The 109,033-nt window shown below is 71.5% G+C and carries 97 protein-coding genes, 1 tRNA gene, 1 other RNA gene and 1 riboswitch; of the genes, 45 read left to right on the plus strand and 54 right to left on the minus strand.

Annotated features, from left to right (window positions below; genetic code table 11):
- Positions 1-98 precede the first annotated feature (98 nt).
- On the minus strand, positions 99-1,238 hold the full coding sequence (locus AB0M35_RS20740) for a site-2 protease family protein (RefSeq protein ID WP_363747196.1): 1,140 nt from the start codon (positions 1,236-1,238) through the stop codon (positions 99-101).
- A gap of 451 nt (positions 1,239-1,689) precedes the next feature.
- Here AB0M35_RS20740 and AB0M35_RS20745 point away from each other — a divergent pair, with 451 nt between their 5' ends.
- The 3 genes from AB0M35_RS20745 to AB0M35_RS20755 are packed head-to-tail and all read left to right on the plus strand — an operon-like array spanning position 1,690 to position 2,995.
- On the plus strand, positions 1,690-2,001 hold the full coding sequence (locus AB0M35_RS20745) for a helix-turn-helix transcriptional regulator (protein WP_363747197.1): 312 nt from the start codon (positions 1,690-1,692) through the stop codon (positions 1,999-2,001).
- Positions 2,002-2,018: 17 nt separating this feature from the next.
- Positions 2,019-2,717, plus strand: coding sequence for a hypothetical protein (locus AB0M35_RS20750; RefSeq protein WP_363747198.1), 699 nt, complete (start codon positions 2,019-2,021; stop codon positions 2,715-2,717).
- On the plus strand, positions 2,714-2,995 hold the full coding sequence (locus tag AB0M35_RS20755) for a hypothetical protein (protein ID WP_363747199.1): 282 nt from the start codon (positions 2,714-2,716) through the stop codon (positions 2,993-2,995). The genes AB0M35_RS20750 and AB0M35_RS20755 overlap by 4 nt, the downstream gene beginning before the upstream one ends.
- On the opposite strand, the gene AB0M35_RS20760 is transcribed toward AB0M35_RS20755, so the two are convergent.
- Together AB0M35_RS20760 and AB0M35_RS20765 are read right to left on the minus strand one after the other, a co-directional pair.
- Positions 2,969-3,826 carry a L,D-transpeptidase family protein gene (locus AB0M35_RS20760; protein ID WP_363747200.1) on the minus strand — a complete coding sequence of 286 codons (858 nt, stop codon included), beginning with the start codon at positions 3,824-3,826 and terminating at the stop codon, positions 2,969-2,971. The two genes, AB0M35_RS20755 and AB0M35_RS20760, sit on opposite strands and share 27 nt — an antisense overlap.
- Positions 3,827-4,033: 207 nt before the next feature.
- Complete coding sequence (locus AB0M35_RS20765) at positions 4,034-5,482, minus strand: alpha-amylase family protein (RefSeq protein WP_363747201.1); 1,449 nt, start codon at positions 5,480-5,482, stop codon at positions 4,034-4,036.
- A 246-nt stretch (positions 5,483-5,728) separates the two neighbouring features.
- Here AB0M35_RS20765 and AB0M35_RS20770 point away from each other — a divergent pair, with 246 nt between their 5' ends.
- The 4 genes from AB0M35_RS20770 to AB0M35_RS20785 all read left to right on the plus strand — a co-directional run bounded on the left by AB0M35_RS20770 (position 5,729) and on the right by AB0M35_RS20785 (position 10,647).
- On the plus strand, positions 5,729-7,591 hold the full coding sequence (locus AB0M35_RS20770) for a hypothetical protein (protein WP_363747202.1): 1,863 nt from the start codon (positions 5,729-5,731) through the stop codon (positions 7,589-7,591).
- Complete coding sequence (locus AB0M35_RS20775) at positions 7,588-9,054, plus strand: NADH-ubiquinone oxidoreductase-F iron-sulfur binding region domain-containing protein (RefSeq protein ID WP_363747203.1); 1,467 nt, start codon at positions 7,588-7,590, stop codon at positions 9,052-9,054. The genes AB0M35_RS20770 and AB0M35_RS20775 overlap by 4 nt, the downstream gene beginning before the upstream one ends.
- An 89-nt stretch (positions 9,055-9,143) precedes the next feature.
- Complete coding sequence (locus tag AB0M35_RS20780; RefSeq protein WP_363747204.1) at positions 9,144-9,737, plus strand: redoxin domain-containing protein; 594 nt, start codon at positions 9,144-9,146, stop codon at positions 9,735-9,737.
- A 46-nt stretch (positions 9,738-9,783) separates the two neighbouring features.
- A complete protein-coding gene (locus tag AB0M35_RS20785; protein ID WP_363747205.1) occupies positions 9,784-10,647 on the plus strand; it encodes a cytochrome c biogenesis protein CcdA in 864 nt (287 codons plus the stop codon).
- Positions 10,648-10,775: 128 nt separating this feature from the next.
- Here AB0M35_RS20785 and serS read toward each other — a convergent pair whose 3' ends face one another.
- The 4 genes from serS to AB0M35_RS20805 all read right to left on the minus strand — a co-directional run bounded on the left by serS (position 10,776) and on the right by AB0M35_RS20805 (position 14,911).
- Positions 10,776-12,056 carry a serine--tRNA ligase gene (serS, locus tag AB0M35_RS20790; protein ID WP_363747206.1) on the minus strand — a complete coding sequence of 427 codons (1,281 nt, stop codon included), beginning with the start codon at positions 12,054-12,056 and terminating at the stop codon, positions 10,776-10,778.
- Between the two features lie 108 nt (positions 12,057-12,164).
- The gene (locus AB0M35_RS20795; protein WP_363747355.1) at positions 12,165-13,244 is read right to left on the minus strand and encodes a MerR family transcriptional regulator; all 1,080 of its coding nucleotides are present in this window, start codon (positions 13,242-13,244) and stop codon (positions 12,165-12,167) included.
- A 95-nt stretch (positions 13,245-13,339) separates the two neighbouring features.
- Positions 13,340-14,530, minus strand: a complete 1,191-nt coding sequence (locus AB0M35_RS20800; RefSeq protein ID WP_363747207.1) for a saccharopine dehydrogenase NADP-binding domain-containing protein — start codon at positions 14,528-14,530, stop codon at positions 13,340-13,342.
- 54 nt (positions 14,531-14,584) lie between these two features.
- On the minus strand, positions 14,585-14,911 hold the full coding sequence (locus AB0M35_RS20805; protein WP_363747356.1) for a hypothetical protein: 327 nt from the start codon (positions 14,909-14,911) through the stop codon (positions 14,585-14,587).
- Between the two features lie 233 nt (positions 14,912-15,144).
- Between AB0M35_RS20805 and AB0M35_RS20810 the strand changes: the two genes are divergently transcribed.
- Positions 15,145-17,928, plus strand: a complete 2,784-nt coding sequence (locus tag AB0M35_RS20810; protein WP_363747208.1) for a LuxR C-terminal-related transcriptional regulator — start codon at positions 15,145-15,147, stop codon at positions 17,926-17,928.
- A 103-nt stretch (positions 17,929-18,031) separates the two neighbouring features.
- Here the strand turns inward: AB0M35_RS20810 and AB0M35_RS20815 are convergent, their stop codons facing one another.
- On the minus strand, positions 18,032-18,580 hold the full coding sequence (locus AB0M35_RS20815; protein WP_363747357.1) for a DsbA family protein: 549 nt from the start codon (positions 18,578-18,580) through the stop codon (positions 18,032-18,034).
- Between the two features lie 88 nt (positions 18,581-18,668).
- Positions 18,669-19,358, minus strand: coding sequence for a BON domain-containing protein (locus tag AB0M35_RS20820; RefSeq protein ID WP_363747209.1), 690 nt, complete (start codon positions 19,356-19,358; stop codon positions 18,669-18,671).
- A gap of 277 nt (positions 19,359-19,635) precedes the next feature.
- Here AB0M35_RS20820 and AB0M35_RS20825 point away from each other — a divergent pair, with 277 nt between their 5' ends.
- Positions 19,636-22,371, plus strand: a complete 2,736-nt coding sequence (locus AB0M35_RS20825; RefSeq protein WP_363747210.1) for a cellulose binding domain-containing protein — start codon at positions 19,636-19,638, stop codon at positions 22,369-22,371.
- 111 nt (positions 22,372-22,482) lie between these two features.
- On the opposite strand, the gene AB0M35_RS20830 is transcribed toward AB0M35_RS20825, so the two are convergent.
- Positions 22,483-22,887, minus strand: a complete 405-nt coding sequence (locus tag AB0M35_RS20830; RefSeq protein ID WP_363747211.1) for a hypothetical protein — start codon at positions 22,885-22,887, stop codon at positions 22,483-22,485.
- Positions 22,888-23,056: 169 nt separating this feature from the next.
- Entirely contained in the window at positions 23,057-23,203 is a 147-nt protein-coding gene (locus tag AB0M35_RS20835) for a hypothetical protein (protein WP_363747212.1), read from the minus strand.
- 358 nt (positions 23,204-23,561) lie between these two features.
- Between AB0M35_RS20835 and AB0M35_RS20840 the strand changes: the two genes are divergently transcribed.
- Entirely contained in the window at positions 23,562-23,927 is a 366-nt protein-coding gene (locus AB0M35_RS20840) for an STAS domain-containing protein (RefSeq protein WP_363747213.1), read from the plus strand.
- 4 nt (positions 23,928-23,931) lie between these two features.
- On the opposite strand, the gene AB0M35_RS20845 is transcribed toward AB0M35_RS20840, so the two are convergent.
- The 6 genes from AB0M35_RS20845 to AB0M35_RS20870 all read right to left on the minus strand — a co-directional run bounded on the left by AB0M35_RS20845 (position 23,932) and on the right by AB0M35_RS20870 (position 31,443).
- The gene (locus AB0M35_RS20845) at positions 23,932-24,756 is read right to left on the minus strand and encodes a 5'/3'-nucleotidase SurE (protein ID WP_363747214.1); all 825 of its coding nucleotides are present in this window, start codon (positions 24,754-24,756) and stop codon (positions 23,932-23,934) included.
- Positions 24,753-25,733 carry a PfkB family carbohydrate kinase gene (locus tag AB0M35_RS20850; RefSeq protein WP_363747215.1) on the minus strand — a complete coding sequence of 327 codons (981 nt, stop codon included), beginning with the start codon at positions 25,731-25,733 and terminating at the stop codon, positions 24,753-24,755. Before AB0M35_RS20850 ends, AB0M35_RS20845 begins: the two co-directional genes overlap by 4 nt.
- A 227-nt stretch (positions 25,734-25,960) precedes the next feature.
- A complete protein-coding gene (locus AB0M35_RS20855) occupies positions 25,961-27,037 on the minus strand; it encodes a hypothetical protein (RefSeq protein WP_363747216.1) in 1,077 nt (358 codons plus the stop codon).
- A 4-nt stretch (positions 27,038-27,041) separates the two neighbouring features.
- Positions 27,042-27,175, minus strand: a riboswitch (cyclic di-AMP (ydaO/yuaA leader).
- A 154-nt stretch (positions 27,176-27,329) separates the two neighbouring features.
- Positions 27,330-28,232, minus strand: a complete 903-nt coding sequence (locus tag AB0M35_RS20860) for a cation diffusion facilitator family transporter (protein WP_363747217.1) — start codon at positions 28,230-28,232, stop codon at positions 27,330-27,332.
- A 52-nt stretch (positions 28,233-28,284) separates the two neighbouring features.
- On the minus strand, positions 28,285-30,417 hold the full coding sequence (locus tag AB0M35_RS20865; RefSeq protein ID WP_363747218.1) for a UvrD-helicase domain-containing protein: 2,133 nt from the start codon (positions 30,415-30,417) through the stop codon (positions 28,285-28,287).
- Positions 30,418-30,528: 111 nt separating this feature from the next.
- Positions 30,529-31,443, minus strand: coding sequence for an alpha/beta hydrolase (locus AB0M35_RS20870; RefSeq protein WP_363747219.1), 915 nt, complete (start codon positions 31,441-31,443; stop codon positions 30,529-30,531).
- A 147-nt stretch (positions 31,444-31,590) separates the two neighbouring features.
- Between AB0M35_RS20870 and AB0M35_RS20875 the strand changes: the two genes are divergently transcribed.
- Positions 31,591-32,238, plus strand: a complete 648-nt coding sequence (locus AB0M35_RS20875; protein ID WP_363747220.1) for a carbonic anhydrase — start codon at positions 31,591-31,593, stop codon at positions 32,236-32,238.
- 67 nt (positions 32,239-32,305) lie between these two features.
- Here the strand turns inward: AB0M35_RS20875 and AB0M35_RS20880 are convergent, their stop codons facing one another.
- Positions 32,306-32,635, minus strand: a complete 330-nt coding sequence (locus AB0M35_RS20880) for a hypothetical protein (RefSeq protein WP_363747221.1) — start codon at positions 32,633-32,635, stop codon at positions 32,306-32,308.
- Positions 32,636-32,948: 313 nt separating this feature from the next.
- On the opposite strand from AB0M35_RS20880, the gene AB0M35_RS20885 reads away from it, so the two are divergent.
- The gene (locus AB0M35_RS20885; protein WP_363747222.1) at positions 32,949-33,440 is read left to right on the plus strand and encodes a DUF3145 domain-containing protein; all 492 of its coding nucleotides are present in this window, start codon (positions 32,949-32,951) and stop codon (positions 33,438-33,440) included.
- Between the two features lie 122 nt (positions 33,441-33,562).
- Positions 33,563-35,314, plus strand: a complete 1,752-nt coding sequence (locus AB0M35_RS20890) for a glycoside hydrolase family 3 N-terminal domain-containing protein (protein WP_363747223.1) — start codon at positions 33,563-33,565, stop codon at positions 35,312-35,314.
- Positions 35,315-35,376: 62 nt separating this feature from the next.
- On the opposite strand, the gene AB0M35_RS20895 is transcribed toward AB0M35_RS20890, so the two are convergent.
- From AB0M35_RS20895 to AB0M35_RS20920, 6 genes are all read right to left on the minus strand, one after another.
- Positions 35,377-36,027: a lipoprotein gene (locus tag AB0M35_RS20895; RefSeq protein ID WP_363747224.1), complete on the minus strand. Its 651-nt coding sequence runs from the start codon at positions 36,025-36,027 to the stop codon at positions 35,377-35,379.
- 172 nt (positions 36,028-36,199) lie between these two features.
- Positions 36,200-37,426, minus strand: coding sequence for a beta-ketoacyl-ACP synthase II (fabF, locus tag AB0M35_RS20900; protein WP_363747225.1), 1,227 nt, complete (start codon positions 37,424-37,426; stop codon positions 36,200-36,202).
- Positions 37,427-37,428: 2 nt separating this feature from the next.
- Positions 37,429-37,668, minus strand: a complete 240-nt coding sequence (locus tag AB0M35_RS20905) for an acyl carrier protein (protein WP_013735281.1) — start codon at positions 37,666-37,668, stop codon at positions 37,429-37,431.
- Positions 37,669-37,751: 83 nt separating this feature from the next.
- Positions 37,752-38,696: a beta-ketoacyl-ACP synthase III gene (locus AB0M35_RS20910; protein ID WP_363747226.1), complete on the minus strand. Its 945-nt coding sequence runs from the start codon at positions 38,694-38,696 to the stop codon at positions 37,752-37,754.
- Positions 38,693-39,691: an ACP S-malonyltransferase gene (locus AB0M35_RS20915; protein WP_363747227.1), complete on the minus strand. Its 999-nt coding sequence runs from the start codon at positions 39,689-39,691 to the stop codon at positions 38,693-38,695. Before AB0M35_RS20915 ends, AB0M35_RS20910 begins: the two co-directional genes overlap by 4 nt.
- 78 nt (positions 39,692-39,769) lie before the next feature.
- Complete coding sequence (locus AB0M35_RS20920) at positions 39,770-41,053, minus strand: helix-turn-helix domain-containing protein (RefSeq protein WP_363747228.1); 1,284 nt, start codon at positions 41,051-41,053, stop codon at positions 39,770-39,772.
- A gap of 132 nt (positions 41,054-41,185) precedes the next feature.
- On the opposite strand from AB0M35_RS20920, the gene AB0M35_RS20925 reads away from it, so the two are divergent.
- Entirely contained in the window at positions 41,186-41,551 is a 366-nt protein-coding gene (locus AB0M35_RS20925; RefSeq protein WP_363747229.1) for a hypothetical protein, read from the plus strand.
- 67 nt (positions 41,552-41,618) lie between these two features.
- On the opposite strand, the gene AB0M35_RS20930 is transcribed toward AB0M35_RS20925, so the two are convergent.
- The 4 genes from AB0M35_RS20930 to AB0M35_RS20945 form a co-directional block, all read right to left on the minus strand.
- Positions 41,619-42,269, minus strand: a complete 651-nt coding sequence (locus tag AB0M35_RS20930) for a hypothetical protein (RefSeq protein WP_363747230.1) — start codon at positions 42,267-42,269, stop codon at positions 41,619-41,621.
- A 270-nt stretch (positions 42,270-42,539) separates the two neighbouring features.
- Entirely contained in the window at positions 42,540-43,949 is a 1,410-nt protein-coding gene (gene gltX / locus AB0M35_RS20935; protein WP_363747231.1) for a glutamate--tRNA ligase, read from the minus strand.
- A gap of 83 nt (positions 43,950-44,032) precedes the next feature.
- Positions 44,033-45,304 carry an MFS transporter gene (locus AB0M35_RS20940; protein WP_363747232.1) on the minus strand — a complete coding sequence of 424 codons (1,272 nt, stop codon included), beginning with the start codon at positions 45,302-45,304 and terminating at the stop codon, positions 44,033-44,035.
- On the minus strand, positions 45,301-46,650 hold the full coding sequence (locus tag AB0M35_RS20945) for a GH1 family beta-glucosidase (protein ID WP_363747233.1): 1,350 nt from the start codon (positions 46,648-46,650) through the stop codon (positions 45,301-45,303). The genes AB0M35_RS20940 and AB0M35_RS20945 overlap by 4 nt, the downstream gene beginning before the upstream one ends.
- Positions 46,651-46,838: 188 nt before the next feature.
- Here AB0M35_RS20945 and AB0M35_RS20950 point away from each other — a divergent pair, with 188 nt between their 5' ends.
- Entirely contained in the window at positions 46,839-47,285 is a 447-nt protein-coding gene (locus tag AB0M35_RS20950; protein WP_013735272.1) for an SRPBCC family protein, read from the plus strand.
- 86 nt (positions 47,286-47,371) lie between these two features.
- Here the strand turns inward: AB0M35_RS20950 and AB0M35_RS20955 are convergent, their stop codons facing one another.
- The 3 genes from AB0M35_RS20955 to aceE all read right to left on the minus strand — a co-directional run bounded on the left by AB0M35_RS20955 (position 47,372) and on the right by aceE (position 52,580).
- Positions 47,372-48,310, minus strand: coding sequence for a hypothetical protein (locus AB0M35_RS20955; RefSeq protein ID WP_363747234.1), 939 nt, complete (start codon positions 48,308-48,310; stop codon positions 47,372-47,374).
- Positions 48,307-49,596: a choice-of-anchor B family protein gene (locus AB0M35_RS20960; RefSeq protein WP_363747235.1), complete on the minus strand. Its 1,290-nt coding sequence runs from the start codon at positions 49,594-49,596 to the stop codon at positions 48,307-48,309. The genes AB0M35_RS20955 and AB0M35_RS20960 overlap by 4 nt, the downstream gene beginning before the upstream one ends.
- 239 nt (positions 49,597-49,835) lie before the next feature.
- Positions 49,836-52,580 (minus strand): pyruvate dehydrogenase (acetyl-transferring), homodimeric type, encoded by a 2,745-nt coding sequence (aceE, locus tag AB0M35_RS20965; RefSeq protein ID WP_363747236.1) that lies wholly within the window; start codon positions 52,578-52,580, stop codon positions 49,836-49,838.
- 285 nt (positions 52,581-52,865) lie between these two features.
- Between aceE and AB0M35_RS20970 the strand changes: the two genes are divergently transcribed.
- The 5 genes from AB0M35_RS20970 (at position 52,866) to AB0M35_RS20990 (ending at position 57,255) form a co-directional block, all read left to right on the plus strand.
- Positions 52,866-53,270, plus strand: a complete 405-nt coding sequence (locus AB0M35_RS20970) for a secondary thiamine-phosphate synthase enzyme YjbQ (RefSeq protein WP_363747237.1) — start codon at positions 52,866-52,868, stop codon at positions 53,268-53,270.
- 71 nt (positions 53,271-53,341) lie between these two features.
- Complete coding sequence (locus tag AB0M35_RS20975; protein ID WP_363747238.1) at positions 53,342-56,023, plus strand: transketolase C-terminal domain-containing protein; 2,682 nt, start codon at positions 53,342-53,344, stop codon at positions 56,021-56,023.
- Positions 56,024-56,135: 112 nt separating this feature from the next.
- Positions 56,136-56,573: a DUF3052 domain-containing protein gene (locus tag AB0M35_RS20980; protein ID WP_363747239.1), complete on the plus strand. Its 438-nt coding sequence runs from the start codon at positions 56,136-56,138 to the stop codon at positions 56,571-56,573.
- A 55-nt stretch (positions 56,574-56,628) separates the two neighbouring features.
- Positions 56,629-57,093: a peroxiredoxin gene (locus tag AB0M35_RS20985; protein WP_363747240.1), complete on the plus strand. Its 465-nt coding sequence runs from the start codon at positions 56,629-56,631 to the stop codon at positions 57,091-57,093.
- A gap of 87 nt (positions 57,094-57,180) precedes the next feature.
- Positions 57,181-57,255, plus strand: a tRNA-Val gene (locus AB0M35_RS20990).
- A 73-nt stretch (positions 57,256-57,328) separates the two neighbouring features.
- Here AB0M35_RS20990 and AB0M35_RS20995 read toward each other — a convergent pair.
- Positions 57,329-57,880 carry a GNAT family N-acetyltransferase gene (locus tag AB0M35_RS20995; protein WP_363747241.1) on the minus strand — a complete coding sequence of 184 codons (552 nt, stop codon included), beginning with the start codon at positions 57,878-57,880 and terminating at the stop codon, positions 57,329-57,331.
- A 151-nt stretch (positions 57,881-58,031) separates the two neighbouring features.
- On the opposite strand from AB0M35_RS20995, the gene AB0M35_RS21000 reads away from it, so the two are divergent.
- Complete coding sequence (locus tag AB0M35_RS21000) at positions 58,032-58,829, plus strand: alpha/beta hydrolase (protein ID WP_363747242.1); 798 nt, start codon at positions 58,032-58,034, stop codon at positions 58,827-58,829.
- Positions 58,830-59,341: 512 nt separating this feature from the next.
- On the opposite strand, the gene AB0M35_RS21005 is transcribed toward AB0M35_RS21000, so the two are convergent.
- Positions 59,342-59,908, minus strand: a complete 567-nt coding sequence (locus AB0M35_RS21005) for a dihydrofolate reductase family protein (protein ID WP_363747358.1) — start codon at positions 59,906-59,908, stop codon at positions 59,342-59,344.
- Positions 59,909-59,985: 77 nt separating this feature from the next.
- On the opposite strand from AB0M35_RS21005, the gene AB0M35_RS21010 reads away from it, so the two are divergent.
- Both AB0M35_RS21010 and AB0M35_RS21015 read left to right on the plus strand, forming a co-directional pair.
- Positions 59,986-60,570, plus strand: a complete 585-nt coding sequence (locus AB0M35_RS21010) for a TetR family transcriptional regulator (RefSeq protein ID WP_363747243.1) — start codon at positions 59,986-59,988, stop codon at positions 60,568-60,570.
- Between the two features lie 110 nt (positions 60,571-60,680).
- Complete coding sequence (locus AB0M35_RS21015; RefSeq protein ID WP_363747244.1) at positions 60,681-61,826, plus strand: polysaccharide pyruvyl transferase family protein; 1,146 nt, start codon at positions 60,681-60,683, stop codon at positions 61,824-61,826.
- Between the two features lie 16 nt (positions 61,827-61,842).
- Here the strand turns inward: AB0M35_RS21015 and AB0M35_RS21020 are convergent, their stop codons facing one another.
- A complete protein-coding gene (locus tag AB0M35_RS21020) occupies positions 61,843-62,049 on the minus strand; it encodes a hypothetical protein (RefSeq protein WP_363747245.1) in 207 nt (68 codons plus the stop codon).
- 155 nt (positions 62,050-62,204) lie between these two features.
- On the opposite strand from AB0M35_RS21020, the gene AB0M35_RS21025 reads away from it, so the two are divergent.
- Entirely contained in the window at positions 62,205-62,726 is a 522-nt protein-coding gene (locus tag AB0M35_RS21025) for a DinB family protein (RefSeq protein WP_363747246.1), read from the plus strand.
- Positions 62,727-63,006: 280 nt separating this feature from the next.
- Here the strand turns inward: AB0M35_RS21025 and AB0M35_RS21030 are convergent, their stop codons facing one another.
- Positions 63,007-63,975, minus strand: coding sequence for a PfkB family carbohydrate kinase (locus AB0M35_RS21030; RefSeq protein WP_363747247.1), 969 nt, complete (start codon positions 63,973-63,975; stop codon positions 63,007-63,009).
- A gap of 113 nt (positions 63,976-64,088) precedes the next feature.
- Here AB0M35_RS21030 and AB0M35_RS21035 point away from each other — a divergent pair, with 113 nt between their 5' ends.
- Positions 64,089-67,394 carry a DEAD/DEAH box helicase gene (locus AB0M35_RS21035; RefSeq protein WP_363747248.1) on the plus strand — a complete coding sequence of 1,102 codons (3,306 nt, stop codon included), beginning with the start codon at positions 64,089-64,091 and terminating at the stop codon, positions 67,392-67,394.
- The gene (locus AB0M35_RS21040; protein WP_363747249.1) at positions 67,391-68,305 is read left to right on the plus strand and encodes an SWIM zinc finger family protein; all 915 of its coding nucleotides are present in this window, start codon (positions 67,391-67,393) and stop codon (positions 68,303-68,305) included. The genes AB0M35_RS21035 and AB0M35_RS21040 overlap by 4 nt, the downstream gene beginning before the upstream one ends.
- Before the next feature lie 63 nt (positions 68,306-68,368).
- Here the strand turns inward: AB0M35_RS21040 and AB0M35_RS21045 are convergent, their stop codons facing one another.
- The gene (locus AB0M35_RS21045; protein ID WP_363747250.1) at positions 68,369-68,626 is read right to left on the minus strand and encodes a DUF3040 domain-containing protein; all 258 of its coding nucleotides are present in this window, start codon (positions 68,624-68,626) and stop codon (positions 68,369-68,371) included.
- Positions 68,627-69,220: 594 nt separating this feature from the next.
- On the minus strand, positions 69,221-69,892 hold the full coding sequence (locus AB0M35_RS21050; RefSeq protein WP_363747359.1) for a bifunctional DNA primase/polymerase: 672 nt from the start codon (positions 69,890-69,892) through the stop codon (positions 69,221-69,223).
- A gap of 243 nt (positions 69,893-70,135) precedes the next feature.
- Between AB0M35_RS21050 and AB0M35_RS21055 the strand changes: the two genes are divergently transcribed.
- The 5 genes from AB0M35_RS21055 (at position 70,136) to AB0M35_RS21075 (ending at position 74,922) form a co-directional block, all read left to right on the plus strand.
- Positions 70,136-71,365 carry a helix-turn-helix domain-containing protein gene (locus AB0M35_RS21055; protein ID WP_363747251.1) on the plus strand — a complete coding sequence of 410 codons (1,230 nt, stop codon included), beginning with the start codon at positions 70,136-70,138 and terminating at the stop codon, positions 71,363-71,365.
- Positions 71,366-71,381: 16 nt separating this feature from the next.
- Positions 71,382-71,954 (plus strand): flavoprotein, encoded by a 573-nt coding sequence (locus AB0M35_RS21060; RefSeq protein WP_363747252.1) that lies wholly within the window; start codon positions 71,382-71,384, stop codon positions 71,952-71,954.
- Between the two features lie 162 nt (positions 71,955-72,116).
- Positions 72,117-72,983, plus strand: coding sequence for a Nif3-like dinuclear metal center hexameric protein (locus tag AB0M35_RS21065; RefSeq protein WP_363747360.1), 867 nt, complete (start codon positions 72,117-72,119; stop codon positions 72,981-72,983).
- The gene (locus AB0M35_RS21070; RefSeq protein WP_363747253.1) at positions 72,973-73,710 is read left to right on the plus strand and encodes a C4-type zinc ribbon domain-containing protein; all 738 of its coding nucleotides are present in this window, start codon (positions 72,973-72,975) and stop codon (positions 73,708-73,710) included. The genes AB0M35_RS21065 and AB0M35_RS21070 overlap by 11 nt, the downstream gene beginning before the upstream one ends.
- Before the next feature lie 3 nt (positions 73,711-73,713).
- Positions 73,714-74,922, plus strand: a complete 1,209-nt coding sequence (locus AB0M35_RS21075) for a bifunctional RNase H/acid phosphatase (protein ID WP_363747254.1) — start codon at positions 73,714-73,716, stop codon at positions 74,920-74,922.
- Between the two features lie 149 nt (positions 74,923-75,071).
- Here the strand turns inward: AB0M35_RS21075 and AB0M35_RS21080 are convergent, their stop codons facing one another.
- Positions 75,072-75,833, minus strand: coding sequence for a sulfite exporter TauE/SafE family protein (locus AB0M35_RS21080; protein WP_363747255.1), 762 nt, complete (start codon positions 75,831-75,833; stop codon positions 75,072-75,074).
- A 141-nt stretch (positions 75,834-75,974) separates the two neighbouring features.
- On the opposite strand from AB0M35_RS21080, the gene rnpB reads away from it, so the two are divergent.
- Positions 75,975-76,391: RNase P RNA component class A (gene rnpB, locus AB0M35_RS21085), an RNA gene on the plus strand.
- A 94-nt stretch (positions 76,392-76,485) separates the two neighbouring features.
- Positions 76,486-76,920, plus strand: coding sequence for a VOC family protein (locus AB0M35_RS21090; RefSeq protein WP_363747256.1), 435 nt, complete (start codon positions 76,486-76,488; stop codon positions 76,918-76,920).
- A gap of 56 nt (positions 76,921-76,976) precedes the next feature.
- On the opposite strand, the gene AB0M35_RS21095 is transcribed toward AB0M35_RS21090, so the two are convergent.
- The 5 genes from AB0M35_RS21095 to AB0M35_RS21115 all read right to left on the minus strand — a co-directional run bounded on the left by AB0M35_RS21095 (position 76,977) and on the right by AB0M35_RS21115 (position 79,833).
- A complete protein-coding gene (locus tag AB0M35_RS21095) occupies positions 76,977-77,420 on the minus strand; it encodes a hypothetical protein (protein WP_363747257.1) in 444 nt (147 codons plus the stop codon).
- A gap of 100 nt (positions 77,421-77,520) precedes the next feature.
- Positions 77,521-78,549 carry a hypothetical protein gene (locus AB0M35_RS21100; protein WP_363747258.1) on the minus strand — a complete coding sequence of 343 codons (1,029 nt, stop codon included), beginning with the start codon at positions 78,547-78,549 and terminating at the stop codon, positions 77,521-77,523.
- 209 nt (positions 78,550-78,758) lie between these two features.
- On the minus strand, positions 78,759-78,887 hold the full coding sequence (locus tag AB0M35_RS21105; RefSeq protein ID WP_363747259.1) for a hypothetical protein: 129 nt from the start codon (positions 78,885-78,887) through the stop codon (positions 78,759-78,761).
- An 83-nt stretch (positions 78,888-78,970) separates the two neighbouring features.
- Positions 78,971-79,465 carry a roadblock/LC7 domain-containing protein gene (locus AB0M35_RS21110; RefSeq protein WP_363747260.1) on the minus strand — a complete coding sequence of 165 codons (495 nt, stop codon included), beginning with the start codon at positions 79,463-79,465 and terminating at the stop codon, positions 78,971-78,973.
- On the minus strand, positions 79,462-79,833 hold the full coding sequence (locus AB0M35_RS21115) for a hypothetical protein (RefSeq protein ID WP_363747261.1): 372 nt from the start codon (positions 79,831-79,833) through the stop codon (positions 79,462-79,464). Before AB0M35_RS21115 ends, AB0M35_RS21110 begins: the two co-directional genes overlap by 4 nt.
- Positions 79,834-80,222: 389 nt before the next feature.
- Here AB0M35_RS21115 and AB0M35_RS21120 point away from each other — a divergent pair, with 389 nt between their 5' ends.
- Positions 80,223-81,089 carry an AraC family transcriptional regulator gene (locus AB0M35_RS21120; protein ID WP_363747262.1) on the plus strand — a complete coding sequence of 289 codons (867 nt, stop codon included), beginning with the start codon at positions 80,223-80,225 and terminating at the stop codon, positions 81,087-81,089.
- A 189-nt stretch (positions 81,090-81,278) separates the two neighbouring features.
- On the opposite strand, the gene AB0M35_RS21125 is transcribed toward AB0M35_RS21120, so the two are convergent.
- Both AB0M35_RS21125 and AB0M35_RS21130 read right to left on the minus strand, forming a co-directional pair.
- Positions 81,279-81,788 (minus strand): NUDIX domain-containing protein, encoded by a 510-nt coding sequence (locus AB0M35_RS21125; RefSeq protein WP_363747263.1) that lies wholly within the window; start codon positions 81,786-81,788, stop codon positions 81,279-81,281.
- Positions 81,789-81,962: 174 nt separating this feature from the next.
- Positions 81,963-82,988 carry a hypothetical protein gene (locus tag AB0M35_RS21130; protein WP_363747264.1) on the minus strand — a complete coding sequence of 342 codons (1,026 nt, stop codon included), beginning with the start codon at positions 82,986-82,988 and terminating at the stop codon, positions 81,963-81,965.
- A gap of 211 nt (positions 82,989-83,199) precedes the next feature.
- Between AB0M35_RS21130 and AB0M35_RS21135 the strand changes: the two genes are divergently transcribed.
- Positions 83,200-84,618, plus strand: coding sequence for an RNB domain-containing ribonuclease (locus AB0M35_RS21135; protein ID WP_363747265.1), 1,419 nt, complete (start codon positions 83,200-83,202; stop codon positions 84,616-84,618).
- A gap of 87 nt (positions 84,619-84,705) precedes the next feature.
- Entirely contained in the window at positions 84,706-85,404 is a 699-nt protein-coding gene (npdG, locus tag AB0M35_RS21140) for an NADPH-dependent F420 reductase (protein WP_363747266.1), read from the plus strand.
- A gap of 50 nt (positions 85,405-85,454) precedes the next feature.
- Here the strand turns inward: npdG and AB0M35_RS21145 are convergent, their stop codons facing one another.
- From AB0M35_RS21145 to AB0M35_RS21155, 3 genes are all read right to left on the minus strand, one after another.
- Entirely contained in the window at positions 85,455-85,961 is a 507-nt protein-coding gene (locus tag AB0M35_RS21145) for a hypothetical protein (RefSeq protein ID WP_363747267.1), read from the minus strand.
- Positions 85,962-86,069: 108 nt separating this feature from the next.
- Positions 86,070-86,915 (minus strand): 3-methyl-2-oxobutanoate hydroxymethyltransferase, encoded by an 846-nt coding sequence (panB, locus tag AB0M35_RS21150; protein WP_363747268.1) that lies wholly within the window; start codon positions 86,913-86,915, stop codon positions 86,070-86,072.
- 124 nt (positions 86,916-87,039) lie between these two features.
- A complete protein-coding gene (locus AB0M35_RS21155) occupies positions 87,040-88,806 on the minus strand; it encodes an NAD+ synthase (protein ID WP_363747269.1) in 1,767 nt (588 codons plus the stop codon).
- Between the two features lie 211 nt (positions 88,807-89,017).
- Here AB0M35_RS21155 and glnA (AB0M35_RS21160) point away from each other — a divergent pair, with 211 nt between their 5' ends.
- From glnA (AB0M35_RS21160) to AB0M35_RS21170, 3 genes are all read left to right on the plus strand, one after another.
- Positions 89,018-90,367, plus strand: a complete 1,350-nt coding sequence (gene glnA, locus AB0M35_RS21160) for a type I glutamate--ammonia ligase (RefSeq protein WP_363747270.1) — start codon at positions 89,018-89,020, stop codon at positions 90,365-90,367.
- Positions 90,368-90,464: 97 nt separating this feature from the next.
- A complete protein-coding gene (locus tag AB0M35_RS21165) occupies positions 90,465-90,890 on the plus strand; it encodes a DUF350 domain-containing protein (RefSeq protein WP_363747271.1) in 426 nt (141 codons plus the stop codon).
- A gap of 377 nt (positions 90,891-91,267) precedes the next feature.
- A complete protein-coding gene (locus AB0M35_RS21170; RefSeq protein WP_363747272.1) occupies positions 91,268-94,216 on the plus strand; it encodes a carbohydrate binding domain-containing protein in 2,949 nt (982 codons plus the stop codon).
- 148 nt (positions 94,217-94,364) lie between these two features.
- Here AB0M35_RS21170 and AB0M35_RS21175 read toward each other — a convergent pair whose 3' ends face one another.
- Both AB0M35_RS21175 and AB0M35_RS21180 read right to left on the minus strand, forming a co-directional pair.
- Positions 94,365-94,928: a hypothetical protein gene (locus AB0M35_RS21175; protein WP_363747273.1), complete on the minus strand. Its 564-nt coding sequence runs from the start codon at positions 94,926-94,928 to the stop codon at positions 94,365-94,367.
- A 149-nt stretch (positions 94,929-95,077) separates the two neighbouring features.
- Complete coding sequence (locus tag AB0M35_RS21180; protein ID WP_363747361.1) at positions 95,078-95,953, minus strand: LD-carboxypeptidase; 876 nt, start codon at positions 95,951-95,953, stop codon at positions 95,078-95,080.
- A gap of 126 nt (positions 95,954-96,079) precedes the next feature.
- On the opposite strand from AB0M35_RS21180, the gene AB0M35_RS21185 reads away from it, so the two are divergent.
- Genes AB0M35_RS21185 through mptB (AB0M35_RS21205) form a run of 5 tightly spaced genes read left to right on the plus strand, consistent with a single transcriptional unit; the run spans position 96,080 to position 104,583 of the window.
- Entirely contained in the window at positions 96,080-96,844 is a 765-nt protein-coding gene (locus tag AB0M35_RS21185; protein ID WP_363747274.1) for a type 1 glutamine amidotransferase, read from the plus strand.
- Entirely contained in the window at positions 96,844-99,915 is a 3,072-nt protein-coding gene (locus AB0M35_RS21190; protein ID WP_363747275.1) for a bifunctional [glutamine synthetase] adenylyltransferase/[glutamine synthetase]-adenylyl-L-tyrosine phosphorylase, read from the plus strand. The genes AB0M35_RS21185 and AB0M35_RS21190 overlap by 1 nt, the downstream gene beginning before the upstream one ends.
- 47 nt (positions 99,916-99,962) lie before the next feature.
- Positions 99,963-101,576 carry a hypothetical protein gene (locus AB0M35_RS21195; protein ID WP_363747276.1) on the plus strand — a complete coding sequence of 538 codons (1,614 nt, stop codon included), beginning with the start codon at positions 99,963-99,965 and terminating at the stop codon, positions 101,574-101,576.
- Between the two features lie 44 nt (positions 101,577-101,620).
- Entirely contained in the window at positions 101,621-103,021 is a 1,401-nt protein-coding gene (gene mptB, locus AB0M35_RS21200; RefSeq protein ID WP_363747277.1) for a polyprenol phosphomannose-dependent alpha 1,6 mannosyltransferase MptB, read from the plus strand.
- A gap of 14 nt (positions 103,022-103,035) precedes the next feature.
- Positions 103,036-104,583 carry a polyprenol phosphomannose-dependent alpha 1,6 mannosyltransferase MptB gene (mptB, locus tag AB0M35_RS21205; RefSeq protein WP_363747278.1) on the plus strand — a complete coding sequence of 516 codons (1,548 nt, stop codon included), beginning with the start codon at positions 103,036-103,038 and terminating at the stop codon, positions 104,581-104,583.
- Positions 104,584-104,668: 85 nt separating this feature from the next.
- Here the strand turns inward: mptB (AB0M35_RS21205) and AB0M35_RS21210 are convergent, their stop codons facing one another.
- The 4 genes from AB0M35_RS21210 to glnA (AB0M35_RS21225) all read right to left on the minus strand — a co-directional run bounded on the left by AB0M35_RS21210 (position 104,669) and on the right by glnA (AB0M35_RS21225) (position 108,187).
- On the minus strand, positions 104,669-105,652 hold the full coding sequence (locus AB0M35_RS21210; protein WP_363747279.1) for a hypothetical protein: 984 nt from the start codon (positions 105,650-105,652) through the stop codon (positions 104,669-104,671).
- Positions 105,649-106,008, minus strand: coding sequence for a PadR family transcriptional regulator (locus tag AB0M35_RS21215; RefSeq protein ID WP_363747280.1), 360 nt, complete (start codon positions 106,006-106,008; stop codon positions 105,649-105,651). Before AB0M35_RS21215 ends, AB0M35_RS21210 begins: the two co-directional genes overlap by 4 nt.
- A gap of 42 nt (positions 106,009-106,050) precedes the next feature.
- A complete protein-coding gene (locus AB0M35_RS21220; protein ID WP_363747281.1) occupies positions 106,051-106,602 on the minus strand; it encodes a hypothetical protein in 552 nt (183 codons plus the stop codon).
- A 160-nt stretch (positions 106,603-106,762) separates the two neighbouring features.
- The gene (gene glnA / locus AB0M35_RS21225) at positions 106,763-108,187 is read right to left on the minus strand and encodes a type I glutamate--ammonia ligase (RefSeq protein ID WP_363747282.1); all 1,425 of its coding nucleotides are present in this window, start codon (positions 108,185-108,187) and stop codon (positions 106,763-106,765) included.
- Between the two features lie 323 nt (positions 108,188-108,510).
- Between glnA (AB0M35_RS21225) and AB0M35_RS21230 the strand changes: the two genes are divergently transcribed.
- A complete protein-coding gene (locus tag AB0M35_RS21230; RefSeq protein WP_363747362.1) occupies positions 108,511-108,846 on the plus strand; it encodes an RDD family protein in 336 nt (111 codons plus the stop codon).
- The last annotated feature ends 187 nt before the right edge of the window (positions 108,847-109,033 follow it).

Raw genomic sequence — 109,033 nt, forward strand, 5'->3', positions numbered from 1 at the left:
GCCAGATCTTGCATGAGTCACTCGTAGCTCACCGACGTCGAACCCTACCGACACCAACTCCTCCCGGAACCGGCCCACCTATAGAAGCGTCGACGCGGCTAGTGGCCGGTCGTGACCTGTTCGCGCAGGTGGCCGCGTTGGACGGCGCGGCTGATGTCGCTGGGGGAGACGATGCCGACCAGGTTGCCGTCGGCGACTACCAGGGCTCGGCCGTCGGCGCACTCGCTGAGGCGGGGCAGCAGGTCGGTGAGCTGCTCGTCGGGGGAGGCGAGCACCAGGTCGCCGGCCCGGCAGGCGACCGACTCCAGCGTGGTGCTGCTGCGCTGGTCGCTCGGCACGTCGCGGACCCGGTCGAGGGTGACCAGACCGACCGGCCGCCCGTCCTCGGTCAACGGCAGCGCCGTGTGCCGGTACGCGAACAGGTAGTTGTCGACGAAGTCGGCCACGGTCAGCTCACCCGAGGCGGTCTGCGGCTGCGGGGTCATCACCTCGCCTACCCGTACGCCACGCAGCGCACTGCCCATCCGTGCCTGCCGTTCCTCCATGCTGGCCGCGCCGATCAGGAACCAGCCGATCAGCGCCAACCAGAGCCCGCCGAAACCGGCCCCGCTGAGGAACCGCCACAGCCCCAGCCCGATAAGCACCACGCCGAGCACCCAACCCGCCCGGGCCGCCACCACCGACGCCCGGGTCCGGTCCCCGGTGGCCTTCCACACCGCCGCGCGCAGCAGCCGTCCGCCGTCCAGCGGCGCTGCCGGCAGGATGTTGAACAGGGCCAGCAGCAGGTTGATGCCGGCGAGCCAGGCCATCATGCCCAGCAGCAGCCCGTGCACCCCGGCCGCCCCGAGGGCCATCGCGATCACCCCGAAGAACGCCCCGATGATCAGGCTGACCAGCGGCCCGACGCCGGCGATCCGCAGTTCCGCACCGGGCGTACGGGCCTCGCCGCGCAGTTCGGCGACCCCGCCGAACAGCCACAGCGTGATCCCCTGCACGCCCAGCCCGTTGCGCTTGGCCACCACCGCGTGGGACACCTCGTGCGCGAGCAGGCCCAGAAAGAAGACCACCGCCGCAGCCAGACCCGCGAAGACGTACGCGACGACCGAGCGACCCGGGTACGACGCCGGGAACAGGTTCGCCGACAGCCCCCACCAGATCAGCGCGAAGATGACCAGGACACTCCAGTTCACGCCGACTGGTACGCCCGCGATCCGACCGAGCCCGAAACTCGCCCTCATGCCTCGGTGATACCCAGGGGAACTGATCCCATGCCCGGGGCGAGCGTCACCGATCGTGCGGGTTGACCGGTCCGATCAGTTGGCGATGATTATCGATCCGATATGGTGCCAGAGCAGTGCCCCCGCCCCACACGCTGCCAGGGCTGTGGCGACGAAGACGAGCCACGACTCGGCCGCTCGGCGGCACGCGAGGAGGACGGCCAGTCCTGCCGCCGCGAGCGATCACGCCGGCGATGCCCGGCAGTTCGTCGCCGACGGAGGCGCACAGGCCCAGGCCGACACCCGCCAGGAGCACCCACCGCCATGCCGTACCCCGGTGCATGCTGTCTGCGGCGCTTGGCGTCGAAGCCACCGCGACCTTCCGGTACGGATTCACGCTGAGCCATCCTAGGGCTAGCTAGAGATACACTTAGCTAGGTAGATTTCGAGCATGCCACCATCGGAAGTGCGGATGACGCTGGCCACCCAACGGGTGTTGCAGGTCCTTCTGGACAGACCCGCTGACGAGAAATATGGCCTGGAGATCTGCGCCGAGGCCGGACTCGCCAGTGGCACCATCCATCCGATCCTCGCCCGCCTGGAGAAGGTGGGCTGGCTCGAATCGCACTGGGAGAACATCGATCCGCGTTCTGCCGGACGGCCGAGGAGGCGTTACTACCGTCTGAGCCGCGATGGCGCGCAGCAGGCACGCAGCGCGCTGGCCGCCGTCGAGGCGCGCCGGTTCCGCGGCCGCGATCTGGCGTTCCCGGGCGGCGTCGGATGAGTCATACGGTCTACGGAATGGCGCTGGATCTCACCGGCGACCTCGAGGTCCTCTCGTTTCTGGCGGATGACCTGGCTTCGCGCATCCCCGAGGCCCAACCGATGGCGTCGGCGTTGGCCCGGTTGCCGCGGGAGGGTGCCGTGATCGTCGCCGACATGCGAGGCCCCCATCAGCAACGCGTCGGGATCCGGACTCACCGGCGAGTGGGCAGCCTCGTCGAGACGCTGGCCCGGGAACGTGAAGGGATGCTCCTCCTCGTCGAGGGCGCGGTCTGGAGTCAGCAGGACCATCGGGCACGAGCCAACTGCCTGATACGCAACCTCCACCTTGCCCACGGCCGAGCCGACCGGCTGCATGTCAGCCTCACCGGGTGGCAGGAGTCGGACGCCGGTCTCGGCATCAACCTGCACCTCGACCGCGATCTCGCCGGAGACCTGACCGAGGACTCCGAGCCGGGTGGTGCCGAGGAGGTGCAGGCCGGCATCGCACTGCAACCGGGACGCCAGGCCCTCCGGTTGGTGGATCTGATCGTCCGCGTTCTTCCGCCGGACCAGCGTGCCCGCTACGGCGAGGAGTTCCGCGCGGAGTTGTATGGGCTCGTCGAGATGAAGCGGTGGTACGGAGCACAACTGTTCTATGTGCTCAGGCAGTTCAACCGGGTCTTCGAGCTGCGCTCCGAGCTGCGTCGTCCGTCACCTCGGCGGCTGGTTCCATGATCCTGACGCTGTCACGCGAACTCGGCGCCGTCGTCGCCCTGGTACGGGATCCGCTGCTGCTGGCCGCCGGCACCGTGTTGTTGCTGTTGTTCGCCTACTGCTGGACGGTGAAGAACCCGGATCGGACGACGAACGCGGTGAACCTCATCTCCGCCTTCCGGGCGCTGCGTGAGCCCGGAGAACCCCGTCGAGGGCCACGACCACGACTGCCCAAAGCGGAAGCCGTCGGCGCTGGGCGGCGGCGGCCGAGGTCAGGCGGTCGGGGGCGCGGTGGGTAGCGTGTCGACGACCACCACCGGGCTGCCCGGGGGGACCTCGTCCAGCAGCAGCCGCTGGCCGGAGCGGGTCAGCCGGATGCAGCCGTTGGTGGTCTGCTGACCCAGTTCCCCGTCGTGGTACCAGGTGTGGATGCCGATGTGGGCGCCGCGCAGGCTGGCCGGTACGGACTCCGGGTCGTCGGGTATCGAGCCGAGGGCGTAGATGTCGACGCCACCGTAGACCGACTCGGGCGGTGGCGTGCGACCCAGCACGAAGGTGCGACCGAGCGGCGTCTCCTGGCCGCGCCGGCCCAGGCTGACCCGCCAACTGCGCTTGGCGACACCGTCGCGGTACCAGGTGAGCCGGTACGGCACCCGCTCCACGATGATCTGGTCGCGCAGCTCGACCGTGCGGAAGCCGCCGGGTGGCAGCCAGGCCAGCTTGCGGTTGGCCGAGGGCAGCAGTACCGCCGTCCAGCCGGCCTCGCGGCGGGCGACGGGGACGGTCAGGTCCAACCCGCTGATGGTGGGCATGAGGAAGGCGATCGGGCGGCCGCCGGGTGCGTCGTAGGCGGCGAGGCGGCGCTGCGGGCGTACGCCCTCGGTGAGCGGCGTGGTGTCCAGGGTGTCCGGATCGTCGGGGAATCCGGCCGGCGCGGGGTCGTAGTCGATCTCCGGCAGGTGATCCGGAGCTGGCGCGACGGTCTCGGCGGAGGTGTCCGTCGGTGTCGGCACCGACGTCCTCGGGGCCGGCGGCTGGTCGGTCGGCCGGGCCACGGTCGCCGGCCCCGCCGAGGGGGTCAGTGCCCAGCCGACGTACGCCGACCCGCCCAGCAGCACCGCAACGCCCACTGCCGCGACGGCCCTCCGCCACCCTCTCCCAAAACGCCCATAACCCACAACCAACCCTAACCATCCTACTCACCCCAAAACCCCCAAACCTCACCACCACCTCCCTGCAAACGGGGTTGATCAAGAAGTTTGCGTCGAGATCCGAGCGATTCCCGACGCAAACTTCTTGATCAACCGAGCGGTGGGGTGGGTGAGGGGGAGGAGGGGCTAGGGGAGGCGGGCGGAGAGGTGGATGGCCAGGGCGTCGTGGGCGGGGACGTTGGCGCTGAACCAGCCGTTGGCGTCGACGGTGATGACCGGGCCGGAGCAGGTGCCGTTCGAGAAGGTGCCGTGGATGACGTCGCAGTAGCGGCCGGCGGGCAGGCCGGTGTAGTAGGAGCGACCGTTGACGGCGAAGTCCTCGTCGTTGATGGTGATGAAGCCCTTGCCGGTACGGCTGAACGCGATGTGCTGGTAGCCGTTGTCGTACCAGTTGCTGACGCCGGTGCCCTCGGTGGCGTTGCGGAAGCCGACCATGTTCGCGATGACCGGCCAGCGGTGCTCGCACTCCCAGCCGGAGTAGCAGACCGTGTTGAGTGTCTTGTTGTTGCCGTCCGAGGGCGGGCCCGCGTCGCGGCTGCTGTAGGTGTAGCTCGACATCACCGTCGGCGAGCCGTACGGCCAGGCCAGCATGAAGGCGTTCGCCAGGGCGTAGATTCCCCGGTCGCGGTAGGTGAGCACGCCGCCGTCGTCGCGTTGGGTGTCGTGGTTGTCGACGAACACCGACGAGACGCCGCTGGGCAGGTGCCCCCAACCCTCACCGAAGTTGCGCAGGTACGCCAACCGTTCGGAGCGGAAGACCCGGGCCAGGTCCTTGCCGTAGCGGAACTCGTGCACGTCGCCGTTGCCGGTGTACTCCTCGGGCCGGATGGGCTCGCCGGCACCGTAGATGACCTCCTGCACGATGTACGGGCGGCGGTTCAGTCGGCTGAGGATGTTGGCGATGTCGGCGGCCGGCATGTGCTTGCTGGCGTCCAGCCGGAAGCCGTCCACGCCGAGCGACAGCAGGTCGTTGAGGTACGCGGCCAGGCGCGAGCGGACGTAGTCCGAGCCCGTCTTCAGGTCGGCGAGGTTGACCAGCTCGCAGTTCTGCACCTCGTACCGGTCGTTGTAGTTGACGATGTCGTTGTTGCCGTTGCGGCCGCAGTAGTTGAAGTCCTGCGCCTGGTAGATGCCGGGGTAGACGTGGTGCTGGTACGACGATCCGGCCCAGCCGGTGCCGCCGTTCGTCTGTCCGGACATGTGGTTGACGACGGCGTCGACGATCACCTTGACGCCGGCCGCTCGGCAGGTGGCGACCATGGACCGGAACTGATCGCGGGTGCCCTTGCGGGATTCGATCCGGTAGCTGACCGGCTGGTACGCCACCCACCACTGGTTGCCGCGTACGTGTTCCTGCGGGGGCGAGACCTGGACGTAGCCGTAGCCCTTCGGGCCGAGGGTGCTGGTGCACTCGCTGGCCACCGAGGGCCAGTTCCACTCGAACAGGTTGGCGATGACCTTCTTGCCGCCGGCCGGGGCGGCGACGGCCGGCGGTGCCGTCACGACAGTGGGGGCGAGCAGGGTGGCGATCGCGCCGAGGGCCACGATCGCCGTACGGAGTCGACGTCGGTGCATCGGAAGCTCCTGGGGCCGGGGGTGGGGGAGTGGGTGATGCCTGAATCTTGCATCGATGCTGAAAAATTTCAGCAAGGTTACAATCTGATTTCACGGACTGTCAACGTATGGATCTGCGTCAGTGCCCGAGTCGGGTCTACACGCGCGAGATGCGGGGACGGTTCGACAACTCGTGGAGATTTTTTCGGCGTGGGCTGATCCGTCCGGCATCCGACTGCGTACTGGAGTGGGGAACAGGGTCGGCCGGTGGTACGCCGCCGCGAGACGATCGAGGAGCACATGGCCCGGGCTACGCAGAACGAGACGCCGCCTGCCGTCCGTACCAGCAGCAGCAGTAGAGGGATCCGGGTGGCCTCCCGCGGCCAGATCCTGGCGCTGTCCGCGTCCGGGCTCGCCGCGGCGTGGGCGCTGGTGATGCTCACCGGCGCCGGCCAGAAGGCGTACGCGATGGGGTTCTTCTTCACCGAGTTCTTCGCCGGCGTGATCGCCCTGGTCGCGCTGAGCCTCACGGTGATGATGGGCCTGCTCTCCACCGACCGGCTGGTGTTGCTCATCCGGCACCGGGTCCTGTTGCAGTCCGCGCACCGGGCCACCGGCATCCTCGGCGTGGCGGGCCTGGTCTTCCACGTGATCACCAAGATCACCACCGGTCGGGCCGGAGTGACCGACATGGCCGTGCCGTTCGTCGGTGGGCGGGGCCTCTATGTCGGGCTCGGTACCATCGCCGCGCTGCTCATGGTGAGTGTGCTGTGGACCGGGATCATCCGGGCCCGGTTCGCCGACATCGGCCCGAAGTGGGCGTGGCGGGCGCTGCACTCCCTGGCGTACCTCTCCTGGCCGTTCGGCATCTTCCACGGCCTCGGCGCCGGTCGGCCGCCGGCCACCTGGGTCAGTCTGAGCTACGGGCTCTGCGTGGTGCTGGTCGTGATGGCGCTGCTGGTCCGTCTCTCGGTCACCCTTCAGCGCCGCAGCCGCGAGCGTCACCAGGCCGCCGCCCTCAACGAGGCGATGACCGGCAAGGGCAGTGACGAGACCCGGACGAAGACCCTGCTCGGCAACCTGACCAAGCGCGCCGGTGAGGGCGAGCGGAGCCGCCGCGACACCAGTTGGGCGGAGAGCACCTCCGGTACCTGGGCCAGCCCGACCATCCGGCGCAACGACCCGGAGCGGTTCACCGTGCCGGTCGTTCCGGAGCCGGGCACGCTGCGTGAGCCGGTCCGCCCCGGCCGCGAGCGCCGCGACGAGGAGTTGGAGCCGGTCGTCCGGCGTACGTCGTGGCGCGACGAGGAGGAGTTGGAGCGCGCGGTGCGTCGGGAGACCGAGTTGCTCGAACCGGTGACCCGCCGTCGCCGCGACGAGGAGCCGGTCGGGCGGCGCGGCTCGCGCCGCGACGAGGAGCTGGAACCGCGCCGGGCCCGGCTCGACGACGACGTCGAACCCGCACCGCGTCGGGCCCGGGTCGACGACGATCTGGAGCCGGCACCGCGTCGTTCCCGACGGGACGAGGAGCCGAGTCGGCGCCGGACCGCCCGGCGGGAAGAGGACTACGAGCCGGTGGTCCGCCGCTCGACCCGCCGCCGCGACGAGGAGTCGGTCGAGGACTACGACCGTGAGCCGGGCGGCCGGCGTCGCCGCGACGACGAGGCGTACGGCCGGTCGCGGCGGTCGCGGTCCGACCTGGACGCGGGCACCCGCTACTCGGCTCCGCCCGGACGGGTCGTCGACGAGCCGGAGGAGCCCTGGGACAGCCCTCGCCGGTGGGAGTCCACCGCGCCGATCTCCGGTTCACCCATCTCCGGTTCACCCGTCTCGGGCTCGCCGATCTCCGGTTCACCGATCTCGGGCTCGCCGATCTCCGCGGCGCCGCGCAGCGGTGGCGGACGGCACAGCGCCGACGACGACGGACCGGAGGCGGAGACCGACTACTGGCGGCCCCCGGCGCGGTACGCCCCGGAGGACGTCGCCGCCGACGACGACACCCCGACCCTGGTCGACCTGGCTGCCCGGCGGGCCCGTCGGGCGGCCGGAGACAACCGGCGTCGCCGCCGGGCCGACCCGGATTCCGTCGACGGGGCCTACTGGGCCGGCCTGCGAGGTGAAGCCAAATGACGACGCGCACCACCGTTCCACCGGTCGCCTGCATCGGCGAGCCACGGATCACCGCCGGATTCGCCGAATTCGGCCGCCTCGACCTGCGGGCGCACGAGATGGTGCACGGCCCGATCAGCCCGATGGAGCCGTCCCACCTGCTGCGGCTGGCCGAGGGCATCCAGCTCAAGGGCAAGGGCGGCGCCGGCTTCCCGTTCGCCAAGAAGCTGCGTGCGGTGTTGGAGTCCTGTGAACGTCAGGACCTGCCGCCGGTGGTGGTGGTCAACGCCACCGAGGGCGAGCCGGCCAGCTGGAAGGACAAGGTCATCCTGACCCGGGCGCCGCACCTGATCCTCGACGGAGCCGCCCTGGCCGCGTTCGCGCTCGACGCCGAGGAGATCGTGCTCTGCGTGGCCGACGACCTGATCGGCCGGGACTCCCTGATGGAGGCGTTGGAGGAGCGCCGGATGCCGGTACCGACCAGTGTGGTCACGGTGCCGCACCGCTTCATCAGCGGCGAGGGTGGTGCGCTGGTCAACGGGATCAACGGCCTGCCGCACATCCCGCCCGGTACGAAGAAGCGGTCCAGCGACTCGGGCGTCAACAACCTGCCCACCCTGCTGTCCAACGCCGAGACGTACTCCCAGCTGGCGATCGCCGCCCGGCTCGGCCCGTACGAGTACGCGGCGCTCGGCACCGACGACGAGCCCGGCACCGTGCTGCTCAGCATCACCGGCGCGGCCAAACGTCACGCGGTGGTCGAGTGCGCCGCCGGCACCCCGCTCCGGGAGATCCTCGAACTCTGCGAGGTGCCCGAGGGGCCGGGCATCCTGATGGGCGGCTACCACGGCAAGTGGATCACCTGGGAGGCGGCGAACAAGGCCGAGGTCTCCCGCAAGGGGCTCGCCGCGGTCGGCGGCACCCTCGGCGCCGGCATCATCGTCCCGCTCGCCAACGACACCTGCCCGCTCGGCGAGGCCGCCCAGGTCGTGCGTTACCTGGCCGGTGAGTCCGCCGGGCAGTGCGGCCCGTGCAAGCGAGGGTTGCCGGACCTGGCCCGCGCCGTCGACCTGGCGGTCTCCGGCAGCGCGCCGGTGGAGGTCGTCCGGGCCGCGGCCGGCGACGTCAAGGGACGGGGCGCGTGCAGCCATCCCGACGGTACGTCCCGGTTCGCGCTGTCGGCGATGGAGGTCTTCGCCGACGACCTGAAGAAACACACCACCGGTGAGGGCTGCGGTCGACGGGTCAAGGGCGTGATGGGCCTGCCCGGTGCGCCCGACCCGGATCCGCGCAAGCTCGTCCTGGACTGGTCCCGATGCGACGGTCACGGCCTCTGTGCGCACGTGGTGCCGGACTTCATCCGGCTCGACCAGAACGGATACCCCGCCTTCCCGCCCACCCCGGTGCCGACCTGGCTGCGTGAGGGTGCGTCGAAGGCGGTCAAGGTCTGCCCGGAGTTGGCGCTGCGGCTGACCAAGGCCTGACGGACTGCTCCGGCCGCCCTGCCCGGCAGCGGCCCCGACCCTCGGCGGACCGGTCCGGCCCGCCACGTGACCCGACGAAGGAGACGCGGATGGGGACGGCACGAACGACGGGACGACTCACCGCCACCCTGCTGGCTGTCGTACTGGCCGGGGCCGGATGCGGTGCCGAGGCGGTCGCGCCGACCGGCGCCCCGCCCGCCTCGACCCCGGCGGGCGGCGCGGCGACTCCGGCGGGCGGCGCCGCGTCCCCGGGGGCCGCACCCACCGGTCCGGTGTCCGTACCGGACACCCTCCGGTTCACCGGCAGGACCCTCGACGGTACGGCGTTCGACGCCGCCGGCCTGGCCGGTCGCCCAGTCGTGCTCTGGTTCTGGGCGCCGTGGTGCGCCGCCTGCGCCAGCCAGGCGTGGACAGTGGCCGAGATCGCGCCGGGATTCCGGGACACCGTGCCGATCATCGGCGTTGCCGGGCTCGGCGAACACCAGGCGATGGCCGACTTCGTCACCGAATTCGAACTGGCACCGGTGCCGCAACTCGACGACCGTGACGGTGTGCTCTGGCGGCGCTTCAAGGTCGCCGAGCAGAGCACCTTCGTGATCCTCGACCGGGACGGCCGGGTGATCCACCAGGGTTGGCTGGACGGGGAGGACCTCACCCGCCGGGTCACCGCACTGGCCGCCTGATGCCAGCGGCCCAGCGGCCCTCGCCGCCGTGGCGGAGAGGTGCCTGATGGAGGCCACGCTGCTGCTCGCGTTGACCGCGGGGATGCTCGGCGCGGTCAACCCGTGCGGCTTCGCGATGCTGCCGGCGTACCTGTCGCTGTTGGTCGCCGGAGCCACCGACACCCGTGGCGCGGTACGGCGGGCGCTCACCGCCGCCGCCGCGCTCACCCTCGGGTATGTCGTGGTGTTCGGCGCCTTCGGCCTGGCGCTGGCTCCGCTCGCCGGCTGGCTGCGCCCCCGACTGCCCTGGTTCACCGTCGGGCTGGGGCTGCTGCTGGTGGTGCTAGCCGGCTGGCTGCTCGCGGGCCGGCGACTGCCCACCGTGCGCCCGCTGGCCCGAGCGCCCCGACTGACCCGCTCGCTGCCGTCGATGGTGCTGTTCGGCATGGCGTACGCGACAGCCTCACTGGGCTGCGCCATCGCACCGTTCCTGGCGATCGTGGTGACCAGCCTGCGGGCCGGTACGCTGCCGCGCGGGCTGGCGCTGTTCGGCGCGTACGCCCTCGGGATGGGGCTGGTGGTGGCGGTCGCCGCCCTGGGCGTGGCGCTGCTGCGCGGGGAAGTGGTGGCCCGGCTACGCGGCGCCGGCGCCTGGGTGCCCCGGCTCAGCGGCCTGGTGCTGCTGCTCGCCGGCGGCTATGTCGCCTGGTACGGCTGGTACGAGGCCCGCCTGTTCGCCGGCCACCGAGACGCCCTCACCGACCCGGTGATCACGGCGGCGGCCGACATCCAGCGTCGCCTAGCCACCACCGTCGAGGCGGCCGGCCCGGCGCTGCTCGCCGCCCTCCTGGCCACCCTCATACCCCTCACCCTCCTCACCCGCCGCCGCCCCACCCCGGCGATCTTGCACTTTCCGTCCCGACAAAGGTGACGAATGCGGACGTTTCAGCGACCACAAGTGCAAGATCGACGCAGAGGTCGACGGCGACGGCGCGGGGTGGGGTGGGGCGGGGTGGGGGTGGGGGTGGGGGTGGGGGAGAGGGAGGGGGTGGGGGTGGGTCAGTGGGGGGTTAGGCGGTCGGTGCCTAGGCGGGGGCGGAGGACTTCGGGGACCAGGACTGAGCCGTCGGGCTGCTGGAACTGCTCCAGGATGGCCGGGTAGAGCCGGCTGGTCGCCAGCGCCGAGCCGTTGAGGGTGTGCACGAAGCGGGTCTGCTTGCCGCCCGGCTCCCGGTAGCGGATAGCCGCCCGGCGCGCCTGGTAGTCACCGCCCCAGGAGACCGACGAGACCTCCTTGTACTTGCCGGTGCTCGGCATCCACACCTCGATGTCGAGGGTCTTGCGCATCGAGGCGCTGGAGTCACCGGCGGCCAGCAGGCTGCGCTGGTAGTGCAGCCCCAGCCCTTCGACCAGGCTCTCCGCGTGGGTGACCATCTGCTCCAGCGCGGCGTCGGCCTGCTCGGGCAGGGTGAACTGGAAGATCTCCACCTTGTTGAACTGGTGGCCGCGGACCGTCCCCCGCTCGTCCGAGTGCGACCCGGCCGCCTCGCGGCGGTAGCAGGGGGTGTACGCGAACACCCGCAGCGGCAGCTTCGCGGTGTCCAGGATCTCGTCCTGGTACGCCCCGAGGATCGCCGTCTCGGCGGTGGGCAGCAGGAACTGCCCGCGCGGGGCGGACTGCCTGTCCAGGTGGTAGACGTCGTCGTAGAACTTGGGGAACTGCCCGGCGGCGAAACCGGCGGTGTCCAGCAGCAGGTGCGGCGGGAGCAGGAACTCGTAACCGGCCTCGATGTTCCGCTCGATCAACCAGTTGATCAGCGCCCATTCCAGCCGGGCGCCCAGCCCGGTGTACATCCAGAAGCCCGAGCCGCCCAGCTTGACACCACGCTCGTGGTCGACCAGACCCAACGACCGGCTCAGCTCGACGTGGTCGCGGATCTTCTCGATCGTCGGCGGGGCACCGAAGGTCTTCACCACCCGGTTGGCTTCCTTGCCGCCGGGAAGCACGTCGTCGGCGGGCAGGTTGGGCAGCTCGCTCATCACGGTACGCAGCCGCGACTGCACCTCGTCGAGTTCGGCCTCCAACTCGGCGACCTGCTTGCGGCCGGCCTCGTCGGTCACCTCCGGCTCGACACCGGCCCGCTTGGCCTGTGCGTACGCCCGGGCCTCGGCCTTGCGGCGCTGCCGCTCCCCGTCGATGTCGGTGATCAGCCGGCGGCGCTCCCGGTCGAGGTGCTGGATCTCGTCCAGCGCCCGGTCGACCTCGGCGGCATCGAGCCGCTTCGCCAGCGCGGTCGCCACCGCTTCGCGATCCTTTCGGATCAACTCCATGTCGAGCATGCTGCTCCGTACCTTCAGGTCAGGCTGACCCGGTGATGCTACCGCCGGGCACGGACCGTCCTGTCTCCCGCACCCGCCGTCCGTCTTGCGTACCGGCGGGGCGCCAGCTCACAACCGGATCGGCATCAGGATGGAGAAGGCACCCTCGTCGTCCGGGCGCCGGATGGTCAGCGGTGCGAGAGGGCTGTCCAGTTCCAGTGTCAGGTGCCGGCCACCCGCCGCGCCCAGCGCGTCGAGCAGGTACTCACCGTTGACCCCGACCCGAAGTTCGGTGTCGGCCAGGTCGTCGAGGTCGGTCAGGTCGTCCGGGCCGAGCAGGCGAAGCCGGTCCGGCGTACCCAGGCCCAGCACGGTCACCGGCCACGACCGGCCGGCGTACTCCCGGACGACCGTCGGCCCACCCGCCCGCAGCGCGGTCACCAGCCACTCGGCGTCGACCGGCACCCGCCGGGTCGGCCTGGCGGTGCCGGATCGCGGCAGCAGCGCGTGGTAGTTCGGGAAGTCGTCCGGCAGCGCGGTGGCCCGCAGCTCGTGCCCGGCCACGTCGGCGACCAGTGACGAGCCGGACACGGTCAGCTCGACCCCGGTCCGGGTCGGGTCGGTGAGCAGTTGGCGTAGACCGTCCACCGCGTCCAGCGGCAGCAGGGCGCGCACCGCCGGGCCGTGCACCACCGCCTCGGCCGTCGCCACCGCCAGCCGATGCCGGTCGGTCGCCACCAGCTCCAGCCCCGTGTCGGTCACGTCGAACAGCACACCGGTCAACGCCGGCACCGTGGGGTCGGTGCCGACGGCGAACCGTACGGCATCCATGGCGGCGGCCAGCGCAGCGCCGGTCAGGGTGAGTCGGGTGACCGTGGCGGGCTGGTCCGCCGCCAGCAGCGACCGGATCCGGGACACCTCGCGACGGGCGTCGGCCAACCCCTCCTCCAGCCGGCGTACGTGCGTGTCCAGCAGCCGGTGCACCACCGCCGGTTCGGCGCGTACCGCCTTGGCGATCTCGGCCACCGGCATGCCGACCCGACGTAGCCCGGCGACCAGCCGCGCCGGTGCCACCTGATCGTCGGTGTACCTGCGGTAGCCGGTCACCGGGTCGACCCAGGCGGGCACCAGCACCCCGGCGGCGTCGTAGAACCGCAGGGCGCTCACCGTCAGTCCGCTGGCCCGGGCCAGCTCGCCGATGCTGCGCAGGTCACTGTCCACGCCGAGATCCTGCCCCCTCGACCTGCTTGAGGGTCAAGCCGCTGTCGGGGTGTTAAGCGGGGGCCCCTGCTCTACCGCAGGCGTTAACAAGGGGCCCTTCCTTCCTCCAACACCTGGAAGGTGAGGTTGGCGGCGGTCAGGCGGTGCAGCAGGGCGTCGCCCATCGCAGTGACCGGGGTGACCTGCCCGGCGGTGGCCGGCAGGTCGTCCAGGGCCAGGCAGAGCGCCGACTCGGCGAGCATCTTGGCGGTCTCGTCGTAGCCGGGATCACCGCCGGCCACCTCGGTGACCACCCGCCGGTCGCCGCCGCAGCCGACGAACCGGACCCGGAACCACGACTTCGCCCGCTGCTCGGCGTTCGGTCCCTGGCCGGAGGTGAGCCGGCCGAGCAGCCAACGCCGGGTCGGCGGCAACTTCACCAGCGCGGCCAGCGCGCCCAGACCGGCACCGGCGACCAGCACCGTCGGCAACCGTCGGACCGCGGCGAAGTGCCGGTAGCGGAAGTCCGGCCCGTACTCCGGGCGGGCCGCGGCCGTTCGGCGTACCACCTGCGGGTCGATGGTCGGCAGCGGCATCGCCCAGACCGGCAGGTCGCGCGAGCGGGCCAGCTTGCCGGGCACGGCCCGCACCCGGCGGTCGGTCGGGCGTGGCTCGACGGCGCGGCGCTCGCGGGCCGCCCGGGAGGTCTCAGCGGTACGCGAGAAGGCGGTCAACGCGGAGTGGTAGGTGCCGGCGGAGATGCGGCCACCGGCCCGCACGTAGCCGTCCACGGTGATCGGCACGTCGGCCGGCAGGTGCTTGATCGTGAACCAGACGCCGAGGTCGTGCGGGATCGAGTCGAAGCCACAGGTGTGCACCAGCCGCGCGCCGGTGCGCACCGCCTCGGCGTGATGGCGCACGTACATCAGGTCGACGAACTCCGGCTCACCGGTGATGTCGAGGTAGTCGGTGCCGGCGGCGGCGCAGGCGGCCACCAGCGGTTCCCCGTGCTGGACGTACGGCCCGACGGTGCTCGCCACGACCCGCGCGGCATCGGCCACCGCCCGCAGCGACGCCGGATCGGTGACGTCGGCGGTGAGCAGCGGCAGGGTGGCCTGGCCTGCGTCGATCGCGGCCAGCCGGTCGCGGACCGTGGCCAGCTTGTCGGGATTGCGCCCGGCGATCGCCCAGCGCAGCCCGGGTGGCGCGTGCCGGGCGAGATATTCGGCGGTGAGTCCGCCGGTGAAGCCGGTCGCCCCGAACAACACGATGTCGTACGCCCGCTCCGTCGCCATCCCGCGATGATGCCAGCCCGCACGCGCCGCCGCTCGGTACCGCCGGAGCGCCACTCACCCCGCGGCACCGGTCGGCGGCAGTTCGCCGGTCTCGGCGAGCTGCTTGGCCTGCCACAACGCGTGGCGGACGGCGAGCTGCGGGTCGTCACCGATCAGGTGTGCGGCCAGCCCGGTAGGGGCGGGGTCGGAGACCGGCCGGGCGGCCAACTCGGTGTGCCGACCACCGGGCGGGCGTCGCAGCTCGACCTGGATGGCGCCGTCGAGCCGGCGCAGCGGCTCCGGCCAGATCCCCGCCGGCAGCACCTCGTCGGGCGGGCGGGCGATGGCGACCACCTGCCACGGTTGCGTCCACCACCGGTCGGGACCGGGACGCCCGGTCAGCCGGCGGGCGAGGGCGGTGCGTGCGGCCCGGAGCGTGGCTGCGCCGAGGACGCCGGCCACCGCGAACGCCGTTCCCACCCGTCCCACCCGTGCCTCCCGTACTCGGCGCGACCTCCACCGTCGCCGCGATCCGGGTGAACCGGGCTCCTCCAGAAGGGGTGAACCGCCCGGGGTCGGGTAACCGCCGGCCGCAGGACCTCAGGGAGGGGATCGCGTCCGTGGGGGTGGGCCGGATGCCGGATGACCGCAGCGCTCTCCGGGCCGCCGTGTCGGCCCGTACGCCGGGCGGCCCGCCCCTGCTGGCGTCCCGCCTGTCACCCGCCGTGCTGCCCGAGCCGGTGGTGCTGCGGCCCCGGCTGGCCCGGCTGCTGGACGATGCCGTGGCCCGGCCGGTCACCCTGCTCCGGGCGCCGGCGGGCTGGGGAAAGACGACGCTGCTCGCCTCGTGGCGGGCGGTGGTGACGCAGAGCGGCGGCCCGGCACCGGCCTGGGTCTCGGTCGAGGCCGGTGACGACGCGGACCGGCTCTGGACGTACCTCGCGGCGGCACTGCGCTCGATCGTCGACGTGGCGGCGGATCCGGCGGCGACGCCGATACCTGACCGGCCGCCGGGACCCGACGAACTCGAGGTGCTCGCCGCCGCGCTGGCCGCCCGGGAGCGGCCGGTGGTGCTGGTCCTGGACGACCTGCACCGCGTCACCGACCCGGCGGCGGTCACCGGGTTGGAGTTCCTGCTGCGCCACACGGAACAGCGGCTGCGCCTGGTGGTGGCCGGACGCTCCGGTCCGCCGCTGGCGATACAGCGACTACGGCTGGCCGGTGAGCTGACCGAGATCGGCCCGGACGAACTGGCCTTCACCGGCGACGAGATCGCCGACCTGCTGACCGCGCACGGGGTGGCGGTGCCGGTGGCCGCCGTGCGCCGGCTGCGGCAGCGGACCGAGGGGTGGGCGGCGGCGCTGCGGATCGCCGCGCTGGCGCTGCGCAATCAACCGGATCCGGAGCGCTGGATCGAGCAGTTCGGTGCCGACCAGCCGGAGATCGCCGGCTACCTGCGCGAGGAGGTGCTCGCCGGGCTGGCGCCGCCGGACCGCGAGCTGCTGCGCCGGGCCGCCGTCGCGGACACCGTCTGCGCCGGGCTTGCCGGCGCGCTGACCGGCGACCCGACCGTCGAGGGGCGGCTCAGCGGTCTCGCCGAGGACGCCGGATTGCTGCACCACGACGGCGGCCGCCCGGCGTGGTACCGCTGCCATCCGCTCCTCGCCGACCTGCTGCGACGCGAGGTGGGTCGCCTGCCCACCGACGAGCTGCGTGACCTGCACCTGCGCGCGGCGGGCTGGTATTCCGGCAACCGTCGACCGGCTGACGCGCTGCGGCACGCGTTGGCCGCCGAAGACTGGGTGAGCGCTGTCGACCTGTTCGTCACCCGGTGGCCGGAACTCGCGCCGGACGGTCGAATCGACCGGGTCGGCCCGCCGCCTGCGGCACCCCCGCCGGAGACGGTGGCGCAGAATCCGGAACTCGCGTTGGCCTGCGCCGTCGACCGTGCCCTGCACGGCGACCGGGAAGCGGCCGAGGCGCAGCTGCGGCTGGCCGCCGAGCACGGCCGCGCGCTGCCCGAGCCACGCCAGGCCCGATTCGGTCGGCTGCTCATCGCTGTGGAGCTCACCCTGGCCCGGTTGGCCGGCGACCCCGCGACGGTACGCGCTGCCGCCGTCCGGTTGCTCGCCACCGCGACCGCGTCGGACGTCGCCGCAGGTGCGGTGGCCGGTGTCCAGGACCGGGCCGCCGCTGGGGCGCCTCGCGGCGACGCGAGTGACGACGCCGACGTACGGGCGGTGGCCGGCACCGAGCTGGCCCGGCTGGCGCTCGACGCCGGGGAACTGACCGAGGCGGCGGACGGGTTCGCCGCCTCGTTGACCGCCGCCCGGGTGTCCGGTCGACTCCGCCCCGAGTTGGTCTGCGCCAGCCGCTGGGCGGTGCTGGCGGCACTGCGGGGTCAGCTGCGGGTGGCCGAGGGGGCAGCGCGGGCGGCCCTCGCACTGCCCCCCTGTCAGGGCTGGTCGGCGCAGCTGGACTGCGGGTACGCGTACCTGGCGCTGGGGCTGGTGGCGCTGCACCGGCACCAGCCGGCGGAGGCGGCGGCGAACCTGGCGTTGGCCGCGCCGGCCGGCGGTGATCCGCTGGCCGGCGCGCTGGCGGCCTGGTGCCGCTCGAATCTGCGCCAGGACGAGGGGGACCTCGTCGAGGCGCACCGCCTGCTGGTGGAGGCTCGTGAGTGCTGGTCGGAGCGAGCCGGCCCGCTGGCGGCCTGGCTGCTCGCCGCCGACGTGGATCTGCACGGGGCCCGAGGGGACCTGTCCACCGCCCGCGAGCTGGCCGCTGCCGGTATGACGCGGTTCACCTCCCCGGCCGCCGCCGGCCTGACTTTCCCGGCCGCCGTGCTGGCGGTCGCGGCGGCCCGGGTGGAACTGCGGGCCGGCGACCTGCACGCCGCCGCGCGCCTGCTACCGGACTGGGCAGCCGGGCCGGCAACCGACTGGCCGCCGGCGGTACGCCTCGACGCCGCGCTGCTCGACGCGGTGCTCGCCGCGCGTGACGGCGACGAGCGCCGCGCCGGGCGCACCCTGGAACAGGCGCTCGACCTCGCCGCTGACGACGGTTACCGCCGGCCGTTCACCCGAGCCGAGCCGGGCCTGCGGCACCTGCTCACCGCCCACCTCGACACCGGTACGGCGCACTGGCCGATGGTCAGCGAGTTGGTCCGGGCCGTGGACGTGCCCGCGGAACCGGCCCTCTCCGGAACGTCGGCGGCGCCGCTGGACGAGCCGCTGACCGAGCGGGAGTTGACCATCCTGCGCTATCTGCAGAGCATCCTGTCCAACGTGGAGATCGCGGCCGAACTGTCGGTGTCGGTGAACACGGTCAAGACGCACGTACGCAACATCTACCGCAAGCTCGACGCCACCCGCCGCCGGGACGCCGTCCGCCGCGCCCGCGAACTGCACCTCATCTGACCCAGGTGCTGGTGGGTTCGCAGGCGGGCGGAGGCTGTCCGGCCGGCTGGCTCTGCTCCCCGGCTCTGGCGGACGGTCAGTGCTTCCCGGCTCTGGCGGACGGTCAGTCGGTGGCGGCGGCGTCGACGGTGGTCAGCAGCGTGGCCAGGTCGAAGTCGCCGTCGTGGCGGGATCCGTTGACGAACAGGGTCGGGCTGGCGTCCACGCCGCTGCGGATGCCGCTGACGAAGTCGTGGCGGATCCGGTCACCCCCCACGTGGCGTCCGATCTCCGTGTCCACCTCGTCCACGGGCAGTCCGAGCTGCTCGACGCCGAGGGTCAGGTGCACCGGATCCAGCTGCTCCTGGTGTTCGTAGAGCCAGTCGTGCATCTCCCAGAACCGTCCCCGCCGTCCGGCGGCCTCGGCCGCCTCGGCGGCCATCTCGGCGTACGGGTGGAGGTTCGCGATGGGGAAGTGCCGGTAGACCAGGCGGACGGTGTCGGCCCGCTGCCGGAGCACCTCCCGCAGGTTGGCGTGCGCCTGGCCGCAGAAGGGGCACTGGTAGTCCCCGTACTCGACGATGGTCACCGGCGCGTCCATCGGCCCTCGGACGTGATCGCGTTCCGTGACGGGTGTGCGGAGCCGCGCAGTGACCTGCAGTGGCGTGGTCAGCTGATCGGTCATGACTGCCAGGCTCGTACCCGGCCGGGTGAGGGTGGCTCACCCGGCCCAGGTGGTTCGGCGGCACCGGGCGCCCGCCTCAGCGCAGCACCGGGGCCACCGCGATGTGGTTCTGCACCTCGCGGATGCCCGGCGCGGACCATACGACCCGCTCCACCTCGGCGCGTTCGGGCATCGAGTGCACCAGACCGCCCAGCAGCACGGTGTCGCCGTGTACGCGTACCGTCACCTGCTCGGCGGCGGTGGCCCGGTTGCGGGCCAGCGCGTCGACGATCCGGTTGGCCAGCGCGGTCCCGTCGGGGCGGACCGCCGGCCGCACGGTGATGCCGTTGCTGACCCCGCGTACGCCGGTCAGCCGGTTGACCGAATCCTCCGCGGCTCGACGCTGGTACTCCCACTCGACGTCGCCGTGCAGGGTGACCCACCCTTCCGCGACCGTCACATCGAGTTGCTCGACCGGTACGAAGGCGTGCCACTGCAAGGCGTGTTCCACTGCGGTGGCGATCTCCGGATCGGTCCGCTCCGCGCCGGTGACCAGCCGTACGGCGAGGTCGTTGGCGACCGCCCGGACCTGGCCGACCCGGTGCGCGGCGCGTTCCGCCGCCCACTTTTTGGCGTAGCTGTCCACCCGGCCGGTCAGCGTCACCACGCCCTCGGCCACGATCACCCCGATCTCGTGCGGCTGCACCCGGGGTTCCCAGTCGAGTTCGTCGAGCACCGCGGCACGGATGTCCTGATCGGTGCGGTTGATCGTCGAGATGCTGGCCATCGCCTCGCTCCTCTCCTCGCCGACGGGGCACGGCCCGGGGCGCCCGGGTCCGCGGGACCAGCCTGGTGGTGGTCCGGGTGACCGGGCCTCACCCGGATCGGGGGAGATGCTTGGGAGCGCTTCCATTTGCCATCGAGAGGGGCTAATGTAAGCCCATTCCTCGGGTGCGGGAGCCGTCGCGCCGGTGCCGGAGCCAGGGCAGCTCCGACGGGTGTTCCATGTGTGTCCATCCTGCCCCTGGCACGGGGGTGTGGGGTGTCCCCCGAGAGGAACCCAGATGCGGAGAAGTTTCGTCGGCGCGGTGGTGTCCGCGTTGGCTGCCACCACGGTCGTGATCGCGGCCCCGCTGACCGCCTCCTCGGCGCCGACCGCGCAGGTCGCCGCCGAGACGTACGACTGGCGCAACGTCCGGATCGACGGCGGTGGCTTCGTCCCCGGCATCATCTTCAATCCCACCGAGCGCAACCTGATCTATGCCCGTACCGACATCGGCGGGGCGTACCGGTGGGACCAGCCCACCCAGTCCTGGATCCCGTTGCTGGACTGGGTGGGCGAGAACCGCTGGGGCTGGAACGGTGTGGTCAGCCTGGCCACCGACCCGGTGCAGACCAACCGTGTGTACGCGGCCGTCGGCATGTACACCAACGACTGGGACCCGAACAACGGCGCGATCCTGCGCTCCACGGACAAGGGCAACACCTGGCAGGCGTTCGAACTGCCGTTCAAGAACGGTGGCAACATGCCCGGCCGGGGCATGGGGGAGCGGCTGGCCGTCGACCCGAACCGCAACAGTGTCGTCTACTACGCCGCCGAGGGCGGCAACGGCCTGTGGCGCAGCACCGACCACGGCGCCACCTGGGCGAAGGTGACCAACTTCCCCAACGTCGGCAACTACGTCGCCGACCCCGCCGACAGCAGCGGCTACCAGTCCCAGAACCAGGGCCTGACCTGGGTCAGCTTCGACAAGTCCACCGGTACGCCGGGCAGCACTACGCAGACCGTCTACGTCGGGGTGGCCGACAAGCAGAACCCGGTCTACCGCAGCACCAACGGTGGCACCAGCTGGGAGCGGATTCCGGGTCAGCCGACCGGGTACCTCGCGCACAAGGGCGTGGTGGATCACGTCGGCGGTCACCTCTACATCGCCACCAGTGACACCGGCGGGCCGTACGACGGGGGCAAGGGCGACGTCTGGAAGTTCACCCGGTCCACCGGCACCTGGACGCAGATCAGCCCGGTTCCGTCGAGCAGTTCCGATGCGTACTTCGGTTACAGCGGCCTGACCATCGACCGGCAGAACCCGAACACCCTGATGGTGGCCACCCAGATCTCCTGGTGGCCGGACGCGATCTTCTGGCGCAGTACGGACGGCGGCGCCACCTGGAGCCGGATCTGGGACTGGGGCAGCTACCCGCAGCGCGTCAAGAAGTACACGATGAACATCAGTTCGGTGCCGTGGTTGACGTTCGGCGCCAACCCGCAGCCGCCGGAGGAGACGCCGAAGCTGGGCTGGATGAACGAGTCGGTGGAGATCGACCCGCACGACTCCGACCGGTTCATGTACGGCACCGGTGCGACCATCTACGGCAGCACCGACCTGACCCGATGGGACACCGGTGGCACGGTCACCATCCGGCCGATGGTCAAGGGCCTGGAGGAGACCGCGGTGCTCGACCTGATCAGCCCGCCCACGGGCGCACCGCTGGTCAGTGCCCTCGGCGACATCGGCGGCTTCCGGCACACCAACCTCGACGCCGTACCGGCGATGATGTTCACCCAGCCCGTCTTCACCAGCACCACCAGTCTCGACTACGCCGAGACCAACCCCTCGGTGATGGTCCGGGCCGGTGACTTCACCGACGCCGACCGCCCGAACGACAGTCATGTCGCGTTCTCCACCGACGGCGGAGCCAACTGGTTCCAGGGCAGCGAGCCCGGCGGGGTGAACCGGGGTGGCACGGTCGCCGCCTCGGCGGACGGCAGCCGTTTCGTCTGGGCTCCCGGCGACGCGGGACAGCAGGTCGTCCACTCGGTGGGCTTCGGCAACTCGTGGACCGCCTCGACCGGCATCCCGGCCAACGCGATCATCGAGTCCGACCGGGTGAATCCGAGCAAGTTCTACGGCTTCAGCGGCGGCCGGTTCTACGTGAGCACCAACGGTGGGGTCAGCTTCACCGCGTCCGCCGCGACCGGGCTGCCCGCCACCGGCAACGTACGGTTCAAGGCCCTGCCCGGTAAGGAGGGCGAACTGTGGCTGGCTGGACAGGGTGGGCTGTGGCGTTCCACCGATTCCGGAGCCACCTTCGTCAAGTCGACCAACGTCAGCACCGCGGGCAACATCGGCTTCGGTCGGGCGGCCCCCGGGCAGGCGTACCCGGCGCTGTACCTGTTCGGCACGGTCGGCGGCCAGCACGGGGTGTACCGGTCGGACGACGTCGGCGTGAACTGGGTACGCATCAACGACGACCAGCACCAGTACGGCAATGCGGGTGACGCCCTCACCGGCGACCCTCGGGTCTACGGGCGGGTCTACCTCGGCACCAACGGCCGGGGCATCCTGGTCGGGGACCGGGTCGGTGGCGATCCCACCCCGACACCGACGAGCCCTGCCCCGAGCCCGACCAGCCCGACGCCGTCGCCCACTGGTCCGTCCCCGTCCGCGACGCCCACCAGCCCGCCCCCGTCCCCGACCACCCCGCCGCCGCCGGGCGGATGTTCGGCCACCTACCGCATCGTCGGGGATTGGCCCGGCGGTTTCCAGGGTGAGTTGGTGGTACGCAACGCGGGCACCACGCCGATCAGCGGCTGGACGCTGGGCTGGACGTTCCCGAACGGCCAGCAGATCAGCCAGGTCTGGGGCGGCACCCACACCCAGACCGGTGCGACGGTGTCGCTGCGCGACGCCGGTTACAACGGTGCCCTGGCCCCCGGTGCCACGGCCACCGCCGGTTTCCTGGCCAGCACCTCCGGCACGAACAATCCACCCACGACCATCACCTGCACCACCCGCTGACCGCCCACACCCGGTCAGCGCAGCGGGCCCCGTCCGACCGATCCGGTCGGACGGGGCCCGTCACGATGTGTTGCCCGCTTCACTCGGCACCGAATTGGGGGAAGCCTCCGGTCAGCGGTCGGTCTCGGCGGGGGAGTCGGAGCGTTCGACGTCGACGAACTCGATGTCGTCGACGGATCGGTCGTGGCTGCCGGCGGCGCGGGCGGCGGTGCCGGCGGCCCAGCCGATCGCGGCACCGACCAGTGCCGCGCTGATCAGCAAGGTCCACGGCAGGGCGGGGCGTCGACCGGCCAGGGCGTCGAAAGCCCGGGTGGCCCGACGGCGGGCCTCGTCGGCAGCCGATCCCATCAGGTCCCCGGCGTCGTCGGCCAGCCCCACCGAGCTGTGCCGGGCGGAGCGTGCGGTGTCGCGGATGTTGTCGCCCGCGGTGTGCACCGCCGACACGAGGTGGTGCCACGCGTCGTCCGCGATCCGCTCCGGCTTGCTGCGACGTTCCAGCAGGTTGGTTCCGAACATGTGGTTCCCTCCTCGACGGTGCCGAGGTCAGTATCCCGAATGAGACCTCCTCGGCGGCTTGCCCGGCGTGCGGCGGGGTGCGCCAACGAGGCTGTGCCCCGCCGCACGCCGTCGCAAACCATGACGAAGGGTCGCCGGGCGTCCGCCGTGTCGTGCCGGCGTTCGACGGTCAGCGGGACGACACCACGGCGACGGCGGACCGGGCGAAGTCGTCGTCGTCATCGTCGTCGTCATCGCCCCCGCCGCCGAAACCGCAGGCCAGCACGAGGGCGAGCAGAGCGCTGACGCCGGCCAGGGTGGCGAGTCTGCGAAGCATGTCGTCGTCCTCTCGTCGAAACGGTCAGTCGTGATGCTAGGCACATTCATCCACTCGTCGCAGCCCGGCTACCAGCGGGGCGGGTCCGCGCGACGGCGCCTCACCGTCCCGGATATCGAAAGTGTTGGCGTCGGCCCGCTACTCTGGTTCGGCGGCGTGGGCTGGCGCGCGACGCGGACTGGCGGCCAGCGCGTCGAGTGATAGGTCATGAAAAGTCCGGATAAGGGCGACTTGGGGTGGCCCTGTCCGCGAATTGCTCATCCCGAGGGGTGGCGACCGAGGCCGTTGGAGGAATACTCTCGGTCGCGGCCCGCGTACTGATGAGGCGCCCGTCGTACGGGCGAGTGGAGGTGCTCGCGTGAGCCTGTCGATCCTGCAGACGGTTCGGCCTGGTGGTGTCATCGAGATCGCCCCGCGGGGGGAGATCGACGTCGACACCGCGTACGAGGTGAAAGAAGCCATTGCCGAGGTGCTGGCCAAGGGGCGGCCGGCCCGGATCGAGCTCAACATGCGGCTGGTCACCTTCATCGACTCGGTGGGCATCAGCGCGATGGTCGCCGGCTTCCAGACCGCCGAGGTCAGTGGCGTGAAACTGGTCGTCACCGAGCCGAGCCGGTTCGTGCACCGGCAGCTCTGGGTGACCGGCCTACTCGGCCTGTTCGGTGCTCCCGAGCCGTACTACGCCGGTGCGGCCGTAACACCTGAGGTCCTTCCGGGGGCCTGACCCCTCAGCTGGCGTCAAGGCCGGACAGATCAATATCGGTCGCCTCGGTGACGGCCCGAATCGCCGTCACCGAGGCGTAACCCTCGGCGAGCAGGGCCAGGTCGGTACCGGGCTGCACCGCCTGGCCAGGCTCCTCCAGCGAGGTGCGGACGAAGCCGTGGCCGGACTCGGCGACCGTCATCTGCACCTGACCGAAGGTGGCCAGGGTGCCTCGGCGTACCCCGCGGAGCAGCTCGAACGGCAGGTCCGGCGCGTTGACGTTGAGCACGCTCGCCACCGGCCCGGTAGGCAACCTGGGCAGCAGGTCCAGTGCGACCCGGGCGGCGGTCGCCCAGTGCCGGTCGGCGTCGCGTACCCGGGCGGCTGCGGCCACCGCCGCGCCGCCGCTGGCCGCGGTCGCCTCACCGGCCGACAGGACGTCCAGCGACACGGCCATCGCCGGGCAGCCGTTCGCGGCGGCGGTGAACGCCGCGCCCACGGTGCCCGAGTGCAGCACCGCACGGCCGGCGTTGGCACCCCGATTGATTCCGGACAGCAGCACCTGCGGTGGGGGCCCGAACGCGCCGTGCACGGCGATGAGTGCGATGAAGCCGGGAGACCCGCCGACCGCGAACGCGGGCGTCCCGTCCAGTTCCGGCAGCGGGTGCTCGTGGACCACTACCCGACCGTCCTGCTCTATCGCGCTCATCGCGGCGCTGGTGCCGCTGGCCTCCTCCAACGGTGCGGCCACCACCACGTCCATACCCCGTTCGACGGCGGCCCGGGCCAGCGCGTGGATGCCGGGGGCACCGATCCCGTCGTCGTTGGTGATCACTACCCGCAGTGTCATCGGCCGCCCGCCCGGTGGGCCAGTTCGTCGGGGGTCGTGCGGTACTGCGGCCGGTTGCTCGCCGGCTCCAACTGCACCCGGTCGACCAGACCGGTGATCGAGTCGAGCCGTCCGGTGCCCAGCCCGTGACGGGTGACGTTCAGCGCGCCGGCCGCCGCGCCGGTGCGGATCGCCGTGCGCACGTCGCCGCCCTGGGCCACCACGGCGGCCACCCCGGCGGTCATCGAGTCGCCCGCTCCGCGCGGGTCGGCCGCTTCCAGCCGGGGCATCCGTACCTCGAACACCTCGCCGTCGACCAGGGCCAGCGCCGGTTTCTCGGCCCGGCTGACCACCACGTTCTCCGCGCCGGCGGTGTGCAGGTCGTAGATGGCGCGGGTGAGCTGCTCCTCCTCGTCGCCGGCGGCCCGACCGTCCGCGATCAGCTCCTCGTGGCTGACCTTGAGGAAGAACACGCCGCTGTCCAGGACGGCCGTCAGGTGTTCGCCGCTGAGGTCGACCACCACCTGGCTGCCGTTGGCGCGCAGGTCGGCGGCGAAGCGGCGGTACAGGTCGGCGGGCACCAGTGACGGGTCGTTCGGGCCGCTCAGCACGCACACCGCCGCGCGCAGCCCTTCGCTGAGCGAGAGGTTGTACAACTCGTCCAGCTCGTGCCGGCTCAGCGGCTGACCGGGCACGTCGACGACCTCCCGCCGGGTGCCTTCCCGGCGGTCGTGCACGTACCCGCCGCTGCCGCCGGAGTCGCGGGCCACGATCTTGAGGTCCACTCCCTCGCTGACCAGCAGCGGCTCCAGGACCTGCCCGACCTCGCCACCGAGCGCGGTGCAGAGCACCACGTCGACGCCGAGCGACAGCACCATCCGGGCCTGCCAGACGCCCTGCCCGCCCGGGTGCAGGTGCAACTCCGGTGCGTCGCTGGGCTGGTCGACGGTGACGGTCAGCAACGGCGTGGGCGCGAAGACCATGACGTGCCCGCTCACCGGAGCCACCCGCAGGTGCCGGATCGGGTGAGCCGTTCGATGCCCTGGCTCATGCTTGTTCCTCCCCCTCGTGGCGAAATGTCCGCTTCCGTCTATGACGGTAACCAAGGTGGCGGATTCGCGCGCGTCGACGGGTGAGCGAACTGACTTCCTTCGGCGCCGGGGGCACGAGCAACGACGCCGGGCGGGCCACCCGAAGGTGCCCACCCGGCGTCGTCGATGAGCGGTCAGTACACCGACAGATGGACGTGGTTGGTGTGGTCGCTGGACGGATCGCCGCGACCGCCGCTGTAGGACTTCCAGCCGCTGCTGGGCAGCCAGATCTGCTTGTACCAGATCACGTAGAGCACGGCGAGCCGGTCGGCGTTGTTGACGAAGTACGCCGCCAGGTTGTTGCCGTACGTCCGGTCACCGCCCGTGGCGACCCCACCGAAGCCGTTCTTCTGTGCCGCGAAGTCGCAGGCGCGGCCCTTGGGGTGTTCGCCGGAGCCGCCCGAGCGGTAGCAGGAGACGTACCTGGTGAAGCCGGCCGCCTTGGCCTGCTTGAGCGCGTGCAGCGTACGCGGGGTGATGCAGCCGTTGGCCGGGGTCGGGTCGTTGACGCTGCACGACTCGGCCGGCCACGAGCCGTCCGAGTTGCGGGGCGCGGGCTTGGCCGTCGGGCTGGAACCGCCGCTACGGGTCGGGGCGCGGTTGGCGCGTTCGGCAGCCTGGGCCCGCTCGTTGGCCACGGTCACCGCCCGCTCGGCCTGCTCCTTGCGCTTGGCCATCACCGCCACCTGCTTGCGCTGCTCCTGGACCTCCACGTCCAGGGCCTGCTTGGTCCTGCGGACCTCGTCACGGGTGGCCCGCAGCTCACCGAGGGCGCGCTCCTCGTTGGCGGCCACCGCGTCCAGCGCCGCCGCCCGGTCCATGAAGCCGGCCGGTGAGCTGCTGTTGAGCAGCGCCGACGCGGCGCCGAGCCGCCCGGTGCGGTACGCCTGCGCGGCGATCTCGGCGACCTTGGTGCCGCGCTCGGCGAGCTGGCTTTCGGTGGCGGTGAGCTGTCCGGCCAGTTGCTTCTGCCGGGTGACCGAACGGTCCAGCGCGACCTTGGCGTCGAGGTAACCCTTGCTGGCCGCTTCCAACTGGGCGCGCAGCGCCGGGGTACCGCCCTCGTCGCCGACATCGCTGGGAGCTGCCGTACGTAACCCGTGCGCCGCGGCCGGGCCGGGAACGAGCGCGACACCCACTGCGAGGGCGAGCGCCGCGCAGATCAGGGCCGCCGTTCGGGCGGCCGGTCTCACGGTTGCCACTGCTGGCATGCACATGTCCTTCCGTCAGCCGCCGACCGGGTTAGCTGACGGGTTCGGGACGGAAGATCCCTACCGCGCGTGCGCGGATGCACCCCAGGAACATGGTTCCCCGGCTCGCCCTGACGGGCGATTAGGCGGCGGCCGCCGCCGGCACCGGAGAGTGCCGCCTGGCGGAGGCCGGGTCCGAGCCTACCGGGGCTGCTGTGACCTGTGCAGCCGGTGTGACTCCTGGTGTTCGCCTGGTGACCAGTGAATCAGACATAAGCTATCAATTCCGGCCTTTGGTCGAGCTCTGGTCTCATCACCACTCGACCGCACCGCAGACCCCCGGTTCGATCTGCAAGGTGGCGTGCTCGATGTGGAACTCCTCCCGCAGGGCCGCGCGGGCCGCTGCCAGCACCCCGCCCACATCGGCGCCGGGTGTCATGGTCAGGTGGGCCGAGGCGACGTCCATGCCGGAGGTGAGCGTCCACACGTGCAGGTCGTGGACGCCGGCAACGCCGGGCACCGAGGCCAGGCGGTCGTGCACGGCGGTCACCTGAAGGTGTTCCGGGGCCGCCTGCACCAGGATGCGCAGCGCCGCCCGGCCCAGACGCCAGGTCCGAGGCAGGATGAACAGGCCGATCGCGACCGCCACCAGCGGATCCGCCCACCACCAGTCGGTCAGCGCGATCAGCGTCGCCGCCCCGATCACGCCCAGTGAGCCGAGCAGGTCGCCCAGCACCTCCAGGTACGCCCCGCGCAGGTTGATGCTCTCCTGGGCGCCGGGACGCAACAGCGCGAACGCGACGACGTTGGCGAGCAGGCCGAGCACCGCCACGACCAGCACCGGGCCGGCCAGCACCTCGGGTGGATCGCCGAATCGCCGGACCGCCTCGACCAGCACGTACACCGCGACACCGGAGAGCAGGACGGCGTTGGCCAGCGCGGCCAGCACCTCCAGGCGGTAGAGCCCGAAGGTGCGCTGTGGGTCGCTGCGGGCCCGGCGGGTCGCCGCGACGGCCGCGAGGGCCATCCCGATGCCCAGCACGTCGGTGAACATGTGCCCGGCGTCGGAGAGCAGAGCCAACGAGCCGGTGCGGAGCGCTGTCACCGCCTCGACCACCATCAGGACGCTGAGCAGTACGAACGCCGCCTGGAGTCGGCCGAAATGGCGGTGTGCGGCGTGTGACACCGCAGCCTGATGGTCATGACCCGCGCCCACGCAGTCACCATCCGCCGTCCGGCCGGTCGGAGTCAGAACTATGCCAACATCGCTATGTTTTCGTGGGCGGCTCGTCGGCCACGTCGACCGTGGTCAGCCGTTGCGTGGCCCGGGACAACGCGACGTAGAGCGTACGCACGCCGGAGTCGGGCACGGCGCGGATCTCACTCGGCGCGACAAGCACCACCCCGTCGTACTCCATGCCCTTGGCCTCCAGGCTGGTCACCACCTGAAGACGTTCGCCACCGAGGCCGCCGAGCCAGCCCGACACCTCGTCCCGTCGGGGCACCGGAGTGATCACCCCGACGGTGCCCTCGACCTCGCCGAGCAGGGTGTTCGCGGCCGACACCACGCTCGCTGCCAGTTCGGCGGCCGGCACCACCAGCCGAATCGGGTCGACTCCGGTGGAGCGGACGGCTGTGGGCAGCGGAAGGTCCGGGTACACCCGGCGGATCTCGTCGGCCGCCACCGCGAAGATCTCCGCCGAGTTGCGGTAGTTGGTGGTGAGGGCGAACCGGTGCCGCGTGCGCCGACCCAGGGCCTGGTCCCGGGCACGGGTCAGCTCCTGCGGATCTCCCGTCCAGGCGGTCTGCGCCGGGTCACCCACCACCGTCCAGGAGGCCAGCCGGCCCCGCCGGCCGATCATCCGCCATTGCATCGGCGAGACGTCCTGCGACTCGTCGACCACCACATGGGCGTAGTCCCGGTAGTCCTCCGGGCGTTCGCGGGCGGCCTGCCGGGCGGCCCGCTGCCGATCGGCGAAGGTGCTCAACTCCCGCACCCCGCCGGCCAGCTGGAACGGGTCCCGCTTGGGCCGGGCCGGGCGCATCGGCTTGCCGAGCAGGGTGTCCAGTTCGTCGAGCAGTGCGGCGTCGGCGACGGACGGGCCGTCGGTGGCCAGCCCCCGGTACGACTGGCTCAGCAGTCGGATCTCCGCGCCGGACAGAATGCCGGCGGCGTACCGGCGCAGTCGCTCGTGATCGGCCAGCCAGCCGAGTACGTGCCGGGGATGCAGCCGGGGCCACCAGGCCTTGAGGAAGTCCCGGAAGTCGGTACGGTCGATCAGTTCGTCCTCGAAGGCGCGCTGCTCGGGCAGCCCCGAGATGCCCAGTCGGCGGGCCTGCGCCCAGAGCGCGGCGAGTACGCCGTCGAAGCCGGCCCGGCGTACCTCGTTGCGTCGGGCGCCCCGGGGCAGCGCGCGGTTCCAGACGGCGTCCAACTCGGCCCGGTCCAAGCGGAGCAGCTGTCCCCGGTACAGCAGACGCAACTCGCTCGGGGCGCCCGGCGCGGTGTCCCGGGCGGCGCGTTCCAGGACCCGACGCATCCGCAGCGATCCCTTGATCGTGGCCACCCGGGGCGGGTCGGTCCGGGTGGCGGACAGGCCGGGGAAGAGGCTGCCCAGCGAGCGCAGGGTGGCGGTGTCCTCGCCCAGCGACGGCAGCACCGAGGCGATGTAGGAGACGAAGACCGAGGAGGGGCCGACGACCAGGATGCCGCCCCCGGCGTACCGGCTGCGTTCGGCGTAGAGCAGATACGCGGCACGGTGCAACGCCACCGCCGTCTTGCCGGTGCCCGGACCACCGGAGACGAGCGTGACCCCGGAACTGGGGGAGCGGATCGCCTCGTCCTGTTCACGCTGGATGGTGGCGACGATGTCGCGCATGCCCCGGCCGGTGGTACGGGACAGGGTGGCCAGCAGTGCGCCGTCGCCCACCACCGGCATCTCCGGCGGCGCGGCGTCCGGGTCGAGCAGGTCGTCCTCGATCCGGGTGACCCGCTCGCCGCTGGACTGGATCGTCCGGCGCCGCACCACCCCGAGCGGCTCGGCGGGAGTCGCCTGGTAGAACGCGGCGGCAGCGGGGGCGCGCCAGTCGACCACCAGCGTGCTGGCGTCCTCGTCGCGGATGCCGAGCCGCCCGACGTGGAGCACCTGCCCGTCACGCAGGTCGAGCCGGCCGAAGACCAGCCCTTCGTATTCGGCGTCGAGTAGGTGACGTCGTTGCGCGGCGTGGAAGACCATCGCGTCGCGTTCGACCAGTGCGCCGAAGTTGCCGACCCGGGCCAGCCGGTAGCCGTCCCGTTCCGCGCGGACCGCCGCGCGCCGCAACTCGGCCAGTCGTGCGTACACCCGGTCGAGATGCCGTTGCTCGACGGCGATCTCCTGATCCAGGGTGCTCTGATCCACCGCTCGTGCTCCTCGTCCCGCCGCCCGGCCAACCGCACGAGATTACGCCCCGCCGCCCACGTGCAAGGAAGGGCACCTTGTTAACGCCTCAGGTAGAGCAGGGGCCCCTTGTTAACAACCGTGGACGGGACTGGCGTCGAGGACCCGGCGCAGCACGCCGGACAGGGCGGTGTTCACCTCCTCGGGGCGTTCCATCATCAGCATGTGACCGGCACCGGGACAGACGACCAACTCGGTGGCGGGCAGCACCTCGGCGATCGACTCCGCGCACGGCGGTGGGGTGAGCCGGTCCCGGTCGCCGACCAGGGCCGCGGCCGGCAGGTGGGCCAGCGCGGCGAGCGTCTCCAGCCGGTGCTGGGCGCCGATCGACGCCCGGAACCCGCCGATCGAGCGCAGCGAGGCGCGCGCCACCGCCGAGGTGACCAGGCGAATGTCCGCCGGATCACAACGCTCACCGAAGAGCATCCAACGGATGCTGGGCCGCAGGGCACGCAGCAGGGCCCGGGGCGGACGCCACGAACCGCACCGGGCCAACACCCCGGCGCCGGTGGTTTCGGCCAGCCGGATGATCCGGGCGATTCGGGGCGACAGGCCGTAGACGGTGTGCGTGTGCCCCTCGGCGGTGGTGGAGACGAAGACCAGGCCGGCGGTACGTCGCGCGAAGTGCTCGGGATGACGGTGGGCGTACTCCATGATCGTCATGCCGCCCATCGAGTGACCGACCAGCACCACCTGGCCGGTGGGAGCGGTGCTGTCCAGCACCGCTGCCAGGTCGTCGCCGAGCTGGGCCAGCGTGGCCGTGGGCAGGGCCATGCAACTGGACCGGCCGTGCCCGCGCGCGTCGTAGGTGACCACCCGCACCGACGGGTACGTCTCCCGCAGGGCCGCCACCTGCCGATGCCAGCTGCGCCCGTCCAACGTCCAGCCGTGCAGCAGCACCGCGGTGACCTCGGCGTCCGCCGGTCCGCTGGTTTCCACGTGCAGGCGTACGTCGTCAGGAATCCGTACCTCGACCCGATCTGGCATCGCCACCTCCCCACGGGCGCGAACGCGTAGCACCGGGGATACCCGGTGGTAACACCGGCTACCCGTCATGACACCACGCGAACCGCGATGTTGAGAAGATTCCTAACCGGCCCCCTGCCCAGGTGGCGGGGGGTCAAGCTGGGTGACATGGCAGTGTCGCGGGCATCGCCCACCAGGTCCGCGCCGGCCGACCGGGCACCCGGCGGCAGCCCTCGCACCGCGCTGGCCGAATTGCTCGCGGGAAACCGGCGCTTCGTCAGCGGACAGCCGGTGCACGGGCACGACGTGAGCGCGGCGGCCGCGAGTGCCTCGGGTGACCAGCAACCGTACGCCGTACTGCTGGGCTGCATCGACTCGCGCGTCCCGCTGGAGGCGATCTTCGACCAGACCTTCGGTTCGATCTGTGTGATCCGCACCGGTGGGCACGTGCTGGACCGGGCTGTGCTCGGCTCGATCGAGTACGTGGTCGAGGTGCTGGGCGTACCGCTGGTGATGGTGCTGGGGCACGAGCGCTGCGGCGCGGTCGACGCCACGGTGGAGGCGTTGCGGACCGGTCGGCGACCTCCGGGCGCCCTGGCCCATCTGGTCGACCGGATCGCCCCTGCGGTGACGGAGGTGGGGCGCGACGATCCGCAGATCCGGCCGTTGGCGATCCGCCGGCACGTCCGGCGTACGGTGGCCGCGCTGCGCGCCGACCCGCTGCTGGCCGAGCCCGTCGCCGCGGGGCGGGTGGCGGTGGCCGGCGCGATATACGACCTCGCCACCGGCGAGGTGACCCTGCTCGAGCCGCCCTGACCCGCTGTCGACGAAACGCCCGCCGGGAAGAACCCGACGGGCGTTCGTGATGCTGCGTACGGCTGGCTCAGCCCTCGAAGACGCCGGCCTCGACCAGGCGCTTCTCGGTGGCGTCCCAGCCGTCACCCGGGTGGGTGGCGTTGAGGCTGTTGATCTCCGCCCGGATCTTGGTGGCGTGGCCGGCGGCGGCCAGCACCCGGATCTCCTCGATGAAGGCCTCGGAGTCGGTGCGCAGGTGCGCGGTCTTGCCGTTGGTCAGGTTCCGCACGTAGGCGTGCTTGCCGCCGTTGAGCGGGATGAGGTACTTGAACTCGCCCAGCACGCTGAGTGCGCCACCCTGGCCAGCCTGGCCGGCCCGGACTGACGCGCGCGCGGTCTTAGAGGTGTTGCTCGCCACGGAGGTACTCCTTGCAAGACGTACGGAGGACGGAAAGTCCGGGGGCTGTTTGCGGGTGGCACCCGATTGGGTGATCCCGCGAAAGGCTTACGCGGCACAGGCCGCCGATGGAACTGTACACGACCCACGATCCCGACTGGTCATCGCGGCGTCATGAGGGGGAACGGCGGTCACCTGTCCGGGTATTCCGACCGGCGGATTTGTCGATTCCCTGGCGTACCATCCGTCACAGCAGTCATCATGTGTGGCAACAACGCACCCGGGTTCGGCGAGGTCGTAGGGGAAGACGCACCTCGCTCTCCGGGAGGTCATCGTGCCAACGCGTGGCGTCGTATACGTCCATTCGACCCCGCTCGCCGTGTGCTCACACGTCGAGTGGGCGATCGCGCGCGTCCTTGCCGCGCCGGTCAACCTGCAATGGACTGCCCAGCCCGTCGATCCCGGCGCCCGCCGGGCCGAATGCGGCTGGTCCGGTCGCCCGGGGACGGGCGCCGAACTGGCTGCTGCCCTCCGGCAGTGGCCCATGATCCGTTTCGAGGTCACCGAGGAACCCAGTCCGGGCGCCGACGGTGAACGTTTCATGTACGTCCCCGGCCGAGGGCTGTTCCGGGCCACCGTGGGTGCTGCCGGTGACATCCAACTCGGCGAGGATCGGCTGCGTAGCCTCATGGCCGCCGCACGGGCACCCGAAGCTCTCGCGCACGCCCTCGACAAGGCGCTCGGCAGTGCCTGGGACGCCGAACTGGAGCCGTACCGCTATGCCGGTGACGGCGCCCCGGTGACGCTGCTCACCCGGGTCGGCTGAACATCGCCTGATCGCCCTGGGTGTGCCGCCCCCGATCGCCCCGTGTGCTCACCGCCCGGGGCGGTCGGCCGTCACGCGATCGCCATCCAGCCGAGTTGCCCGATACCGGGTGAGCTGGTGGGATGGGCCGCGTGTCGACTACCCCTCGGCGTGTCGTCGCCGTGCTCGTCGCCGTGACCATGCTGCTGGCCTCCGGTTGCTCGGCCGCCGGGCAGCGTCCCGGATCGGTTCCGTCGTCCGGCCCGGCCGAGCCGGCGCCACCGACCGCTCCGGCCGAGCCTCCGTCGAGCGCCGCGCCGGACGACCCCGCCACCCTGGCCGCCGCGCTGGTCGCCGAACTCGCCGACGAGGACCTGGTCGGCCAGGTGCTCATGCCGTACGCGTACGGCGACCGGGCGACGAAGGTGTCGGCCGGCTCGGCGGCCGGCAACCGGGCCCTCGCCGGGGTGGACACTCCGGCGGAGATGGTCGAGAAGTATCGGCTCGGTGGGCTGATCCTGGTCGGTTTCAGCGCGGACGATCCCACCCAGGGCAACCAGCCGACCACCAACGTCGACAACCCGAAGCAGGTTCGGGCGTTGACCACCGGGCTGCGCGAGGCCGCCGGGAAGTTGGCCGCCGGTCCGGCTCCCCTGCTCATCGGCATCGACCAGGAGTTCGGCGTGGTGACCCGGGTCACCGAGGGGGTGACCATGCTGCCCAGCGCACTGGCCGCCGGGGCTGCCGGCGACGCCGCCCTGACCGAGGCGGCCTGGCGGGCCGCCGGCACCGAACTGGCGGCGATGGGAATCAACGTCGACTTCGCACCGGTCGCCGACGTGTTGGTCACCCGCAGCGCGGTGATCGGGTCCCGGTCCTTCGGCGCGGACCCGCAGCGCGCCGGGCAGCAGGTCGGTGGGGCGGTACGCGGACTGCAAGCCGCCGGGGTGGCGGCCACGGTGAAACACTTCCCCGGGCACGGACACAGCGCCGACGACTCCCACCAGGATCTGCCCGTGCTCGGCCAGTCCCGCAAGAAGTTGGCGGCGCAGGCCTGGCCGCCGTTCACCGCCGGCATCGAGGCCGGTGCGCTGGCCGTCATGTCCGCCCACCTCGACGTCCGCTCGGTCGACCCCGGCGTGCCGGCCACCTTCTCGTACAAGCTGCTCACCGAGGTGCTGCGTGGCGAACTCGGCTTCCAGGGTGTGGTGATCACCGACGGCATGAACATGCCACCCGCGCGCCGCTGGGGGCCGGGGGAGGCCGCCGTACGCGCCCTGAAGGCCGGCAACGACCTGATCCTCATGCCGCCGAACGTGAGCCAGGCGTACGACGGGCTGCTGGCGGCGCTGCGGGACGGCTCGTTGCCCCGGGCGCGACTGGTGGAGGCGGTCACCCGGGTGCTGACCATGAAGTTCAGCCTGTCCGGCGCGCCGACGCCGGAGTTGTCGACGCTGGCCACCCCGGCGCACCGCGCGGCGGCACGGGCGTTGGCCGCCGCCGCGGTGACCGTGCTGCGCGGTCGGTGCGACTCGGTCGCGCTGCGCGGACCGGTCACCGTCACCTCCTCCGACGGCCGGGCGCACACCCGGGCCGCGCTGACCGAGGCGCTGACCGAGGCCGGGGTGCAGGTGGTGCCCAGCGGCGGCAAGATCGTCCACCTGGTCGGGTACGGCGACCGCGCCGGGGACCTGCGGGCCGACGCGGCGGTCACCGTCGCCATGGACACCCCGTACGTGCTGGCTCAGGCGAAGTCACCGACTCTGCTGGCCACGTACTCGTCGAGTCTGGCCTCGATGACCGCGCTTGCCGACGTGCTGGCTGGTAAGGCCGTTCCGGCGGGGCGTTCCCCGGTCAAGGTGTCCGGACTGCCCGCCACCACCTGCGCCGGCTGACGCCACGGTCAGGACGGGCGCCACGGTCTGGACGGGCTCGGCGGTCCGGGCGGGTGCTGCGGTCAGGGCGCTGCGGTCAGCGTGGCGCGGGCCAGCCGGTACGCGGGCAGCACGTCGAGTGGGTCACCGAAGCTCGTGCTGCTGGCTTCCAACAGCACCGTCGCCGCGCCGGTCCGGACCGCCAGCGCCCACTCCCGGACGTCCTCGTCGAGCAACTCCCGATGGCTCAACCAACTCGCCTCGACCACGTCGAGGCCGCCGACGCGGGTCTGGCGGTACTGCGGATCGGTCACCTTCCCGTCGGCAGCGACGAACGCCTCCAACGTCTGCCGGGGCGGGACGTCCGCGTCGTCGGCCGTCCACACCCGCAGAAAGCCCGACGCGACCGCGCGGCCGTCCACCTCGCAGCGCACGGTCGAGCCGCCGCGTCGGGTCAACGCCTCGGCCACGGCGGCGGCCACCTCGTCGTCGGGGTCGGCGGTCTTGATCTCTTCTGCCTGCCACCCGTCGGCCAGTTCGAACGTCACCGGCAGCGGACAGGGCGCACCGGCGCCGACCTTCCCGCTCGCCGTGGCCGAGGTCACCTCGTCATGCCACGGCGCACCCGTCGCGCCAGCGCCGGGCTGCTCGCCGGTGTCGGTCTGCTCACCGCCGCCGCAGCCGGCGACCAGCCCGATGGCCAGCGCCGCCAACGCGAGCCGGGATCGTCCCACGATGTCCACTCCCCGTTGTTGATCTATCAAAGCGCTCAGCAAAGCGAAAACGGGGGTCGCCGTCAAATCCGTCAGCGCTGCGGCATACCGGGGCGGGGAGCACGCCGGGGCGGGCAGACACGAAACCCCTGCCGTCGCCACGACAGCGACGGCAGGGGTGACGGTCGGACGGTCAGACGCGGGTGAAGACCAGCGCCACGTTGTGGCCGCCGAAGCCGAACGAATTGTTCAAAGCCGCGTCGATCGTCATCTCGCGTGCCTTGTTGGCGACCACGTCCAGGTCGAGGCCGTCGTCCGGGTCGTCCAGGTTGATCGTCGGCGGCACCATGCTGTCGCGGATCGCCAGGATCGTCGCGATCGACTCCAGCGCGCCGGCGGCACCGAGCAGATGTCCGGACATGGACTTGGTGGCGGTCAGCACCGGGTGGTCGCCCAGCGCCTGGTGCAGCGCCTTGATCTCGGCCAGGTCGCCCACCGGCGTCGACGTGGCGTGCGCATTGACGTGCACGATGTCCGACTTCGCGACGTCCGCGTCGGCGATCGCCTTCTCGATGGCCCGGATCGCCCCGGCACCCTCCGGGTGCGGCTGGACGATGTCGTAGCCGTCGGAGGTGATGCCGGAGCCGGCCAGCCGTGCGTACACCCGGGCGCCCCGGGCGGCGGCGTGCTCGGCGCGTTCCAGCACCACGATGCCGGCACCCTCGCCGAGGACGAATCCGTCCCGGCCCTTGTCCCACGGCCGGGAGGCCTGCTGCGGCTCGTCGTTGCGGGTCGACATGGCCCGCATCGAGGCGAAACCGGCGATCGGCAGCGGATGGATGACCGCCTCGGTGCCGCCGGCCACCACCACGTCGGCGCGGCCGGCCCGGATCATGTCCAGGCCCAGCGCGATCGCCTCCGCGCCGGTGGCGCAGGCACTGGCCACCGAGTGCACGCCCGCCTGGGCGCCGAGTTCCAACCCCACCCAGGCGGCCGGGCCGTTGGGCATCAGCATGGGCACGGTGTGCGGGGAGACCCGGCGAGGGCCGGAGGCTTCCAGGATGTCGTCCTGGGCGAGCAGGGTGACGGCGCCACCGATGCCGGAGCCGATGCTGACCCCCAGCCGCTCGGGGTCGAGCGGGGCGTCGGCCAGGCCGGCGTCCGCCCAGGCCTGATGGGCGGCGATCAGGGCGATCGCCTCGGAACGGTCCAGCCGACGCAGCTTCACCCGGTCCAGCACGGTGGCCGGATCGACCGCGAGCTGGGCGGCGATCCGGACCGGCAACTGCTCGGCCCACTCCTGGGTGAGGGCACTCACCCCGGAGCGGCCGTTGAGCATGGCGTCCCAGGTCGACGCGACGTCCCCGCCCAGCGGGGTGGTCGCGCCGAGCCCGGTGACGACGACGTCGGAGCGACTCATGATCAGGACTGCGCCTCGATGTAGCTGACGGCGTCCCCGACGGTCTTGAGGTTCTGCACCTCGTTGTCCGGGATCTTGACGCCGAACTTCTCCTCGGCCGCCACCACGACCTCCACCATGGAGAGCGAGTCGACGTCCAGGTCGTCAGTGAAGGACTTCCCCTCGGCCACGTCGTCCGGGCTCACCCCGGCAACCTCTTCGAGGATCTCGGCGAGGCCGGCGGTGATCTCGTCACGGGTCATTGCGGTGGGTTCCTCTCATCGGGTTCTCTCGGCGGCGGCGACGCCACCGCCTCGCTCCTCGGCGACGACGCGCCGAGGGGGTATCAGGGGCAGCGGACGACCTGACCGGCGTAGGTCAGACCGCCGCCGAAGCCGAACAGCAACACCGGTGCGCCAGAAGGCACCTCGCGGCGCTCGACCAGCTTCGACAGGGCCAGCGGGATGCTGGCCGCAGAGGTGTTTCCGGACTCGACGAGATCCTTGGCGATGATCGCCTGCGGGATGTTCAACCGCTTGGCGATGCCGTCGATGATCCGGGTGTTGGCCTGGTGCGGCACGAAGGCGGCCAGCTCGGAGGGGTCGACCCCGGCCCGCTCGCACGCCTGCAACGCCAGCGGCGCCAGCGCCGTGGTGGCCCACCGGAACACCGTCTGGCCCTCCTGGGCGACGTACGGGCGCCAGCCCTCGATGCGTACCGCGTCACCGCGCTCGGGCACCGAACCCCAGATCACCGGGCCCACACCGGGCGCTTCGCCCTCGGCCGTGGCGGTGACCACCGCGGCGCCCGCGCCGTCACCGAAGATGATGCAGGTGGAGCGGTCGGTCCAGTCGGTGAACTCGGAGAGTTTCTCGGCGCCGATCACGATGGCGTTGCGGCTGGCACCGGCGCGGATGGCGTGGTCGACGGTGCCGAGTGCGTACGCGAAGCCGGAGCAGGCGGTGTTGACGTCGAACGCGCCCGGGGCGCTGATGCCCAGCTTGGCGGCGACCCGGCAGGCCACGTTCGGGCTGCGGTCGACCGAGGTGCAGGTGGCGACCACGATCAGATCGATGTCGGCGGCAGTCAGGCCGGAGTTCGCCAGGGCCTTGTCGGCCGCGGCGGCGGCCATGTCGGCGACCGTCTCGTCACCGGCGATGCGCCGGCTGACGATGCCGACCCGGTCGCGGATCCACTCGTCGTTGGTCTCCACCAGCTGGGCGATGTCGTCGTTGGTCACCACCCGGGACGGCTGGTAGTGGCCCAGCGAGATGATTCTGCTGCCGGTCATGCCGAGCCCTCCCTGCGGTCGGTCTCGACGCGAGACCCGTTCGAATCGAGCCGGGTGCTCGGCTCCTGGCTGGCGGTCGTGCCGTGCCGGGCGATCAGGTCGCGGGCGGCGGGCAGGTCGTCCGGGGTGTTCAGGGTGACGATCTCCGGAACGCCGGTGCTCTTGAGTTCCCGTTTCACCAGGCCGGCGAGGGTGCCGGCCGGCGGCAGTTCGATCACTGCGGTCACGCCGAGTTCGGCGAGCGTGGCCATGCAGAGGTCCCAGCGAACCGGGGTGGTGACCTGGCGGACCAGCCGTTGCAGGACCTCCCGGCCGTCGTCGACCGGCGCGCCGTCGAGGTTGGACAACAGGATCCGGGTCGGGTCGCTCGGGGTGATGCCGTCGGCGGCCGTGGCCAGCGCGGCCTCCGCCGGTGCCATGTACGGGGTGTGGAAGGCGCCGGCCACCTGAAGGCGGATGATCCGGACCCGGCCCGGCGGCTCGGCGGCGAGCTTCTCCAACCCGGAGACCGCGCCGGCGGCCACGATCTGGCCACCGCCGTTGCGGTTCGCGGCGTGCAGGCCGTGTCCGTTGACCGCGGCGACCACCTCGTCCGGGTCGCCACCGAGTACGGCGGCCATGCCGGTCGGCTCCAGCGCGCAGGCGGCGGCCATTTCCCGGCCGCGTACGCCGGCCAGGGTGATCGCCGCCTCGGTCGGCAGCGCGCCGGCCAGTGCCGCCGCACCGAGTTCACCGACGCTGTGTCCGGCGGTGAGGGCCACCTCGGACAGCGGCAGCTGCTCGGCGGCGAGCAGGGCGGCGGCCACCAGCAGCGGCTGGGTGCGGGCGGTGTCCCGGATCTCGTCGGCGTCGGCCTCGGTGCCCAGCCGCACCAGATCGACGCCGGCCAGCGCCGACCACCCGCGCAGCCGGGCTTCGGCGCCGGTCAGGTCGAGCCAGGGGGTGAGGAAGCCGGGTTTCTGAGAACCCTGGCCGGGGCAGAGTACGGCGAGCACGTGTATGACTCTCCCGGATACCTACGCGTTGCGCTGTGCCGACTGGCACCAAACCGCACTAGGACCTTTGGAGGAATCCTACAAAGATTGGCGATGATCGTCACTCGCCTGTGATCTTTTACCGGACGGCGGGGGTAATGTCTGGGTCGGTACCACCGGGTCCAGCCGGCCCACCGTGAGCGCGACCCGCAGGGCGAAGGCGTCCCGGGGCATCAGCGGACTGAAGCCGGTGACGTCGGAGATCCGCCGTAGCCGGTAACGCACCGTGTTCGGGTGTACGTACAGCGCCCGGGCGGCGCTCTCCAACGTACCGCCCGCCGCGAAGAAGGCGTCCAGCGTCTCCAACAGCTCACCACCGGCCCGCGCCAGCGTGGCGTACACGTCGTGTCGCAGCCGCCGACGTGCCTCCGCGTCACCGGCCAGGGCCCGCTCCGGCAACAGGTCGCCGGCGTGGACCGGCCGGGGTGCGGCCGGCCAGGCCGGGGCCGCGCGGTAACCGGCCAGGGCCGCCCGCGCCGACTCGGTGGCCTCGTCCAGGCTCGGCACCGCCGGGCCGACCACCACCGGTCCCGGACCGAACGCGGTCAGCAGCTTGCCGGTGGCCGCGACCGGTTCGGCTGCCCCGCCGAGCACGATCACCAGCCGGTCGCCGTGCACGCCGCCGATCACCTCCACGCCGATGCGCCGGGCCTGCCGGTAGACGTTGTGCAGTACGGCGGCGACCTCACCGCCGGGCGAGGTGCCCACCGCCACCGCCACCGGCGGCGCGTCCGTCCAGCCGAGGGCGGCGGCCCGACTGGCCAGTACGTCCGGGGAGTCACCGCGTAACAGCGCGTCCACCAGCAGTGCCTGCAACCGCGCGTCCCACGAGCCACGGGACTCGGCGGCCCGCGCGTAGACCCGGGCGGCGGCGAAGGCGATCTCCCGGGAGAAGCGCAGCACCGCCTCGCGCAGCTGCGGCTCCTCGCCCGGGGCGGCGAGCTCGCTGACCTGCTCCTCGACCACGTCGATGGTGACCTTGATCAGTGCGACGGTCTGCTGGAGGGTGATGGAGCGGGCCAGCGCCTGGGGGGCGGTGGCGAACACCTCGTCGGAGACCTCCTGGGTGCCCTCGCCGGCACCGCCGCCGGAACAGAGCCACTGCACCAGGGAACGGACGCCGGCCTGGGCCACCAGCATGACCCAGGAGCGCTGGTCGGCCGGCAGCCCCCGGAACCAGGGCAGCGTCTCGTCCATCCGAGCCACGCTGGCGGTGGCCAGGGCACCGGCCGCGCGTTCGATCCGGCGCAGCGTGGCCGACAACTCCGTCCCGCCCGATTCGCTCACCCGCCTAGCCTGACACGCCCTGAACTGGACCTCCACGGCAGCCGCCGGTGGGTCAGCGCCCGCCTCGACCCGGTACGCGGTGCGTGGCGCGTCAGGACCGGCCAGTACGGTGTCAGAGCACGTCGGGTGGGCACCGACGGGTGAGGGCGAGAGCGTGAGGAGAGGCCGATGGCGCAGGGGGACGCCGAACACGGCTGCGCCCAGGAGGAGCCGAGCCGACCGGGCGCTCACGAACAGCCGGCCACCGCCAAGCACCACCACCGCCGGCCGACCGGCCTCACTCAGCCGGCCGAGGCGCACACCGGCCGGACACCCGAGCGTTGCGACGAGGAGCCGACGGCGGCACGACCCGGCCCGGCCGAGCCGGTGGTGCCCCGCCAGCGGGCCGCCGAGCCGCCGGTCGAACCGCTCGAACCGGATGCCCCGGGTTGCCTCAGCGAGCGACCCGGCTGGGCCGGCGCCCACCGGCACGGCCCGGTCCGCCCGGCACGCCGCAACGCCCGGCGGGAGCGTCCGCCGAGGCGTTGGTGCTGAGCGCGCCCCGACGAAGGTCCGGCGCAGCCCTGCGGCTCGACCTCGCCGTTCTCGGCTGAGCTGACGGTCAGCGGGTTCGGCGGCGGATCAGCAAGGCGATCCCGGCGAGCCCGAGGGTGATCACGAGGACCACCGCGACGTTCAGCAGCAGGAGCCGGCGCAGGTCGCCGAACGCCTCGTTGATGTCCTGCGCCGGGTTGAGCGCGTCCTCCGGGATGATCCGTTCGCCTCCGCCGATGCCGCCGCTGACCGCCTCGTACGTGCGCTCCAGCGGCACGCCGGCGGTGCGCAGCGTCTCGGACATGCTGACCCGGCCGAGGAACCAGGCCGCGCTGGTCTTGCGCGAGTCCGGCTGCTTGGCCGGTCGGAAGACCCGGGGCCCGCCCACGGCCTTCGGGTAGAGGTCGTACGTCTGCTTGGGAACATCGCCGGCCAGCACCACGACCGTGTACTTCGGACCGAGGCCGGCCTTCTTCGGGCTGCTCGGCTGGCGGACCAGCGCGTTGGCGCTGACCTGGTCGACGATGGCCTTGACGTGCTCGGGATGCTGCTCGGCGCGTAGTCGCAACGGCTCGGCGAGACCGTGCCCGGTGATGTCCACCCCGGCCGGCGGCGACTTCGGCGCCGCCTTCGCCGGCTCGACGACGACGAAGGACAGCAGAATCGCCGCCAACCCGCCCACCGTCAGTACGGCCAGTCGCCTCATCCGTCGGACCATGCCGCCTCCTCGCCCCGTTCGATGGGTGGCTCTGCTGCAGGAGTCACGTGCCGGAAACTGACGGCGGTGACCGTGCCCACAGGACGGGTACCCACCTCAAAGACTCCGCCGAACGTCGATCGGTTGCAGCTGATGGAACACTAATTGGAACTATCTGCGATCTCGACTCGGCAAGGTAGCGGCCGTGGACCAGTGGCGGACTTACCTGTGCCGGGGCCGATGTTGGAGGCAGAATAACGTGCCGCCGCAATCTCGGCAGTGCCGGTGGCGCTAGACGAGGCGCAGGCGGGCGGCGCGCAGTCGAGTCAGGGTGCGCTCGGGGCCGAGCACCTCCAGCGACTCGAACAACGGCAGACCGACGGTGCGGCCGGTCACCGCGACGCGTACCGGTGCCTGGGCCTTACCGAGCTTGAGGCCACGCTCGGCGCCGACCGCCTCCAGGGTGGTCTTGAGGGTTTCCGCATCCCAGGAGGTGACCGCCGCGAAGGCGGCGATGGTCGCCTCCAGCAGCTCCGCCGAGCCCTCCTTCATGGCCTTCGTCCAGGCCGCCTCCTCGATCAGCGGCGTCGCCACGAACAGGAAGTCGACATTCGGCACGATCTCGCTGAGCACCGCGATCCGGGTCTGGGCCAGTGGCGCCACCGCGGCGAACGCCGTGGGATCGAACTCCTCCGGCTGCCACGGGGGCGGCGCGATGGTGCCGGTGCCGGTCAGCCACGGCTGGCAGGCCTCGACGAACTCCTCGATCGGCAGCGCCCGGATGTACTCGCCGTTGAACGCGCGCAGCTTCTTCTCGTCGAAGAACGCCGGTGACGGGTTCACCTCCGCCAGGCGGAACTCGTCCTCGATCACCGACCAGGGCACGATCTCCCGGTCGCCGGAGGGCGCCCAGCCGAGCAGCATCAGGTAGTTGCGCATCGCGGCGGCGAGGTACCCCTCGTCGCGGTACGCCTCCAGGGCGACCTTGTCGCGGCGCTTGGACAGCTTCTGCCGCTTCTCGTTGACCACCACCGGCACATGTGCCCAGACCGGCGGCTTGACGCCGAGGGCATCCCAGAGCAGCTGCTGCTTCGGGGTGTTGGGCAGGTGCTCCTCGGCCCGGATCACGTGGGTGATCCCCATCGTCATGTCGTCCACCACGTTGGCCAGCAGGAAGACCGGCGAGCCGTCACCACGGGCGATGACGAAGTCCTCGATGAGCTTGTTCTCGAAGGTCGGCTCGCCCCGGATCAGGTCGGTGACCACCGTGGTGCCCTCGTCCGGGGTACGGAAGCGCAGCGCCCGACCCTCGCCCGCCGGCAGACCCCGGTCGCGGCAGTACCCGTCGTAGCCGGTGTACTGGTTGCCGGTGCGGGCCTGCACCGCCTCCCGGGTGCAGTCGCAGTAGTACGCCCGGCCGGACTCGTACAGCCGGCGGGCGGCGGCGCGGTGCTCCTCGGCGTACGAGGACTGGAAGTAGGGACCCTCGTAGCTGTCCCGGGAGATGCCGATCCAGTCCAGCGCCGACAGGATGCCTTCGGTCCACTCGGGTTTGTTGCGTGCCGCGTCGGTGTCCTCGATGCGCAGCACGAACACCCCGCCCTGCTGCTTGGCGTAGATCCAGTTCTGGAGTGCCGAGCGGGCACCGCCGACGTGGAACATACCGGTCGGGGATGGGGCGAAGCGCACACGTACCGTCACGACCGACAGCCTACAGATGCAAGGAAGGGCCCCTTGTTATCGCCTGGGGTTGTACAGGGGCCCCCTCCTAACACCACGGACGGTCAGGGCACGGAGCGGATCTTCAGCACCAGCACACTGCCGAGGACGGTCACCGCGGCCGTGGTCGCGTACAACGCCGGATAGCCGCCCAGGTAGACCACGATCGGGGCGGAGACGGCCGGGCCGAGCACCTGCGGTGCGGAGTTGGCGATGTTGATCACGCCGAGGTCCTTGGCCCGATCGGTGGCCTTCGGCAGCACCTGCGTGATCAGGGCGGCGTCCACCGACAGGTACACGCCGTAACCGGCACCGAGCAGCAGCGCGGCGACGATCGCCATCGGCCAGGTGGGCGTGGCGGCCAGCAGCAGTGCCGCCACCGCCATCACCATCCCGGCGACGATCACGAAGATCTTGCGTTTGCCCGAGCGGTCGGACAGCCGGCCGGCGATCACCGTGGTGGCCATCAGCCCGGCGGTGTAGAGCAGGATCAGCACCAGCAGGCCGCCCTCGGGGTCGGCCACCCGCACCTCGTCGGTGAGGAAGTAGAGCAGGTAGAGGGTGCCGAAGGCGTTACCGAGCTGGACCAGGAACCGGGTGATCCAGGCCCAGGCGAAGTCGGGGTGGTGGCGTGGCGACACCCACATGCCGGCGAGCAGGCCACGCAGCGCCGGTCGGTGCGTACGCGGCAGCGGGTCGTCGGTGGTGCGCAGCGCGAACGGCACCGCGAGCAGCACCACGGCCGCGGCGATCGCGAGATAGCCCGCGGAGTTGTCGGTGAACACGGCGGTGACCAGCACGACGCCGAGCACCAGCCCGAGTGCCTGCGGGATGCCGACCCAGCCGGAGACGCCGCCACGCTGCGCCACCGGCACCCGATCCGGTACGGCGGCGGTCAGGCTGGCCAGCATCGCGTTGAAGCAGACCTGCGCGGCGACCCAGCCGACCGCCACCGCGGCGACGGTACGCGCCTGGGCGAGCAGCACCAGCGCCAGCGCCCCGACCAGCGCGCCACCGAGGGTCCAGACGTGCCGGCGACCGAACGCCCACCGCCCCACCCGCAGGCAGGTCCGATCCGACAGCGCCCCGGCCAGCGGGTTGGCCAGCACCGCAGCCAGCGCGCCCAGCCCGGTGACCACCGCCAGCATGGTCTCCTTGTCGGCGGGCGCGATCTGCCCGATCTGCTGCGGCAGCAGCACCTGGATCGGGGTGAAGAACGCCATCCAGACACCGAGATTCGCGGCGAACAGCAGCGCGATCCAGTTCCGCCGTACCGGCACCGTCGGCTCGGCGAGCGCCGCCGGCAGCGAGGCCGGCGTCGGGTCGACGGTGGTCACCGCGCGGTGTCCCGCCGGGCCGTCGCGATGACCTCCCGCAGCCAGGCGTACGACGACTTCGGGGTGCGCCGCTGCGTGGGGTAGTCGACGTGCACCAGACCGAAGCGTTTGGTGAAGCCCTCGGCCCACTCCCAGTTGTCCAGCAGCGACCAGACGAAGTAGCCGGTCACGTCGACTCCGTCGTCGATGGCCGCGCGTACCGCCCGCAGGTGGCCGTCCAGGTAGGTGATCCGGTCCGGGTCGTGCACCCGGCCGTCGGCGTCGGGTACGTCGTCGTAGGCGCAGCCGCTCTCGGTGATCTGGATGGGCGGCAGGTCGGCGCCGTAGCGAGCGTGCAGCCAGCCGAGCAGTTCGCGCAGCCCGTCCGGGGCCACCGGCCAGTCGAAGGCGGTACGCGGGTAGCCGTCCAGCGGCACCAGGTCGAACGGCAGCGGCGAACCCTCCTCGGGTGCCCGTACCCCGGTCGGGTTGTAGTAGTTGACCCCCAGCACGTCGATCGGCGCGGCGATCACGTCGAGGTCGCCGTCGTGCACGGCGCTCTGGTCGAAGCCCAGTTCGGTCGGGTAGCCGCGACCGAACAGCGGGTCGGTGAACAGCCGGTTGTGCAGCGCCTCGTACGCCGCGACGGCGGCCAGGTCTGCCGGGGTGTCACCGGCGGCGCGTACCGGGGAGTAGTTGTTGGCGATGGCGACCGGGCCGGCGGTCCGGGCGCGTAGTGCGGCGACTGCCAGGCCGTGGCCGAGCAGTTGGTGGTGGGCGACCGGGAAGGCGTCGAAGAGCAGTGCCCGGCCGGGCGCGTGTTCACCCGTACCGTGACCGAGGCTCATGTGGATGAACGGTTCGTTCAGGGTGATCCAGAGTTTGACCCGGTCGCCGAGGCGCTCGGCCACCAGGTCGGCGTACTCGGCGAAGCGGTGTGCGGTGTCCCGGTTCAGCCATCCGCCGGCGTCCTCCAACGGCTGGGGCAGGTCCCAGTGGAACAGCGTGGCGACCGGGTCGATGCCGTGGTCGAGCAGCCCGTCGACCAGCCGTTCGTAGAAGTCCAGCCCAGCGGGGTTGACCGCGCCGGTGCCGGTCGGCCGCACCCGGGGCCAGGCCACCGAGAACCGGTACGCGGTCACCCCCAACCCGGCCATCAGGGCGATGTCCTCGGCGTAGCGGTGGTAGTGGTCGCTGGCCACGTCGCCGCTGCTGCCGTCGACGATCCGCCCCGGCGAGTGCGCGAAGGTGTCCCAGATGGACGGTCCGCGTCCGTCGGCGCCGGCTGCACCCTCGATCTGGTACGCCGATGTGGAGACGCCCCAGCGGAATCCGGCGGGGAAGCTGGGCATAGGTGCGGTCGACATGCGCCCTCCCTGAGAAACGCGAAACGTGTTCGGGACTCTAGGGCGCACCGGGGCTCGGGTCTATAGGCCGATGTGCATGGGAAAGCAATACCTTTCGGCGTGTCTTTAGCGAACACGTCCACATACGTCCGATTTGACGCATAGAGTGCCGATATCGTGGGATGTCCTCACTGGAGGAAGACGGAATAATGATCCTCGTGGAACGCAGCGCGCACGTGGCGGCGCCGGTCGAAGCGGTCTGGGATGTGGTGCAGCGGGCCGAACAGTTGCCCGCCTGGCTGGCCGGGGTCCGTGCGGCCGAGGTGCTCTCGGGAGAGGGCTTCGGCAGACGGCAACTGGTCCAGGCCGGACGCGGTGCCGCGCATGAGGCCGAGGTGATCGCCTACCAGGAACCGACGCTGATCGGCTGGCGGGAACGTGCCAAGGGCGCCGGTGCCCGAGCGGAGGCGCGCACCGAGATATACGTCCAGCTCACTCCCGACGAGGAGGAGGGCGGCACGATCGTGCGGCTGATCGTCGTACGCTGGCCGGCCGGTCCGGTCAAGGCCGCCCTGCTGCGCCTCGGCCTGCGTCGGGTCGGCGCCGATCTGGAGGACTCGCTGGCCCGGCTGACCGACCTGGCCGCCGTCGGCTGACCGGCCACGTCCTGGCGTCACCCGCGACGGTGGCGGCCCCGGTGTCCCTGCCAGGTGCACCCGGGCCGCCACCGCTTTCGCGACGCTCACACGACCACGGTGAACGCGGCGACGCGTACCTCGTCGAGGTGCCGGAACTCGAAGAACAGCCGGTATGTGCCCGCCGACGGCACGGTGACCCCGAAGGCCACCACCGAGCTGGGTTGGCTGGCCGCCGCCGGGTGCACGTGCAGGTACGCCAGGTCGCCCTGGCGCAGCGCCACCAGATGCCCGTACGCACCGAGGTGAAGTTGCAGGTCGTTGACCGGTTGCCCGTCGCGACCGAGCCAGACCAGCACCTGGTTGGACTCGCCGGCACGTAGTCCGCCGTCCAGGGTGACCGTGTAGCCGTCGACCAGCACCGTCTCCTCGGGCGGGGCGAGTTCCTCGGCCGCGTACCGCCCGGGAACCGGCAGGTCGATGCCGAGCGTGGTGCCCGCTGCCGCCCCCGCCGGCCAGAAGTCGGCGATCGCCCGTAGCGGGCCGGGCGCGGCCGGAGTGATCATGACCCGCCAGGTGCCGTCCGGTGACATCTCCGGATGCACATGCTGATACCCGCTCAGGTCACGACCGACCAGGATCAGGTGCAGCTGCCGTTCGTGGACCACCTGGAAGTCGGTGAGCGCGACGCCGTCCGGGCCGGTGATCCGGAAGACCAGTTCACCCGGCTTGCCCGCGCGCAGCTTCGCGTCGTCCACGGTCAGCGTCCAGCCGTCCCGGGAGACCTCCAGCCCACCGGGGCCGTGGTTGGCATGGGCGAGCGCGCCGGCCGCTGCCGGCCGTGCCGGCCCGGCAGGGCCGCCGGCCCGGCCCGCGAAGAAGCCGACCGCCAGGGTCAGGCCGAGCACCAGGACGGCGGCGGCGTAGCGGCTTTTCCGGCCGGCTGCCGGTGCTCCGGGCAGTTCGTCGGGGCCGGGGCGCCCCGACTGGGGCGCCCCGTCCACGATGTCGGCGAGGGTCGCCGGCCGCTGGTCGGTCGTGGTCACGACAACCGGGGCTGCAACACGAACAGCCCCTGCTCGATGCCGCTGACCACCACGATGCCGCTGGGGTAGTAGGGGTAGACGCTCCACGCGCCGTTCATCGAGGCACTGTTGCTCGACGGGTAGATGTCGAAGAAGCCCGCCTCGGTGGCCCGACCGCTGGACACGTTCGCCAGGTCCAGGATGCGCAACCCGGCCCGGTAGTTGGCCTGGTAGCTGTACCTGCCCTTGACGTACTGGTTGTGGTCGGTGGCGGCGACCCCGCTCGGCGCGCTGTAGGTGCCGATGTGCCGGGGGGCGTCCAGGTCGGCCAGGTCCCAGATGTACGTTTGGGTGTTCACCCCGCGCCGGGACTCGTCCAGCTCGTCGTCGAGCAGGAAGTACCGCTGGTCCTCGGTGAACCAGCCCTGGTGGGTGTACGCCCGGCCGGTGTAGCCGATGCGGGCCAGCTGCCGGGGTGCCGACTTGCTGGTCACGTCGACGACGGTCACCGTGTCCTCGTTGGAGCTGACGCAGATCTCCCGGCCGGTGTAGGCGGTGTCCGGTCCCCGGTAGACCACGCACTGGGTGTCGTGGGTGTAGCCGTCGTTGCTGACACAGCCCGCCTGGACCGGCGACTTCGGGGTACGAATGTCGATCATGTGCAGGCCGCCGCTGCACGTGTTGGTGCCCACCGCGTACGCGTACCCGGTCTGCTCGTTGATCGCGATGTTGTGCGAGTTGCCGAACCGGCTGTAGTGCGCGTCGGCCGTCCAGGTCTGCGGGGCGGTGACGCCGCGCAGCCGGGTCAGGTCGAAGACCTGCATGCCGTGGCCGGAGACGTCCGCCACCACGTACGCGTGGTCACGGTAGACCTTGATGTCCCGCCAGACCGCCGTGCGGTTCTGGTACGCGGGCAGGTTGCCCAGGTAGACCGGGGCGCTCGGGTTGGACACGTCCACGAAGGAGGTGCCGTTGCGGCGGCCGACCAGCGCGTACTCCTTGCTGGTCTGCGGGTCGGTCCAGCCCCAGATGTCGTTCGCCTGGCTGCCGCCGATGGTGGACAGCGGCATGAACGACAGCAGGTCCACGTTGCGGCAGGGGTAGCCGGCCGCCTGGCCGTTGGTGCAGGCGGTCGCGGCGGCGGCGGCCATCTGCTGGGTGGGCTCGCGCTGAGCCATGAACTCCTGGGCCGAGGCCCGCCCGGCGGGGGTCGCGGGATCATGGGCCACCGAGGGGGACCCTGGCCCCAGCGTCGACACCACCAGGGCGCCGACGGCCAGAGCGAGGCCGATCCGGATAGTTCGCATGTGCATTCCCTCCCGTCGTGCCGGGGCGACGGTGACGTCCGGGCCGGTGGTGGACGGGCACGACGGGTAGCGCCACACCGGGCCGGCCTGGCGTCCACGGGAAGGCGAACGCCTATCGATGATTGTGGATTCAGTGTGTTACAGCTTGAAGACCTCTGCCGATACCGTCTGTGTCATACCGGCGGCACGCGAAAAGGGCCCGGCGCTCTCGCGCCGGGCCCTTTTCGAGGTGGAACTTTCTAGCTGTCGCCGCCGGTCTCGCCCACCGGGGCGGAGTTCACGTCGTCGATCGCGTACTTCTTGGCCGCCTCGGCCGGTACGTGAGCCGGTACCACCCCGCGCAGCGCGAGTTGCCGCAGGGTGGCGACGGTGACCGACTCGGCGTCGACGTGGAAGTGCCGGCGCAGCGCGTGGCGGGTGTCGGACAGGCCGAAGCCGTCGGTGCCCAGGGAGGTCCAGTCACCCGGCACCCAGCGGGAGATCAGGTCCGGCACCGCGCGCATCCAGTCGCTGACCGCGACCTTCGGCCCGTCGGCGTCGGCCAGCTTCCGCTGGATGTACGGCACCCGCTGCTCCGCACCCGGGTGCAGGAGGTTGTACTCCTCGCACTCGACGGCGTCGCGGCGCAGCTCGGTCCAGGAGGTCACCGACCAGACGTCGGCGGCCACCCCCCAGTCCTGGGCGAGCAGTTGCTGCGCCTTGAGCGCCCACTGCATGCCGGTGCCGGAGGCCAGCAGGTTGGCCCGGGGTGCGTCCCCGTCGATCGACGGGGCCGGTGAGTAGCGGTGGATGCCCTTGACGATGCCCTCGACGTCCACACCAGCAGGCTCCGCCGGCTGGTGGATCGGCTCGTTGTAGACGGTGAGGTAGTAGAAGATGTTCTCCTGCTGCTCGCCGTACATCCGGTGCAGGCCGTTCTCCATGATGTGCGCGATCTCGAACGCGAACGCCGGGTCGTACGCGACGACCGCCGGGTTCGTGGCCGCGAGCAGGTGGGAGTGGCCGTCCTCGTGTTGCAGACCCTCACCGTTGAGCGTGGTGCGTCCGGCGGTGGCACCGAGCACGAAGCCGCGAGCCATCTGGTCGGCAGCGGCCCAGAAGCCGTCTCCGGTGCGCTGGAACCCGAACATCGAGTAGAAGATGTACATCGGGATCATCGGCTCGTCGTGGGTGGCGTACGACGTGCCGGCGGCGGTGAACGAGGCGACCGAACCGGCCTCGTTGATCCCCTCGTGCAGGATCTGCCCGATGGTCGATTCCTTGTACGACAGGAACAGCTCCCGGTCCACGGCGGTGTACCGCTGACCGTGCGGCGAGTAGATCTTCGCGGTCGGGAAGATCGAGTCCAGACCGAAGGTACGCGCCTCGTCCGGGATGATCGGCACCCAGCGCTTGCCGAACTGCTTGTCCTTCATCAGGTCCTTGAGCAGGCGGACGAAGGCCATCGTGGTGGCCACCTTCTGCTTGCCCGAACCGCGCTTGATGTCGGCGAAACGCTCACTGCCCGGGATGGCCAGCGACTTGGCCTCGGTCCGCCGCGAGGGCAGGTAACCGCCGAGCTGCTGGCGCCGCTCGTGCAGGTACTGCATCTCGGTGGACTTCTCGTCGGGGCGGTAGTACGGCGGGAGGTACGGGTTCTCCTCCAGCGCCGAGTCCGGGATGTCCAGGTAGAGCCGGTCGCGGAAGGTCTTCAGGTCCTCCAGCGTCAGCTTCTTCATCTGGTGCGTGGCGTTGCGGCCCTCGAAGTGCGAGCCGAGCGTCCAGCCCTTGATCGTCTTGGCCAGGATCACCGTCGGCTGACCGGTGTGCTCCGTCGCCGCCTTGTAGGCCGCGTAGAGCTTGCGGTAGTCGTGCCCGCCCCGCTTGAGGTTCCAGATCTCGTCGTCGCTGAGACCCTCGACCATCTTGCGGGTACGCGGGTCACGGCCGAAGAAGTGCTCCCGCACGTACGCCCCGGACTCCGCCTTGTAGGTCTGGTAGTCGCCGTCGGGCGTGGTGTTCATGAGGTTGACCAGCGCGCCGTCGGTGTCGGCGGCGAGCAGTGTGTCCCACTCCCGGCCCCAGACCACCTTGATCACGTTCCAGCCGGCGCCCCGGAAGAACGCCTCCAGCTCCTGCATCACCTTGCCGTTGCCCCGCACCGGCCCGTCCAGCCGCTGGAGGTTGCAGTTGATCACGAAGGTGAGGTTGTCCAGCTCCTCGCGGGCGGCCACCCCGATCGCGCCGAGGGTCTCCGGCTCGTCCATCTCGCCGTCGCCGAGGAAGGCCCAGACGTGCTGGTCCGAGGTGTCCTTGATGCCCCGGTGGTGCAGGTACCGGTTGAACCGGGCCTGGTAGATGGCGTTCAGCCCACCCAGACCCATGGAGACCGTGGGGAACTCCCAGAAGTCCGGCATCAGCCGAGGGTGCGGGTACGACGGCAGACCGCCACCGGGGTGCGACAGCTCCTGCCGGAAGCCGTCGAGCTGGTTCTCGCTGAGGCGGCCCTCCAGGAACGCCCGAGCGTACATGCCGGGGGAGGCGTGACCCTGGTAGAAGATGTGGTCACCGCCGCCCGGGTGGCTCTTGCCCCGGAAGAAGTGGTTGAAGCCCACCTCGTACAGCGACGCGGAGCTGGCGAAGGTGGAGATGTGACCGCCGACACCGATCTCCGGCCGCTGGGCGCGGTGCACCAGCATCGCCGCGTTCCACCGCACGTACGCCCGGATCCGCCGCTCGACGTGCTCGTCGCCGGGGAACCACGGTTCCCGCTCCGGCGCAATGGTGTTGATGTAGTCGGTGGTGGTCAGCGACGGCACCCCGACCTGGCGCTCGCGAGCGCGCTCCAGCAGACGAAGCATCACGTAGCGGGCCCGCTTGGCGCCGCGCTCGTCGATGACACCGTCCAGCGACTCGACCCACTCGCTGGTCTCTTCGGGGTCGATGTCTGGAAGCTGGCTAGGCAGGCCGGCCGTGATCACCGGGCGCTTGCGTTCCGTAGCCACAGGCGTTCCCTCGGTTGTGTGTGGGATAGGTCTCTAGCGCCATCCTGCCCCGTCGCGGCACTCGGCGTCACGTCCACCCGTGTCAAGGGCGACGCGCGACACAGGTACTCACCAGTAACGTTGTCTTTTCCATACCTACCGGCTCCGAGCTGTGCTGAGAGGATCGCGGAGCCACCTGGCCGGTGGCAGCCACCCGTCCAGTCGGAGCCGTCCGGCCGGTCCCGGACCGGGCGACGATCGCGGCCGGGCCGGTGCGGACCGGCCGACTGCGGCAGAATGCGACAGGTGCGCAGTGAGGTGATCACCGTCCGGACCGGCTCCCGGTCCACCGTGCAGGACATCACCGCCGAGGCTGAGCGGTTCGTCTCCGGCCAGGGCGACGGGCTGCTGCACGTGTTCGTGCCGCACGCCACCGCCGGGCTGGCCATCATCGAGACCGGCGCCGGCTCGGACGACGACCTGATCACCGCGCTGGACAGCGTGCTGCCCACCGACAACCGCTGGCGGCACCGACACGGCTCGCCCGGCCACGGGCGTGATCACGTGCTGCCGGCCTTCGTCGCCCCGTACGCGACGCTGCCGGTGCTCGACGGTCGGCTGGCCCTGGGGACCTGGCAGTCGATCTGCCTGGTCGACACCAACGGCGACAACACCACCCGCCAGGTCCGGTTCTCCTTCCTACCCGGCTGACCGCAGGCCGAGCGAGGTCGGCCGGTGAACGCGAGCCGGGTTCGACTGGGCGAGGTGTGCTCCGGTCGGTAATGCTGTCGGACGTGACCACCCCGCAGGATCTTGACGACCGACTCCGGGAGTCCCTGGCCGCGCTGGCCATGCCGCGGCACCGTACCGACCCGGCGCAGCCGGTGGCCGAGGGCGCGGCGCTGACCGGCGCCCAACTCTTGGAACTCTTCGACGCCCAGGTCACCAGCCGGCAGCTCGATCTCGCCGGGCACTGGCTGCGTAGCTTCGGCGAGGGCTACCACACGATCGGCTCGGCGGGCCACGAGGGCAACGCGGCCGTCGCGGCCGCGCTGCGCCCCACCGACCCGGCGTTGCTGCACTACCGCTCGGGCGCGTTCTACTGCGTCCGCGCCGCCCAGGCCGCCGAGACAACGGCGGGCGCGGCGACCAGACCGTTGCTGCCGGTGGACGACGACCCGGACACTACGCCCGCGGTGACCGGCGTTTCCGTCGACCCGGAAGCGGACGGCCAGCCGGTCGACCCGGCGGTGGATGGCGATCCGGTCGACCCGGCGGACGGCGGTCCGGCCGACCGGGCGATCGACGCCGAGCCGGTTGATCCGGCGGACGGCGGTCCGGTTGATTCGACGGCGGACGCCGAGCCGGTTGATCCGGCGGCCGAGGACGCCACTGCGGGCTCGACCCCGCCCGGGCGGACGGCCTCGATCGGGATCGGCTCGGCCTTGCCGTCGGATGACGAGGTCGGCGCCGGGATGCCGGTGGCCGCGGTGCGGCGGCCGGTGGCAGGGGCGTACACCGAGGCGGCGCGGGACGTGCTGCGTGGGATGGTGGCCTCCAGCCAGGACCCGATCACCGGTGGCCGGCACAAGGTCTTCGGTCGAGCCGACCTCGCCGTGGTGCCGACCACCTCCACCGCAGCCTCGCACCTGCCCCGGGCCGTCGGCATGGGGCTGGCGGTGGAGCGGCTGCGCCGGCTGGATGCCCGGCGCGGCTCGACGCAGGCCGACGGGGCGTCCCGGGCGCCCTGGGCACCGGACGCGATCGTGGTCTGCTCGTTCGGCGACGCCGCCGTCAACCACGCCAGCGCCACCGCGGCGTTCAACACCGCCGGCTGGTACGACCACACCGGCCTGCGCATTCCGGTGCTGTTCGTCTGCGAGGACAACGGCCTGGGTGCCAGCCTGCGGTCGCCGCAGGGCTGGGTGGCCACGGCGCTGCGCGCCAAGCCGGGTATCCGCTACTTCGCCGCCGACGGCGCCGACCTGGTGGGGGCGTACGGGGCGGCGCGCGAGGCGGCGGCCTGGGTACGTCGCCACCGCCGTCCGGCCGTGCTGCACCTGAGCACGGTCCGGTTGCTGGGCCACACCGGCGCGGACGCCGAGAGTGCGTACCGCAGCGCCGAGGAGATCGCCGTCGATCTCGCCGCCGACCCGGTGGTCGCCACCGCGCGACGGCTGGTCGGCGCGGGCCTGGCCAGTGGTGCGGAACTGCTGGACCGCTACGACGAGATCGGCTGGCAGATCCGGCGGGTTGCCGAGCAGGTGCTGGACGAGCCGAAGCTGAGCAGCCCGGCCGAGGTGATCGCCCCGCTGGCTCCACGCCGCCCGGTCCGGGTGGCCCAGGCGGTGGCCGACGCGGGTGCCCGAGCCGCCGGGCCGGGCGCGGGGGCGCGGCTGGAGGCGTTCGGCGGTAAGCCGCCGGAACTGACCGGCCCGCTGACACTCGCGCAGAGCATCAACGCCGCGCTCACCGACGCACTGTTGGAGCACCCGCAGATGGCCGTCTTCGGCGAGGACGTCGCCGCCAAGGGCGGGATGTACGGGGTGACCAAGGGGCTGCGCGACCGGTTCGGCCCGGCCCGGGTGTTCGACACGTTGCTCGACGAGACCTCGGTGCTCGGTCTGGGCCTCGGCGCAGGGCTGGCCGGCATGCTGCCGGTGCCGGAGATCCAGTACCTGGCGCACCTGCACAGCGCCGAGGACCAGTTGCGCGGCGAGGCGGCCACCATGGGGTTCTTCTCCCAGGGTGCGCTGCGCAACCCGATGGTGCTGCGGGTAGCGGGCCTGGCGTACCAGGAGGGCTTCGGCGGGCACTTCCACAATGACAACTCGGTGGCCGTACTGCGGGATGTGCCCGGACTGGTGATCGCCGTGCCGGCCCGCCCGGACGACGCGGCGGCGATGCTGCGCACCTGCCTGGCGAGCGCGGCGGTGGACGGCAGCGTCTGCGTGTTCCTGGAGCCGATCGCGCTCTACCACGCCCGCGACCTCTACTCCGACGGTGACGGTGAGTGGTTGGCCGGCTATGCCGAGCCGGGTGCCTGGGCGGGCGGACACGTCCCCGTCGGCCGAGCCCGGGTGTACGGTGTCGGCTCGGCCGAGGACATCACCATCGTGACCTTCGGTAACGGCGTACGGATGGCACTGCGGGCCGCCTCGGCGCTGGCGGACGAAGGCATCGGCAGCCGGGTGGTGGATCTGCGCTGGCTCGCGCCGCTGCCGGTGGCCGACCTCATCCGGGAGGCCGCCGCGACCGGGAGGGTGCTGGTGGTGGACGAGACGCGGCGCTCCGGCGGGGTCGGTGAGGGAGTGATCGCCGCGCTGGTCGACGCCGGATATGTCGGGGCCGCACGCCGAGTGGCGGCAGTTGACTGTTTTGTACCTTTGGGCCCGGCTGCCCGTCAGGTCCTGGTATCCGAGGAGGCCATCACCCAGGGTGCCCGTACGCTGCTGGCACGGTAAATTTCGTTCCACCCGGTGCGCCACTTGCGCGCGGCGGCACAACTGTGTGGACTTTGCCTGACGGCGCCGACCGGGTGCCGCGAGCTTGGACGAGATGAGGAGGCACGCGACAGTGAGCGCGACCGCTGGTCAGGCTGCTGACGGGGTACGCAGCCTGGCGGACCGGTTCGGTATCGAACCGGGGATGGTCGTCATGGAGATGGGCTACGACGACGACGTCGACTCCGATCTCCGGGACGCCCTGACCGACCGTTGTGGAGAGCTGGTCGACGAAGACACCGATGAGGTGGTCGACGCGGTGCTGGTGTGGTATCGCGACGGCGATGGTGATCTTTTCGAGCTTCTCGTCGACGCCCTCGGCCCGCTGGCCGACAACGGGGTCGTGTGGCTGCTGACGCCCAAGGCTGGCCGCGACGGCCACGTCGAGCCGAGCGAGATCGCCGAGTCCGCTCCCACCGCCGGCCTTCAGCAGACCTCGACGATCAACGCCGGCAAGGACTGGAGCGGTGCCCGCCTCGTGCTGCGTCGCGGCGCAAAGGGCAAGAAGTAGTTTCGTCGTCCGACGTGACAAGCTGATGCATCTCGACTCGACCCAAGGAGTTCGCATGCCCATCGAGGTTGGCGCCGAGGCGCCCGACTTCGTACTCAAGGACCAGAACAACCAGGAGGTGCGGCTCTCCGACTACCGGGGTTCGCGTGCCGTCCTGCTGGTCTTCTACCCGCTGGCCTTCACCGGTGTGTGCCAGGGCGAGCTGTGCGAGGTGCGGGACAACCTCAACGAGTACGTCAACGACGACGTCCAGGTGCTGACCGTGAGCGTGGACTCGGTCTACGCCCACAAGGTCTGGGCGGACCGGGAGGGCTACCAGTTCCCGCTGCTGGCCGACTTCTGGCCGCACGGTGCCGTCGCCCAGGCGTACGGGGTCTTCAACGACGTCGCCGGCATCGCCAACCGGGGCACCTTCGTCATCGACAAGGCGGGTGTCGTTCGCTTTGCCGAGATGAACATGCCGGGCGAGCCGCGCGACCAGCAGGGCTGGCGCAAGGCGCTGGCGGAGGTCAGCGCCTGACCCCGGTCCCAACGGGTGCGACCGTCCGGCAGGGCCGGTGCGTGGCAGGGTAAGCTGCCAACCGCCGGTCCGCCGTACGGCGTTTCCGGGCGCGTAGCTCAGTGGGAGAGCACTCGCCTTACAAGCGAGGGGTCGCAGGTTCGAAACCTGCCGCGCCCACCAGCACAAACCACGGCCCGGAGATCATTTCTCCGGGCCGTGACAGCAATGCGGCCACGAGAGCTGGCCGCCGCCCTTAGCGGCCCACCGGTGCAGCCGCCCGAGTGAACAGCGTCAACGGCCGGCTGTCCACCTGGTACGAAAACCGCCGTACCCAGCCCGTGCGTTCGTAGAGCTGGGCCGCCGCCGCATCCGGGTGGGTGGCCAGCCACGCGGCCCGGTCACCGACCTGACGCGCCAGCAGTTCCCGGCCCACCCCGTGCCCTCGGTATGCCGGCGCGACCATCAGCTCTGCCACCACCACTGCCGGCGCCACCAGCAACGCCGCCACATCCGGCGGCGCCGCCTCCCGTACCGCGATGTCGAACGCGTTCGCCGCCGGCAGCACGGCCGGCGCGGGCCATCCGTACACCGCGCCCACGATCTCACCGTCTCGTTCGGCGACTGAGCCGTACGCCCCCGGCTCGCTCGTATGCCGGGCCAGCCGGGCCGGAAACTCCGCGATCTTCTCGGCCGGCTCGTTCCAGGGCGGGGCCGCGAAGCAGTCCCGGTAGATCGGGTGGAGGTGCGCGACCAACTGCCGCAGCCCGGCTCCGTCCAGCCCGGTCATCACGAACGACAACACCATCACCCAGCCCTATTGCCAATAATCTGCAACTGCTAACTCCTGGCGATCAAGGTACGTGTCCACGCCTCGTCCTTCAACCGAGGTCCGCAACCGGTGCCCGTGAGGCCCGGTGCCGTGCCACCGTTGTCCGGTCGACGGTGAAGGGGGCCCGGTGACTTACGCGGAGATCAACGGCGTCCGGTTCCGGTACGAGACACACGGTTCCGGTCGACCGCTGGTGCTGCTGCACGGCGGCTTCGGTGCGGTGGAGACGTTCGCTGCGATCCGGCCGGCGCTGACCCGGCGACGCCGGGTGATCAGCGTCGACCTGCCGGGTCACGGGCGTACCGCCGACGTCGACCGGCCGCTGCGCTACGAGTCGATGGCTGACGACATCGCCGCGCTGATCGTCCACCTCAGGCTCGCCCCGGCCGATGTGCTGGGCTTCTCGCTCGGCGGTGGGGTGGCGCTGCGGGTGGCGATCCAGCACCGGGAGCTGGTACGTCGACTGGTCGTGGTCTCCGCGCCCTGCCGGCGACAGGGCTGGTTTCCGGAGGTGCTCGCCGGCATGCCCGAGCCCGACGAGGCGGCCGGCGAGCGGATGCGCGGCACCCCGCCGTACCAGCTCTACCAGGCCGTAGCGCCCCGTCCGCAGGACTGGTCGCGGCTGTGGGCCAAGACCGGGGAGCTGCTGCGGCGGGAGTACGACTGGTCGCCGGAGGTCGCCGCGCTGACCACGCCGACGCTGCTGGTCTTCGCCGACGCCGACTCGGTCCGGCCGGGCCACATGGTGGAGTTCTTCGGCCTGCTCGGTGGTGGTCACCGCGACGCCGGTTGGGACGGCACCGGACGCCCGGACGCCCGGCTGGCCATCCTCCCCGGCCTCACCCACTACGACATCGTCGACTCGCCCGCCCTGCCCGCTGTGGTCCTCCCCTTCCTCACCCACACGCTCAACACCCCCGCCTGACCGCCGTGGCTCTGCGGTTCTTGCAAGTTCCCTGATGTTGCTGCCTGACCTGCGCACCGAGGCAGCAACATCAGGGAACTTGCCGACCGACGAGGGCGTCGGCGCTCATCGTGTGGAGTGCAGGATGACGACTCCGGCGCCAGCGGGGGTGGTGTCTGCCAGGTCAGGTGCTGTGGGGTGCAGGGGTGGTCGACAAGCGGGATGCCGCTGCCGGCGAGGACCGGGTTGATCTTGACCACCATCCATGAGGGTGGTGCCGGCCGGTGGGAGTGGCCGACTCGCTGGTGCGGGCCGCGCAGCGACGGCTGGGTCACCAACCGCTACATCGACCAGTTCCGCGTGCACTGGACGCGGACCCCGATCCGAAGCTGCGATGCGTAAGAGCGTCTGATTCGCGTGTTTCTTTCCACGCAGGCCTGACCCGTTGTGCCACATCTTCCGGGATGTTGCCGCCTCACCTTATCGCCGAGGCGGCAACATCCCGGAAACTGTTGACGGTGCGGGGTGGCCGTTCATCGCGTGTAGCGCAGCACGACCACTCCGCCGCCGACGGGTGCGGCGTCGAGCAGGGTCAGGTGCTGCGGGGCGAAGGTGTGATCGACCAGCGGGATGCCGCTGCCGACGACGACCGGGTTGAGTTTGACCACCAATTCGTCCACTTCGGGCAGGAGTTGGCCGGCGAGTTGACCGCCGCCGCAGAGCCAGATGTCGGCGCCGGGACGGCCCTTCAGATCGCGTACGAAGGCCACCGGGGCGCCGGAGATGATCTCCACGTTCGGGTCGTCGGACGCGGGTAGTGAGCGGGCGAATACGTACTGCTTCAGATGGGCGTACGGGCTGGTGACGCCGATGCGCAGGGCGGGCTCGTAGGTGGCCCGGCCCATCAGGACCGTGTCGAATCGGCCCTGTGGGCGGTCGATGCCGAGTTGCTGGTGCGCGAAGGTCGGGAAGGTCTGCGACCACTGCACGACGAGGTGATCCGCCGTGTCGGGGTGCAGGTCGAAGAAGTCGTACGACCCGTCGGGGGCGGCGATGAAGCCGTCGATGGTGCTGGCCACGTAGTAGACGAGCTTGCGCAAGCGGATCTCCAAGCACTACGGATGTTGTGGTTGTGTCAACGTACAACAGTTGTCGTGGTTGCTGCTAGGGTTCTGTCGTGGCGCGCAACCCGCAGCGGCGGGCGGCCCTGGCGGACGCCGGGCTGCGGGTGCTGGCCGCCCAGGGTGCCCGAGGGCTCACCCACCGGGCTGTCGACGCCGAGGCGGGGGTGCCCGTCGGCACCGCCTCCAACTACTTCCGCTCCCGCGACGCCCTGCTCGGCGCGCTCGGCGAGCGGATCTTCGAGCGGTTTGCCCCGGACGACGCGGTGGTGGCCGAACTGGCCGCCCGGCCGCCCTCCTCGGCCCTGCTCACCGACTACGTCCGCTACATCGTCGAGCGGACCACCCGGCACCCGGAACTCACCCGCGCCCTGATCGAGCTGCGCCTGGAGTCGGCCCGTCGCCCCGACCTGGCCCGGATTCTCGGCGACACACTGCGCCGGGGCTACCGCGCCGACGTCGCGTACCATCTCGCCGCCGGACTGCCCGGCGGTGCGTTCGAGGTGGCCCTGCTGCGCTACGCCGTGGACGGTCTCCTGCTCGACCTGCTCACCACCTCGATCGACGCCGGATTCGACCCCGACGAGGTGGTTGTCGCCCTGGTGTCCCGGCTGGCCGGCGGAGTCCCACCCGGCGGCTGAGGCAGCCTGCCTCGGAGGGTGGCCGACGCCGCCCCGGGTGACCCGGAGATGACTGTTCAGCGGGGCAGCGGGAAAACGTTGATTCAGACGCACCTGGGGAGGAGCGACGGATGACGCGTGGCGGACTGACCATCGGCGTGCTCGGCTCGTACGGTGGGCGCAACCTCGGTGACGAGGCCATCCTCACCGGTCTGCTGACCGACCTGCGTCAGCAGGAGCCGAACGCCCGGATCATCGTCTTCTCGCGAAACCCGGAGCACACCGCGCAGGCCCACCCGGACGTGGAGGCGGTGCCCTGGGAAGGGGTCAGCCGCACCGACTCCGCCCTCGTACTGTCCCAACTCGACCTGCTCATCCTCGGCGGCGGCGGGATCCTCTACGACAAGGAGGCCCGCCGGTACCTGCGGGTCGTCCGGGTCGCGCAGGAACGGGGCCTGCCGGTGCTGACGTACGCGGTGGGCGTCGGGCCGCTCAGCGAGATGGTGGACACCGGCATGGTGCGCGAGACGTTGGCCGGGGCCACCCAGGTGACCGTACGCGACCAGGAATCGCGGATGGTGCTGGAGGAGGCCGGGCTGCTCAACCCGATCACCGTCACCGCCGACCCGGCGTTCCTGCTGGAACCCGAGGAGTTCCCGGCGGAACTGCTGCGCGAGGAGGGTGTGCCAGCCGGTAAACGGCTGGTCGGGATGAGCGTACGGGAGCCGGGCCGGGCCGCCGAACGGCTGGACGTGGACGGATACCACCGGCTGCTCGCCCAGATCGGTGACTTCCTGGTACACCGCATCGACGCGCACGTGCTGTTCGTGCCGATGGAACGCGATGACATCCGGCACTCGCACGGGGTGCTGTCGCACATGATCGCCGCCGAGCGGGGTCGGATCCTGCACGGCACCTACTCGCCGCAGCAGGTGCTCGGCCTGATGCGCCACTTCGACCTGGCCGTCGGCATGCGGCTGCACTTCCTGATCTTCGCCGCGATGATGGGTACGCCGTTCCTGCCCCTGCCGTACGCCGGCAAGGTCTTCGACCTGGCGCAGCGACTCGGTGTCCCGGCGCTGCGTGGTGTGGAGCGGGAGGTGGAGGGCCCGTTGCTGGCTGAGGTGGACCAGTTGTGGGACGAACGCGACCAGCGGGCCGAGACCACCGCCCAGCGGGTGGCGCAGGTCTGCGACGAGGCCCGGGGCACCTCCCACGTGACCCGGGCGGTACTGGAGAGCCTGCGCAGCCGTTCTCTGGTCGAGGTCGGTGCCTGACCCGGGACTGCCCCGCTCAGACCGCCGGGCCGCGCCAGCGGTAGCACCACTGCCGGGCTTCGGCGTCGATCGACTCCAACTCGTAGATGTCCGCTTCGGCCAGCCCTCCTGAACCCACGTGATGGTGGGTCAGCGGGGGACGGTCGTTCGGGTCCAACTCGACGGTGACGTGCTGGCCGTCCGCCGAACCGCCCACCAGCGGGATCTCAACCGTTGCTGCCATGCGCCCATCCTGCCCCGCGCGCCGCGCTCTCGCAGCGGATCGGCAGGCCCACGGCACCGAGCCCGCTGGTTGGTGCTTGCCCACCATCGCAGTGGCGTCGTCCAGCTTGCGATCGAGCGCGTTTTGGGCCTGGCAGCCAGGGATAACGTGTCGACATGGCGAAGATCGCGATTGATCCCACACTCGGGCCGGTGGTGAACCGGACGGCCGGCGAGCGGGAAGTTCTCGAATCCTTCCTGGATTTTCACCGGACAGTCCTGCTGCGCAAGCTGCACGGCCTCGCCGACGCCGACGCGGCTCGCCGTCTGGTTCCCTCGGCGACCACCATCGCCGGGCTGGTCAAACATCTCACCGAGATCGAGCATAACTGGTTCCACATCCTGTTGGAGCCGTCGCCCGGCGAGACGTTTCCCACGACCGGCGAGGCGGCGCTGGCCAGTTTCACCCTCGTCGAGGGCGACACCGTGGAGCGCCTGGCCGCTGACTCCCAACGGGTCTGCGCCCGGTCCCGCGAGATCGTGGCGCGCTTCGACCTCGACCACGTCGTGCCGCATCCGCAGCTCGGTGAGGTGTCGTTGCGCTGGATCCTGGTGCACATGATCGAGGAGACGGCCCGGCACGTCGGGCATGCCGACATTCTCCGTGAACTCACCGACGGCGCCACCGGCGCCCTCTGACGGCAGATCATCGGACGTGTTCGCTGGCGCGACCCATAGGCAGACCATGATCGTGCTCGATGCGGGATCTAATGGCCTCGTAAACCGAGAATAGGCACTCGATCCCAGATCGAGCGTGATCATGCAAACGGTCGCGGCAAGGGCAGGGCGGGGCAAGGGCGGGGCGGGTCAGAGGGCGCAGGGTCAGAGGGCGTGGGGTCTGAGGGCGTGGGGGTCAGAGGGCGTGGGGTCTGAGGGCGTGGGGTCTGAGGGCACAGGGCGCGGGGCCGCGGGCGTGGGGTCAGGGACGGGGGAGGAGACCGGGCGGGTACTCCATGCCGTCGTGGGTGCAGGCTGCGGCGGCGACCTGGGCGGCGTACCCGGCGGCCTCCGCCCACGACGCGCCCCGGGACCGGGCGGCGATGACGCCGGCCGCGAAGGCGTCCCCGGCACCGTTGGTGTCGACCACCGAGCCGGGCGGTGTGGCCGCCGGTATCCGGGTGACGGTGCCGCCGAGGTGCAGGTCCGCGCCGTCGGCGCCCCAGGTCACCAGCACCGGCCGTGGGGCCAGCGCGGCAGCCACCGCCGCCGCCCGGTCACCCGCCGCGGTGGGCACCGCCGCCGCCCGGTCGCCCGCCGCAGCGGGCATCGCCGCCGCCCGGTCGCCCGCCGCGGTGGGCACCGCCGCCGCCCGGTTGCCCAACGCGACCCCGCTGACCAGCACCAACTCGGCGACCTCGGCGAACGGGCGATGGTATGGGTTGTGCCCGTCCCAGTCGTGCAGGTCGGTGGAGCTACCCACCCCCTCGGTCAGCAGACCGCCGAGGGCAGGTAGCAGGTCCCGTACCCAATTCATGATCGACAGGTGGACGTGCGTGGTCTCCTGGACCAACGCCGTCAGCCGCGCCACCGAAAAGGGTGCGGTCCCGCCGGAAGGGCGGGGGTCGTACAGCGACATCCGCCGCCCGGCGGGATCGACCAGGTTCACCGACCGGCGGGTGCCGCCGGGCTCCTCGGCGAGCACGGTGTGTACGTCGGTGCGGGCCAGCGCGGCCCGCACCACGTCACCGGCCGGGTCCGCGCCGAGCGTGTCGACCACCGCCACTCGCAGCCCGAGTGCGTGCGCGGCGAGCAGCACGCCCGCGCCGGTGTTGCCGATCCGCAGGTCGATGGGGTCGACGGTGACGGAGTCGACCACCGGCAGGGGCAACGCGGGCACCCGGACCCGTATGTCCACCCCGAGGCCGCCGAGCACCAACAGGTCGTACATGGCGCCGACGGTAGCCGCCCGGGTCCGCCTATCCTGACCCGGGTGTTAAGCGGGGGCCCCTGCTCTACCGGAGGCGTTAAGAAGGGGCCCTTCCTTTCAAGAGGGGAGTGCGGGTGCTGGTCGTGCACGGGGTGTGGCTGCCGGGCCGGGGGCTCGCCGTCTGGGGCGAGGACAGCACCCTGCCGCCGCGTGGCCCACGGCGTCCCGGCCGCGCACCCCGGGAACGCCCGCACCCGTTCGCCGCCGCGCACGCCACGCTGGCCGCCGTGCTGGCCGAGGCCGCCGAACCGACCGACCTCGGCACCGCGCTGCTGAGCCTGCCCAGCCGCGCCGGATCTCCGGTCGACTCGCCGGAACTGGTCCGGACCACCGTCGTGGAAGCGGTCCGTGGCCCGGTCACCCTGGCCGGCTGGCGGGTGCCCATCCTGGCGTACGCCCCGGACGCCGCGCTGCCGTTGCTGCGTGGCCTCGACGGGCTGGCCGCCGTACCCGGTGCGACGCTTCGACACCTCGCCGAACTGGCCACCTTCGCCGCCGACCTGGCCACCCGTGGCCGAGTCCTGCCCGGCCTGGCCGCGCCACCACACTCCCCACCCGCACCCGCACCCGGCCGGGCATCCCGCACGGTCGCCTCCGGCGCGGCTGCCCGCGCTGCTGCCTCCGGTTCGGCTGCTCGCGCGGCCGTACGCGGCACGGCCTCTCGCGCGGCCGTACGTGGCGCGGCCGCTGGTCGGAGGTCCGGGGGTGAGGTCGGCGCCCGGGCGGTGTGGCGACCGTTGCTCACCGGCACCGACGCCGCCTGGGCCCGGGCGTTGGCGCTGGCCCTGCCACCGGCCGCCCGCGCGGTGGTCGAGGCTGACCTGCCCGCGCTGCGGGCTGAGGCGGGCGTGCCCGCGATGCCGGTCGGGGCGCGCGTGCCCGCGATGCCGACCGTTGACGCGGAGTCTGGGCCGGGGCTGCTGGTCGGTGATGCACTCGACACGCTCACCGACGCGGCGGTGCGGGCGGTGCTGCCACAGACCACCCTGGCGCGCGGGGTACGTCGCGACGGCGCGGTGACGCCCTGGCTCGGCGCGCTCACCGGACCGCAACGCGGGTTCACCGCCGAACCGGCGGCGCTGGACATCCTGCGCGACGAACTGGACGCCTGGCAGCGGGATGCGGCCGGCGGGGCGGTACGGGCCAGCTTCCGGTTGATCGAACCACCGGACGAGGAAGTCGAGGACCCACTGACCGGGGTGCCGGCCGACCCGGACGCCATCGTGGCGGCCGAGGGCACGTGGCAGGTGGAGTTCGGACTCCGCGCCGCCGACGAGTCGGGCCTGCACGTCGACGCCGGCCAGGTGTGGCGCGGTACGGCCGTGCCCACGCTGGACAGCCCGCAGGAGACACTGCTGGCCGAGCTGGGCCGGGCCAGCCGGCTGTGGCCGGAGTTGGACACGGCGCTGCGTACCGCGACGCCGGAGGCGTTGGAACTGGACGCCGACGGCGCCCACCGGTTCCTGCGCGAGGGCGCTCCGATGCTGCACGCGGCGGGTTTCACCGTGCTGCTGCCGTCGTGGTGGCGGCGACCCTCGGCGCGGCTCGGCGCTCGGCTGCGCGCCAGTTCCCGCACCGCGCCCGGCACGGTCACCGGCTCCGGTGACCGGGTGGGGCTGGAAGCGTTGGTCGACTACCGCTGGGAGATCGCCCTTGGCGACCAGCCGCTGACCGCCGAGGAGTTGGCCCACCTCGCCGAGCTGAAGACTCCGCTGGTACGACTGCGGGGCCGCTGGGTCGAGCTGGACCCCAAGCGGCTCGCCGCCGGTCTGCGGCTGTTGCGTTCCACCGGCGAGCTGACCGTCGCCGACCTGCTACGGCTGGGGCTCGCCGATGCCGAGCAGCCGGACGCGCTGCCGGTGCTGGAGGTGAGCGCCGACGGCGCGCTGGGCGACCTGCTCGCCGGGTCCGTGGAGCGGCAGCTCGCCCCGTTGACCGAGCCGCCGTCGTTCGTCGGCACCCTGCGGCCGTACCAGCGGCGGGGTCTGGCCTGGTTGACGTTTCTCCAGTCGCTCGGGTTGGGCGGGGTGCTCGCCGACGACATGGGGCTCGGCAAGACGGTGCAGTTGCTGGCGTTGCTCGCGGCCGACCCACCGCAGGCCGGGCCGACCCTGCTGGTGTGTCCGATGTCGCTGGTCGGCAACTGGCAACGGGAGGCGGCCCGCTTCACCCCGGAGCTGCGGGTGCACGTGCACCACGGCGCGCAGCGGGCGCGGGGTGCCGAGTTCGGCAGTGCCGTACAGACGGCGGATCTGGTCCTCACCACGTACCCGACGGCGGCCCGGGACGCGGTGGATCTGGCCGGTGTCGACTGGCATCGGGTGGTGTTGGACGAGGCGCAGGCGGTGAAGAACGCCGCCACCCGGCAGGCCGAGGCGGTCCGTGCGCTGCCCGCCCGGCACCGGATCGCGGTGACCGGTACGCCGGTGGAGAACCGGCTGGCCGACCTGTGGTCCATCATGCAGTTCGCCAATCCGGGGCTGCTCGGCCCGGCGGCGACGTTCCGTAAACGCTTCGCCGAGCCGATCGAGCGGCACGGTGACACCGATATTGCCGAGCGGCTGCGCCGGATCACCGGCCCGTTCGTGCTGCGCCGGCTCAAGACCGACTCGTCGATCATCTCCGACCTGCCGGAGAAGCTGGAAATGGAGGTCGTCTGCAACCTGACCGCCGAGCAGGCGGCGCTCTACCAGGTGGTGGTCGACGACATGATGGCCCGGATCGAGAGCAGCGACGGCATCGAACGGCGCGGTCTGGTGCTGGCCACGATGACCCGGCTCAAGCAGGTCTGCAACCACCCCGCCCAGTTGCTGCGCGACGGTTCGGCGTTGGACGGGCGCTCCGGCAAACTGGCCCGGCTGGAGGAGATCCTCGACGAGGTCCTCGCGGCGGGGGAGAAGGCCCTGCTGTTCACCCAGTACGCGGAGTTCGGCGGGATGCTGCGCGGGCACCTGTCGGCCCGGTTCGGCCGGGAGGTGCTGTTCCTGCACGGCGGCCTCGGCAAGGCCGACCGGGACGAGATGGTGACCCGGTTCCAGTCCGACGACGGCCCGGCCCTGTTCGTGCTCTCCCTCAAGGCAGGCGGTACCGGGCTGACCCTGACCGCCGCCAACCACGTGGTGCACGTCGACCGGTGGTGGAACCCGGCGGTGGAGGACCAGGCCACCGACCGGGCGTTCCGGATCGGCCAGCGCCGACGCGTGCAGGTCCGCAAGTTCGTCTGCGCCGGCACGGTGGAGGAGAAGGTGGCCGCGCTGATCGCCGACAAACGCGGTCTGGCCGCGTCGGTCGTCGGCACCGGCGAACAGTGGATCACGGAACTGTCCACCACCCAGCTGCGCGAGCTGTTCAGCCTGGAGGCCGGGGCGGTGGCGCAGTGACCGGCCCGACCGGCACCGGTGGGCGGGGCCGCTTCGCCGACTACGCGCCGCCCCGCCGGGTGGACGGTGGGCTGCGAGCCCGCAGCAGCCGGGGCGCCATCGGGGTTTCCTGGTGGTCGCGCCGGTTCGTGGAGGTGCTGGAGTCGTTCGCGCTCGGCACCCGGCTGACCCGCGGCCGGTCGTACGCCCGCGCCGGCCAGGTGGTACGCCTCGACATCGCCCCGGGCATGGTGAGCGCGGCGGTGCAGGGCTCCCGACCCCGGCCGTACCAGGTCCACATCGCACTGCCGCCGTTCCCGAGGCAGTTGTGGGACCGGATCGAGGCGGAGTTGGCCGCGCAGGCGTTCTTCAGCGCCCGGCTGCTCGCCGGTGATCTCCCGGCCGAGCTGGAGGAACTGTTCACCGACGTCGGTGCACCGTTGTTCCCGGCCACCGTGACGGAGCTGGAGCAGCGCTGCTCGTGCCCCGACGCCGCAGTGCCCTGCAAGCATCTCGCGGCCACCTTCTACCTGCTCGCCGAGGCGTTCGACGCGGATCCGTTCGCCCTGCTGCACTGGCGTGGCCGAAGCCGCGACGACCTGCTCGACCGGCTACGCGAACTGCGCAGCGCCGGCACCGAGCCGGGCACGGCTGTCGGGACCCGGTCGACGGTCGGCCAGCCGGCTGGTCAGCCTGGAGCGGCCGGTCCGGCGGCCGGTGCGGCGCGAGCCCTCGCCGACCTGCCCGTCGCGCCGTTGGCGGAGACGGTCGACCGGTTCTGGCTGCCGCCCGTACCGCTGCCGGATCGCCCGCCGAGCCTGGCGAGCCGTCCGGATCTGCTGTTGCGGCAGCTCGGCGCACCTGCGCCGGCGATCGGTGGGCCGGGTCTACTGGAGCGTCTGCGTCAGGCGTACCGGCAGCTCGGTGAGTGAACGGTCGGCCTTCGGCGCGGACGTCGACCCGGCGACCCGGTCGGGCGGCCCCGGCGGCGGTGTTCAGAGCCAGCGTTGACGGAACCGCCACATGAGCACCGCGTTGGTCAGCAGCACCACGGCGAAGATCGCCCCGGTCAGCCGTCCGAACGCCACGGTCGCCGCCGGCAGTGCCGCCCACAGCAGGATGGTCAACAGCAGCAGCCAACGTCCACGTCGACCCCGGGCCCGGCTGTCGAGCCGGGCGAAGAACGCCGGGTCGCTTTCCCGTAGATTGCGGGTGATCTGCTCAAATCTGCGCTGATCCTCTTTGCTGAGCATGTGCCTTCCCCTCACGCGTTCAGCAACGGCGCCGCGGAATACCCACTGCGGTCGCGGCTCACGCGCTTCTCCTGCTGCTACTTTCGCCGGCCGGTGTGCGCAGCGCAGTGGGCCCGGGATGTGCGCCTGCCGGGGCCCTGTCGTGCCGCAGGGCGGCGAAAGTCACCGAAGGCGACGGCCGTCTCCGAAGTGCCGGCTCGTGCGGTGCGTACCCGACTCGACCGGTAGCGCCGCGAGTCCCATTCGGGGCTCGGTCGTCCGCAGGCCGGGGCGGGCGTGAGCGCAGGCAGCCGGTCCCGGCCCAGCGGGGCGGGTCACAGCCAGCGAGTCGGCCGGTGGGTGGTCGCCGGACGCGAGCCGAGCGGCCGGGGCCGGCCGGGGCGGGCGCCCGGCGGCCGGGTGGCGGCCCATCGGCGGCCAAGCCGGTGCCGCCGTGGCGGCTCGGCACCGTTCGGGTGGTGTGTGGTGTCGTCCGTGGACATCGCCGATCCCCGCTCCCGGCGCGGATGCGCCGTCCTGGTGCTCAACGACTACGCGCGGTCGGGCGTCGCTGCCCGGACGGCCACCGCCCACCTCGACGGGTACCTGCCACGCTCACCGGCCCCGCCGAGGCAGCGGCAGGTGACCGGGTACCAGCGCCGGCACCAACGTGACCCCGGTGGCCCGTAACGCGCCGATCAGGGTGTTCTGGACCAGGTAGGAGTCCGGAAGTTGCCAGCGGGCCTGCTCCGGTGCCATCACCCAGCGAACCTGACCTTCGGGTAGCCGGGTGGGGGGCGCCGCGATCCACGAGCCGGGGCCGTGCCGTACCACCTGGAGACAGTGCTCCAACTCGGGGCGCAGCGGGTCGCCCGGACGGACCAGGAACATCCACCGCCCGGTCGGCGTGACCAGCACCGGACCACGTACGCCGGGACCGACGGGATGGGCCCGGACCGCGTCCAGCACCCGGCGACCCAGGTCGGCGGAAACCTCCAGCACGTCGAAGGAACGCCCGGTGGGCAGCAGTACGCCGTGCGGCCGGGACCGCCACCAGTTCGCCACCCGGGCCGGGTCGGCGCTCGCGGCGTGCTCCCAGTCCTCCAGGGCGGGATGGCAGCCGACGGTGGGGCAGCCGGCTCGGCCGCAGACGAATCGGCTGCGCGCCAGGCAGGCACCGGGGGTCACCTCCCAGCCGTGCATCGCGTACCGCACGGCGACTCGGCGTAGCCGTACCCGTTCCAACGGCGACAGATGTGCCACCCGCGGTCCGACGTTCCCCCACATTGGTGCCATCTCCCCTCGCCGGACCGGCCGGCAACTCTCATGTAGAGCACCGTCACTGTCGTCGCTCACGATCGTTTGCCTGACAAAGTGGCTGATGCAACTTGCACGAAAGCTACGAGGACTGGCCGTACGGATGACGTACAACCAGTGCGACCAGCGGAAACCTGAAGACGGACGGTTCACCGCGCCCGCGGAACGGCCCACGGCCCCTGGCCCGGGCTCCAGCTAGGGAGGACTGGGGAGATGGACGAACTACCCATCGGGCGGCGAGTGGCCTACTGGCGAGGGCGACGAAAGATGTCGCAGCAGGTCTTCGCCGATCGGTTGGGCAAGTCGAAGAGCTGGGTCGACAAGATCGAACGCGGCGTGCGCCGGCTGGACAAGTTCTCCGTCCTCCACGAGATCGCCGACATCCTTCAGATGGACGTGCAACTGCTGCTCGGCAAGGATCCGGAGCGGCGTACCGACACGCTCAACTGCATCGACCAGTTTGAGGTCGAGGAGATCCGGGCGGCGCTGGAACGGTACGACTCGGTCAGCGCGTACTTCGACGCCGTACCGTGCCCGCCCCCGCTGGCGGACATGAGCAAGGCCGTCACCCACGCCTGGCTGACCTACCAGTACGGCCGCTACGGGATGCTGACCCGGGCACTGCCCAAGCTGCTGCGCGACGCCCAGGCGGCCGACGCCGCCTACGACGGCGACCAGGCGAAGCCCGCCGCCCACCTGCTCGCGCAGGTCTACCAGATCACCTCCTCGGTGCTGCGCAAGCTGGGTGAGTGTGAACTCGCCTGGCTCGCCGCCGACCGGTCCATCGCGGTCGCCCAGCGCGCCGACGACCTGCTGCTCGCCGGAGTCGCCACCACCCGGGTGTGCAACGCCATGGCCTCGATGGGACGAGCCCGGCCCGCGCTGGAGCTGAACGTCACGGTCGCCAACCTGCTCGCCCCCGGTGGTCGCAACGACACCAGCCCGGAGCGCATCTCGGTCTACGGGATACTGCTGTTGCAGGGCGCCATGGCCGCTGCCCGCATCGGCGACACCGCCACCGTCGATGATCTGCTCGGCGGCGCCCAGGCGGCGGCGCGGGAACTCGGCAGCGACCACAACCACTACTGGACCTCGTTCGGGCCCACGAACGTCGAACTGCACCGGGCGGCGGCCGCCGTCGAGCTGGGTGACGGGGGCCGGGCGGTCGAGGTGCACCAGCTCAAACTCCAGACCCCGGCGTTCGACGCGCTGCTGCCGGAACGCCGGGCCCACCACCTGCTCGACCTGGCCCGGGGCTACGCCCTGATCGGTGACGTGGCCAACGCCGGCGAGATGCTGCTGCGCGGAGACCGACTCGCCCCGTCCGAGATCCGTTGCCGGCCGATCGCCCACGAGGTGATGTCGGACGTGCTGCGTCGCACACGTGGTGCGCCGCCTTCGCTGATCGCAGAGTTGGCTGAGCACATGGGAGTAGGAGTATGACTTCGGGGCCGGTCTGATGACCGGTTCGCACCGCCATGACGGGCACCGAGAGGTGCTGTACATCATCGCCTGCGGTTCGCCGCTGGCCCGAGACGTGGGTCGGCTCGTCGAGCTGGCCCAGCAGGACGGCTGGGACGTCTGCGTGGTCACCACGCCCGACGGCGCCAAGTTCGTCGACCGCGCCGCGTTGGCCCGCCAGACGGGCCACCCGGTGCGTACGCACTACAAGAATCCGGGTGACCCGGACGTGCTGCCATCGGCCGACGCCATCGTCGTCTGCCCGGCCACGGTCAACACGGTCAACAAATGGGCGGCCGGCATCGCCGACACCCTCGCCCTCGGGTTACTGGTCGAGGCGCAGGGCCGTGGCGTACCACTGGTCGCCGTGCCCTACACCAACGCCGCGATGGCCGCCCACCCCGCCTTCCGGGTGGCCATCGCCCGACTGACCGAGTGGGGGGTACGCGTGCTCTTCGGCGACGACGTCTTCCCACTGCACCCACCCGGGACGGGGGAGCGGTACCAACACGCCTTCCCCTGGCCGCTCGCCCTCACCGCCCTGCGCGACCACCTCATCCACACACCGTGAAGGAAGGGCCCCTTGTTAACGCCTCCGGTAGCACAAGGGGCCCCTGTTAACACCTCGCCACTGGTCGGTCCGACGTCGGCCGGGTGACGTCCCGCCCTGACGCCGACGCCGGTAAGCTGGCCCGTCGTGAGCACAACCGCAGCCGTGCCGACCGTCGCCGACGTGGTGGCCGAGCTGGAGCGGCGCTACCCGCCGAGCTGGGCCGAGGAGTGGGACCGGGTCGGCTTGGTGCTCGGCGAGCCCGACAACCCCGTACGCCGGATCCTCTGCGTCGTCGACGTGGTCCCCGAGACGGTCGCCGAAGCCCTGGCCACCGGCGTCGACATGATCATCGCTCATCATCCGTTGCTGCTGCGGGGCGTCTCCTCGGTAGCGCCGACGACGTACAAGGGCCGGATCATCCACCAACTGATCAAGGCCGACGTCGCGTTGTACGTCGCGCACACCAACGCCGACGTGGCCGCCCCCGGCGTCTCCGACGCACTCGCCGACCGGCTCGGGCTGACCGACCTGCGCCCCCTGCAACCGGCCCGGCCGGGCACCCCGGCCGCCGGCGAGGGCCGGGGAGTGGGCCGCATCGGCGAGCTGCCGCAGCCGATGAGCCTGGCCGAGCTGACCCGGCACGCCGCCACCGTGCTACCGACCACCGCCGTCGGGGTACGCGCCGCCGGCGACCCGGACCGCATCGTGCGTACCCTCGCCGTGTGTGGTGGATCCGGGGACAGCTTCCTGGCCGACGCGACCGCTGCCGGCGTGGACGCGTACCTCACCTCCGACCTGCGCCACCACCCGGCCGGCGAGCACCTCGCCACCGAAGGGCCGGCGCTGCTCGACGCCACCCACTGGGCGACCGAGCGACCCTGGCTGGACGACCTGGCCGCGCTGCTGCGGCGCACATCGGGCGTGCAGACCCTGGTGTCCGACCTGGACACCAGCCCGTGGACCGTACACGCAGCCCCACCCTCAACGGGCGGGCCCGCAGTGGCCGAACCCGTAGCGGACGACAAGGAGCCCGACCGTGAAGGCTGACCCCCAGGTCCAGCGCCGCCTGCTCGACCTCCAGGCGATCGACACCGCCCTCGCCCAGCTCGCCCACCGGCGGCGGTCGCTGCCCGAGCGTGCCGAGTTGGAGGCCCTGGCCCGGGAGCTGTCCGCCCTGGAGGACGAGCGGGTCCGCGCCCAGGTCGCGGTCGACGACCTGGACCGGGACATCGCCCGGATGGAGAAGGACGTCGACCAGGTGCGGGCGCGTAAGGCCAAGAACGAGGCCCGGCTGGCCGCCGGCACCGGCCCCGCCCGCGAACTGGAGGCACTGCAACACGAACTGGTCTCCCTGAACCGCCGGCAGAGCGACCTGGAAGACGCCGAACTGGAGTTGATGGAGCAGCGCGAAACCGCCCAGGCGGTGCTGGACGGCGTGGAACAGCGGCTCGCCGAGGTCCGCGAGCGGCGGGCCGCCACCGAGCAGCGGCGCGACGAGAGCCTCGGCGAGATCGGTCGCGAGGAGGAGTTCAAGCGCTCGGCCCGCCAGCCGCTCGCCAACGACCTTCCCGCCGACCTGGTGCAGCTCTACGAACGGATCCGCACCGACACCGGGCTCGGTGCGGCGCTGCTCTACGCCGGCCGCTGCGGTGGCTGTCGGCTGGACCTCTCCGGTGCCGACCTGGCCCGCATCCGCAAGGCCGACCCGGACGAGGTGGTCCGCTGCGAGGACTGCCGTCGGATCATGGTCCGCACCAACGAGTCCGGGCTGTAGCCGGTGGCACCGCGTACCGTCCTGGTCGAGGCCGACGGCGGCGCCCGGGGCAATCCGGGCCCGGCCGGGTACGGCGCGGTGCTCCGCGACCCCGCCACCGGCGCGGTGCTGGCCGAGCGCAGCGCCGCGATCGGCACCGCCACCAACAACGTCGCCGAATACCAGGGCATGATCGCCGGCCTGACCGCCGCGGTCGAGTTGGGCGCCACCGACGTCGAGGTCCGGATGGACTCCAAGCTGGTGGTCGAGCAGATGTCCGGCCGCTGGCAGATCAAGCACCCCGGACTGCGCCCGCTCGCCGCCCAGGCCGCCCAACTGGTCGGCCGGATCGGCACGGTCCGGTTCACCTGGATTCCCCGGGACCGCAACACCCACGCCGACGCCCTCGCCAACGCCGCCATGGACGCCGCCGCGACCAGCGGCGTCGCCGTACCCGCCGTCGCGCCACCGCGCATGGTCGAGCCGCCCCGCGAACTCGGCGGTGCCCAGCCCGCCGGTGGCGGCGCGGCCGAGGTCGCCGCCCGCGCCGAGGCGCCCGGTGCCGACCTGACCAGCGCACCGGTCTCCTGGGAGCCTCGACCCAGCTTCACCGCCACCCGGCTGATCCTGGTCCGCCACGGCGAGACCGAGTACACCGAGCAGGGCCGCTACTCCGGACGTGGCGATGTCGCGCTGTCGACGAAGGGCCAGGCCCAGGTGCGGGCCACCGCCGCCCGGGTGGCCGCGCTCGCCCCGGACGCCGCCGCCGTGGTCAGCTCACCGTTGTCCCGGTGTACGGCGACCGCCGAGGCGATCGCCACCGCCCTCGGCGACCTGCCGGTACGCCGCGACGACGAGTTGATCGAGTGCGACTTCGGCGCCTGGGAGGGTCGCACCTTCGCCGAGGTACGCGAACAATGGGCGGGCGAACTGGACGCCTGGCTCACCTCCACCCGGATCGCCCCACCCGACGGTGAATCCTTCGCCGAGGTCGCCGAACGCTGCGCACGGGTTACCGGGCGCCTCGTCGCGGCGTACCCCGGCCAGACCGTGGTGGTGGTCTCGCACGTCTCGCCGATCAAGCTGATGCTGCGCGACGCCCTTGCCGCCAACGACGCCTTCCTGCACCGGCTCTACCTCGACGCCGCCGGCATCTCGGTGCTGGACCGCTGGCCCGACGGCGGCATCGCCGTCCGCACCGTCAACGACACCGCCCACCTCGCCGACCTGTAGAGCTGCGCGGTAAGGGCTGCGCTGTAAGGAAGGGCACCTTATTAACGCCTGGCGTTGTACAGGGGCCCCCTCCTAACACTCAGCCGTTCGGGGGCGAGCGGCATGCAGCGTGTGCAGGTGTCGGCATGAACGGCGAGGCAGGCTGCCGGTCAGCGCAGTGAGCGCCAGAGCAGGTACAGCCCGATCGTGGTGCCGAAGACCACGATGATGGCCTTCAGCAGTGCCGACGGCAGCCGGCGGACCAGCCGGGCACCCGCGTACCCGCCGACCAGCGTGGCCGGCGCCAGCAGCGCCACCCCGGCCCAGTTCACCGGCCCGGCGAGCGCGAACACGGCCACCGTGGTCAGGCCGATGATCGCGGAAAGCAGGTTCTTGATCGCGCTGACCCGGGCCAGCGTGGCGTCCAACACCAGGGCCAACGCGGCGACCAGCATCACCCCGACGGCCGCGCCGAAATAGCCGCCGTACACGGCAGCCAGCGCCACCACGACCTGGATCGTGAGACCCCGTCGCCGTGGCGGCAGATCACGCGGATGACCCACCAGCCGCCGCAGCGGATCCTGAAACGCCAGCACCGCGGTCGCCCCGAGCACCAGAAACGGTACGACCACCTCGAACGCCCGCGCCGGGGTGACCAGTAGCAGCCCCGCACCGACCAGCGCACCGACGATCGTGGTCGGCACCAGCGTGACCAGCAGCCGCCCCCGGGGCAGATCCATCCAACTGCCCGCCACGGCAGCGCCGTACCCCGGGAACACCGACACCGAGTTGGTCACATTCGCCGGCACCGGCGGCAGACCGACCGCCAGCAACGCCGGAAACGTGATCAGCGAACCACCCCCGGCCACCGCGTTGACCGTACCGGCGGCCAGGCCGGCGCCGAGCAGCAACGCGGCGTTCGCAAGATCCATACTCGCCGAGGCTAGTCGGCTCGGCCTGCGACGGCGAGCCCACCGGCATTATCTGACCTGGTGGTGGTCGTCGCCGTCGGGTGCGCCCGGCCGTGGCAATAAGTCGCCCGGCCGCTGTCGTTAGGATGAGTGCGCGACGGACGAGTCGACCGGGCGGTCGCGTCGGTGGGCAGCAGCCCGCCGCCGAGGAACGTCCGGACTCCACAGGGCAGGGTGGTTGCTAACGGCAACCCGGGGCGACCCGCGGGACAGTGCCACAGAAAACAGACCGCCGACCCCCATCGGGGACGGTAAGGGTGAAACGGTGGGGTAAGAGCCCACCAGCACCCCGGGTGACCGGGGTGGCTCGGTAAACCCCACCCGGAGCAAGGCCAAGAAGGGTCGTCACCGCATGATGACGACCCGCGCAGACGCTTGAGGGCGGCCCGCCCGATGTCTGCGGGTAGGCCGCATGAGCCTGCCGGCGACGGCAGGCCGAGATGGATGGCCGCCGCCGGCGCGAAACCCCTCGGGGGTACGCGCCGCGCACAGAATCCGGCGTACAGGTCGACTCGTCCGTCGCCCACCAGCTCAGAGCCGTAGTCAAGGCCGGTACTCGCCTGATGCGGCAGCGGGGACCCAGCCAGCGCGTGCAGGTCTGTATGGTGTGCCGATGGCGTCGGTCAATCAGTTCCAGGTCACCTTCGACTGTGCGGAGCCGGAGCGCGTCGCCCGGTTCTGGTGCGAGGTGTTGGGCTACGTCGTGCCGCCGCCGCCCGACGGGTTTGCCACCTGGGAGGAGTACGACCGGACGCTGCCGCCGGAGGTTCAGGGAGCATGGTTTGCGTGCGTCGACCCCTCGGGTGCGGGCCCGCGACTGTTCTTTCAGCGTGTTCCCGAAGGCAAGGTCGTCAAGAATCGGCTGCACCTTGACGTGCGGGTCGGGACCGGGCTGGTGGGCGAACAGCGTCTGGCGGTGCTTGAGGCCGAGTGTGCACGACTGGTCGCGCTTGGCGCAGTACGGGTGCGCTTGCTGCGTGCCGATGGCGTCAACGAGTCGTGTCTGGTGATGCAGGACATCGAGGGCAACGAGTTCTGCCTCGACTGAGTGGCCGCCAGACATCGATCCGACGCTGCGGCTTGAGGCCGGGATCGACCTGCCGCTCACTCCGGTGGGGTGGCCTCGTGCCCGGCCAGGCCGTGGGTACGGCGCCGCTGCTTCATCTCCGCCTCGTAGATGTGCCGCCGGCCGCCGGCCAGCGTGTCTCGGGCGTACCGTTCGATCTCCTGGAATGTGGCGTAGTAGCCGTCGTCGAACTCTTCCACGATCTGGAAGGTCCAACGGCCGGGTAGCACGTTGCGGCCCAGCAGTTCGTGCTCGACCCGGTCGGCGACGGCGTCGTGTCCCGCTTCGCGTAGCCGCGTCACCACCCGGTCCAGGGTCAGGTCCGCGCCGCCGATCAGTTGGTGTGCCGAGTAGAGGTGTCCGCGTACCCGGTGGATGGTTTCCAGGGCCTTGCTCAGCTCGCCCAGCGCCTCGATGGTGGTGTCGTCGACACCGGCTGGGCGGGAGTGCTCGTCGTCCACCGATCTGTCGTCCCGTGCCATGGCCGCTCAGTACCCACGATCGGGTTTACCACGCACGGTGACAGCAGGAAGCCGCCCCGGGGAAGCGGGTGGTTTCCCCGGAGCGGGCTCTACCGAGCTGTCAGCAGTTGCCGCCGACGTGCAGGTGGAACGGGAAGTCCGACAGACCGCCGGCCATGTTCTTGGTTTCCACGTAGACCAGGGCCGTGTCGATGCGGCGGGCGGTGAAGGCCAGCGCCGGAGTGGTGACCGCACCGGCGAAGGGGTCGCCGATGGTGGCTACGAAGTTGCAGTGGGCCATCTTTCGCTGGAAGCGAACCTCGTACCGGCCGGATCCGAGGCGGGTAACGCCGGACAGGTTCGATCCTCGGGTGTAGGTGTAGCCGGCGTCGGAGTCGACCACCGCCCAGGTGCCGGACGTACTGGCCGGGCAGCGCACCTGGAGGTGGAACGGGAAGTCGGTGAGTACGCCGGAGACGTTCCTGGTCTCCACGTACGCAGCGTAGGAGGTCAAGCGTCCCCGGTTGGCCGAGATCTGCCCGGGGTGGTAGACGTAGGAAAAGCCGGGGTCGCCGATGGTCGCTACCCAGGAGCAGCCGAGCAGGTTGTGGTTGAAGTTGACGTCGTACCGGCCGGGAGAGATCCGGAAGACCGTACCCGCGTTTCGTCCCCGCACCACGATGCCGCTGGCGTTCACGACGGCGAAGCTGGCGTTGACGTTGGCGTAGCCGGGCTCGTTGGGACAGACCACTTGGAGATGGAACGGGTAGTTGGCGAGGCCGCCGGCGAGATTCTTGGTCTCGACGTAGACGTTACGGTTTCTGAGGTGCCCGCTGGCGGTGAAGGCCAGCCCGGGGGTGTAGACGATGGTGGTGCCGGGGTCGCCGATCGTGGCGGTGTACGAGCAGAGGTCCATGTTCACCTCGAAGTGAACGTCGTAGCGTCCGGTGCCGAACTTGGTGATACCCACGGCCCCGGAGCTGCGTACCAGGTTGCCTGCGGAGTCGACCACCGCCCAGTACATCGCGTCGGTGTTCGCGGCTGCCGGTGTGGCGGTGGCGACTGTGATGCCAAGGGTGAGCATGGCGGTGGTTAGCAGCCCGGTGAGGACTGAACGCGTCCGTCTGATCAGAGCGGTTCGTGGGGGCACGGTGTCTCCTGTACTGCGTAGGGTATGCCTTCGCGGATGTGAGGCATGGATCCGCAGGCCGCGCTCTGACTTCGAGGTCCGGAGGCTCATTCTCAAGATCGGCGACCTTGCGCGGATCATGGCATGGCGCAGCAACCTCCTGACCGGATGGTCAGTGGAGCCGTCCTCCGAGAACGCAGAACTTCGCGCTGTCGCAGATGTGGCGCTGCCTATACCGGTTCACGCCTCAGGTTCTCGCTCGTGCCGATGCTCAGCCAGGACTTCGCGCCGATGCAGTTGCCTTCGATCCAGTCGCTGCCGGAAGCCGCCGCCCGGCGGGACGAGTACCTGCTGCTCATCGAAAGGCGAGCGCACCGCCGTCGTGCAGCGAGGAACACGCGGGCGGGGGCCGCGTGGCGTACGCGATGGCGGTGCGCTCGGGTCAGTGGGTCGTGTCGGTACCGCCGCTCACCTGGGCGAGCAGCTTGGTCAGGCGTTCCGCGACCGGTGGCGTGTGCAGGTGCAGCCGGGCCACGTTGATCGCGTCGGTGCCGACCACGGAGAGCAGAGCCTGCGGGCCCACCGCGTACACGGCGAGGTAGCCGCCGTGGTTACGGACGGTGGACTGGCGGAAGTCGCCCTGGCCGAGGCGGAGGCTGACCTGGCGGCCGAGACCGAAGGTCGCCGCCGCCATCGCGGCCAGGTCGTCCGGGTTGAACTGGGCCGGTAGGTCGTGGGCGATGCGCAGCCCGTCCACGCCGCCGAGAACACTGCCCTGCACCCCGGGAATCTGTAGGCGCAGCTCGGTCAACTCGGTCCCGATCGCCGGGTACGGCAGTGACGGGTTTCCGGCCAGGGACGGCGGGAGCTTGGGCGGTGGTGGGCCGGAGGGTTGCTGGGCGGTGCGGCGAGGCAGGAACGTGTCGCGGTTGTTCACAGTTCCAGCTGCTCCTCGATGGTGCGCAGCTGGTGCCGGGCGAGCGCCAGGTTGGATCGGGACTTGCTGAGCATCAGGTAGAGAAACAGGCCCTTGCCGGTGGGGCCGCTGAGCGGCCGGATGATGTGGTACTGCGCGCCGAGGGTGATGAGCATGTCCTCGATGTCATCGTTGAGCTTGAGCATCTCGATGGTGCGCATCTTGGCGCGTACCACGTCGGTGTTGCCGGCTGCCGCGATGGTCAGGTCGATCTCCGGGGTTCCGCCGGCCACGCCGAGCGTCATTCCGCTGGTGTAGTCGACGAGCGCGACGCCGATCACACCGTCGATGCTCATGGCGTCCTTGAGTGCGGTGTCCAGGTTGGCCACGGTTCCTCCAGGTCCGACTGGCGCGGCTCCCACGCCAGCGCATGGTCTTTTCAAGAGTTTTCGATCTCGACGAAGAAATCTCGCACGAGAGTGGCACACGTACCCTCGCATCCGCACCCCGAGCAGCGTGAATGGACTGAGCGGGCGATCCCCGGTGGCCGCCGGGCTGGACGAGATCGTCGCAGCGGCGGATGTCTCTGGCTCAGGTCGGCTGCTACCTACTCCATCCCTGAGCTGGGATGTCCGCCAGCGACGATCTGCTTTCGGGCACTGGCAAGGTAATCGTGGGCGGTCGCCGGCAGCCGACCCGACCGCACCGGGCACAGCATGTCGGGCCGACCGGCCCGGCGCGGCCATAGCTTGGATCGCACAAGGGAGGGAGAACCCGGGTGCTGGAGCGGCTCAACCAGGCGATGGACCACCTCGAACGGCATCTCGATCGGCCGGTCGAGGTCACCGAACTGGCGCGGATCGCGGTCACGTCGGAATACCACTTCCGACGGCTGTTCTCCGCACTGGCCAGCATGCCGCTGTCCGAGTACGTGCGCCGTCGGCGGCTCACCATGGCAGCGGCGGAGGTGGTCGCGGAGGAGCGCACGCTGCTCGACATCGCGGTCCGCTGGGGGTACGGCTCGGCCGAGGCGTTCGCCCGCGCCTTCAAGGCCGTGCACGGCGTCGGACCGGGCGAGGCCCGGCGTACGAAGTGCGCACTGCACGCCCAGCCTCGGGTCTCCTTCCGACTCATCGTCGAAGGGAGTAGCAGCATGCGATACCGCATCGTGCGGAAGGACTCGTTCCAGCTCGCCGGCCGTAAGGCCCGGGTGCCGCTGGTGCACGAGGGGATGAATCCGGCGATCGTCGCCTTCATCAAGAGCATCGAGCCGGCGACCCGGGAGCGGATCGAGGCGCTGTCCGACCAGGAACCGACGGGGATCGTCAACGTCAGCGACGGCCTAGCCGGTAACCGCGAGGAGGGCACCGAACTGGACTACTGGTACGGCGTGGTCACCGGCGCCGACGTACCGGCGGATCTTGAGGTGTTGCCGGTGCCGGCGGGCGACTGGGCGGTGTTCGAGGTGTCCGGGGAGTTCCCCGCAGCCGTGCAGTACCTGTGGCGGGACGTGTTCACCCAGTGGTTCCCGTCCAACCCGTACCGTTCCCGCCCGGGGCCGGAGATCTCGCGCACCAAGCTCTCCGCCGACGGCAGCCACGCCGAGGCCGAGCTGTGGATCCCGGTGGAGCCGGTCCCGGCCTGAGCCTGACCCGGGGCCTGCGGCGCGGCAGGCGAGTGGCGACACTTCCCGGATCAGGCCGGACGCTGTGACGTCGGGTTCTCGCCACCGAGGGCGGCGAGAACCCGACGTTCAAACTCGCGGACCTGCGGTCCGGGCCGTACCAGAACAGACTGTCGGCGGTCGGCCGGTCCAGCCGGTCGACGCAGCGGTTCAGCCATGCTCAAGCTCGCCGGGCTCACCCCACAACGTGCCGGGAGGCAGGAAGAAGGCCGCGACCTCCGGGCCGAGGGCGTGTCGGATGACCAGCCGGGAATGCTCGTCCAACTCGGGCAACCGGCCCGGCGGGAACCAGCCCACGGCCAGCAACTCGTCGTCGTTGACCCGTGCCTCGCCGCCCAACAGCCGGCAGTGGAAACCGAGGTTGAGGTACTCGCACCGGTCCCCGTTCGGGTACCTGTGCGGGTGCGAGACCGCGCTGCTGAGCCGCAGCGGCTCGACTGCCAGGCCGGTCTCCTCCAGCACCTCCCGCACCACGGCGGTGGCCGGCTGCTCGCCCGGCGCGGCGAAGCCGCTCACGATCGCCCAGCGTCCGTCGTCGGCCCGCTGGCCCAGTAGCAGTTCGCCCGCGTCGTTGCGGACGACCGCGCTCACGCTCGGTAGCCAGAGCAGGTCATGTCCGACGTGCTTACGCATCCGCAGGATGTAGTCCGGTACGCCCACCCGGCGACCTTAGCCCTGCATCGAGCATCGCCTCACACCCGGCCCGGGGCCCGCACCGCCGTGGCCGATTGCGGCCCGTACGGCGGATCCGTCGGTTTCGGTCCGCCGGCCGTCCCACCACGTCTACTGTGGAAATGGCCGGTGACTTGCGCTGTTCCGGTGGCGGGCGGTCGCTTATCGGTGCACAGTGATCCCATGAGCGACAGCGGACGTGGGCGCTACTACTGGTGTACGCGACACCATCGAGTCGAGACCGAGGCCGACGTGTGTCCGGCCAGGCACGTTCTCGGACCGTACGCCTCTGCCGCCGACGCGGAGAACGCCCTGCAACAGGTGCGGGAGCGTAACGACGCGTGGGAGGCCGAGGACGCCCGCTGGGCCGGGGAGGAGAAGTAGACGACGTGGGACGCCTCCCACGTCGAGAGCACCACGTGCGCCGCGAGGGCGGTGACACGTCCCCAAGGAGGGAACCGAGATGGCCGAAGCACAGCAGGCCACCCGCCCGGCCGCGAAGCGTACACCCGCGAGGAGAACTGCCGCGACGGAACGTACTGCGGGCCTGACCCGCACCCCGTCCAGTCGCCGGGCCGACGGCACGGCGCCGGCGATCCGGCAGAAGCCCGGCAGCGCCGCGGGCGCCTCGGCGGCCAAGAGCACCGCCACCAAGGCGCCCGCGAAGAAGGCGTCCGCGAAGAAGACCGCAGCGAGCAAGGCGCCCGCGAACAAGGCGGCGAGCAAGGCGCCCGCGAAGCGGGCCACCACGGCGAAGAAGACGACAGCGGCGAAGAAGACCACCACGGCGAAGACGGCGGCGAAGAAGACGACGGCGGCGAAGGCGTCCGGGCGTACCGCGGCGACGGCGAGCAGGGCCACCCCGGCCAGGAAGACCACGGCGGCGACGAAGCAGACGCCGGCCCGCACGTCCACAGCGACGGCCCGAAAGGCGACCGCGACCAAGGCGACCGCGACGAAGGCGACCGCGACCAAGGCGACCGCGACGAAGGCGACCGCGACGAAGGCGACCGCGACGAAGGCGACCGCGACCAAGGCGACCGCGAAGAAGGCCCCGGCGAAGCAGGCCGCCGCGAAGAGAGCGACCTCGACCCGACCCGCAGCGGGCGCGCGGAAGACCGCGACGAAGGCGCCCGCGAAGAAGACCGCCGCGAAGAAGACCACGACCCGGAAGACAACCCCCGCCAAGACGGTGTCCGCGACCAAGGCTCCGGCCCGCAAGACGGTCTCGACGTCGACCGCGAAGAAGGCGCCCGCGAAGAAGGCGCCCGCGAGGAAGGTGTCCGCGACCAGAGCGCCTGCGAAGCGGGCATCCGCGAAGCGGAGCTGACCCGGCGTACGCCCGGCGGCCGTCGGTCGGGGGAGGGCGCGACGGGCGCGGCGCTGTCAGGATTGGCCCATGGTCATCCGACGTGTCCTCGCACCGCGCATCGACTTCGGGGCCCTGCGCCGCGAGTTGGGACTGCCCGACCGCTACCCGGAGGCGGCGCAGCGGGAGGCCGATGAGGCCGCCGCCGCGTCACCCCGGCCCGCCGTCGACCGCACGGACATCCCGCTGGTCACCGTCGACCCACCCGGATCACGGGACCTGGACCAGGCGATGCATCTGACCCGCCGGCCCGGTGGCGGCTTCCAGGTGCGGTACGCGATAGCCGACGTCGCCGCCCACGTACGCCCGGGTGGTGCCCTGGAGGAGGAGACCTGGCGGCGGGGGCAGACCGTCTACCTGCCTGACGGCAACGTGCCGCTGCACCCGCACAGTCTCGGCGAGGGCGCGGCCAGCCTGCTGCCCGACGTCGACCGGGCGGCCGTGCTGTGGACCATCGACCTGGACGCCGACGGTGCCACCACCGCCGTGCGGTTGGAACGTGCGCTGGTACGCAGCCGGGCCCAGCTGGACTACCCCGGAGTGCAGGCCGACGCCGACGCGGGGCGGCTGCCGGAGCCGATCGCCCTGTTGCCCGAGATCGGGGCGCTGCTCACCGCCCGGGGGCTGCGTCGTGGCGCGATCAACCTGCCGATCCCCGAGCAGGACGTGGAGGCCGACGGCGACGGCTGGCGCCTGGTGCTGCGGGCCCCGGTGCCGATGGAGGAACACAACGCACAGATATCCCTGCTCACCGGGATGGCCGCCGCCGATCTGATGCTGGCCGGCGGGATCGGCCTGCTGCGTACGATGCCCGCTCCGAAGCCCGAGGCGGTGCAGCGGTTGCGGGCCGCCGCCGCCCCGCTGGGCGTGCACTGGCCGGACGAGGTCAGCGTCGGTGAGCTGCTGCTCGGGTTGGATCCGGGGCAGCCCCGAGCCGCCGCCTTCGTCGACCAGGCGGCCGAGCTGATGCGGTCGGCCGCGTACACCGCCTTCGACGGCGAGTTGCCGGAGCAGCCGGCGCACGGCGGGGTCGCGGCCGCGTACGCCCATGTCACGGCGCCGTTGCGGCGACTGGCCGACCGGTACGCCACGGAGGTCTGTCTGGCCCTGCACGACGGCCGCGCGGTACCCGACTGGGCCCGCGCGGCGCTGCCCCGGCTGCCTGCGGCGATGGCCGCCACCGACCGCACCGCGTCGGCGGCCAGCCGAGGCGCGATCGACCTGGCCGAGGCGGTCCTGCTGCGGCATCGGGTGGGCGAGACGTTCGATGCCGCGGTGCTGGACGTGAACGCGCCGTCGAACGGTCGGCCGCCCGGCGGCACGGTCGCCCTGGACGACCCGCCGGTACGCGCCCGCTGCCTCGGCGAGCTGACGCCGGGTACCCGGGTGCGGGTCCGGTTGGTGACCGCCGACCCGGCCACCCGCTCCGTCGCCTTCGAGGTCGCCTGACGCCGGCCGGGCCGCCGTCGCGGTCAGCGGGCATTGTCACAGCGGCAGTCGCTGCTGTCCGGCTGGTGGGACTGCAAGGATGACGGCATGGCATACGACCCGAGTGACCTGCCCGACGTGTCCGGGCTCACGGTCGGCATCATCGGTGGCACCGGCGACCAGGGCCGGGGGCTCGCCTACCGGTTCGCCCGCGCCGGTCAGACCGTGCTGATCGGCTCCCGCTCCGCCCAGCGGGCCGCGCAGTCGGCCGAGGAGATCGCCGCGCTGCCCGGGGTGCCGGCCGACGGCAGCATCACCGGGGCGGACAACGACGAGGTGGCCCGGCGTAGCGACGTGGTGATCATCGCGGTGCCCTGGGACGGGCACGCGGCCACCCTCGCCGCGCTCGCCGAGCCCCTGGCCGGCAAGATCGTGGTGGATTGCGTCAACCCGCTGGGCTTCGACAAGCAGGGCCCGTACGCGCTGCCGGTGCCCGAGGGCAGCGCCGCCCAGCAGGCCGCCGCGCTGCTGCCCGACTCCCGCGTCTGCGCGGCGTTCAACCACGTCAGCGCGCCGCTGCTGGCCGACCCGGAGATCGACCGGATCGACCTGGACGTGTTGATCTGCACCGAGGACCGGGACCTGGTCGACGTGGTCGGCGCGCTGGCCGCCCGCATTCCCGGCATGCGGGGCGTCTACGCCGGGCGGCTGCGCAACGCCCATCAGATCGAGGCGTTCACCGCGAACCTGATCGCGATCAACCGGCGTTACAAGACCCACGCCGGAGTGCGCGTCACCGATCTCTGACCAGACAGGGGTGTGGCCCGGCCGTGGGGCCGGGCCACACCGTGCAACGGTCAGAAGTTGATGTCGACGCCGGTTTCCTTGCAGGCCGCGGTGAGGTTCGCGGCGGTCTTCTGGAAGGGGGCCTTCTCGCCGGCGGCAACCGGGTCGGACGACTCGGCGGCCTCCGCCACCGCGTTCTGGAACTCCTTCACCGCGTTGGCCACCTTGCTGTCCGTGCTTGCGGCGTCGGCGGCCTTGCCGAGTGCCACGGCCATGTCGGTGTAGGTCTCCGACAGCATCTTGACCGTCGGCTCCTTACCGGCCTGGAGCGCGTCGAACAGCACTTCCTTCGACTCGTCTCCGGCCTCCTTCACGGCCTCACAGACCTTCTTGTCGCCCGCACCGTCCGCTGCGGCCGGTGCCGAGGCATCCGGGGTGGGTGCCGCACTGGTGGCTGCGGGCGCGGTGGTGGCAGAGGCGGACGTGGCCGGCGCATCGGTGTCGTCCCCGCCGCAGGCGGTGAGGGCGAATACCGTGGCCCCGGCCAGGGCGAGTGCGAAGAGACGATTACGTTTCACGGCCGCGAAGCGTAGTGGCCTGTGTCCAGCGACCTGTTCCCCGGGCCATCCGCTACCGGATCCTGGCGCGATCGCATCCCGGCACCAGGGTCCGGCGGCGGTGGGCCGTCAGAAGGTGTGTTCGGCGGCCGGGAACTCGCCGCCGCGTACCTCGTCGGCGAAGCGGCGGGTCGCCTCGCCCAGCGCGCCGGCCAGGTCGGCGTAACGCTTCACGAAACGCGGCGCGCGGCCGGTGCGCAGGCCGGCCATGTCCTGCCAGACCAGCACCTGGGCGTCGGTTTCCGGGCCGGCACCGATGCCCACCGTGGGGATCGCCAGCTCGCCGGTGATCCGCTTGGCGACCTCACCGGGCACCATCTCCAACACCACCGCGAAGGCGCCCGCCTCGGCCACCGCCCGGGCGTCGGCGAGTACCTCCTCGGCGGCGTCGCCGCGGCCCTGCACCCGGTAGCCGCCGAGGGTGTGCTCGCTCTGCGGGGTGAAGCCGATGTGTGCCATCACCGGGATGCCGGCGCCGACGATGGCGGCGATCTGGTCGGCGCAGCGTCGGCCACCCTCCAGCTTCACCGCGTGGCAGCCGCCCTCCTTCATGAACCGTACGGCGGTCCGCAGCGCCTGCGTCGGCCCCTCCTCGTACGAGCCGAACGGCAGGTCGCCGACGACGAGCGTCTGCCGGGTGGCGCGGACCACCGCCCGGACCAGGGGCAGCAGCTCCTCGGCGGTCACCGGCAGAGTGGTCTCGTAGCCGTACACGTTGTTCGCCGCCGAGTCACCGACCAGCAGCACCGGAATGCCGGCGGCGTCGAAGATCGAGGCGGTGTACTGGTCGTAGGAGGTGAGCATCGCCCACTTCTCGCCACGTTCCTTGGCGGCGATCAGATCGCGGGTGCGGACCCTTCTGGTGGCCGGGCCGCCGTAGAGGGCGGTCACCTCGGTCGGGGTGGATTCCACCATGACTGTCTCCTTTCCTCGAGGCCGCGTACGCGGTCCCCGGGCTCTGCCGCGATCGTCGCACCGTCGGCCCCGGTCGCGGCAGGTCGCAGTGGAGGATGTCACTCCGGCCGAGGCCGGTGGTGGATCAGCCGTCCTCGCGCCACCGGTTGGTGATCGGCAGCCGTCGGTCCCGACCGAACGCCTTCATGGAGATCTTCGTGCCGGGCGCGGACTGGCGTCGCTTGTACTCGGCGGTATCCACCATCCGCAGCACCTTGTCCACGATCGCCGCGTCGTGGCCGGAAGCCACCAGGCCCTCGCGGCCCAGGTCGCCGTCGACGTAGCCGATCAGGATCGGGTCGAGCACGTCGTAGTCGGGCAGCGTGTCGCTGTCGAGCTGGCCCGGGCTCAGCTCGGCGCTCGGCGGCTTGCCGATCGAGTTCTCCGGGATCGGCGGCGTGAGGCCCAGCCGGGTCGCCTCGGCGTTGCGCCACTTGGCCAGCCGCCACACCAGCGTCTTCCACACGTCCTTGATCGGGTTGAAGCCGCCGACCGAGTCGCCGTAGAGGGTGGAGTAGCCGACCGCCAGTTCGCTCTTGTTGCCGGTGGTGAGCACCAGATGGCCCTCCTGGTTCGACAGGGCCATCAGGATCACCCCGCGTACCCGGGCCTGGAGATTCTCGACCGCCACCCCGGACAGCGACAGGTTCGCCAGGAAGGTGTCCACCATCGGCTGGATCGGCTCGATCCGGTAGTCCAACCCGGTGCGCTTGGCCAGGTCGGCCGCGTCTTCCCGGCTGTGCTCGGAGGAGTGCTGGCTGGGCAGGGAGACGCCGACCACCCGGTCGGGTCCGATCGCGTCCACCGCGATGGCCGCCACCACCGCCGAGTCGATGCCGCCGGAGAGACCGAGCACCACCGACGGGAAGCGGTTCTTGTTCACGTAGTCGCGCAGCCCGAGCACCAGCGCCTGCCACACCTCCGCCTCGTCGGCGACCGGCTCGATGACCCCGCCGACCGCCGCCGGGCCGGACGGCGCGGGCGGGATGCCCTCGACCGTACGGCGGATCAGCCGCAGTCCTCCGGCGACCGGTACGCCGTCGGCCACCTCGTCGGCGTCGGCGGCCGGCGGCACCTCCACGTCGTGGACGAGCAGGTGCTCGACGAACTGCGGCGCCCGGGTCAGCAGCGTGCCGTCCGACGCGACGATCATCGAGTCGCCCTCGAAGACCAACTCGTCCTGTCCGCCGACCATGTTGACGTAGGCGATGGTGGCCTCGGCCTCGGCAGCCCGGCGGCGGACCACCGGCAGCCGCAGGTCGTCCTTGTTCAGTTCGTACGGCGAGCCGTTGATGCTGACGACGAGGCCGACGCCGGCCTGTCGGGCGGCGGCGAACGGCCCGCCGGCCTGCCACAGGTCCTCGCAGATGGTCAGCGCCACGTCGACCCCGCCGAGCCGGACCACGGTGAGCGTGTCCCCGGGCACGAAGTAGCGGTCCTCGTCGAAGACGCCGTAGTTGGGCAGGTGGTGCTTGAAGTAGCTGACCTGCACCTCGCCCCGGTGCAGCAGCGCGGCGGCGTTGCGGGCCCCGCGACCCGGTTCGGCGTCGCCGCTGACCTGCGGCGGGCCGTCGGCGTCCAGGTAGCCCACCACGATCGGCACCTCACCCAGCCCGTCGGCGGCGAGATCGGTGGCGAGCCGGTCCAACGCCGCCTTCGACGCGGCGACGAAGGACCGCCGGAAGACCAGATCCTCCACCGGGTAGCCGGTCAGCATCATCTCGGGGAACAGCACCAACTGGGCGCCGGCGTCGGCGGCCCGGCGGGACCAGGCGCGGACGAGGTCGGCGTTGCCGGTGAGATCGCCGACGCTGGGGTTGACCTGGCACAGAGCGAGACGCAGGGTGGGCATGTCCTCATCTTGCCCCAGCAGGGTGAGGTCGACACGTTGGCGTGGACAGCCGATCCCCCTGACCGGGCGGTGCGACCGCCGGTCGGGACTGCGCGGGACGTGGCGACGGCGGTTCGCGTAACGTCTGCGTAACCGGGCCGGTGAAGACTGGTCGGACAGGTCGGGCAAAGCCCGGTCGAAGGCGGACATAGAGTCGCGGAAGGTTGGGGCAGTGGACCGTCAGCAGGAGTTCGTCCTCCGTACGCTGGAAGAGCGGGACATCCGCTTCGTCCGGCTCTGGTTCACCGACGTGCTCGGCACGCTCAAGAGCGTCTCGGTCGCCCCGGCCGAGTTGGAGGCCGCCTTCGACGAGGGAATCGGGTTCGACGGCTCGGCGATCGAGGGCTTCGCCCGGGTCTTCGAGTCGGACATGGTGGCCATGCCCGACCCGACGACCTTCCAGGTGTTCCCCTTCGAGGGCGGGGTCAGCGGCGAGAGCGCCCGGATGTTCTGCGACATCCTGCTGCCCGACGGCAGTCCGTCCTGGGCCGACCCCCGGCACGTGCTGCGCCGGGCGCTGTCCCGGGCGGCCGAGAAGGGCTTCACCTTCTACACCCACCCCGAGATCGAGTTCTTCCTGCTGGAGAACGGGCCGGCGGACGGCTCGGTGCCGGTGCCGGTGGACACCGGTGGCTACTTCGAGCACACCACCCACGCGGTGGCCCGCGACTTCCGCCGCCAGGCGGTGCTCGCGCTGGAACGGATCGGCATCTCGGTGGAGTACAGCCACCACGAGGTCGCCCCCGGCCAGCAGGAGATCGACCTGCGCTACGCCGACGCGCTGACCACCGCCGACAACATCATGACCTTCCGGCACGTGGTCAAGGAGGTGGCGCTCTCCACCGGGGTGCAGGCCACCTTCATGCCCAAGCCCTTCACCGACCAGCCGGGCAGCGGCATGCACACCCACCTGTCGCTGTTCGAGGGGGAGCGCAACGCGTTCCACGACCCCAGCGACCCGATGAAGCTGTCCAAGGTGGCCCGGGCGTTCATCGCCGGGTTGCTGGCGCACGCGCGGGAGTACACCGCGGTCACCAACCAGTGGGTGAACTCGTACAAGCGGCTGTTCCCGCAGGCGTTGCCGGACCGGGTCACCGAGAGCCCGGCGTACGTCTGCTGGGGGCACCTGAACCGCTCCGCGCTGGTCCGCGTCCCGGCGTACGGCAAGCCCAACTCGGCCCGGGTGGAGATCCGCTCGCCCGACTCGGCGGCCAACCCGTACCTCGCCTTCGCGGTGCTGCTCGGCGCCGGGATGAAGGGCATCGAGGAGGGGTACGAGCTGCCGCCGGGCGCCGAGGACGACGTCTGGGCGCTGACCAGTGCCGAACGGCGGGCCATGGGTTACGAGCCGTTGCCGGAGAACCTGGCCGAGGCGATCGACGTGATGGCCGGCTCGGAACTGGTCGCCGAGGTGCTCGGCGAACACGTCTTCGACTTCTTCCTGCGCAACAAGCGCGCTGAGTGGGAGCAGTACCGTCGCGAGGTCACCCCGTACGAGCGCCAGCACTACCTGTCGCTGTAACCCGACCGCCGGGCTGCCGGCCGTTGCGGCCTGCCGCTATCGTCTCGATCACCGTGCCGGCGCCTGCCGGCCGGAGTGACGGTCGGGGAGGCAGTCGGTGTTGGAGGATCTGCTCAGCGGAGCCTGGCAGAGTGTGGTGTTCGGTGTCGTCGGCGTCGGTCTGATGGCTGCGGGTTTCGGGCTGGTCGACCTGCTCACCCCCGGCAAGCTGCGGGACCTGATCTGGGTACGCCGTAACGCCAACGCCGGGTTGCTGCTCGCCGCCAACCAGCTCGGCGTCGCCGGGATCGTGTTCACCGCGATCCTGACCAGCTACCACGACTTCGCCAAGGGCCTGGCATCCACGGTGCTGTTCGGACTGATCGGCCTCGGCATCATGGCGCTGGCCTTCGTCGTGCTGGACCTGCTCACCCCCGGCAAGCTCGGCGAGGTCATCTGCTCCGACGAGCCGCACCCGGTGGCCCGGGTCAGCGCCGCCAGCCACTTCGGTGCCGCGCTGATCGTCTGCGCCTGCATCGCCTGAGCTGATCAGGCCTTCCACCCCGGTCCGGGCACCGCGCCCGGCCGGGGTGTTCTGCGTCCGGGTGACGGACGGAAGCGGGCGACTGTGGATGATCCTGAAAAGCTTGCGAACTCTTCCAGAGCGTTGGCCAGCGTAAATCCATCGACAGCGAGAACTGTCTCTGGTGCGCGAGGGATACAGGCTGGTAACTTCCTCGCAACCTTTGCTGCAAGGGCTTGCAACACCTTTCGCGTTGATGCGCCGGGCCGAGCCCGACGCGGGGTGTCAGGAGAGCCATGGAACACCGTTCGACAAGCCGTACGGGCGGCCGCGGTCGATGGCGGGGACGGGGGGGCGTTCTCGCCCTCACCGCCGGCCTCGCCGTCAGCCTGCTGCCCGTGACGGCGGCTGCGGCCGCCAACACCGTCACGGTCTACTACCAGCCGCCGGCCGCCTGGGGGGCCTCGGTCAACGTCCACTACGGCGTCGACGGTGCTGCCTGGACCCCTGTCCCCGGCGTGGCCATGGAGTCCGCCTGCACCGGCTGGCGGCGCAAGAGCATCGACCTGGGTGCCGCCACCGGCCTACAGGTGGTCTTCACCAACGGCACGGGAACCTGGGACAACAACAACGGGGCCAACTACCGGCTCGGCACCGGCACGGTGACCGTCTCCGGCGGGCGGATCGGCAGTGGCGACCCGTGCGCCGGGAGCAGCCCCTCGCCGACCCCGACGCCGAGCGGCACACCCGGACCCGGTGCCACCGCCGAGGTCTACTACCGGCTCACCACCCGTGGCTGGAGCGCCGCGAACATCCACTACCGCCCGACCGGCGGCACCTGGACCGCGGTGCCGGGGGTGGCCATGGAGGTGGCCTGCGCCGGCTGGGCCCGCAAGGTGCTCGACCTGGGATCGGCCGGCGGTCTCACCGCGGCCTTCAACAACGGTGCCGGCCAGTGGGACAACAACAACGGCGCGGACTACACCATCGGCACCGGCCGCAGCACCGTCTCCGGCGGCGTGGTCACCCCCGCCGCAGCCGACCCGTGCGGGCCGCCCGCACCGCCGGACACCACCGCACCGTCCGTCCCGACCGGGCTCAATGCCACGGTGGACGGGGTCCGGGTCACCCTGAGCTGGACGGCGTCGACCGACGACCGGGCGGTGACCGGGTACGAGGTGACCCGCACCGGCGGCACGACGGGATCGGTCACCGTCACCACCACCGGCACCCGCCACGTGGAGAGCGCGTTGTCGCCACGTACCGCGTACCGCTGGACGGTGCGGGCGCGCGACGAGGCCGGCAACCGGTCGGCGGCGAGCGACCCGGCGACCGCGACCACCGGCGACGCGCCGCCCGCGCCGGCCGGCGGCTCCCCGCTCGGCGGAGACCCCCGCGAGGACACCATCTACTTCGTCATGACCGCCCGGTTCGCCGACGGCGACCCGGGCAACAACCGGGGCGGCAGTCAGCACGTGCGCTCCGGCAACGCGGCCAACGACGACCCGATGTTCCGGGGCGACTTCCAGGGACTGGTCGACAAGCTCGACTACATCAAGGCCCTCGGTTTCTCCGCCATCTGGATCACCCCGGTGGTGCTCAACCGTTCCGACTACGACTTCCACGGCTACCACGGTTGGGACTTCCACCGGGTCGACCCCCGCCTGGAGAGCCCCGGCGCGAGCTACCAGGATCTGATCAACGCCGCACACCGCAAGGGCATCAAGATCTTCCAGGACGTGGTCTACAACCACAGCTCACGGTGGGGCGCCAAGGGCCTGTTCACCCCCACGGTGTACGGCGTCCGCGACGAGCAGTGGAAGTGGTACTACGACCAGCCGCAGGCCGGCCGGGAGTACGACCCGATGGTCGAACACGACGGCGCCGACCCGACGCTGACCGCCGCGCAGAACGCCCAGGCCAAGGGTCGCCCGTACAACGGTGACCTGTGGTCGTCGTCGGCCCCGGCGGGCAACCGCTGCCTGCGGTGGGGCACCCCGAACGGCTCCTACAGCCGGGAGGGCTACACCGTCTACCACTGCCAGTGGCCCGTGCCGACCAGCGGCCTGTTCCCGGCGGATCTCTACCACCAGTGCTGGATCGGCAACTGGGAGGGCGAGGACTCGCGCAGTTGCTGGCTGCACGAGGACCTGGCCGACTTCAACACCGAGAACGCCCAGGTGCAGCAGTACCTGATCGACGTCTACAACAAGTACATCGACATGGGCGTGGACGGCTTCCGGATCGACACCGCCGTACACATCCCGCGGGTCACCTGGAACCGCCGCTTCCTGCCGGCGATCCAGCAGCACGCGGTGGCCCGGCACGGCGAGAAGGGCAAGGACTTCTACGTCTTCGGCGAGGTGGCCGCGTTCGTCAACGACAAGTGGAACCGCGGTTCGGTCAACCACTCGGCGCAGTTCTTCACCTGGAAGGAACGCCGCGACTACAGCCCGGACGACGTCCGGGCCGCGATCGAGCAGTACGACTACGAGCAGTTGCTCGGCACCGGCAACCAGCCGACCAGTGACAACGCCTTCCTGCGCGGCAACAGCTACCACTCGCCCGACCATTCGCGGTTCTCCGGCATGAACGTCATCGACATGCGGATGCACATGAACTTCGGCGACGCGAACAACGCCTTCGGCAACGGGCGGGACTCCGACGACAGCTACAACGACGCGACCTACAACGTCGTCTACGTCGACAGTCACGACTACGGGCCGAACAAGTCCTCCGTGCGGTACACCGGCGGCACGGACGCCTGGGCGGAGAACATGAGCCTGATGTGGACGTTCCGGGGCATCCCCACGCTCTACTACGGCTCGGAGATCGAGTTCCAGAAGGGCGCCCCGATCGACTGCGGTCCGAGTTGCCCGTTGGCCACCACCGGACGGGCCTACTACGGCGCTCACCTGGCCGGCAGCGTCACCGCCGCCGACTTCGGCGTGGTCGCCAGCGCCACCGGCACGGTCGCCCAGACCCTGGACAAGCCGCTGGTCAAGCACGTGCAGCGGCTCAACCAGATCCGCCGGGCCATTCCCGCGCTACAGAAGGGGCAGTACTCGACCGAGGGGATCAGCGGCAACCAGATGGCGTACAAGCGCCGGTTCACCGGCGGCGGGGTGGACAGCTTCGCGCTGGTCACCGTCTCCGGCAGCGCCACCTTCAGCGGCGTACCCAATGGCACCTACACCGACGCGGTGACCGGGGACGTCAAGGTCGTCACGAACGGCACGCTGACCGCCTCGGTCAGCGGTAAGGGAAACCTGCGGGTGTACGTGCTCAGCCTGCCCGGCAACCCGGCCCCCGGGAAGATCGGCGAGACCGGCCCGTACCTGAGGTGACCCGGGCCGGGCCCGGATCGGCGACCGGGCCCGGTCGAAAGCGCCGACGGGGGCGGCATCCAGCTGTCGGATGCCGCCCCCGTCCTGCCGCCGTACCGCCGGCTGTCACCAGGCGGTACGGCCCTGCGTCAGGTACCCGCGACGGGCGTCACTTGCCGGCGGTGTCGTCCTGATCGCCCTTGTCGCCCTTGTCGCCGGGACCGCCGAAGACGCCGGCCTCGACAGCCGCGGTGATCGCGTCGGCCTGCTCCTGGGTGAGCTTGCCCTCCTCGACCGCCTTGGCGAGTCGCTCGGCCATGGCCTCCTTGCGGTCCTCGGGGGAACCCTGCGGCCCACGGTCGCCGCCACGCTCATGGTCGCCACCGCGCTGGTGGTCGCCGCCACGCTCACGGTCGCCGCCGCGACCCTCGGGGCGCTCGCCGTCCGGCTTGCCCTGCGGCTTGTGCTGCTCGCGGAGCTTCTCCAGGGCCTCGGTCACCTTCTCGGCGGGCACACCCAACTCCTCGGCCAGTGCCTCGGCGAACGCCTGCTGGCGCTCCCCGCGCTCCGGCCGCTGGTCGTCCTTGCGGTCCTCCGCGCTCGCACTGGCGCTCGGGCTCGGGCTGGCCTTGTCGTCGGCGAGCGCCACGGTGGGAGCGGCAATCCCCACGGCGAGCACACCCGCAGCGGCCAGTCCGCCCAGCAGGTGCTTCTTCGAGATCGTGCGGGACATCGGTCCTCCAACTCGTAGGTGATGCGATGACGTCACCGACAGTGACCGGCCAGTCTGGGCGGGGCCCGTGGCGAACCTGTCAGCGAGCTGGCAATTCGGCCCGGAAAACCGGACATGTCCGCACTCGGGTTCCGGTACGGGTCAGACGGTCAGCAAACGGCGGGAGCCACGGTGAGGGTGCCGGCGTCCGCGTCGAGGGTGGCCAGCGTGCCCACCGGGACGGTGAGCTGGCCGGGGCCGTGGCCGATCGGCAGCCCACCCAGCACCGGTACGCCCAGGTCGCCGAGGCGCTCGGTGAGCACGTCGGCCACGCTGACCGCCCAGCCGTCCGCGCAGTCGGTGAACTGGCCCACCGCCACCCCGGCCAGCCGGTCCAGCGCACCGGCGCGGCGCAGCTGGGTCAGCATCCGGTCGACCTTGTACGGCGGCTCCTGCACGTCCTCCAGCAGCAGCACCGCCCCGGTCAGGTCGGGCATGTCCGGGGTACCCAGCGAGGCCACGATCAGGCAGAGGTTGCCGCCCAGCAGCCGACCCACCGCCCGCCCCGGTACGCGTACGGCGAAGGTCTCCTCGCCCTCGACGGCGGGCACGGTGACCGGCTCGGCGGTGGTCAGCGCGGCGTGCAGCGACTCGGCGGAGGCCAGCGGGGTGCGATCGTCGCGCCAGGCCGCTCCCGGCCCGTGCACCCCGGCCAGCCGGGCACCGCGCCACAGCGCCAGTTGCAGGGCGGTGATGTCGGAGAAGCCGGCCACCACTTTCGGATCCCGGCGAACCGCCGCCATGTCGATCGCGTCCACCACCCGTTGGGCGCCGTAACCGCCCCGGGTGCAGATGATCCCGCGTACCTGCGGGTCGGTGAAGGCGGCGTTCAGGTCGGCGGCGCGCAGCGCGTCGACACCGGCCAGATAGCCGTTCCGGGCGTACACGTTCCGGGCGAGCACCGGCCGCAGACCCCAGCCGGTGAGCAGTTCGATGCCCCGGGCCACCCGTTCCGGGCGGGTCGGCCCGGAGGGCGAGACCAGCATCACGGTGTCGCCCTCGCGCAGTGCCGGCGGGCGTACGACGTGGTCAGGCGCGGTGTGGTCGGACACAGCCGGAGAGCCTAGTCCCGCGCGCGGACCTGTTCGGCCGGACCGGATAGCCTCGACGGCGTGGCAACTGCGTTGGTGATCGAGAACGACCCGACCGACGATGCGCGACGGCTGGGGGAGTGGCTGACCGAGGCAGGTCTCGACCTGTCCGTGCTTCGCCCGCACGCCGGCGACGAACTCCCCGCCGACCTTGCGGGATACGCCGCTCTGGTGGTGCTCGGCGGCGACCAGCAGGCCTACCCGGCCGACGGGGTGCCCGCGGCCCCCTGGTTCCCCGAGGTGGAGGCACTGCTGCGCAAGGCGGTCCGACACCGACTGCCGACCCTGGGCATCTGCCTCGGCGCGCAACTGCTCGCCACGGCCCACGCCGGCACCGTCGAACGCAGCCCGTCCGGACCGGAGGTCGGCCCCGCCGTGGTCGGCCGGCGCGACGCCGCCGAAACCGATCCACTGTTCCGGTACGTGCCGCTGATCCCCGACGTGTTGCAGTGGCACGCCGACGAGATCACCGAACTGCCCGCCGGTGCCACCCTGCTGGCCGCCTCCACCCGCTACCCGAACCAGGCGTTCCGCCTCGGCGACCGGGCCTGGGGCCTTCAGTTCCACATCGAGTGCGACACGGCGATGATCGCCGACTGGGCCACCGACTCGGCGTTGCTGGCCGAGTTGGGCTACGACCCGGATCTGGTGGTCTCCGCCTGTAACGCGGTGATGGTCGATGTCGAGGAGGTCTGGCAGCCGTTCGCCGCCCGCTTCGCCGCGCTGGCCCTCGGTGAACTCGACGACGACGGGCCGCGCCGCAACCTGCCGCTGCTCGGGCACTGATGGGCCGGCCGACCAGCGCCACCGGCCGGCTCGCCCGGTACGGCTTCGACGTCGCCGACTCCGACGGCGGCATCCGCGCCGCTGACCTGCTCGGCCCGACCGGACTGGACCTGTGGCGACCGCAGACCCAGGAACCGACCGGCGAGCCGGCCCAGGAGTTGCTCACCGCGCTGTCCCGGGCCGCCGACCCGGACCTGGCGCTGCGCCAGCTGCACCGACTGGTCGAGGCGGAGCGTCGCGCCCAGCACGGCCCCAACGGCACGGCGGCCGGCGGCCCGGACATCGCGGGTGGCATCGGTACCGGCGGTATCGGGGCGGGCTCGGCGTTGCTCGCGGCCCTGCACGACGATCCGGGACTGCGCCGTCGGCTGATCGCCGTGCTGGGGGCCTCCTCGGCGCTGGGTGACCATCTCGTCGCCAATCCCGACCAGTGGACGGTGCTGCGTACCGAGCCGGACGGGCTCGCGCCGACCGCCGACGGGCGGCTCGACGTGAGCGGTACCGGTAACCCGGTGGCGATGCTGCGTCGGGCGTACCGGCTGGCGTTGTTGCGGATCGCAGCGGCCGACCTGACCGGGGGGCGCGGCCTGGAACAGACCATGGCCGCCCTTTCCGCGCTGGCCGACGCGACCCTGGCGGCCGCCTACGGGATCGCCGTGGCCGAACTGCCCGAGAACACCGCAGTACCCCGGCTGGCCGTGGTGGCGATGGGCAAGTGCGGCGGCGGTGAACTCAACTACGTCTCCGACGTGGACGTGATCTTCGTGGCGGCCGAGGACGACGACCTGGCCGCCGCCACCACGGTGGCCACCCGGCTGATCCACATCTGCGGGCTGGTGGCCTGGCCGGTGGACGCCGCGTTGCGTCCCGAGGGCAACCGGGGCCCGCTGGTGCGCACCCTGGCCAGCCACCTGGCTTACTACCGGCGCTGGGCGCGCACCTGGGAGTTCCAGGCACTGCTCAAGGCCCGCCCGGCCGCCGGTGACCTGGCGCTTGGCCAGGAGTGGATCGACACGCTCGCGCCGCTGGTCTGGCAGGCGGCCGAGCGCCCGGAGGCGGTCGAGGACGTCCGGGCCATGCGTCGCAAGATCATCGACCACATTCCGCCGAAGGAGTTGGAGCGCGAGATCAAGCGCGGTCCGGGCGGGCTGCGTGACATCGAGTTCGCGGTGCAGCTGCTTCAGCTGGTACACGGGCGCGGTGACGACTCGCTGCGTGCACCCGGCACCATTCCCGCTTTGCGGGCGCTGGTCACCGGCGGCTACGTCGGCAGGGCCGACGGCGAGGCGCTGCTGCGCGGCTACCGCTTCCTGCGTACCGTCGAGCACCGCCTGCAACTTCAGGGCCTGCGGCGGACCCACACCGTGCCCACCGACCCGAACGCGTTGCGCTGGCTGGCCACCGCCCTCGGCTACACCGCCACCCCGGGGCGCAGCGCCGTCGAGGAGTTCCGCGCCGAGTGGGTCACCCACGCCACCGAGGTACGCCGGCTGCACGCCAAACTGCTCTACCGCCCCCTGCTGGAGTCGGTGGCCCGGGTACCGGCCGACGGCCTGCGGCTGACCCCCGAGGCGGCCCGCAACCGGCTGGAGATCCTCGGCTTCGCCGACCCGGCCGGGGCGCTGCGTCACCTCCAGGCCCTCACCGGCGGGGTGAGCCGCACTGCCGCCATCCAACGCACCCTGCTGCCGGTGCTGCTCAGCGAGTTCGCCGACGCACCCGAACCGGACCGAGGGCTGCTCAACTACCGCCAGGTCTCCGACTCCCTCGGCAGCACCCCCTGGTATCTGCGGCTGCTGCGCGACTCCGGGCCGGTGGCCCGCCGGCTGGCCCGGGTGCTCTCCTCCTCCCGGTACGTCGCCGACCTGCTCGCCCGCGAACCGGAGGCGCTGCGCCTGTTGGCCGAGGAGACGGAGCTGCGACCCCGACCCCGCGAGGTGCTCTGCGACGGGTTCGCCGCCGCGGCGGACCGGCACACCGACCCGGTCGAGGCCACCCGGGCGGTCCGCGCGCTGCGCCGCCGGGAACTGCTCCGCCTCGCCTGCGCCGACGTGCTCAGCCGGGCCGGTTCGCTGGCACCGTCGCGCCCGGACGGTGAAAGTGCCACCCCCGGACTGGCCGACATCACGACGGTCGGCACCGCCCTCTCCGACGTCACCGACGCCACCCTCGCCGCCGCGCTGCGTACCGCCCGCGCCGCCCAGCCGCCCATGCCGGGCCTGAAGTTCGCGGTGATCGGCATGGGCCGGCTGGGCGGGTACGAGTCCAACTACCTCTCCGACGCCGACGTGCTGTTCGTCTACGAGCCGCCCGAAGGTGTCAGCGAGAGCGCCGCCAGCGCCGCCGCCCAGGCCATCGCCGAGGAGCTGCGTCGGCTGCTCGGCATGCCCGCGCCCGATCCGCCGCTCGGCGTCGACGCCGACCTGCGCCCGGAGGGCCGGCAGGGGCCGCTGGTGCGCAGCCTCGCCGCCTACCAGCAGTACTACGCCCGCTGGTCGAAGGTGTGGGAGGCACAGGCGCTGCTGCGGGCCCGCTGCGTCTGCGGCGACGCCGACCTGGGCACCCGGTTCGAGCAGCTGGTCGACCCGGTCCGCTACCCGGCGCACGGGCTGACCCGGGAGCAGATCATCGAGATCCGCCGGATCAAGGCACGGGTGGAGACCGAGCGGCTGCCCCGGGGCGCCGACCCGGCCACCCACACCAAGCTGGGCCGGGGCGGCCTGGCCGACGTCGAGTGGGCGGTGCAGCTGCTCCAACTGCGGCACGCCGGGGCGTACCCGGCGCTGCGCGGCACGCGTACCCTCGACGCCCTCACCGCCGCCCGCGACGCCGGTCTGGTCGACCCGGCGGACGCCGAGGCGATGGCGGCCGGGTGGACCCTCGCGGCGCAGGTCCGTAACGCGCTGATGCTGGTCCGGGGCAGGGCCGGCGACCAACTGCCCCGGCACGGCGTGGAACTGGCCGGCGTGGTCCGTCTGCTCGGCGCCGACGACCCAGGTGAGTTCCTCGACGAGTACCTGCGCACCGGCCGCCGCTCCCGCACCGCCACCCAACGCGTCCTGGACAGCTGATGTCGGCCCGGCCGGGCGGCCCGTATCCGGCGTGGTACGACTGCTCGGTGCCGACGACCAGCCGTGAACCAGCCGTGCGTCCCGTCCTTGCGGCGTTGGTGGTGTCGGTGCTCCTCGCCGCCGCGTTCATGCTCGCCCCGCCCATGGGTACCGACCTGTCGGCGCAGGTCGCCCGCGCCGCCTTCGCCGACCGCTTCGGCCTGGCCCCGGTCGACCTCTCCTGGTACGGCGGGATCAACCAGTTCGGCTACAGCCTGTTCACTCAATTACTCGGTGCACTGATCGGCGTGCGCTTACTGGGCGCTGTGGCGGCGGTCGTGTCGGCGGCGGCGCTGGCGTGGCTGTTCGTGCGGTCTGGCGCCCGGCGGCCGCTGCTCGCCAGCATCCTGGGCGCCGTGGTGCTGGTCGGCAACCTGGCCAGCGGCCGGATCACCTTCGCCGTAGGGCTCGCGTTCGGGTTGCTCGCACTCTGCGCGATCACCGCGCAGCGGCTGGCCCGACCGCTGCGGCTCGCCATGGGCGCCTTGCTCGCTGTGGTCGCTACCTGGGCCAGCCCGGTCGCCGGGCTTTTCGTCGGGTTGGCCGGCGCCGCACTGCTGCTGGCCGCTCTGCGCCGCGATGACGGTGCCGGACGGCCGCTGCCCGGGGGTTGGCGGGTCGACCGGTCGCCGATCGAGGGCCTTGTCCTCTGCCTCGCCCCGGCGCTCGCGATCACGCCGATGACGGTGCTGTTCGGCAACGGCGGCATCCAGCCGTACTCAGCTGAGTCGATGCGCACCAACGTGGCGCTGGCCGTGTTGGTGTACGCCCTCGTCGGGCCTCGGCAACGGGTGTTGCGGATCGGCGCGCTGCTCACTGTGGTGTTGGTGGTGACTGCCTACTACCTGCCCAGTCCGATCGGTTCCAACAGCCTGCGGCTGCCGATGCTGCTCGGTCTGCCGCTGATGGCCGGGTACGCCCCGGTGCCCGGGCCATGGCTGGCCGGTCTGCTCGCCGCCACCGTCTGGTGGCAGAACCCGGTGATGGTCGGCGATGTGCTGCGCGCCGGCTCGGCGGAAAGTTCCGTGGCGTTCTACCGGCCGCTCACCGATGAATTGGCCCGCCGGCAACCGGTGGGCCGGGTCGAGGTGGTGCCGCTGAGGGACCATTGGGAGTCGGCGTACGTCCCGCCGACGGTGCCGGTGGCCCGGGGTTGGGAGCGGCAGGTCGATGCCGACCGCAACGCTCTCTACTATGCAGATCGGCTGACCGCCGACGCGTACGCGCGCTGGTTGCGCGACAACGCGGTCGAGTACGTCGCTGTCGCGCCCGATGCTGTACCCGACCGGTGGGCGCGGGACGAGGCCGAACTCGTCCTCGCCGGCTTGCCTTACCTGCGCGAGGTGTGGCGCAGCGCGGACTGGCGACTCTATGCCGTCGTCGATCACGCGCCGCTGGTCGGCGTGCCGGGCCGGTTGGTCGCCGCCGATCAGGCCCGGGTGCGGTTCACCAGCGATCGGGCTGGGGAGGTGCTGGTCCGGGTCCGGTGGTCACGCTGGCTTTCCCTGACAAGTGGAGACGGCTGCCTGCGGCCGGGGCGTGACGGATGGACCGAGGTCAGCGTCGGCACCCCGGGTGATTTCTCGATATCAAGCGACCTGATACCGAGGAATCACTGTTGACCTGCCCGGTTTGCTGATAAGACGAGTCTGGCAGCATGGCGGGCGTGCCCCATCACCTCGTGCGCTGGACCGGACTAGCCGGATCGATCATGTTGGCGGTGGCTGCCTTCCTCGGCGGTGCCCTGCCCGACGGGGACCTGCGACCCGACCCGGTGAAGATCTGGCTCGGCCCGAACGGGCCGCTGATCATCGGGCTGTGGCTGTTCGGCACCATCGCCATGGCGGTGGCCTGGTGGGTGTTGCGCGACCGGGTGCCGTCGGCCCGCTGGGCGCTGACCACCGCGGGCCTGTGGATCCTGCCGTTCCTGGTCACCCCGCCGCTGGGCAGCCGCGACGCGTACGCGTACGCCTGCCAGGGGGCCAGTTACGCCAACGGCATCAGCCCGTACGAGTTCGGCGTCTCCACCCTGCCCTGCCCCTGGCTGGACACCATGTCGTACATCTGGCGGGACACCCCGGCGCCGTACGGTCCGCTGTTCGTGGTGATATCCGGCGCGGTGGTCGCCGCGACCGGTTCGTTGCTCGGCAGCATCGCGCTGTTCCGGCTGCTCGCCGTGGCCGGCGTGGTGCTCACCGCGGCCTGCCTGCCGGTGCTGGCCCGCCGCTGCGGTGTGCCGGTCGGCCGGGCGCTCTGGTTGGCCCTGGCCAGCCCGCTGGTGGGGGTGCACCTGATCTCCGGGGTGCACAACGACGCGATGATGGTCGGGTTGATGGTGGCCGGGCTGGCCATCGTGGTCACCTGGCCGGGCCGTACCTGGCAACTGCTGGCCGGCGGGGTGGTGCTCGGCCTGGCCGCCGGGATCAAGGTCACCGCACTGGTGGTGGTCCCCTTCGCGGCGCTCGCCGCGATCCCGAACGGCTTCTCCCTGCGTGGTCTGCTGCGCGACGGTACGCCGGTGGTCGGCGGCGCGGTGGCCACCCTGTTCGGGGTGACCCTGGCCGCCGGGCTGGACCTCGGCTGGATCACCGGGCTCTCGCACGGCAACGAGGTGATCGCCTGGACCTCACCGCCGACCGCCGTCGGGCAGACCATCGGCTACCTGGCGTTGCCGTTCGGCCTGCACGTCGACGCGCTGCCGGTGACCCGCGGCATCGCCATGGTGGTGTTGGCGGCGCTGCTGGTCTGGCTGTGGTTCCGGGCCCGGTACCGGGACCCGCTGTGGCACGCCGCCCTGGCGCTGACCGCGGCGGTGGCACTGGCTCCGCTGTTCCACCCGTGGTACTGGGTCTGGCCGCTGGTCCTGCTCGCCGCCACCGCGCACCGCACCTGGTGGTTCAGCGCGGTGACCGTGTACTCCGCGTTCCATGTGCTGGCCGACGGTACCGGGCTGCCCCGGCACACGAAGACGATCGGTGCGCCGCTGATGACACTGTTCGTGATCGTGGTGGCGGTTCGCTTGGTACGGTCGGCGAGAGCGACCCGCCGCCCCGTTCCTGTCGACTGAGGAGAGGTACGCCGGTGACCGACCCCGGCGCCGCCCGACCTGCTTGCCTCCGCGACCGCGCCGCCCGTCACATCGGGCTGGCCGGGGCGTTGCTGCTGGTGGTCGCCGGATACCTCGGTGGTGCACTGCCCGGCGCCACCACGATCCGGGTCTGGAACTCCGGCACCGGCCCGCTGACCGTGGTCCTGTGGCTGGTCGGTACCGCCGCGATGGTCGGGGCCTGGTGGGTGTTGCGCGAGGGCGCACCGTCCGCCCGTTGGGCGTACCGTACTGCCGGGCTGTGGACGTTCCCGCTGCTGTTCAGCGCGCCGTTGGGCAGCCGAGACGTGTACTCGTACGCCTGCCAGGGCTGGGTGTACGCCGACGGTGGTGACCCGTACGCCATCGGGGTGGCGGCGGCCGGCTGCCCCTGGCTGGACGCGGTTGCGCCGGTCTGGCGGGACACCCCTGCCCCGTACGGCCCGTTTTTCGTGCTGCTCGCCGCCCTGGCCGTGGTGCTCGGTGGTGGCCTGGTCGGCACGATGGTGCTGCTGCGGGTGCTGGCGGTGGCGGGGCTGCTGGTGGCCGCGCTCTGCCTGCCCGGTCTGGCCCGGGCGGCCGGCGTGCCGGCCCGACGGGCGACCTGGCTGGTGTTGGCCTGCCCACTGGTCGGCGTACACCTGGTGGCCGGCGCGCACAACGACGCGGTGATGCTCGGCCTGCTCCTGCCCGGTCTACTGCTCCTGGTCCGCCGTCCGGGCCGCCCGGCGGCGGGACCGGGCCGGCTGCGGTCGGGCCGGGCCGTGGCGCTGTCGGCTGCCCGGCTGCTGGTAGCCGGGGCGCTGCTCGGGCTGGCGGTGTCGGTGAAGGCCACCGCCGCAGTGGTGCTGCCGTTCGCGGCGTTGGCCGCCGTGCCTGGTCGGCCGACCCTGCCGGCGCTGCTGCGCGACGGTGGTCTGCTGGCCGTCGGGGTGCTCGGTGCCATGGTGGTGACCTCGCTGCTGTCCGGTCTCGGGCTGGGCTGGATCGGTGGGCTGGGGAGCAGCGGCGAAACCGTGCAATGGACCTCACCGCCGACGGCGGTGGGCATGGTCGTCGACTACGCCGGTGAGCTGGTCGGCCGGCAACTCGGCGCGGTGCCGGTGGCGCGGGCCGTCGGGCTGGTCCTGCTGGCCGGCTTCCTGGTGTATCTCTGGTGGCGGACCTGGTCCGCGCTACGCGCCGTGGACCAGGCTGACCAGACGGTGGGCGTTGACTCCAGCATCGATGCGCCGGTGGCTGAGCGGCGGCTGGTGCTCGGAGGTGCGGGGTTGGCGTTGGTCGCCACTGTGGTCCTGGCGCCGGTGTTCCACCCCTGGTACGCGACCTGGCCGCTGGCGGTGCTCGCGGTCACGGCGAGCCGGACCGCGTGGTTCGTGCTGCCCTGCGCGGCGGCGTCCTTCCTCGCCCTGCCGGACGGCACCAACGTGGCTCGGCTGGTGAAGGCGCCCGGCGCGGTGGCGATGACCGTGCTGGTGCTGGCCGCCGTGCTCTGGGTGTTGCTCCGGCGTCAGCCGCTGCCCGGCCGGCCCACCCGGCCCTGACAGCCGTCGAGGGTCCGTCACGGCGGCTGCTGCACGATGACGGTGCGGCCCGGCGGGCCGCACCGTCATCGATCGAGGCACCCGGTCAGCGGTGTGCGCCGCAGGTGGGGCAGGAGGCGGCCGGTCGTACGCGCAGCCGGCGACGTAGCGCGACGGCGGCTGGCAGCAGGGCCGGGCCGAGCAGGGCGACGGCGATGGCAGCGGCCACCATCGTCGGGTAGGTCGGGCGTGGGGCGCCGCTGGCGAGGCCGTCGACCGCACCGGCCAGGATGTGCAGATTGAGCAGGCCGATCGGGGTGAGCAGCACCACCGTGGCCCAACCGCCGCGCTCGTCGCGCCGCATGCCAAGCCCGATCGCGAGCAGGAAGGCAACCACCAGCAGCACCGTGCCGGTGGCCGGCAGGAGTTGCTCGGCCGTCCAGCCGTACCAGCCCCAGTAGCTGCCCGGCCCGACCAGGGCCAACGCGGTGCCGACGCCGGTGAGCGCAGCCACGCCCGGCAGCGCCCGCGCGAGCAGCGGCAGGCGGTCACCCACCGCGAGCGCCAACACCCCGAGGGCAAGCTGTGGGGCCAGGACGTAGAGCGGCGGCCGGGGTGCCCCGGCGAGCCCACCCACCACCGGAACAACCGCGGTCGCCAGTACCGCCACGGTGACCGCCACCCGGGTCGCTCTGCCCGGCGCGACGAGCATCAGCAGCGCCGGCGCCAGCCAGGCGAACCAGGCGATCACGCCGACCGAGACGAACGGGCCGAAACTCGGGACACCCCACTCAGGGTTCGGGCCGTTGCGCTCGACCGTGGCCCAGAAGCCGGCCAGGAAGGCGGCAGTGGTCAGGGCGAGCAGCCCGGCGATGCGTACCCCGGGGAGCAGGTCGGTCGCGCCGGAAGCCCGCAACCGCTGCCGCAGACCCCCGCGCAGGAGGTCGTTGGCGTCCGCGAGGGAGGGCCAGCGTCGCTCAGGGACCGCCAGGTCGAGGTACGTCCCGACGATCTCGTCGCCGCGCTCGCGCCGGTAGTCCACCGGGTACGCCCGCAGCAGCCGCCGGTAGCGGCGCTCCAACTCGTTCATGCCAACCCCCCGGCCGTACGCGGGGTCAGCGACTGGACCTGGCGGGTGCGTAGCCGGGCGGTGGCCGCTTCGACGTTGCGCCGCAGCCGTTCGGTCTCGGCGGCGAGCGTGGCGTCTCCGCTCGGCGACAGGCGGTAGTAGCGGCGCAGCCGACCGTCGACGGTCTCCTCGCGGTCGACCTCCACCAGCCCGGCGTCGGTGAGCCGGTCCAGCGCACCGTAGAGGGTGCCGGGGCGCAGCGAGAGCCGTCCGTCGGAGAGGGCGGCAACCTCACCGATGATCGCGTAGCCGTGCATCGGCTCGCGAGCGAGCGCGGTGAGGATGAGGAAGGTCGGTTCGCGTAGCGGCGTGTCCATGGCCTCAATATATCGGACGCGAAGGTATTGGGTGAGGGGTCATCAGATGCCGGCGCCGTGCAGTTGTCGGGTGGCGGCACGGTCGATGCTGGTCCGCGCCAGCGAACCGGCCACCCCCAGTCCTGTCGCCGCGCTCAGCACCACGATGCCGAACAGGATCGGCATGAACACCGTCCGGACCACCATGGCCCAGCAGCCCTTCAGGCCGATTCGACCGCCGTCCCTGGCCCGGACGAGCTGCGTACCGGTGAGGACCGCACCGAGCGCTCGGCCGTTGCCGTAGCACAGGCCGTACAGCATCGGCACCACGAAGCACGACGAGATCGCCAGCGCGGTGACGGCATCGATGGAGAGGCCCTGCCCGCCGTCATGCAGCAGGGCCAGGACGACGACACAGACCCCGACACCGAACAGGCACACCGTCGCGTCGACGAACCAGGTCAGGAACTGCGCCACCCCACCGGCCCGCACGTACGGGGTGCCGTTGTCGAATGTGGCGACCCGTTTGGCGGTTCCCCGTCCCCACGCGTGCTCCGCGTACGCCTTCGCGGCCTCCAGCCGGGTCGACGGCCGGTCAATTCCGCGGACGGTCATGGCACTTCTCCTGTCGGTTTCCTGTCACGTTGTCCGCACAGTGTGCGGCAGCTTCGACAGGGTGACCGGACAGGGGCGGGGCAGTAGCTGTCGGGTGGTCCCCGATGCGTTCGGGCCGGCCCCGCGAAAGCGGAACCGGCCCGAACGGAGCTGATCTGAATCAGCAGTCGTAGTACATGGCGAACTCGTGCGGGGTCGGGCGCAGGCGCACCGGGTCGACCTCGTTGGCCCGCTTCCAGTCGACCCAGGTGGAGATCAGGTCCGGCGTGAACACGCCGCCGTCGAGCAGGTAGTCGTGGTCGGCCTCCAGCGAGTCCAGCACCGCCGGCAGCGAGCCCGGCACCTGCTTGACGTCGCCCCACTCCTCCGGCGGGAGGTCGTAGAGGTCCTTGTCGATCGGCGCCGGCGGCTCGATCTTGTTCTTGATGCCGTCCAGGCCGGCCATCAACATCGCCGAGAAGGCGAGGTAGACGTTGGCCGACGGGTCCGGCACGCGGAACTCGACGCGCTTGGCCTTCGGGTTGCTGCCGGTGACCGGGATACGGGTGCAGGCGGAGCGGTTGCGCTGCGAGTAGACCAGGTTGACCGGCGCCTCGAAGCCCGGCACCAGACGACGGTACGAGTTGACCGTCGGGTTGGTGAAGGCCAGCAGCGACGGAGCGTGGTGCAGCAGGCCACCGATGTACCAGCGGGCCGTCTCGGACAGGCCGGCGTAGCCGGTCTCGTCGTAGAACAGCGGCTCACCGTTGAGCCAGAGGCTCTGGTGGGTGTGCATGCCCGAGCCGTTGTCGCCGAAGAGCGGCTTCGGCATGAAGGTCGCGGTCTTGCCGGCGGCCCAGGCCTGGTTCTTGACGATGTACTTGAACAGCTGGAGCTGGTCACCGGCGTGCAGCAGGGTGGAGAACTTGTAGTTGATCTCCGCCTGGCCGGCGGTGCCCACCTCGTGGTGCGAGCGCTCGACGGTGAAGCCGGTGTCGATCAGGCGCCGCACGATCGAGTCGCGCAGGTCGGCGTAGTGGTCCACCGGCGGCACCGGGAAGTAACCACCCTTGTACGCGGTCTTGTAACCGCGGTTGCCGCCCTCTTCCTCACGGCCGGTGTTCCAGGCGCCCTCGATCGAGTCGATGTAGTAGAACGACTGGTGCGCCGAGGTCTCGTGGCGGATCGAGTCGAAGATGTAGAACTCCGCCTCGGCGCCGAAGTACGCGGTGTCCGCGATGCCGCTGGCGGCGAGGTACGCCTCGGCCTTCTTCGCCACGTTCCGCGGGTCGCGGGAGTACGCCTCACGGGTGAACGGGTCGTGGATGAAGAAGTTCAGCGCGAGCGTCTTCTGCGCGCGGAAGGGGTCGATGAAGGCGGTGGCGACGTCCGGGAGCAGGAGCATGTCCGACTCGTGGATCGCCTGGAAACCGCGGATCGACGACCCGTCGAAGGCGAGACCGTCGGTGAAGAAGCTCTCGTCGACAGACTCCACCGGCAGGTTGAAGTGCTGCATGACGCCGGGTAGGTCACAGAAACGAACGTCGACGAACTTTACGTCCTCGTTCTTGAGGTAACGCAGGAGTTCCTCGGGATTGGCGAACACTCGTCCTCCTGGCACGTCCACGGGTAGCTAGGCTCTTGGCGACGCTATGGCCGTGGGGTTGCCCGGCCATGTCTCCAGTGTTTCTGCCGTGTTACGTCCCTCGCGGTGTGTCACGGCTGACATGATGCGAGCGCCGGAGACCGGAGGGACTGGTCCGGCTGGGTCAGTCTAGTGAAACTTCCTGCGATTGGTCCGATTCTGCGCCACTCGCACGGGCCTGTGCCGGGCCTGTGCCGCAGCGCTGAGTAATCTTGGCCGCTGTGACCACCCAGCCGCACGCCTCGACGCCGCCCGCAGCCGACCCTGACTTCGTACCGGCCGAACTGGGTCGTCGATTCGGGGCGTTGATCATCGACTGGGTGCTCTGCTTGCTCGCGGCCGGCCTGTTCGCCAGCCCGACCCGCGACGGCTGGGCGCCGGTGCTGGTGCTGATCGTGGAGTACACCATCTTCCTCGGCCTGTTCGCCCAGACCCCCGGCATGTACCTGACCCGGATCCGCTGCGTGAACTGGAACGACGGCGGCCGGATCGGCCTGCTGCGGGCCCTGCTGCGCGGCGTGCTTCTGGCCCTGGTCGTACCCGCCCTCCTGATGGACCAGCACCGTCGCGGCCTGCACGACCGCCTCACCACCTCCGTAATAACCCCCGTCCCCCGCTGACCCCCCCGGTCTCCCTCCCGCGATCATGCACTTCTTGACCCCGCAAAACGCCCGCTACCCGGCAAACCGGCGACCAAAAGTGCATGATCGCCGGTGCGGTGCGGTGCGGTGCGGTGCGGTGCGGTGCGGTGCGGTGCGGTGCGGTGCGGTGCGGTGCGGTGCGGTGCGGTGCGGTGCGGTGCGGTGC

This window comes from Micromonospora sp. NPDC051196 (genome assembly GCF_040682415.1).
Classification (GTDB): domain Bacteria; phylum Actinomycetota; class Actinomycetes; order Mycobacteriales; family Micromonosporaceae; genus Micromonospora.

Coding starts and splice junctions, on each gene's coding strand:
- AB0M35_RS21135 (WP_363747265.1), top strand. CDS start 83,200: ATGGTCATCCGACGTGTCCTCGCACCGCGCATCGACTTCGGGGCCCTG.
- AB0M35_RS21220 (WP_363747281.1), bottom strand. CDS start 106,602: ATGACCGTCCGCGGAATTGACCGGCCGTCGACCCGGCTGGAGGCCGCG.
- AB0M35_RS21175 (WP_363747273.1), bottom strand. CDS start 94,928: ATGTCCCGCACGATCTCGAAGAAGCACCTGCTGGGCGGACTGGCCGCT.
- AB0M35_RS21190 (WP_363747275.1), top strand. CDS start 96,844: ATGGGCCGGCCGACCAGCGCCACCGGCCGGCTCGCCCGGTACGGCTTC.
- serS (WP_363747206.1), bottom strand. CDS start 12,056: ATGCTCGACATGGAGTTGATCCGAAAGGATCGCGAAGCGGTGGCGACC.
- AB0M35_RS20890 (WP_363747223.1), top strand. CDS start 33,563: ATGGGCCGCGTGTCGACTACCCCTCGGCGTGTCGTCGCCGTGCTCGTC.
- AB0M35_RS20740 (WP_363747196.1), bottom strand. CDS start 1,238: ATGAGGGCGAGTTTCGGGCTCGGTCGGATCGCGGGCGTACCAGTCGGC.
- fabF (WP_363747225.1), bottom strand. CDS start 37,426: ATGAGTCGCTCCGACGTCGTCGTCACCGGGCTCGGCGCGACCACCCCG.
- AB0M35_RS20835 (WP_363747212.1), bottom strand. CDS start 23,203: ATGCTTCGCAGACTCGCCACCCTGGCCGGCGTCAGCGCTCTGCTCGCC.
- AB0M35_RS20855 (WP_363747216.1), bottom strand. CDS start 27,037: ATGCCAGCAGTGGCAACCGTGAGACCGGCCGCCCGAACGGCGGCCCTG.
- AB0M35_RS20930 (WP_363747230.1), bottom strand. CDS start 42,269: ATGGTCCGACGGATGAGGCGACTGGCCGTACTGACGGTGGGCGGGTTG.
- AB0M35_RS20950 (WP_013735272.1), top strand. CDS start 46,839: ATGATCCTCGTGGAACGCAGCGCGCACGTGGCGGCGCCGGTCGAAGCG.
- AB0M35_RS20780 (WP_363747204.1), top strand. CDS start 9,144: ATGGGGACGGCACGAACGACGGGACGACTCACCGCCACCCTGCTGGCT.
- AB0M35_RS21180 (WP_363747361.1), bottom strand. CDS start 95,953: ATGCTGGTCTCGCCCTCCGGGCCGACCCGCCCGGAACGGGTGGCCCGG.
- AB0M35_RS21105 (WP_363747259.1), bottom strand. CDS start 78,887: ATGAGCAGCAGGTACTCGTCCCGCCGGGCGGCGGCTTCCGGCAGCGAC.
- AB0M35_RS20925 (WP_363747229.1), top strand. CDS start 41,186: ATGGCGCAGGGGGACGCCGAACACGGCTGCGCCCAGGAGGAGCCGAGC.
- AB0M35_RS20905 (WP_013735281.1), bottom strand. CDS start 37,668: ATGACCCGTGACGAGATCACCGCCGGCCTCGCCGAGATCCTCGAAGAG.
- AB0M35_RS20870 (WP_363747219.1), bottom strand. CDS start 31,443: ATGCCAGATCGGGTCGAGGTACGGATTCCTGACGACGTACGCCTGCAC.
- AB0M35_RS20910 (WP_363747226.1), bottom strand. CDS start 38,696: ATGACCGGCAGCAGAATCATCTCGCTGGGCCACTACCAGCCGTCCCGG.
- AB0M35_RS20985 (WP_363747240.1), top strand. CDS start 56,629: ATGCCCATCGAGGTTGGCGCCGAGGCGCCCGACTTCGTACTCAAGGAC.
- AB0M35_RS21020 (WP_363747245.1), bottom strand. CDS start 62,049: ATGGCAGCAACGGTTGAGATCCCGCTGGTGGGCGGTTCGGCGGACGGC.
- AB0M35_RS21060 (WP_363747252.1), top strand. CDS start 71,382: ATGACCGGTTCGCACCGCCATGACGGGCACCGAGAGGTGCTGTACATC.
- AB0M35_RS21015 (WP_363747244.1), top strand. CDS start 60,681: ATGACGCGTGGCGGACTGACCATCGGCGTGCTCGGCTCGTACGGTGGG.
- AB0M35_RS20765 (WP_363747201.1), bottom strand. CDS start 5,482: ATGCACCGACGTCGACTCCGTACGGCGATCGTGGCCCTCGGCGCGATC.
- AB0M35_RS20960 (WP_363747235.1), bottom strand. CDS start 49,596: ATGCGAACTATCCGGATCGGCCTCGCTCTGGCCGTCGGCGCCCTGGTG.
- AB0M35_RS20800 (WP_363747207.1), bottom strand. CDS start 14,530: ATGGCGACGGAGCGGGCGTACGACATCGTGTTGTTCGGGGCGACCGGC.
- AB0M35_RS20755 (WP_363747199.1), top strand. CDS start 2,714: ATGATCCTGACGCTGTCACGCGAACTCGGCGCCGTCGTCGCCCTGGTA.
- AB0M35_RS21215 (WP_363747280.1), bottom strand. CDS start 106,008: ATGGACACGCCGCTACGCGAACCGACCTTCCTCATCCTCACCGCGCTC.
- AB0M35_RS20945 (WP_363747233.1), bottom strand. CDS start 46,650: ATGTCGACCGCACCTATGCCCAGCTTCCCCGCCGGATTCCGCTGGGGC.
- AB0M35_RS20750 (WP_363747198.1), top strand. CDS start 2,019: ATGGCGCTGGATCTCACCGGCGACCTCGAGGTCCTCTCGTTTCTGGCG.
- AB0M35_RS21050 (WP_363747359.1), bottom strand. CDS start 69,892: ATGTGGGGGAACGTCGGACCGCGGGTGGCACATCTGTCGCCGTTGGAA.
- AB0M35_RS21025 (WP_363747246.1), top strand. CDS start 62,205: ATGGCGAAGATCGCGATTGATCCCACACTCGGGCCGGTGGTGAACCGG.
- AB0M35_RS21080 (WP_363747255.1), bottom strand. CDS start 75,833: ATGGATCTTGCGAACGCCGCGTTGCTGCTCGGCGCCGGCCTGGCCGCC.
- AB0M35_RS20875 (WP_363747220.1), top strand. CDS start 31,591: ATGGCAGTGTCGCGGGCATCGCCCACCAGGTCCGCGCCGGCCGACCGG.
- AB0M35_RS20775 (WP_363747203.1), top strand. CDS start 7,588: ATGACGACGCGCACCACCGTTCCACCGGTCGCCTGCATCGGCGAGCCA.
- AB0M35_RS20745 (WP_363747197.1), top strand. CDS start 1,690: ATGACGCTGGCCACCCAACGGGTGTTGCAGGTCCTTCTGGACAGACCC.
- AB0M35_RS21090 (WP_363747256.1), top strand. CDS start 76,486: ATGGCGTCGGTCAATCAGTTCCAGGTCACCTTCGACTGTGCGGAGCCG.
- AB0M35_RS21210 (WP_363747279.1), bottom strand. CDS start 105,652: ATGAACGAGTTGGAGCGCCGCTACCGGCGGCTGCTGCGGGCGTACCCG.
- AB0M35_RS20825 (WP_363747210.1), top strand. CDS start 19,636: ATGCGGAGAAGTTTCGTCGGCGCGGTGGTGTCCGCGTTGGCTGCCACC.
- npdG (WP_363747266.1), top strand. CDS start 84,706: ATGGCATACGACCCGAGTGACCTGCCCGACGTGTCCGGGCTCACGGTC.
- AB0M35_RS21045 (WP_363747250.1), bottom strand. CDS start 68,626: ATGCTCAGCAAAGAGGATCAGCGCAGATTTGAGCAGATCACCCGCAAT.
- AB0M35_RS20830 (WP_363747211.1), bottom strand. CDS start 22,887: ATGTTCGGAACCAACCTGCTGGAACGTCGCAGCAAGCCGGAGCGGATC.
- AB0M35_RS20995 (WP_363747241.1), bottom strand. CDS start 57,880: ATGGTGTTGTCGTTCGTGATGACCGGGCTGGACGGAGCCGGGCTGCGG.
- AB0M35_RS20845 (WP_363747214.1), bottom strand. CDS start 24,756: ATGACACTGCGGGTAGTGATCACCAACGACGACGGGATCGGTGCCCCC.
- AB0M35_RS21155 (WP_363747269.1), bottom strand. CDS start 88,806: ATGCCCACCCTGCGTCTCGCTCTGTGCCAGGTCAACCCCAGCGTCGGC.
- AB0M35_RS20785 (WP_363747205.1), top strand. CDS start 9,784: ATGGAGGCCACGCTGCTGCTCGCGTTGACCGCGGGGATGCTCGGCGCG.
- AB0M35_RS21095 (WP_363747257.1), bottom strand. CDS start 77,420: ATGGCACGGGACGACAGATCGGTGGACGACGAGCACTCCCGCCCAGCC.
- AB0M35_RS20820 (WP_363747209.1), bottom strand. CDS start 19,358: ATGGCCAGCATCTCGACGATCAACCGCACCGATCAGGACATCCGTGCC.
- AB0M35_RS20975 (WP_363747238.1), top strand. CDS start 53,342: ATGCTGTCGGACGTGACCACCCCGCAGGATCTTGACGACCGACTCCGG.
- AB0M35_RS21055 (WP_363747251.1), top strand. CDS start 70,136: ATGGACGAACTACCCATCGGGCGGCGAGTGGCCTACTGGCGAGGGCGA.
- AB0M35_RS21030 (WP_363747247.1), bottom strand. CDS start 63,975: ATGTACGACCTGTTGGTGCTCGGCGGCCTCGGGGTGGACATACGGGTC.
- AB0M35_RS20810 (WP_363747208.1), top strand. CDS start 15,145: ATGCCGGATGACCGCAGCGCTCTCCGGGCCGCCGTGTCGGCCCGTACG.
- panB (WP_363747268.1), bottom strand. CDS start 86,915: ATGGTGGAATCCACCCCGACCGAGGTGACCGCCCTCTACGGCGGCCCG.